This is a genomic window from Streptomyces sp. NRRL F-4489 (assembly GCF_001509485.1).
Taxonomy (GTDB): domain Bacteria; phylum Actinomycetota; class Actinomycetes; order Streptomycetales; family Streptomycetaceae; genus Streptomyces.
Genome location: NZ_LLZI01000243.1, coordinates 1 through 109,025, shown reverse-complemented (window position 1 = coordinate 109,025; position 109,025 = coordinate 1). Strand labels below are relative to the sequence as shown.

Annotated in this window: 112 protein-coding genes and 2 pseudogenes (1 of these 114 running past the window's edge); 50 read left to right on the top strand and 64 right to left on the bottom strand. The window is 73.2% G+C overall.

The window, feature by feature from the left end; all coding sequences use genetic code 11:
* Positions 1 to 427 carry the 5' end (the start) of a Rieske (2Fe-2S) protein gene (locus ADL22_RS23640; protein WP_066983438.1) on the bottom strand. Its footprint begins 470 nt before the window's first position, so the window shows 427 of its 897 coding nt (coding positions 1-427); the start codon lies at positions 425 to 427; its stop codon lies beyond the left edge, outside the window.
* A gap of 438 nt (positions 428 to 865) precedes the next feature.
* Between ADL22_RS23640 and ADL22_RS23635 the strand changes: the two genes are divergently transcribed.
* Positions 866 to 2,950 carry a catalase gene (locus tag ADL22_RS23635; RefSeq protein WP_234430824.1) on the top strand — a complete coding sequence of 695 codons (2,085 nt, stop codon included), beginning with the start codon at positions 866 to 868 and terminating at the stop codon, positions 2,948 to 2,950.
* Between the two features lie 217 nt (positions 2,951 to 3,167).
* Here ADL22_RS23635 and ADL22_RS23630 read toward each other — a convergent pair whose 3' ends face one another.
* From ADL22_RS23630 to ADL22_RS23620, 3 genes are all read right to left on the bottom strand, one after another.
* Positions 3,168 to 3,674, bottom strand: a complete 507-nt coding sequence (locus tag ADL22_RS23630; protein ID WP_066983269.1) for a hypothetical protein — start codon at positions 3,672 to 3,674, stop codon at positions 3,168 to 3,170.
* Entirely contained in the window at positions 3,671 to 6,070 is a 2,400-nt protein-coding gene (locus ADL22_RS23625; protein WP_066983266.1) for a molybdopterin oxidoreductase family protein, read from the bottom strand. The genes ADL22_RS23630 and ADL22_RS23625 overlap by 4 nt, the downstream gene beginning before the upstream one ends.
* Positions 6,071 to 6,214: 144 nt before the next feature.
* Positions 6,215 to 6,445 carry a DUF6480 family protein gene (locus tag ADL22_RS23620; protein WP_066983264.1) on the bottom strand — a complete coding sequence of 77 codons (231 nt, stop codon included), beginning with the start codon at positions 6,443 to 6,445 and terminating at the stop codon, positions 6,215 to 6,217.
* 468 nt (positions 6,446 to 6,913) lie between these two features.
* Here ADL22_RS23620 and ADL22_RS23615 point away from each other — a divergent pair, with 468 nt between their 5' ends.
* The gene (locus ADL22_RS23615; protein WP_066983261.1) at positions 6,914 to 7,804 is read left to right on the top strand and encodes an SDR family oxidoreductase; all 891 of its coding nucleotides are present in this window, start codon (positions 6,914 to 6,916) and stop codon (positions 7,802 to 7,804) included.
* Positions 7,805 to 7,850: 46 nt separating this feature from the next.
* On the opposite strand, the gene ADL22_RS23610 is transcribed toward ADL22_RS23615, so the two are convergent.
* The 4 genes from ADL22_RS23610 to ADL22_RS23595 all read right to left on the bottom strand — a co-directional run bounded on the left by ADL22_RS23610 (position 7,851) and on the right by ADL22_RS23595 (position 9,625).
* The gene (locus ADL22_RS23610) at positions 7,851 to 8,375 is read right to left on the bottom strand and encodes a DUF1360 domain-containing protein (RefSeq protein WP_079064373.1); all 525 of its coding nucleotides are present in this window, start codon (positions 8,373 to 8,375) and stop codon (positions 7,851 to 7,853) included.
* Positions 8,372 to 8,692, bottom strand: coding sequence for a DUF3140 domain-containing protein (locus ADL22_RS23605; protein WP_420711594.1), 321 nt, complete (start codon positions 8,690 to 8,692; stop codon positions 8,372 to 8,374). The genes ADL22_RS23610 and ADL22_RS23605 overlap by 4 nt, the downstream gene beginning before the upstream one ends.
* Positions 8,693 to 8,755: 63 nt before the next feature.
* Positions 8,756 to 8,956 (bottom strand): hypothetical protein, encoded by a 201-nt coding sequence (locus ADL22_RS23600; RefSeq protein WP_066983255.1) that lies wholly within the window; start codon positions 8,954 to 8,956, stop codon positions 8,756 to 8,758.
* Positions 8,957 to 9,058: 102 nt separating this feature from the next.
* Positions 9,059 to 9,625 (bottom strand): hemerythrin domain-containing protein, encoded by a 567-nt coding sequence (locus tag ADL22_RS23595; RefSeq protein WP_066983252.1) that lies wholly within the window; start codon positions 9,623 to 9,625, stop codon positions 9,059 to 9,061.
* Between the two features lie 282 nt (positions 9,626 to 9,907).
* On the opposite strand from ADL22_RS23595, the gene ADL22_RS23590 reads away from it, so the two are divergent.
* The 12 genes from ADL22_RS23590 to ADL22_RS23535 all read left to right on the top strand — a co-directional run bounded on the left by ADL22_RS23590 (position 9,908) and on the right by ADL22_RS23535 (position 22,232).
* Positions 9,908 to 10,300, top strand: coding sequence for a hypothetical protein (locus tag ADL22_RS23590; RefSeq protein WP_066983249.1), 393 nt, complete (start codon positions 9,908 to 9,910; stop codon positions 10,298 to 10,300).
* A 198-nt stretch (positions 10,301 to 10,498) separates the two neighbouring features.
* Entirely contained in the window at positions 10,499 to 11,455 is a 957-nt protein-coding gene (locus ADL22_RS23585) for a UDP-glucuronic acid decarboxylase family protein (protein ID WP_066983246.1), read from the top strand.
* A 58-nt stretch (positions 11,456 to 11,513) separates the two neighbouring features.
* Positions 11,514 to 13,193 (top strand): carbamoyltransferase, encoded by a 1,680-nt coding sequence (locus ADL22_RS23580; RefSeq protein WP_066983244.1) that lies wholly within the window; start codon positions 11,514 to 11,516, stop codon positions 13,191 to 13,193.
* Positions 13,190 to 14,266, top strand: coding sequence for a glycosyltransferase (locus ADL22_RS23575; protein WP_066983240.1), 1,077 nt, complete (start codon positions 13,190 to 13,192; stop codon positions 14,264 to 14,266). The genes ADL22_RS23580 and ADL22_RS23575 overlap by 4 nt, the downstream gene beginning before the upstream one ends.
* On the top strand, positions 14,263 to 14,874 hold the full coding sequence (locus ADL22_RS23570; RefSeq protein ID WP_079064372.1) for a D-glycero-alpha-D-manno-heptose-1,7-bisphosphate 7-phosphatase: 612 nt from the start codon (positions 14,263 to 14,265) through the stop codon (positions 14,872 to 14,874). Before ADL22_RS23575 ends, ADL22_RS23570 begins: the two co-directional genes overlap by 4 nt.
* Complete coding sequence (locus ADL22_RS23565; protein WP_079064371.1) at positions 14,871 to 15,983, top strand: glycosyltransferase family 9 protein; 1,113 nt, start codon at positions 14,871 to 14,873, stop codon at positions 15,981 to 15,983. The genes ADL22_RS23570 and ADL22_RS23565 overlap by 4 nt, the downstream gene beginning before the upstream one ends.
* A complete protein-coding gene (locus ADL22_RS23560; protein ID WP_066983236.1) occupies positions 15,980 to 16,945 on the top strand; it encodes a glycosyltransferase in 966 nt (321 codons plus the stop codon). Before ADL22_RS23565 ends, ADL22_RS23560 begins: the two co-directional genes overlap by 4 nt.
* Positions 16,942 to 18,180, top strand: a complete 1,239-nt coding sequence (locus ADL22_RS23555; RefSeq protein WP_066983233.1) for a glycosyltransferase — start codon at positions 16,942 to 16,944, stop codon at positions 18,178 to 18,180. Before ADL22_RS23560 ends, ADL22_RS23555 begins: the two co-directional genes overlap by 4 nt.
* 79 nt (positions 18,181 to 18,259) lie before the next feature.
* A complete protein-coding gene (locus tag ADL22_RS23550) occupies positions 18,260 to 18,886 on the top strand; it encodes a D-sedoheptulose-7-phosphate isomerase (protein ID WP_066983229.1) in 627 nt (208 codons plus the stop codon).
* Between the two features lie 64 nt (positions 18,887 to 18,950).
* On the top strand, positions 18,951 to 20,363 hold the full coding sequence (locus tag ADL22_RS23545; protein ID WP_066983226.1) for a PfkB family carbohydrate kinase: 1,413 nt from the start codon (positions 18,951 to 18,953) through the stop codon (positions 20,361 to 20,363).
* Positions 20,360 to 21,250 carry a glycosyltransferase family 2 protein gene (locus ADL22_RS23540; RefSeq protein WP_066983223.1) on the top strand — a complete coding sequence of 297 codons (891 nt, stop codon included), beginning with the start codon at positions 20,360 to 20,362 and terminating at the stop codon, positions 21,248 to 21,250. The genes ADL22_RS23545 and ADL22_RS23540 overlap by 4 nt, the downstream gene beginning before the upstream one ends.
* Before the next feature lie 55 nt (positions 21,251 to 21,305).
* Positions 21,306 to 22,232, top strand: a complete 927-nt coding sequence (locus tag ADL22_RS23535; protein ID WP_066983220.1) for a glycosyltransferase family 2 protein — start codon at positions 21,306 to 21,308, stop codon at positions 22,230 to 22,232.
* A gap of 43 nt (positions 22,233 to 22,275) precedes the next feature.
* Here ADL22_RS23535 and ADL22_RS23530 read toward each other — a convergent pair whose 3' ends face one another.
* Together ADL22_RS23530 and ADL22_RS23525 are read right to left on the bottom strand one after the other, a co-directional pair.
* Positions 22,276 to 23,229: a polysaccharide pyruvyl transferase family protein gene (locus tag ADL22_RS23530; protein WP_066983217.1), complete on the bottom strand. Its 954-nt coding sequence runs from the start codon at positions 23,227 to 23,229 to the stop codon at positions 22,276 to 22,278.
* A complete protein-coding gene (locus tag ADL22_RS23525; RefSeq protein ID WP_066983214.1) occupies positions 23,226 to 24,272 on the bottom strand; it encodes a glycosyltransferase family 9 protein in 1,047 nt (348 codons plus the stop codon). Before ADL22_RS23525 ends, ADL22_RS23530 begins: the two co-directional genes overlap by 4 nt.
* A gap of 197 nt (positions 24,273 to 24,469) precedes the next feature.
* On the opposite strand from ADL22_RS23525, the gene ADL22_RS23520 reads away from it, so the two are divergent.
* The 3 genes from ADL22_RS23520 (at position 24,470) to ADL22_RS23510 (ending at position 27,971) form a co-directional block, all read left to right on the top strand.
* Positions 24,470 to 24,817, top strand: a complete 348-nt coding sequence (locus tag ADL22_RS23520) for a hypothetical protein (RefSeq protein ID WP_066983211.1) — start codon at positions 24,470 to 24,472, stop codon at positions 24,815 to 24,817.
* 443 nt (positions 24,818 to 25,260) lie between these two features.
* Complete coding sequence (locus ADL22_RS23515; protein WP_234430836.1) at positions 25,261 to 26,580, top strand: MFS transporter; 1,320 nt, start codon at positions 25,261 to 25,263, stop codon at positions 26,578 to 26,580.
* A gap of 248 nt (positions 26,581 to 26,828) precedes the next feature.
* A complete protein-coding gene (locus ADL22_RS23510) occupies positions 26,829 to 27,971 on the top strand; it encodes a Vms1/Ankzf1 family peptidyl-tRNA hydrolase (protein WP_066983209.1) in 1,143 nt (380 codons plus the stop codon).
* A 69-nt stretch (positions 27,972 to 28,040) separates the two neighbouring features.
* On the opposite strand, the gene ADL22_RS23505 is transcribed toward ADL22_RS23510, so the two are convergent.
* The 14 genes from ADL22_RS23505 to ADL22_RS23440 all read right to left on the bottom strand — a co-directional run bounded on the left by ADL22_RS23505 (position 28,041) and on the right by ADL22_RS23440 (position 35,902).
* Complete coding sequence (locus ADL22_RS23505; protein WP_066983206.1) at positions 28,041 to 28,229, bottom strand: CsbD family protein; 189 nt, start codon at positions 28,227 to 28,229, stop codon at positions 28,041 to 28,043.
* Positions 28,230 to 28,357: 128 nt separating this feature from the next.
* Positions 28,358 to 28,750 (bottom strand): hypothetical protein, encoded by a 393-nt coding sequence (locus ADL22_RS23500; protein ID WP_066983203.1) that lies wholly within the window; start codon positions 28,748 to 28,750, stop codon positions 28,358 to 28,360.
* A 43-nt stretch (positions 28,751 to 28,793) separates the two neighbouring features.
* Positions 28,794 to 29,648 carry an alpha/beta fold hydrolase gene (locus ADL22_RS23495; RefSeq protein WP_066983201.1) on the bottom strand — a complete coding sequence of 285 codons (855 nt, stop codon included), beginning with the start codon at positions 29,646 to 29,648 and terminating at the stop codon, positions 28,794 to 28,796.
* 71 nt (positions 29,649 to 29,719) lie between these two features.
* Entirely contained in the window at positions 29,720 to 30,175 is a 456-nt protein-coding gene (locus ADL22_RS23490) for a winged helix-turn-helix transcriptional regulator (RefSeq protein ID WP_066983199.1), read from the bottom strand.
* 104 nt (positions 30,176 to 30,279) lie between these two features.
* Positions 30,280 to 30,687 (bottom strand): gas vesicle protein K, encoded by a 408-nt coding sequence (locus ADL22_RS23485; RefSeq protein WP_066983196.1) that lies wholly within the window; start codon positions 30,685 to 30,687, stop codon positions 30,280 to 30,282.
* A complete protein-coding gene (locus ADL22_RS23480; protein ID WP_066983422.1) occupies positions 30,677 to 30,949 on the bottom strand; it encodes a gas vesicle protein in 273 nt (90 codons plus the stop codon). The genes ADL22_RS23485 and ADL22_RS23480 overlap by 11 nt, the downstream gene beginning before the upstream one ends.
* Positions 30,946 to 31,749, bottom strand: a complete 804-nt coding sequence (locus ADL22_RS23475) for a GvpL/GvpF family gas vesicle protein (RefSeq protein ID WP_066983193.1) — start codon at positions 31,747 to 31,749, stop codon at positions 30,946 to 30,948. The genes ADL22_RS23480 and ADL22_RS23475 overlap by 4 nt, the downstream gene beginning before the upstream one ends.
* Complete coding sequence (locus tag ADL22_RS23470) at positions 31,746 to 32,225, bottom strand: gas vesicle protein (RefSeq protein WP_199836361.1); 480 nt, start codon at positions 32,223 to 32,225, stop codon at positions 31,746 to 31,748. Before ADL22_RS23470 ends, ADL22_RS23475 begins: the two co-directional genes overlap by 4 nt.
* An 87-nt stretch (positions 32,226 to 32,312) precedes the next feature.
* Positions 32,313 to 32,564, bottom strand: a complete 252-nt coding sequence (locus tag ADL22_RS23465) for a gas vesicle protein GvpG (protein ID WP_066983190.1) — start codon at positions 32,562 to 32,564, stop codon at positions 32,313 to 32,315.
* Between the two features lie 35 nt (positions 32,565 to 32,599).
* Positions 32,600 to 33,313, bottom strand: a complete 714-nt coding sequence (locus ADL22_RS23460; RefSeq protein WP_066983187.1) for a GvpL/GvpF family gas vesicle protein — start codon at positions 33,311 to 33,313, stop codon at positions 32,600 to 32,602.
* Positions 33,314 to 33,316: 3 nt separating this feature from the next.
* Positions 33,317 to 33,802 (bottom strand): gas vesicle protein GvpJ, encoded by a 486-nt coding sequence (gene gvpJ / locus ADL22_RS23455; RefSeq protein WP_066983184.1) that lies wholly within the window; start codon positions 33,800 to 33,802, stop codon positions 33,317 to 33,319.
* 71 nt (positions 33,803 to 33,873) lie between these two features.
* Positions 33,874 to 34,164 carry a gas vesicle protein gene (locus tag ADL22_RS23450; RefSeq protein ID WP_066983179.1) on the bottom strand — a complete coding sequence of 97 codons (291 nt, stop codon included), beginning with the start codon at positions 34,162 to 34,164 and terminating at the stop codon, positions 33,874 to 33,876.
* A gap of 127 nt (positions 34,165 to 34,291) precedes the next feature.
* Positions 34,292 to 35,206 (bottom strand): SRPBCC family protein, encoded by a 915-nt coding sequence (locus ADL22_RS23445; protein WP_066983176.1) that lies wholly within the window; start codon positions 35,204 to 35,206, stop codon positions 34,292 to 34,294.
* Between the two features lie 6 nt (positions 35,207 to 35,212).
* Positions 35,213 to 35,902 carry a hypothetical protein gene (locus tag ADL22_RS23440; protein WP_066983172.1) on the bottom strand — a complete coding sequence of 230 codons (690 nt, stop codon included), beginning with the start codon at positions 35,900 to 35,902 and terminating at the stop codon, positions 35,213 to 35,215.
* A 318-nt stretch (positions 35,903 to 36,220) separates the two neighbouring features.
* Between ADL22_RS23440 and ADL22_RS23435 the strand changes: the two genes are divergently transcribed.
* On the top strand, positions 36,221 to 36,712 hold the full coding sequence (locus tag ADL22_RS23435) for an HPP family protein (RefSeq protein ID WP_066983168.1): 492 nt from the start codon (positions 36,221 to 36,223) through the stop codon (positions 36,710 to 36,712).
* A 49-nt stretch (positions 36,713 to 36,761) separates the two neighbouring features.
* On the opposite strand, the gene ADL22_RS23430 is transcribed toward ADL22_RS23435, so the two are convergent.
* Together ADL22_RS23430 and ADL22_RS23425 are read right to left on the bottom strand one after the other, a co-directional pair.
* Positions 36,762 to 38,156, bottom strand: coding sequence for a hypothetical protein (locus ADL22_RS23430; RefSeq protein WP_066983165.1), 1,395 nt, complete (start codon positions 38,154 to 38,156; stop codon positions 36,762 to 36,764).
* Positions 38,153 to 38,950, bottom strand: a complete 798-nt coding sequence (locus tag ADL22_RS23425) for an alpha/beta fold hydrolase (RefSeq protein WP_079064369.1) — start codon at positions 38,948 to 38,950, stop codon at positions 38,153 to 38,155. Before ADL22_RS23425 ends, ADL22_RS23430 begins: the two co-directional genes overlap by 4 nt.
* A gap of 375 nt (positions 38,951 to 39,325) precedes the next feature.
* Here ADL22_RS23425 and ADL22_RS23420 point away from each other — a divergent pair, with 375 nt between their 5' ends.
* Together ADL22_RS23420 and ADL22_RS23415 are read left to right on the top strand one after the other, a co-directional pair.
* Complete coding sequence (locus ADL22_RS23420; protein WP_066983162.1) at positions 39,326 to 39,568, top strand: hypothetical protein; 243 nt, start codon at positions 39,326 to 39,328, stop codon at positions 39,566 to 39,568.
* 296 nt (positions 39,569 to 39,864) lie between these two features.
* Positions 39,865 to 40,422 carry a DUF3291 domain-containing protein gene (locus ADL22_RS23415; protein ID WP_066983159.1) on the top strand — a complete coding sequence of 186 codons (558 nt, stop codon included), beginning with the start codon at positions 39,865 to 39,867 and terminating at the stop codon, positions 40,420 to 40,422.
* Between the two features lie 30 nt (positions 40,423 to 40,452).
* Here the strand turns inward: ADL22_RS23415 and ADL22_RS23410 are convergent, their stop codons facing one another.
* The 5 genes from ADL22_RS23410 to ADL22_RS23390 form a co-directional block, all read right to left on the bottom strand.
* Positions 40,453 to 41,124, bottom strand: a complete 672-nt coding sequence (locus ADL22_RS23410; protein WP_066983156.1) for an endonuclease — start codon at positions 41,122 to 41,124, stop codon at positions 40,453 to 40,455.
* A 60-nt stretch (positions 41,125 to 41,184) separates the two neighbouring features.
* Entirely contained in the window at positions 41,185 to 42,093 is a 909-nt protein-coding gene (gene ligD / locus ADL22_RS23405) for a non-homologous end-joining DNA ligase (RefSeq protein WP_066983153.1), read from the bottom strand.
* 61 nt (positions 42,094 to 42,154) lie between these two features.
* Entirely contained in the window at positions 42,155 to 46,750 is a 4,596-nt protein-coding gene (locus ADL22_RS23400; RefSeq protein WP_066983150.1) for a cation-translocating P-type ATPase, read from the bottom strand.
* 25 nt (positions 46,751 to 46,775) lie between these two features.
* A complete protein-coding gene (locus tag ADL22_RS34925) occupies positions 46,776 to 47,234 on the bottom strand; it encodes a hypothetical protein (RefSeq protein WP_159048713.1) in 459 nt (152 codons plus the stop codon).
* Positions 47,235 to 47,451: 217 nt separating this feature from the next.
* Positions 47,452 to 47,988, bottom strand: a complete 537-nt coding sequence (locus ADL22_RS23390; protein WP_066983145.1) for a ferritin-like domain-containing protein — start codon at positions 47,986 to 47,988, stop codon at positions 47,452 to 47,454.
* Between the two features lie 311 nt (positions 47,989 to 48,299).
* On the opposite strand from ADL22_RS23390, the gene ADL22_RS23385 reads away from it, so the two are divergent.
* From ADL22_RS23385 to ADL22_RS23365, 5 genes are all read left to right on the top strand, one after another.
* Positions 48,300 to 48,797: a DUF488 family protein gene (locus ADL22_RS23385; protein ID WP_079064383.1), complete on the top strand. Its 498-nt coding sequence runs from the start codon at positions 48,300 to 48,302 to the stop codon at positions 48,795 to 48,797.
* A gap of 217 nt (positions 48,798 to 49,014) precedes the next feature.
* Entirely contained in the window at positions 49,015 to 49,938 is a 924-nt protein-coding gene (locus tag ADL22_RS23380; RefSeq protein WP_066983141.1) for a universal stress protein, read from the top strand.
* Between the two features lie 133 nt (positions 49,939 to 50,071).
* On the top strand, positions 50,072 to 51,151 hold the full coding sequence (locus ADL22_RS35810) for a hypothetical protein (RefSeq protein WP_234430823.1): 1,080 nt from the start codon (positions 50,072 to 50,074) through the stop codon (positions 51,149 to 51,151).
* Between the two features lie 112 nt (positions 51,152 to 51,263).
* On the top strand, positions 51,264 to 52,091 hold the full coding sequence (gene ppk2, locus ADL22_RS23370) for a polyphosphate kinase 2 (protein WP_066983138.1): 828 nt from the start codon (positions 51,264 to 51,266) through the stop codon (positions 52,089 to 52,091).
* 144 nt (positions 52,092 to 52,235) lie between these two features.
* Positions 52,236 to 52,757: a MarR family winged helix-turn-helix transcriptional regulator gene (locus ADL22_RS23365; protein WP_066983135.1), complete on the top strand. Its 522-nt coding sequence runs from the start codon at positions 52,236 to 52,238 to the stop codon at positions 52,755 to 52,757.
* A gap of 125 nt (positions 52,758 to 52,882) precedes the next feature.
* On the opposite strand, the gene ADL22_RS23360 is transcribed toward ADL22_RS23365, so the two are convergent.
* On the bottom strand, positions 52,883 to 53,812 hold the full coding sequence (locus ADL22_RS23360) for a zinc-binding dehydrogenase (RefSeq protein ID WP_066983132.1): 930 nt from the start codon (positions 53,810 to 53,812) through the stop codon (positions 52,883 to 52,885).
* Between the two features lie 109 nt (positions 53,813 to 53,921).
* Between ADL22_RS23360 and ADL22_RS23355 the strand changes: the two genes are divergently transcribed.
* From ADL22_RS23355 to ADL22_RS23345, 3 genes and pseudogenes are all read left to right on the top strand, one after another.
* On the top strand, positions 53,922 to 54,587 hold the full coding sequence (locus tag ADL22_RS23355) for a TetR/AcrR family transcriptional regulator (RefSeq protein WP_066983129.1): 666 nt from the start codon (positions 53,922 to 53,924) through the stop codon (positions 54,585 to 54,587).
* A gap of 115 nt (positions 54,588 to 54,702) precedes the next feature.
* A pseudogene (locus ADL22_RS23350) lies at positions 54,703 to 55,074 on the top strand (signal peptidase I); the annotation flags it as partial.
* Between the two features lie 90 nt (positions 55,075 to 55,164).
* Positions 55,165 to 55,644 (top strand): GNAT family N-acetyltransferase, encoded by a 480-nt coding sequence (locus ADL22_RS23345; RefSeq protein ID WP_066983410.1) that lies wholly within the window; start codon positions 55,165 to 55,167, stop codon positions 55,642 to 55,644.
* Positions 55,645 to 55,703: 59 nt separating this feature from the next.
* On the opposite strand, the gene ADL22_RS23340 is transcribed toward ADL22_RS23345, so the two are convergent.
* From ADL22_RS23340 to ADL22_RS23325, 4 genes are all read right to left on the bottom strand, one after another.
* The gene (locus tag ADL22_RS23340) at positions 55,704 to 56,216 is read right to left on the bottom strand and encodes a nuclear transport factor 2 family protein (protein WP_079064367.1); all 513 of its coding nucleotides are present in this window, start codon (positions 56,214 to 56,216) and stop codon (positions 55,704 to 55,706) included.
* A gap of 87 nt (positions 56,217 to 56,303) precedes the next feature.
* Positions 56,304 to 56,864, bottom strand: a complete 561-nt coding sequence (locus tag ADL22_RS23335; RefSeq protein WP_199836363.1) for a TetR/AcrR family transcriptional regulator — start codon at positions 56,862 to 56,864, stop codon at positions 56,304 to 56,306.
* A 98-nt stretch (positions 56,865 to 56,962) separates the two neighbouring features.
* Entirely contained in the window at positions 56,963 to 58,375 is a 1,413-nt protein-coding gene (locus tag ADL22_RS23330; protein WP_066983123.1) for an Asp-tRNA(Asn)/Glu-tRNA(Gln) amidotransferase GatCAB subunit A, read from the bottom strand.
* Positions 58,362 to 58,574, bottom strand: coding sequence for a hypothetical protein (locus ADL22_RS23325; RefSeq protein WP_066983407.1), 213 nt, complete (start codon positions 58,572 to 58,574; stop codon positions 58,362 to 58,364). Before ADL22_RS23325 ends, ADL22_RS23330 begins: the two co-directional genes overlap by 14 nt.
* Before the next feature lie 226 nt (positions 58,575 to 58,800).
* Here ADL22_RS23325 and ADL22_RS23320 point away from each other — a divergent pair, with 226 nt between their 5' ends.
* Positions 58,801 to 59,706, top strand: a complete 906-nt coding sequence (locus ADL22_RS23320; RefSeq protein WP_066983119.1) for an MBL fold metallo-hydrolase — start codon at positions 58,801 to 58,803, stop codon at positions 59,704 to 59,706.
* Between the two features lie 81 nt (positions 59,707 to 59,787).
* Here ADL22_RS23320 and ADL22_RS23315 read toward each other — a convergent pair whose 3' ends face one another.
* Entirely contained in the window at positions 59,788 to 60,495 is a 708-nt protein-coding gene (locus ADL22_RS23315; protein WP_234430822.1) for a DUF4190 domain-containing protein, read from the bottom strand.
* Positions 60,496 to 61,068: 573 nt separating this feature from the next.
* On the opposite strand from ADL22_RS23315, the gene ADL22_RS23310 reads away from it, so the two are divergent.
* Positions 61,069 to 62,724, top strand: coding sequence for a cytochrome b (locus ADL22_RS23310; protein WP_107116367.1), 1,656 nt, complete (start codon positions 61,069 to 61,071; stop codon positions 62,722 to 62,724).
* A gap of 28 nt (positions 62,725 to 62,752) precedes the next feature.
* On the opposite strand, the gene ADL22_RS23305 is transcribed toward ADL22_RS23310, so the two are convergent.
* The 4 genes from ADL22_RS23305 to ADL22_RS34145 form a co-directional block, all read right to left on the bottom strand.
* Positions 62,753 to 63,142: a cytochrome c oxidase subunit 4 gene (locus ADL22_RS23305; RefSeq protein ID WP_066983110.1), complete on the bottom strand. Its 390-nt coding sequence runs from the start codon at positions 63,140 to 63,142 to the stop codon at positions 62,753 to 62,755.
* The gene (ctaD, locus tag ADL22_RS23300; protein WP_079064381.1) at positions 63,139 to 64,791 is read right to left on the bottom strand and encodes a cytochrome c oxidase subunit I; all 1,653 of its coding nucleotides are present in this window, start codon (positions 64,789 to 64,791) and stop codon (positions 63,139 to 63,141) included. Before ctaD ends, ADL22_RS23305 begins: the two co-directional genes overlap by 4 nt.
* A 301-nt stretch (positions 64,792 to 65,092) precedes the next feature.
* Positions 65,093 to 65,599, bottom strand: a complete 507-nt coding sequence (locus ADL22_RS23295) for a GNAT family N-acetyltransferase (protein ID WP_066983400.1) — start codon at positions 65,597 to 65,599, stop codon at positions 65,093 to 65,095.
* Between the two features lie 89 nt (positions 65,600 to 65,688).
* Entirely contained in the window at positions 65,689 to 65,955 is a 267-nt protein-coding gene (locus ADL22_RS34145; protein WP_420711592.1) for a hypothetical protein, read from the bottom strand.
* A gap of 253 nt (positions 65,956 to 66,208) precedes the next feature.
* Here ADL22_RS34145 and ADL22_RS23290 point away from each other — a divergent pair, with 253 nt between their 5' ends.
* The gene (locus ADL22_RS23290) at positions 66,209 to 66,682 is read left to right on the top strand and encodes a MarR family winged helix-turn-helix transcriptional regulator (protein WP_066983107.1); all 474 of its coding nucleotides are present in this window, start codon (positions 66,209 to 66,211) and stop codon (positions 66,680 to 66,682) included.
* Between the two features lie 27 nt (positions 66,683 to 66,709).
* Here ADL22_RS23290 and ADL22_RS23285 read toward each other — a convergent pair whose 3' ends face one another.
* From ADL22_RS23285 to ADL22_RS23275, 3 genes are all read right to left on the bottom strand, one after another.
* The gene (locus ADL22_RS23285; RefSeq protein WP_066983104.1) at positions 66,710 to 67,162 is read right to left on the bottom strand and encodes a winged helix DNA-binding protein; all 453 of its coding nucleotides are present in this window, start codon (positions 67,160 to 67,162) and stop codon (positions 66,710 to 66,712) included.
* Complete coding sequence (locus ADL22_RS23280) at positions 67,159 to 67,662, bottom strand: MarR family winged helix-turn-helix transcriptional regulator (protein WP_066983102.1); 504 nt, start codon at positions 67,660 to 67,662, stop codon at positions 67,159 to 67,161. Before ADL22_RS23280 ends, ADL22_RS23285 begins: the two co-directional genes overlap by 4 nt.
* Positions 67,663 to 67,776: 114 nt before the next feature.
* Positions 67,777 to 68,268, bottom strand: coding sequence for an SRPBCC family protein (locus ADL22_RS23275; RefSeq protein ID WP_066983099.1), 492 nt, complete (start codon positions 68,266 to 68,268; stop codon positions 67,777 to 67,779).
* Between the two features lie 958 nt (positions 68,269 to 69,226).
* On the opposite strand from ADL22_RS23275, the gene ADL22_RS23270 reads away from it, so the two are divergent.
* Positions 69,227 to 69,493: a DUF6207 family protein gene (locus ADL22_RS23270; RefSeq protein WP_234430821.1), complete on the top strand. Its 267-nt coding sequence runs from the start codon at positions 69,227 to 69,229 to the stop codon at positions 69,491 to 69,493.
* A gap of 67 nt (positions 69,494 to 69,560) precedes the next feature.
* Entirely contained in the window at positions 69,561 to 70,661 is a 1,101-nt protein-coding gene (locus ADL22_RS23265; protein WP_066983093.1) for a M20 family metallopeptidase, read from the top strand.
* A 54-nt stretch (positions 70,662 to 70,715) separates the two neighbouring features.
* Here ADL22_RS23265 and ADL22_RS23260 read toward each other — a convergent pair whose 3' ends face one another.
* The 3 genes from ADL22_RS23260 to ADL22_RS23250 all read right to left on the bottom strand — a co-directional run bounded on the left by ADL22_RS23260 (position 70,716) and on the right by ADL22_RS23250 (position 73,711).
* A complete protein-coding gene (locus tag ADL22_RS23260) occupies positions 70,716 to 71,627 on the bottom strand; it encodes an MBL fold metallo-hydrolase (RefSeq protein ID WP_066983090.1) in 912 nt (303 codons plus the stop codon).
* A 159-nt stretch (positions 71,628 to 71,786) separates the two neighbouring features.
* Entirely contained in the window at positions 71,787 to 72,710 is a 924-nt protein-coding gene (locus ADL22_RS23255) for a hypothetical protein (RefSeq protein ID WP_066983087.1), read from the bottom strand.
* Positions 72,711 to 72,865: 155 nt separating this feature from the next.
* Positions 72,866 to 73,711 carry a dienelactone hydrolase family protein gene (locus ADL22_RS23250; RefSeq protein ID WP_066983084.1) on the bottom strand — a complete coding sequence of 282 codons (846 nt, stop codon included), beginning with the start codon at positions 73,709 to 73,711 and terminating at the stop codon, positions 72,866 to 72,868.
* 262 nt (positions 73,712 to 73,973) lie between these two features.
* Here ADL22_RS23250 and ADL22_RS23245 point away from each other — a divergent pair, with 262 nt between their 5' ends.
* On the top strand, positions 73,974 to 76,151 hold the full coding sequence (locus ADL22_RS23245) for a TerD family protein (protein ID WP_066983081.1): 2,178 nt from the start codon (positions 73,974 to 73,976) through the stop codon (positions 76,149 to 76,151).
* A 233-nt stretch (positions 76,152 to 76,384) separates the two neighbouring features.
* On the opposite strand, the gene ADL22_RS23240 is transcribed toward ADL22_RS23245, so the two are convergent.
* Positions 76,385 to 76,765 carry a peptidase inhibitor family I36 protein gene (locus ADL22_RS23240; protein WP_066983077.1) on the bottom strand — a complete coding sequence of 127 codons (381 nt, stop codon included), beginning with the start codon at positions 76,763 to 76,765 and terminating at the stop codon, positions 76,385 to 76,387.
* 373 nt (positions 76,766 to 77,138) lie between these two features.
* Positions 77,139 to 77,780: a TetR/AcrR family transcriptional regulator gene (locus ADL22_RS23235; RefSeq protein WP_079064363.1), complete on the bottom strand. Its 642-nt coding sequence runs from the start codon at positions 77,778 to 77,780 to the stop codon at positions 77,139 to 77,141.
* A 136-nt stretch (positions 77,781 to 77,916) separates the two neighbouring features.
* On the opposite strand from ADL22_RS23235, the gene ADL22_RS23230 reads away from it, so the two are divergent.
* Positions 77,917 to 78,621 (top strand): class II aldolase/adducin family protein, encoded by a 705-nt coding sequence (locus ADL22_RS23230; RefSeq protein WP_066983075.1) that lies wholly within the window; start codon positions 77,917 to 77,919, stop codon positions 78,619 to 78,621.
* An 88-nt stretch (positions 78,622 to 78,709) separates the two neighbouring features.
* Here the strand turns inward: ADL22_RS23230 and ADL22_RS36715 are convergent, their stop codons facing one another.
* Positions 78,710 to 80,362: a hypothetical protein gene (locus ADL22_RS36715; RefSeq protein ID WP_066983072.1), complete on the bottom strand. Its 1,653-nt coding sequence runs from the start codon at positions 80,360 to 80,362 to the stop codon at positions 78,710 to 78,712.
* Positions 80,363 to 80,545: 183 nt separating this feature from the next.
* Here ADL22_RS36715 and ADL22_RS23220 point away from each other — a divergent pair, with 183 nt between their 5' ends.
* Together ADL22_RS23220 and ADL22_RS23215 are read left to right on the top strand one after the other, a co-directional pair.
* Positions 80,546 to 81,244 carry an alpha/beta fold hydrolase gene (locus ADL22_RS23220; protein ID WP_066983069.1) on the top strand — a complete coding sequence of 233 codons (699 nt, stop codon included), beginning with the start codon at positions 80,546 to 80,548 and terminating at the stop codon, positions 81,242 to 81,244.
* Positions 81,245 to 81,350: 106 nt separating this feature from the next.
* Complete coding sequence (locus tag ADL22_RS23215; protein WP_066983066.1) at positions 81,351 to 81,740, top strand: 5-carboxymethyl-2-hydroxymuconate Delta-isomerase; 390 nt, start codon at positions 81,351 to 81,353, stop codon at positions 81,738 to 81,740.
* Between the two features lie 124 nt (positions 81,741 to 81,864).
* On the opposite strand, the gene ADL22_RS36710 is transcribed toward ADL22_RS23215, so the two are convergent.
* The gene (locus tag ADL22_RS36710) at positions 81,865 to 81,999 is read right to left on the bottom strand and encodes a hypothetical protein (protein ID WP_267890202.1); all 135 of its coding nucleotides are present in this window, start codon (positions 81,997 to 81,999) and stop codon (positions 81,865 to 81,867) included.
* A 188-nt stretch (positions 82,000 to 82,187) separates the two neighbouring features.
* Positions 82,188 to 83,015: a glutamine amidotransferase-related protein gene (locus tag ADL22_RS23210; protein ID WP_079064361.1), complete on the bottom strand. Its 828-nt coding sequence runs from the start codon at positions 83,013 to 83,015 to the stop codon at positions 82,188 to 82,190.
* Between the two features lie 93 nt (positions 83,016 to 83,108).
* On the opposite strand from ADL22_RS23210, the gene ADL22_RS23205 reads away from it, so the two are divergent.
* The 4 genes from ADL22_RS23205 to ADL22_RS23190 all read left to right on the top strand — a co-directional run bounded on the left by ADL22_RS23205 (position 83,109) and on the right by ADL22_RS23190 (position 86,405).
* Positions 83,109 to 83,990, top strand: coding sequence for a LysR family transcriptional regulator (locus ADL22_RS23205; RefSeq protein WP_066983063.1), 882 nt, complete (start codon positions 83,109 to 83,111; stop codon positions 83,988 to 83,990).
* 186 nt (positions 83,991 to 84,176) lie between these two features.
* Entirely contained in the window at positions 84,177 to 84,929 is a 753-nt protein-coding gene (locus tag ADL22_RS23200; protein ID WP_066983060.1) for a hypothetical protein, read from the top strand.
* A gap of 247 nt (positions 84,930 to 85,176) precedes the next feature.
* Entirely contained in the window at positions 85,177 to 85,479 is a 303-nt protein-coding gene (locus ADL22_RS23195; protein WP_066983057.1) for a transcriptional regulator, read from the top strand.
* A 158-nt stretch (positions 85,480 to 85,637) separates the two neighbouring features.
* Entirely contained in the window at positions 85,638 to 86,405 is a 768-nt protein-coding gene (locus ADL22_RS23190) for a dienelactone hydrolase family protein (protein WP_066983054.1), read from the top strand.
* 81 nt (positions 86,406 to 86,486) lie between these two features.
* Here ADL22_RS23190 and ADL22_RS23185 read toward each other — a convergent pair whose 3' ends face one another.
* The 7 genes from ADL22_RS23185 to ADL22_RS23155 all read right to left on the bottom strand — a co-directional run bounded on the left by ADL22_RS23185 (position 86,487) and on the right by ADL22_RS23155 (position 92,998).
* Positions 86,487 to 87,020 (bottom strand): hypothetical protein, encoded by a 534-nt coding sequence (locus tag ADL22_RS23185; RefSeq protein ID WP_066983051.1) that lies wholly within the window; start codon positions 87,018 to 87,020, stop codon positions 86,487 to 86,489.
* Between the two features lie 182 nt (positions 87,021 to 87,202).
* A complete protein-coding gene (locus tag ADL22_RS23180) occupies positions 87,203 to 87,868 on the bottom strand; it encodes a methionine ABC transporter permease (RefSeq protein ID WP_107116366.1) in 666 nt (221 codons plus the stop codon).
* Positions 87,865 to 88,758 (bottom strand): methionine ABC transporter ATP-binding protein, encoded by an 894-nt coding sequence (locus tag ADL22_RS23175; protein ID WP_066983047.1) that lies wholly within the window; start codon positions 88,756 to 88,758, stop codon positions 87,865 to 87,867. The genes ADL22_RS23180 and ADL22_RS23175 overlap by 4 nt, the downstream gene beginning before the upstream one ends.
* On the bottom strand, positions 88,755 to 89,702 hold the full coding sequence (locus ADL22_RS23170) for a MetQ/NlpA family ABC transporter substrate-binding protein (RefSeq protein WP_079064360.1): 948 nt from the start codon (positions 89,700 to 89,702) through the stop codon (positions 88,755 to 88,757). The genes ADL22_RS23175 and ADL22_RS23170 overlap by 4 nt, the downstream gene beginning before the upstream one ends.
* A gap of 487 nt (positions 89,703 to 90,189) precedes the next feature.
* On the bottom strand, positions 90,190 to 90,678 hold the full coding sequence (locus ADL22_RS23165) for a hypothetical protein (RefSeq protein ID WP_066983044.1): 489 nt from the start codon (positions 90,676 to 90,678) through the stop codon (positions 90,190 to 90,192).
* A 336-nt stretch (positions 90,679 to 91,014) separates the two neighbouring features.
* Positions 91,015 to 91,575 carry a GNAT family N-acetyltransferase gene (locus tag ADL22_RS23160; protein ID WP_066983041.1) on the bottom strand — a complete coding sequence of 187 codons (561 nt, stop codon included), beginning with the start codon at positions 91,573 to 91,575 and terminating at the stop codon, positions 91,015 to 91,017.
* Positions 91,576 to 91,723: 148 nt separating this feature from the next.
* Entirely contained in the window at positions 91,724 to 92,998 is a 1,275-nt protein-coding gene (locus ADL22_RS23155) for an aminotransferase class I/II-fold pyridoxal phosphate-dependent enzyme (protein WP_066983038.1), read from the bottom strand.
* A gap of 591 nt (positions 92,999 to 93,589) precedes the next feature.
* Between ADL22_RS23155 and ADL22_RS23150 the strand changes: the two genes are divergently transcribed.
* Entirely contained in the window at positions 93,590 to 94,477 is an 888-nt protein-coding gene (locus tag ADL22_RS23150) for a DUF6424 family protein (protein ID WP_066983034.1), read from the top strand.
* A 266-nt stretch (positions 94,478 to 94,743) separates the two neighbouring features.
* On the opposite strand, the gene ADL22_RS23145 is transcribed toward ADL22_RS23150, so the two are convergent.
* The 3 genes from ADL22_RS23145 to ADL22_RS23135 form a co-directional block, all read right to left on the bottom strand.
* Positions 94,744 to 95,034: a hypothetical protein gene (locus ADL22_RS23145; RefSeq protein WP_234430820.1), complete on the bottom strand. Its 291-nt coding sequence runs from the start codon at positions 95,032 to 95,034 to the stop codon at positions 94,744 to 94,746.
* A gap of 349 nt (positions 95,035 to 95,383) precedes the next feature.
* Positions 95,384 to 96,094 carry a VC0807 family protein gene (locus tag ADL22_RS23140; RefSeq protein ID WP_079064358.1) on the bottom strand — a complete coding sequence of 237 codons (711 nt, stop codon included), beginning with the start codon at positions 96,092 to 96,094 and terminating at the stop codon, positions 95,384 to 95,386.
* A 201-nt stretch (positions 96,095 to 96,295) separates the two neighbouring features.
* On the bottom strand, positions 96,296 to 97,192 hold the full coding sequence (locus ADL22_RS23135; RefSeq protein WP_267890201.1) for an NAD(P)-dependent oxidoreductase: 897 nt from the start codon (positions 97,190 to 97,192) through the stop codon (positions 96,296 to 96,298).
* A 229-nt stretch (positions 97,193 to 97,421) separates the two neighbouring features.
* On the opposite strand from ADL22_RS23135, the gene ADL22_RS23130 reads away from it, so the two are divergent.
* The 6 genes from ADL22_RS23130 to ADL22_RS23105 all read left to right on the top strand — a co-directional run bounded on the left by ADL22_RS23130 (position 97,422) and on the right by ADL22_RS23105 (position 105,084).
* Positions 97,422 to 98,021, top strand: a complete 600-nt coding sequence (locus ADL22_RS23130; protein WP_066983026.1) for a TetR/AcrR family transcriptional regulator — start codon at positions 97,422 to 97,424, stop codon at positions 98,019 to 98,021.
* Between the two features lie 218 nt (positions 98,022 to 98,239).
* Positions 98,240 to 98,503 carry a GlsB/YeaQ/YmgE family stress response membrane protein gene (locus ADL22_RS23125; protein WP_066983023.1) on the top strand — a complete coding sequence of 88 codons (264 nt, stop codon included), beginning with the start codon at positions 98,240 to 98,242 and terminating at the stop codon, positions 98,501 to 98,503.
* Between the two features lie 164 nt (positions 98,504 to 98,667).
* Positions 98,668 to 100,767, top strand: a complete 2,100-nt coding sequence (locus ADL22_RS23120) for an elongation factor G (RefSeq protein WP_079064357.1) — start codon at positions 98,668 to 98,670, stop codon at positions 100,765 to 100,767.
* 270 nt (positions 100,768 to 101,037) lie between these two features.
* Positions 101,038 to 103,263, top strand: coding sequence for a HelD family protein (locus ADL22_RS23115; protein WP_234430819.1), 2,226 nt, complete (start codon positions 101,038 to 101,040; stop codon positions 103,261 to 103,263).
* Positions 103,264 to 103,603: 340 nt separating this feature from the next.
* Positions 103,604 to 104,014: a hypothetical protein gene (locus ADL22_RS23110; protein WP_066983018.1), complete on the top strand. Its 411-nt coding sequence runs from the start codon at positions 103,604 to 103,606 to the stop codon at positions 104,012 to 104,014.
* 212 nt (positions 104,015 to 104,226) lie between these two features.
* Positions 104,227 to 105,084 carry a DUF2127 domain-containing protein gene (locus ADL22_RS23105; protein WP_066983015.1) on the top strand — a complete coding sequence of 286 codons (858 nt, stop codon included), beginning with the start codon at positions 104,227 to 104,229 and terminating at the stop codon, positions 105,082 to 105,084.
* Positions 105,085 to 105,150: 66 nt separating this feature from the next.
* Here ADL22_RS23105 and ADL22_RS23100 read toward each other — a convergent pair whose 3' ends face one another.
* Positions 105,151 to 106,509, bottom strand: a complete 1,359-nt coding sequence (locus ADL22_RS23100) for an alkaline phosphatase (protein WP_066983012.1) — start codon at positions 106,507 to 106,509, stop codon at positions 105,151 to 105,153.
* Between the two features lie 186 nt (positions 106,510 to 106,695).
* The gene (locus ADL22_RS23095; protein ID WP_066983009.1) at positions 106,696 to 107,316 is read right to left on the bottom strand and encodes a TetR/AcrR family transcriptional regulator; all 621 of its coding nucleotides are present in this window, start codon (positions 107,314 to 107,316) and stop codon (positions 106,696 to 106,698) included.
* Between the two features lie 137 nt (positions 107,317 to 107,453).
* Here ADL22_RS23095 and ADL22_RS23090 point away from each other — a divergent pair, with 137 nt between their 5' ends.
* A complete protein-coding gene (locus ADL22_RS23090; protein ID WP_066983006.1) occupies positions 107,454 to 108,374 on the top strand; it encodes an alpha/beta fold hydrolase in 921 nt (306 codons plus the stop codon).
* A 144-nt stretch (positions 108,375 to 108,518) separates the two neighbouring features.
* Positions 108,519 to 109,025, top strand: a pseudogene (locus ADL22_RS23085) (two-component sensor histidine kinase); the annotation flags it as partial.

Sequence of the window (109,025 nt, the reverse complement as noted above, 5' to 3'; positions counted from 1 at the left end):
GGAGCCAGGAGGTGGCGTACAGGCCGGTGGCGACATTGACGGTCAGGGCGTGCGCCAGTCCGGTCCGTGCCTGGCGCGGCTGCTGTTCGGCCCAGTCGACCCAGCCGGCCAGCGCGGCCGGGACCGCGGCGAGGACGCCGGCGCCGACCAGGACCCGGGCGCCGCGCCGGGTTCCCGGTACGGCGTCCAGCAGTCCGGCCGAGAGCCAGGCACCGATGGGTGCCTGGACGAGCAGGGGGTGCAGCGGGTGGCCGAGCGGCAGTCCGTGGAGCACGTCCCGGAAGCGGCCGAGCGGCAGATTCCGCACCGCCCGCCGGACGGGGCGGGCCGCCAGGTCCAGGCCCTTGAGCCGTTCCAGGCCGTCCAGGGCCCGCAGCAGGGGCGAGTCCGCGGGGACCGCCGCGCCTTTTCCGGTCGTGGCCGCCAGGGCCGGGCCGATCCCTTTCCGCAACGCTGTCCAGCGCACCTTCACACCTCTCGACGCGGCTTGTCCCACCGGGGCCGGGCCACGGCGACGGCCACGCCCGGGCTGTCATGCTGCACCACCCGGGCACCGCGCACCGGGTGGCGCCCCGATAGCCGCGTTCCACGCCGCGTCCGGCGTAATCCCTCCGAAAGGGCGTTAATTCCGGAGCGCGCCGGGAACCCGTGAAAAGAGCAGCGGTCGGTAACGCGGTCGGCCGGCCGGCGCAGCGCCACGGCACGGGACCCCGGGGGATTACCGGGGGTCCCGGAATACCGCATGCGGCGGTCCGGCGCACGGCACCGAAAAGCGGCTCGGGGCGGTGCCGGGATGCCGGCGTGCGCCGCCGGCCGGGGAATACCAGGAAACCACCGACCCCTACGGAAAGACCGGAGGCATGAGTTGACGGACAAGAAGCAGCAGCAACGGGAAGCCCACTACGCGGCCGATCCGGCCGGCGGTCCGCTCACCACGGACCAGGGCGTCACCGTCGACCACACCGACGATTCCCTCCAGGCCGGTGAACGCGGTCCCACGCTGATGGAGGACTTCCATTTCCGGGAGAAGCTCACCCGCTTCGACCATGAGCGCATCCCGGAACGGGTGGTGCACGCCCGGGGCGCCGGCGCGTACGGCTACTTCGTGCCGTACGAGTCCTGCGCGTCGTTCACCAGGGCGGCCTTCCTCCAGGACCCCTCGGTGCAGACGCCGGTGTTCGTGCGGTTCTCGACGGTGCAGGGGCCGCGCGGGTCCGCCGACACGGTGCGCGACGTCCGCGGTTTCGCGACGAAGTTCTACACCTCTGAGGGGAACTACGACCTGGTCGGGAACAACTTCCCGGTGTTCTTCATCCAGGACGGCATCAAATTCCCGGATTTCGTGCACGCGGTGAAAATGGAGCCGCACAACGAGATCCCCACCGGCGCCTCCGCGCATGACACGTTGTGGGACTTCGTGTCGTTGCAGCCCGAGACGCTGCACACCATCATGTGGCTGATGTCGGACCGGGCCATCCCCCGCAGTTACCGCATGATGCAGGGATTCGGCGTCCATACCTTCCGCTTCGTCAACGCCGAGGGCAAGGGCACGTTCGTCAAATTCCACTGGAAGCCGAAGCTCGGCGTGCACTCGCTGATCTGGGACGAGGCGCAGGAAACGATGGGCCGCGACCCGGACTACAACCGCCGCGACCTGTGGGAGGCCATCGAGGCCGGCGACTATCCGGAATACGAGCTGGGTGTGCAGCTGGTGCCGGAGGAGGACGAGCACTCCTTCGACTTCGATCTGCTGGACGCCACGAAGATCATTCCGGAGGAGCTGGTGCCGGTGCAGCCCATCGGCCGGATGGTCCTCAACCGCAACCCCGACAACTTCTTCGCGGAGACCGAGCAGGTCGCCTTCCACACCGCCAACGTCGTGCCGGGCATCGACTTCACCAACGACCCGCTGCTCCAGGCACGCAACTTCTCCTACCTGGACACCCAGCTCATCCGGCTGGGCGGGCCCAACTTCCCACAGATCCCGGTCAACCGGCCGGTGGCGCCGGTCCGCAACAACCAGCGCGACGGCTACCACCAGGGCGAGATCCACCGGGGCACCAGCTACTCCCCCAACTCCCTGGGCGGCGGCTGCCCGGCGCTGGCCGATCCCTCGGACCCGGCGTTCCGGCACCTGACGGAGCGGGTCGACGGGCAGAAGATCCGCAAGCGCAGCCCCAGCTTCACCGACCACTACACCCAGCCGGCGCTGTTCTGGCACAGCATGGCCGACTGGGAGCAGCAGCACATCGTGGAGGCGTTCCGCTTCGAGCTGGGCAAGGTCAACTCCATGGAGGTGCGCGAGCGCACCGTCGGGGAGCTGGCGAAGGTCGACCACGGCCTGGCCAAGGCCGTCGCGGAGGGCATCGGGGTCGCCGAACCGCCCAACTCCGCCGACGTCCCGCGCCCCACGCCGTCGCCGGCGCTGAGCATGGAGAACAACAAGGGCGACGGTTCGATCCGCACCCGGCAGATCGCGCTGCTGGTGACGGACGGGGTGAACGCGGCGCAGATCTCGGCCGTCAAGGAGGCGCTGGGCGGCCAGGGGGCCATCGTGGAGGCGCTGGCGCCGAAGGACGGCGAGGTCTCCGGCGGTTCCGGGAACGTCGCAGCGGACCGCGCGCTGCCGACCGTCGCGTCCGTGCTGTACGACGCGGTCATCGTCCCGGACGGCGGCCTGGGCGCGGCGGACTCGGCGGCGGACGGGATGGCCCGCCGGTTCGTGCTGGACGCCTACCGGCACGGTAAGCCGGTCGCCGGGCTGGGCAGCGGGGTGGAGGTCCTGCGCACGGTGCTGCCGGACGCCATCCGCACCGCGTCCGGCGGGGGCGAACCGGTCGCCGACCAGGGCGTCGTCACCGCCGGGGACACCAGTGACGGCTTCATCAGCGCGTTCGTGGAGGCCACCGCGCAGCACCGGCACCGCAACCGTCCGCTGCCCAGGCTCTGACCTTCAGGGCGCGCGGCGCGGCGCACCTGGCGCGCACAGGACTCCCCGAGAGTGGCCGGGCCACCCTCGGGGAGTCCGTGTGCCTGGTGCGGGGGCGGCCCGTGCGGAACGTGCCGCACGGGCGGCCAGGTGCCCGGGAGTAGGTAGCCGACTGGCCCGCCGCCCCTGACCGACCCTGGACCCTGGCCCGCCGGAGCACAAGGCGCCATGCCCCGCACTACTCCGACGGACCAACGCACACCGCCTGGGGCGCGGCTTCCTTGACGCGGGTGGTGATCCACTTGATCTGGGTGAGGGTCTCGTCGTGGCAGGCGGTGCCCTGGTCGAGGAGTTCCCGGTCGCGCAGTGCCTGGGCGACCTGGCCGAGGACGACCCACTGGATGCCGGCTGCCTGGGCCTTCTCGTGCAGCAGGCACAGGTCGTGCAGGAGGGCGATGCCCGGGGACGGGCGGTCGCCGCGGACCTCGGCGGCGGTGTGCTTGAGGGCGTCCCGGACGGCCGCAAGGGGTTCGGCGGCGGCGGTCGGGGCGTGCAGGCGGACGCCGAAGCGCTCGCCCCAGGCACGGATGCGTTCGGCGTGCCGGTCGCACTGCTCGGCGAGCGTCAGCGCCGGGTAGTGGGTGCCCGGGTCCGCCGACTGGCGTTCGGCGACGGACCGGTAGGTCTTGGCCAACTCCGTTTCGGCGTCGTGGAGTTGGCGGAGCACCACGCCGGTATGGGTCATTGTCGCTCCTCGGACGGGTCGGCGGGGTCGTCGGTGGCGGCCAGGGCGGGTTCGCTGACGACGACGGGCCGGCCGCCCGCCTCGGCGTCGGCGAGCTTGGTCAGCCGGACCGGGGTCACCTTGTAGACGGGCTGCTTGGAGACCGGGTCCCATTCGGTGCGGGTCAGTTCGTTGGCGGCGCGGTTGTGCCGGTCGGGGTCGGTCTGGTCGAAGTAGCCGTAGTGGAACGGTGCGAACACCACGCCGGGGCGGCTTCCGCACAGCACGGCGGGCGCCTCGATCTCGCCGCGGCGGGAGGAGACCCGGACGAGGTCGCCCTCGGCGATATCGCGGGTGTGGGCGTCGTCGGGGTGCAGCTCCACCCACATCTCCGGTGCGGCGTCGTTGAGTTCGGGGACGCGGGCGGTCTTGGTACGGGTGTGCCAGTGGTAGACGCCGCGTCCCGTGGTCAGGTACAGCGGGTAGGTCTCGTCCGCCGGTTCATGCGGCGGGAGGTAGTGGGCGGCCTTGATGACGGCCCGTCCGGCGGGGTCGTTCTCCTGGTATTCGCCGGCCTCGCGCTGGGCGCCGGTGGTCAGGTCGTGGCCGTAGTCCTCGCAGTGGCCGGCGGCGGTGGGGAAGACGTGGTCGGTGTAGAGCCGCTCGGTGCCGTCGGGCGCGGTCGCGGTGCACGGCCACTGGATGCCGCCGCTGCCGCGCAGCCGTTCGTAGGTCAGACCGGACTGGTCGCAGGGGCGGCCCCTGGTCAGCTCGATGAAGTCGTTCCAGGCGTCCTCGGGCTGGTGCCAGGGCAGCAGCGGTTTGCCGTCCCGGTCGGTCAGGTGCATCCGGTGGGCGTAGTCGAGGAGGACCGCGAAGTCGCTGCGGGCGTCGCCGGGCGGTTCGACGGCCTTGTGGGAGAGGTGGACGGTGCGGTCGGCGTTGGTGAAGCAGCCGGTCTTCTCGCCCCACATGGCGGCCGGCAGCACCACGTCGGCCAGGGCGGTGGTCTCCGTGGGAAAGGCGTCGGAGACGACGAGGAAGAGCTGTTCCGAGCCGAGGGTGGCGCGGATCCGGCGGAGTTCGGGGAGGGAGACGGCGGGGTTGGTGCCGGTGATCCAGAGGAACTTGATGGTGCCTTCCGCGCACTGGCGGAAGATCTCCAGGGCGTGGGTGGGCGGCGACCAGTGCGGGATGCGCTGCTCGTCGACGTTCCAGTGCTCAGCCAGTCGCCGTACGTGGATGTCGTTCTGCCAGTTGAGGTAGGCGGGCAGGGAGCCGTTGGCGCCGGTCTCGCGGGTGTTCTCGGCGGTGGGCTGGCCGTTCATCTGGAAGACCGTGGCGCCGGGCCGGCCGATCATGCCGCGGACGAGGTGCAGGTTGTTGACCTGCACGGCGGCGGCGGTGGCCTGATGGGACTGGTAGACGCCCTGGAGGACGGTGGAGACCAGCCGGTGGGACTCGCCGAGGAGTTGCGCGGCCCGCCGGATGAGGCGGGCGGGGACGCCGCAGATCTCCGCGGCGTGCTCGGCGGGGTAGTCGGCGACGGTGCGGGCCAGGTCCTCGAAGCCGGTGGTGTGCGCGTCCAGGAACGCCCGGTCGATCCGGTCGTTGGTGATCAGTTCCTGCAGCAGCGCGTTGAGCAGGGCGACGTTGGTGCCCGGGCGGATGGGGAGGTGGACGTCGGCGGCCCGGGCGGTCGCGGTCAGGCGCGGGTCGACGACGATCAGCCGGGGGCGGTCGGGGCCGTGCAGCCGGTCCAGCATCCGGGCCCACAGCACGGTCTGGGTCTCGGCGACGTTGTGGCCGACGAGGAACAGCGTGTCGCAGTGGTCGATGTCGGTGTATGAGCCGGGGTCCCCGTCGCTGCCGAAGCTCTCGATCAGCGCCCATTCGGCGGTGGCGGTGCACAGCCGGGTGTTGCCGTCCAGGTGCGGGGTGCCGATACCGCCGCGGGCGATCCGTGCCTGGGCGTAGTACTCCTCGGCGAAGAGCTGGCCGCTGGTGTAGAACGCCATGGCCAGCGGGCCGTGCTCGGCCAGGACCGCGCGGGAGCGGTCGGTCACGGCCGTCATGGCGGTGTCCCAGTCGACCCGGCGCAGGGTGCCGTCGACCCGCAGCTGGGGGTGGCGCAGCCGGTCGCGGGACTGCCCGGCCTGCCAGCCGAACAGGCCCTTCGGGCCGAGCCGGCCGTGGTTGACGCGGTCCTCGGCCCGGCCGCGTACACCGACGATACGGCCGTCGGCGACCGCGATGTCCAGTCCGCAGCCGTTGGAGCACAGCACGCAGGCGGACGGTACCCAGCGTTCGACGTGGTCCTGCGGGATGGCCAGGCATTCGTCCACGCGCAGCGGCCAGGTGCCGCCGGCGGGGAAGGGGGTGCGTTTGCCCCAGACGTCGCTGATCCGGTCAGCCATCGGATGTTCCCTTCCGTACCGTGAGCCGGGCCGGCCGCGCGGTGCCGCCGCGCGGGCCCGGCACCGTGGGGGAACGTGCCCCCGGTGTCCCGGTCCACACGCCGAGCTGATGCCCCGTCAGGCAACGGGGTCGCGGCGGCGCGGTCAGCCCGCCACGATCACGGCGTAGGCGATGAAGAAGGCCACGCAGAGGACGACCACGATGCCGATGACCACGGTCGGGCCCTTGGACCAGCCTCCCTTCGCCTTGTGCCGCGGGCCGGTCTCGGTGCCGGTGCCGGATTCCGCCGGTGGCGTCTCCCCCGGCGGTACGCCACCGCCCGGCTCCAGGCCCGGGGTCTTCCGGGGATCCGGATCAGGGCTGTGTCCGCTCATTCGGGCCGCCTCCCCAAATCGTCCGTTTCGCCACGGAGCCGCGACCGGCCGCGGATCCGCCTCGCCGCGACAACGCATACCCGGGTCCGGCCCGGGCACGCGGCGGGTGAGCTGGTGTGCAAGGCCCGTGGGGCACGGGGCTTGCGGCGGCTGCTGGGGCGCGCGCCCCTGGCGAACTGTCCACCACCTCTCACTGTCGCCGGGGGGCGGGACATGGGCAACCGTTGCCACGCCGGGTGGCCCCGCGGACGCGTTGCGTGTCGCCGCCGGGCCGCCGTGCCGGTGCGGCCGGACGGCGACCGGGATGCGGAGGCCGCGACGGGCTCGCAGCCTGGAAGTCCGGGCCCAGGCCGCGCCGCGGGCAGCCGCGCCTGCCAGGCACCCACGAGCGCGGCCGCACGTCACCGTGCGCGGCAGGGCCTCAGCAGACCCACCAGGAGATCAGTGGAGCTACGAGAGGAGTCCGGTATGGCAGCCGAGAACGCGGGCCCGAGCGACCCGACCACCAAGCACCCCCGCCCGGAGTTCCCGCAGCAGGACCAGCCGCACCCCGGCTGGACCGGCCCGATGGACCCGCCCCCCGACCACGGCGAGGACTCGTACGAGGGCAGCGGTCTGCTCACCGACCGCCTGACCGTCATCACCGGTGGCGACTCCGGTATCGGCCGGGCCGTCGCGCTGGCGTTCGCACGGGAGGGCGCCGATGTCGTCTTCACCTACTTGCGGGAAGAGGAGAAGGAGGCGGAGGAGACCAGCCGGCTGGTGCGGGAGGCCGGGCGGACACCGGTCGCGGTGTCCTGCGACGTGCGCGAGGAAGCGCAGTGCCGGTCACTGATCGAGCGCGCGGTCCAGGAACGCGGGCGGATCGATGTGCTGGTGAACAACGCGGCGTTCCAGATGTCGCAGCCGGACGGCATCCAGGCCATCACCACCGAGCAGTTCGACCGGGTGGTGCGCACCAACCTCTACGCGATGTTCTGGCTGTCCAAGATGGCGCTGCCGCACATCCCCAAGGGCGGCTCGATCATCAACTCCACATCGGTGCAGGCGTACAAGCCCAGTCCGCATCTGCTGGACTACGCGATGACCAAGGGCGGCATCGTCACGTTCACACAGGGGCTCGCGCAGATGGTGGCCGAGCAGGGGATCCGGGTCAACGCGGTGGCGCCGGGTCCGGTGTGGACGCCGCTGATCCCGGCGACGCTGCCGGACACCGAGAACTTCGGCAAGCAGGCCCCGCTCGGGCGCCCGGCGCAGCCCGCCGAACTCGCGCCCGCGTATGTCTTCCTCGCCTCCGACCGGGCGAGCTACATCACCGCCGAGATCGTCAACGCGACGGGCGGCACGCCGCTGCCGTAACCCCGCTGCCGTGCCTGGGCCGTGCTCGGGCACGGCCCAACGGCCGTTATCCCTCGGCCTGTTGCTGGGTCAGGCTCCACGCGTACTGGAGCCAGTCCGCGAGGGTGACGGCCGTGAGGCCGCCGGCGACCAGCCGGGTGGCCCGCGGCGCCACCGCGTAGCCGCAGAACAGCGCCCCGCCCACCCACGGCGCCAGGCAGAACGGGCAGGCCAGCAGTTCGCCGGCGGCCAGGCGCAGGCCGTGGCCGCGCGGTTCGTCCATCACCTCGCTGGCGCTGATGGCTTCCTTGCGGCGGGTGAAGGGGGCGCGCAGGAAGCTGGTGATCCGGTCCTTGGCCAGGGTCCGGGACGCCTTGTAGGCGGCGGTGCCGAGCAGGAGCAGCTCCCAGGGCGGGAGCCGGTCCGGCAGCGGGCGCCGGGTCGCGCGGACGCCCGCCGCGAACAGGCCGAGGCCCCCGGCGTAGCAGGCGGCGAGCGTCGCGTAGCCCCCGAGCGGGATCTCCTCGCCGCCGCGGTAGGCCGCGGCGAGTCCGGTGCCCGCCGGCGGCCCGTCCGGCGCCGGGCCGGTCACGACGGTTTGAGCGGGTCGTGGCCGATGTCCATCAGGCCGTGCCGCCAGTCGGTGCCGCCGGCGGTCGGTTCGCCGTCGGGGCCGTGCTGGGACCGGACGATCTCGCAGACCCGGCTCATCACCTCGGCGTCGTCGTCGGTGAGGTCGGTGCGGCGTTTGCCGAGGATCTCCAGGACCCGGCGGCCGCGCGGCCCGCCCGCTCGATCGGGGACCTCCTCGCTCTCCTCGTCCGCCGCCTGGGTGCTCAGCCACTCCTGGAGCTCCCGGGACGTCATGTTGACGGCCTTGTGGAACTCGTCCCAGAGTTCGTCACTCACCTTGCCGGATACCGCCACGTCTACTCTCCCTGCGTTCTGCTCGGACTTCCCTGTGTACGGGCGTTACGGGTGGTCGGGGCGCTGCTCCTCGGGCACGCCGCCGCCGCGGCCGCCGCCCTTGGCGCCCTTGTCGCTGCCGTGTGCCTTGCGGCTGCCGCCGGGGCCGACCGCGCGGTCGGATCCTGCCTTGTTCTCGGCGGCGTCCTGGACGGTGGCGCCCTTCTTGCTGCGGCGCACCGAGGGCTGCTGGGGGTTCTTCGACATCGTTCACACGCTCCTCGGCTTCGTGTTTCCGGGGTCGGGCCGGGCCGCCTCCGCTGTGCTCGGACGGACGTGTCGGCCCTGTTCGGCTGTGGGGCGCCGGCGTCAGGCGATGTGGTGCCGGCGGCCGGACACGTAGTCGCGTACCCGATCGACGAGGCCGACACCCGGCGCCAGCAGTTTGTTGGCCGGCGGGGTGTCGGGGGCCGAGGGGTGCGGGCGGGTCGGGGCCAGCTTCTTGGCGCGCCGGATCTTGTCGCCCAGCTCGGCCAGGACCGCGGGCGAGCAGGCGTCGGCCAGCTGCGGGAACAGGCGGTTCTCCTCGTCCTGGACGTGTGCCTGGACGCTGGTCTTCAGGGTGGCGATCTGCTGGTCGAAGCGGTCGTCGGTGGGCTCCAGGGACTCCAGGGCCTTCAGCAGCCGCTCGACCTCGGCGTGGTCGCGGATCTCCTTGTCGGCCAGGGTGCGGCCGCCCTCCACGTGCTCACGTACCGCCGGGTAGAGGTACTGCTCCTCGGCCACGGAGTGCCGGACCAGTTCCACGGTGATCCGGTCGGCCAGCTCGCGGCGCCGCTTCGATCCCACCGGCTGCGCCATGAGCTCGTCGAAGAGCTTATTCACCTCATCGTGGTCCGCCGTCAGCTCTGCGATGACATTTCCGCCGTGTCCCATGTGCGGGGCTCCTTCGCTTGGCGTGAGTGGCGCGATCGGGCCGCGGGCTGATCTGCCCGGCCGCTGCCTGGGCGGGTGCCGTCGTCGGCGGTGGCGCGGTAGTTGCCACACGCGGGCCCCGCCCCCGTCGTCCAGTATCACGCGCACCCGCGGGGGCCGCCCGGCGAGACCGGCGGCGCCCGGCGCCCGGACTGGCGGTGGCGGGCGGTCGTACGACGCTGGGAGGAGCGCCCGGCGGTTCCCCGGGCGGCAGGCGAGCGACGGCGGCGGAGGAGTTGGGGCATGACGGTCCAGGTCATCGAGGGTTCCGGTACGGCCGTCTGCGCGGCGTCCTGCTACGCGCTCTACGAGGGCGGGCAGTTCAACGAGCACCGCGATCCGGCCCGGCGGGTGCTGGTCGCCGACGAGGCGGTACCGGACCTGGCCGCGCACGGTTTCGGCGGCGGCGCGGCGTCGCTGGTGAACCTCACCGGGCTGGCGGTGGTGCTCTACACCGAGCCGGGCTTCCGGGGCGAGAGCCTGATGTTCGGTCCGCTGCTCGCGCCGGGCGAACTGGCCGGGTACCGCACGGCGTCCGGTGCGGGCTGGGACCGCTGCGTCCGGTCCGTCGAGGTCGTCCGGGCCGACCGCACCGGCCGGCGCCCCGGCCTGGTCGGCGAGGACGCCGGCGGGTGAGCCTGGGCACGCCGCTGAGCTGGGCAAACGGCGTTGCCGGCGGTCGGCGGGCGGTATGTCGGGTGCCTGGGGAAACCACCCGACCGGACGAGTCCGCCTCGCTGCGCCCAGTCACCGCCAGGACGCTGTTCGAGGGGCACCGGCCGCCGGAACGGCCGCGCCGGACGGCCCCGAACCAGTGCTGAGGAGGCGATCGGCATGGCACAACCGCACAGGTGGCAGCGCGCCGTGGTGACCGGCGGGGCGGGTTTCGTCGGTTCGCATCTGTGCACCGCCCTGCTCGCCGAGGGCGCGTCGGTGGTCTGCGTGGACGACTTCAGCACCGGCAGACCGGAGAACGTGGCGCCGCTGCGCGACCACCCGGGCTTCCGCCTGGTGGAGGCCGATGTGGCCGAGCCGTTCGAGGTGGGTGAACCGCCCGACCTGGTCCTGCACTTCGCCTCCCCCGCGTCGCCCGCCGACTACCTGCGGCTGCCGCTGCACACGCTGGACACCGGCAGTCTCGGCACCCGCAACGCCCTGTGGCTGGCGCGGGAGAGCGGCGCCCGCTTCCTGCTGGCGTCCACCTCGGAGGTGTACGGCGACCCGCAGCGGCATCCGCAGAGCGAGGACTACTGGGGCAATGTGAACCCGGTCGGCCCGCGCAGCGTCTACGACGAGGCCAAGCGGTTCGGTGAGGCGCTGACCTCCGCCGAGGCGAACGCGCACGGCACCAACACCGGCATCGTGCGGCTGTTCAACACCTACGGCCCGGGGATGCGGGGCCACGACGGGCGCGCGGTGCCGACGTTCATCCGCCAGGCACTGGCCGGCGATCCGCTGACGGTGACCGGCGACGGCCGCCAGACCCGTTCGCTGTGCTACGTGGACGACACCGTGCGCGGCATCCTGGCCATGGCCGCGTCCGATCTGCGCGGACCGGTCAACCTCGGCAACCCCGACGAGCTGAGCATGCTCGAACTCGCCCACCTGGTCATCGAGTTGGCGGATTCGCGGTCCACGGTGCGGTTCATCGAGCGGCCCACCGACGATCCGGCGGTGCGCTGCCCCGACATCACCCTGGCCCGCGACAAGCTCCAGTGGGAGCCGCGGGTGGCCGCCCGGGACGGGCTGGCCCGCACCATCGCCTGGTTCCGCGACCACCCCGGCACCTGAGCCGGCGTTCGCGCACGAGCCCGCACGCGCCCCTCGGACGAAAGGCCGACCCGACGCCATGCGCATTCTGGGAATCAACGCACTGTTCCACGACCCGGCCGCGGCGCTGGTCATCGACGGTACGACGGTGGCCGCCGCGGAGGAGGAGCGCTTCTCGCGGCGGAAGCACGGCAAGCGGCCGGTGCCGTTCTCGGCCTGGGAGCTGCCGGAGCAGGCCGCCCGCTGGTGCCTGTCCCGGGCCGGGCTGCGGATCGAGGACATCGACGCGGTCGCGTACTCCTTCGATCCCCAACTCGCCAAGCCCGCCGACCTGATGGGCCTGGACGACCCGTGGGACCACCTGCGGCTGACCTACGCCCGCCAGGCACCCGGCTTCCTGGCCGCCGCGCTGCCCGGACTGGACCCCGAGCGGGTGCGGTTCGTCCCGCACCACATGGCGCACGCCGCGTCCGCCGCGTTCGCCGCGCCGGCCGCCGACACCTCCTCGGTGCTGGTCTTCGACGGCCGCGGCGAGGCGACCTCCCATCTGGCCGCGCGGCGGGTGCAGGGCAAGCTGGAGCCGCTGTGCGGCCAGGAACTCCCGCACTCGCTGGGCCTGGTGTACGAGGAGCTGACCGAGCACCTGGGGTTCCTGCGCTCCTCGGACGAGTTCAAGGTGATGGCGCTGGCGTCGTACGGGCGGCCGCGGATGCTGACCGAACTGCGCCGCCATGTCCATCCGACGACGGACGGCGGTTTCCACGCCACCGGTGTGCCCTGGCACGAGTTCTGCGCGCCCCGCCGGCCGGACGAGGAGTGGACGCAGGACCACGCGGACCTGGCGGCCAGCGCCCAGGCATGCCTGGAGGAGACCCTGCTGGAGCTGGTGCGCTGGCTGCACGGCCGCACCCATGACAGCACCCTGACGCTGGCCGGCGGGGTGGCGCTGAACTGCGTGGCCAACGCCCGGATCGCCCGCGAGGGCCCGTTCAGCCGGGTCTGGGTGCAGCCGGCCGCCGGGGACGCCGGTACGGCGCTGGGTTCCGCGCTGCTGGTCAGCGCCGACCAGGGCGACGAGCCGCTGCCGATGCCCGGCGCGGATCTCGGCCGGGACTGGACGGACCGGGAGCTGGAGGACTGGCTGCGCACCGCGGCCGTACCGTACGAGCGGCCGCCGGACATCGCGGCCACCGTGGCCCGGGCACTGGCCGACGACGCGATCGTGGCGTGGTTCCAGGGCCGGTCGGAGTACGGGCCGCGGGCGCTGGGGCACCGCTCGCTGCTGGCGCACCCCGGGCACTCGCGGAATCTGGAACGGCTCAACGACGTCAAGGGCCGCGAGCAGTTCCGGCCGGTGGCCCCGATGGTGCTCGCGGACCGCGCCGGGCAGATCTTCGACGGCCAACTCCCCAGCCCCTACATGCTGTTCGTGCACGAGGTGGCGCCGGAGTGGCGGGACCGCATCCCGGCCGTCGTCCACGTGGACGGCACCGCCCGCATCCAGACCGTCGATCCGGCGGACGAGCCGCTGGTGGCCCGGATGCTGACCGAGTTCGAACGGCTCACCGGTCTGCCGGTGGTGGTCAACACCAGTCTCAACACGGCGGGCCGGCCGATGGTGGACGATCCCCGGGACGCGCTGGAGTGCTTCGGTTCGACGCCGGTGGATCTGCTGGCCCTGGGCCCGTTCGCGATCCGCCGCCCGGACGCCTTCGCCGGCGGGCGAGCGGCCGGCGGCGGGCGGGAGGTGGCCCGATGACGAAGCGGCCGGCCGGCCGGAACCGCGTTCCGGCCCCCGCGTACGCCGTGGTCATCCCGACGCTCGGCCGGCCCAGTCTGACCGCGTGCCTGGCGGCGCTCGCCCAGGCGCGCGGCCCGGCGCCCCACCGGATCGTGCTGGTGGACGACCGGCCGCTCACCGACTGCGCCCCGCTGCCGGTGGAGATCCCGGCGACGCTGCGGGACCGCACCGAGACCGTGCACGGATACGGGGACGGTCCGGCGGCGGCGCGCAATGCCGGGTGGCGGGCGGTGGACGGCGTCCCGTGGGTGGTCTTCCTCGATGACGATGTCGTTCCGGGGCCGCGCTGGGCGGAGGATCTGGCGGACGATCTGCGGGCGGCGACCGCGCGGACGGCGGGGGTGGCCGCGCGGATCAGCGTGCCGCTGCCGGCGGGCCGGGAGCCCACGGACTGGGAGCGCAACACCGCCGGACTGGCCACCGCCAAGTGGATCACCGCGGATATGGCGTTCCGGCGCGCGGCGCTGGCCGATGTGGGCGGTTTCGACGAGCGGTTCCGCCGGGCGTTCCGGGAGGACGCGGACCTCGCGCTGCGGCTGCTGGACGCCGGCTGGGAGCTGGCCCAGGGCCGCCGCCGGACCACCCATCCGGTGCGGCCCGCCGACCGCTGGGTCTCGGTGCGGCTCCAGGCAGGCAACGCCGACGATGTGCTGATGAACCGGCTGCACGGGCGCGGCTGGTGGCGCCGGGCCCAGGCGCCCAGGGGCCGCCTGCCCGGGCATCTGGCGGTGACCGCGGCGGCCGGCGGGGCGCTGGTGTGCGCCGCGCTGGGCCGGCGCCGGGCCGCGCTGGGGCTGGCCGCCGGCTGGCTGGCCGGCACCGCGGAGTTCGCCTGGGCGCGGATCGCGCCCGGCCCCCGCACCCGGGACGAGGTGGCGACCATGGCGCTGACCAGCGCGCTGATCCCGCCGGTGGCGACCGCGCACTGGCTGCGCGGGCTGGTCCGGCACCGGGGCGTGGCGCCGGCGGCGGTGCCGGCCGGCCCGGTGCCGGTGGCCGCCGGTCCCCGGCCGGCCCGGGAGCGGATATGACCGTGCGGGCGGTGCGGCGGTCCGGCGACCCGTGGCTCTACGGCCGCGGGCCGGCCGGTGGTGCGCCCGGCCCGCTCGCGGCGGTGCTCTTCGACCGCGACGGGACGCTGGTGGCGGACGTGCCCTACAACGGCGACCCGCGGCTGGTGGCGCCGATGCCCGGGGCGCGCGCGGCGCTGGCCGCGGTCCGGGCGGCGGGCCTGGCGGTGGGGGTGGTGACCAACCAGTCCGGGGTGGCCCGCGGACTGCTGACCCGCGCGCAGGTGGAGGCCGTGCACCGCCGGGTCGCGGAGCTGCTGGGCCCGTTCGATGTCTGGGCGGTGTGCCCGCACGGCCCGGCGGACGGCTGCGGCTGCCGCAAACCGGCCCCCGGTCTGGTCCTGGCCGCCTGCGGCCGGCTGGGCATCCCGCCGGCGCGGGCGGCGGTGGTCGGCGACATCGGCAGCGATCTGGCGGCGGCCCGGGCGGCCGGGGCGCGGGCGGTGCTCGTACCGACGCCGGTGACCCGTCCTGAGGAGATCGCCGCCGCACCGCACCGGGCGGACGATCTGCTGGGCGCGGTACGGCAGTTGCTGGCCCGCCGCCCCGCGGAGGAGGCCGCCGGATGACCGCCCTGCCGCGCACTCTCGTGGTCCGCCTGGACAGCGCGGGCGATGTCCTGCTGGCCGGCCCGGCGGTCCGGGCGGTCGCGGCGGGCTCGTCGCACACCGCGCTGCTGTGCGGGCCGCTGGGCGAGGCCGCCGCGCGGCTGCTGCCCGGGGTGGACGAGATCCTGGTGCACGACGCGCCATGGGTCGGGCTGCGGCCGCCGCCGGTGGACCGGGGCGGCACCGAGGAGTTGGTGGGGCGGCTGGCGGCGGGCCGGTTCGACCGGGCGCTGATCCTCACCTCGTTCCACCAGAGCCCGCTGCCGGCCGCGCTGCTGCTGAAGCTGGCCGGGGACATCTGGACGGCGGCGGACTGCGTGGACTATCCGGGCGCCCTGCTGGACCTGCGGCACCGGCGCGCCCCGGACCGCCACGAGGCGGAGGCGGCCCTGGACCTGGCCCGGGCGGCGGGGTTCGGCCTGCCGCCGGGGGACGACGGGCGGCTGCGGGTGCTGCCGCCGCCGGACACCAGCGAACTGACCGGCGGCGAGCCGTACGTGGTGCTGCATCCGGGGGCGGCGGTGCCGGCCCGGGCATGGAGCGCGCGGCGGGCGGCCCGGGCCGCGGCGGCGCTGGCGGCCGCCGGGCACCGGGTGGTGGTCACCGGCGGGCCGGCCGAGCGGGAGCTGACCGCCGAGGTGGCCGGCGGGCACGGGCTGGACCTCGGCGGGCGGACCGATCTGCGCCGGCTCGCCGGTGTCCTGGCGGGCGCCCGGGCCGCCGTGGTCGGCAACACCGGGCCGGCGCATCTGGCCGCCGCGGTGGGCACCCCGGTCGCCTCCGTCTTCGCGCCGGTCGTCCCGGCCGGCCGCTGGGCCCCGTACGGAGTGCCGCATGTGGTGCTCGGCGATCAGCGGGCGCCGTGCGCGGACAGCCGGGCGCGGCAGTGCCCGGTGCCTGGACACCCCTGCCTGGACGGCATTGCGGACGCCGAAGTGCTCGCCGCTGTCGCAGAGTTGACGAGCCATCAGCTGCCATCCGCCGGACCGGCCCGCCCCGGGGGACACCGCCGGCCGCCCCCGGCCGGCGCCGCGGAACTGCCCACCGACGACAGAGGGGCGACGGTATGAACATCCTGCTGTGGCACGTACACGGCTCCTGGACGACGGCGTTCGTCCAGGGTCCGCACACCTACCTGGTGCCGGTCACCCCGGACCGGGGGCCGGACGGGCGCGGCCGGGCCCGGACGTTCGCCTGGCCGGACTCGGTGCGCGAGCGGACGCCGGAGGAGCTGCGCCGGGCCCCGGTCGACCTGGTCGTCCTGCAGCGGCCGCACGAGGCGGAGCTGGCCGAGCGCTGGCTCGGCGGCCGCCGCCCGGGCCGCGACATCCCGGCCGTCTACCTGGAGCACAACGCCCCGGACGGCGCCGTGCCCGACACCCGCCACCCGTGCGCGGACCGGCGCGACCTGGTGCTGGTGCACGTCACCCACTTCAACCGGCTGTTCTGGGACAGCGGCACCACCCGCACCGAGGTGATCGAGCACGGCATCGTCGACCCGGGCCACCGCTACACCGGCAGCCTGGCGCGGGCCGCGGTGGTGGTCAACGAGCCGCTGCGGCGCGGCCGTACGGTCGGCACGGACCTGCTGCCGGCGCTCGCCGAGGCGGCGCCGCTGGACGTGTTCGGGATGCGCACCGAGGGACTGGCCGACCGGCTCGGCCTGTCCGCGCGGGCCTGCCGGACCGCCGATCTGCCGCAGCGGGACCTGCACGAGGCGATGGCGCAGCGCCGGGTCTATCTGCACCCGGTGCGCTGGACGTCGCTGGGGCTGTCCCTGCTGGAGGCGATGCACCTGGGCATGCCGGTGGTGGCGCTGGCCACGACGGAGGCCGCGGAGGCGGTGCCGCCGGGCTGCGGAGTGCTCTCCAACCGGCCCGAGGTGCTGGCCGGGGCGCTGCGCAGATATCTCGCCGAGCCGGACGCCGCGGCCGAGGACGGGGGCCGGGCCCGCCAGGCGGCGCTCGGCCGGTACGGGCTCAAGCGCTTTCTCGCCGACTGGGAGTCCCTGATCACGGAGGTAGCCGCATGACCGCCCACCAGCCCGCGCCCCGGCTGTCCATCGCGCTCGTCTCGGAGCACGCGAGTCCGCTCGCGGTCCTGGGCGGGGTGGACGCCGGCGGCCAGAACGTCCATGTCGCCCGGCTCGCCGGCGCGCTGGCCGACCGCGGCCACCGGGTCGTGGTCTACACCCGGCGCGACGCACCGGATCCGCCCGACGAGGTGCCGCTGCGCCGCGGCGTGACCGTACGGCACGTCAGCGCGGGGCCGCCGCGCCACATACCGAAGGACGAACTGCTGCCGCACATGGCGGAGTTCGCCCGGGAGCTGGCCGAGGACTGGCGGCGCCGCCCGCCGGACGTGGCGCATTCGCACTTCTGGATGTCGGGCCTGGCCACGCTGGGCGCGGCCCGCGAGCACGAGCTGCCGCTGGCGCACACGTACCACGCGCTGGGCAGCGTCAAGCGCCGCCACCAGAAGGGCGACGACACCTCGCCGCCCAGCCGGATCGCGACCGAGGTCGACATCGGGACCGGCTGCGGGCAGGTGATCGCCACCTGCCGGGACGAGGTCACCGAGCTGCGGCGGATGGGCATCCCGCCGCGCAAGGTCAGCGTGGTGCCGTGCGGGGTGGACCCGTCGGTCTTCACCCCGGAAGGCCCGGTCGCGCCGCGCGACGACGCCCATCCGATGCTGCTCCAGCTGGGGCGGCTGGTGCCGCGCAAGGGCGCGGCGGTCTCGATCGCGGCGCTGGCCCGGCTGCCGGAGGCGCGGCTGGTGATCGCCGGCGGTCCGCCGCCGGACCGGCTCGACGCCGACCCGGAGGTCCGGCGGCTGCGGGCGGTGGCCGAAGCGGCCGGGGTCGCCGATCGGGTGCGCTTCACCGGCGGGGTGCCCACCGGTGACGTGCCGGCGCTGCTGCGCGCCGCCGACGTGGTGCTGTGCCCGGCGGACTACGAGCCGTTCGGCATCGTGCCGCTGGAGGCGATGGCCTGCGGCCGGCCGGTGGTGGCCACCGCGGTCGGCGGGCAGCTGGACACCGTCGTGGACACCGTGACCGGCCGGCTGGTGCCGCCCGGTGACCCGGAGGCGCTGGCCGACGCGGTGGCCGGGCTCCTGGCCGATCCGGCGTACCGGGCCGCCTGCGGGGCCGAGGGCCGCCGGCGGGTGCTGGCCCGCTACGGCTGGGACACCGTCGCCGAGGCCACCGAATCCGTCTACCGGGCGCTGCTCGCCCCGCGTCCGACCGTACCGGAGGCAGCCTGACGCTACGTCACATACCGGCCCGCGTACGGCAGTTGATCGCGCGGCCGGGCCCCGACCCCGCACGGAAGGGACGCGCCTGATGAGCCATTCCCTGGAGAGCGCACACCAGCACTGCCAGTCACTGCACGAGGCCCTGGGCGAGCTGCGGCGCACCGGCCTGCCCCAGCTGGCCCGCTGGGCAGCGCGCCTGCACGAGGTGCTGCCCCTGGGGGGCCGCCTGCTGGCGGCGGGCAACGGGGGCAGCGCCGCACAGGCCCAGCACCTGACGTCCGAACTCGTCGGCCGCTACCGGCAGGACCGGCCCGCCTACTCCGCGGTGGCCCTGCACGCGGAGACCTCCGCGGTGACCGCGATCGGCAACGACTACGGCTTCGACCAGGTCTTCGCCCGCCAGGTCGCGGCCCACGGGCGGCCCGGCGACATCCTGATGCTGCTGTCCACCTCGGGCCGCAGCCCCAATCTGCTGGCCGCCGCCGAGACCGCGGCCCGGACCGGGCTGCGGGTGTGGGCGATGACCGGGCCCCGGCCCAACCCGCTGGCCGACGCCGCCGACGAGGCGCTGTGCATCGCCTCCCGCTCCACCGCCACCGTCCAGGAGGCCCATCTGATCGCGCTGCACATCCTCTGCGAGAACTTCGACGCCGCCGGCCCGCTGGGCCCGGTCGTCCCGGACCGCATCCCGGTCGACCTGGAGGACGCCACATGACCCGCATCCGCTGCCCCTTCCCGGCCCGCCGCCCCGGGCCGCCGCACACCGCCCGGAGCCGGTCGTGAGCGCCGGCAACCGGCCGCTGGTCGTCGTCGGCGACGTCCTGCTGGACCGGGACCTGGAAGGCGAGTCCACCCGGCTCGCACCGGACGCACCGGCCCCCGTGGTCGATGTGGTGCGGGACCACACCCGGCCCGGCGGCGCGGGCCTGGCCGCCGTGCTCGCGGCCCGGACCGGCCGGGAGGTGACGCTGGTGGCCGCCCTCGGCCAGGACCGGGCGAGCCAGGAGGCGCGCCGGGCCCTGGACGGCGCGGTGCGGCTGGTGGAACTGCCGCTGGACGGGACCCTGCCCGAGAAGACCCGGGTGCTGGCCGGTGGCCGGGCGGTGGTGCGCTACGACCGCGGCGGCGGCCGGCCCGGGGAGCCCGGCCCGGAGGTGCGGGCCGCGCTCGCCGACGCCGGTGCGGTGCTGGTCGCCGACTACGGACGCGGCGGCGCGGGCGCGGTGCGCCGCTTCCTGGCCGAGGCCGCCCACCGGGTGCCGCTGGTCTGGGACCCGCACCCCAGGGGCGAACGCCCGGTCGCCGGCGCGCGGTTGGTGACGCCCAACGGGTCCGAGGCCCGCGCGCTGACCGCGCAGGACGGCCGCACCCTGCGCGCCGACGCGCTGCGCGCGATGCGGCTGGCCGCCCGCTGGCGCGCCGCCGCGGTCGCCGTGACGCTGGGCGCGCGCGGCGCGCTGCTGGCCCGGGCCGGCGGCGACTCGCCGATGATGGTGCCCGCGCCGTATAGGGCGGACGGCGATCCGTGCGGCGCCGGCGACTGCTTCGCGGCGACCGCGGCCGGGGCGCTGGCGGACGGCGCGCTGCCCGAGGAGGCCGTGCAGCTGGCGGTGGCCGAGGCGGCGGCGTTCGTCGCGGCCGGCGGCGCGGGCAGCCGGGCGCTGTGGGACGGCGCGGACCGGCCGGTGCCCGCCGGGCCGGCCGCGGTCCGGGACACCGACCCCTTCGCGCTGGCCCGCGCGGTCCGCGCCCGGGGCGGGGTGGTGGTCGCCGCGGGCGGCTGCTTCGACCTGCTGCACGCCGGCCATGTGGGCCTGCTGGAGAGCGCCCGGCGGATCGGCGACTGCCTCATCGTCTGCCTGAACTCCGACGCCTCGGTCAGCCGCCTCAAGGGGCCGGGCCGTCCGCTGACCCGGATCGAGGACCGGATCCGGGTGCTGGCGGGCCTGGGCTGCGTGGACGCGGTCGCGGTGTTCGAGGAGAACTCCCCGGTGCGGCTGCTGCGCCGGCTCCGCCCCGATATCTGGGTCAAGGGCGGCGACTACACCGTGGACACCCTGCCGGAGGCCACCGCGCTCCAGGAGTGGGGCGGCCAGGCGCTGGTCCTGCCGTATCTCGACGGGCATTCGACGACGACGCTGGCCCGGCGCGCGGCCCGGACCGCCGCCGTCCGGCGGGACTCCGACCCGTGAGCGCGCGGCCGGCTCCCCGGGTGGGCGTCGTGGTGATCACCCGCGACCGCCGCCGGAGCCTGCTGCGCACCGTGGACGCGCTGGTGCGGCTCCCCGAGCGGCCGCCGGTGGTCGTCGTGGACAACGGCTCGTCGGACGGAACCGCCGCCGCGGTCCGCGCCCGCCACCCCGGCGTACGGGTCCTGTCGCCGGGCCGCAACCTGGGGGCGGTGGGCCGCACCTACGGGGCGGCGGCGCTGGACACCCCGTATGTCGCCTTCAGCGACGACGACTCCTGGTGGGAGCCGGGGGCGCTGGCCCGCGCGGCGGAGCTGTTCGACGCCCATCCGCGGCTCGGGCTGGTGGCGGCCAGTACGCTCGTCGGCCCGTCCGGTGCGCCGGACCCGCTCAACGCCGAGCTGGCCCACTCCCCGCTGGGCCGGGAGCCCGGCCTGCCCGGCCCCTCGGTGCTGGGTTTCCTGGCCTGCGCGGCGGTGCTGCGGCGGCGGGCGTTCCTGGCGGTCGGCGGTTTCCACCCCGTGCTGCACTTCGGGGCGGAGGAGTCGCTGCTGGCCATGGACCTGGTGGCGGCGGGCTGGGCGGTGGTGCACTGCGCGGAGCTGATCGCCCGCCATGACCCGGAGTCCGGGACGGACCGGCCGCGCCCGGGACGGACCGTCCGGACCCGCCGCAACGCGCTGCTCACCGCCTGGCTGCGGCGGCCGGTGAACGCCGCCCTGGCGCAGACCGCGCGGCTGGCGTACGAGGGCGTGGGCGACGCCGATTCCCGCCGCGCGCTGGCGGAGGCGGCCCGCCGGCTGCCGGCCGCGCTGGCCCGCCGCCGCCGCCTCCCGCCCCATGTCGAGCGGCGGGTCCGCGTCCTCGAACGCCCACCAACTCCCCCGTAACGCAATCCAGTTGAGCGTGCCGCCGCCAGCCGCCGCCGTGCCGAGGAGCCGTGCCGTGACCGACCCGCGGACCACCGTCATCGTCATCACCCGCAACCGCCGGGCCGACCTCCTGCACACCCTCGACCGGCTGGCCGAGCTGCCCGAGCGGCCGCCGGTCACCGTGGTCGACAACGCCTCCCGCGACGGCACCGCCGCGGCGGTCCGGGCCCATCCGCTGCCCGTACGGCTACTGGTCCTCGACCGCAACCTCGGCGCGGTCGGCCGCAACCTCGCCGCGCGCACCGCCACCACCCCGTACCTGGCATTCTGCGACGACGACTCGTGGTGGCACCCCGGTTCGCTGAGCGGTGCCGCCGATCTGCTGGACGCGCACGGCGGACTGGCGGCCGTCACCGCGCGGATCGTGGCGCATCCGCACCCGGACGGCCCGGAGCCGCCGGACCGCCCGCCGTACGAGGACCCGATCATCCGCGAACTGCGGAACTCGCCGATCCCGGGGCCGCCGTGGCTCCCGGGCCCGGCGCTGGGGTCGTTCCTGGCCGCGGCGACGGTGCTGCGCGCCGACGCGTTCCACACCGCGGGCGGCTTCTCGCCCCGGCTGGTGCTCGGCGGCGAGGAGGAGCTGCTCGCCGCGGACCTGGCGGCGGACGGCTGGTGGCTCGCCTACGCCGACGAGCTGACCGTCCACCACCGGGCGTCCCCGCACCGGGACGCCACCGAGCGCCGCCGCCGGGGCATCCGCAACACCCTGTGGTTCACCTGGCTGCGCCGCCCGCTGCCGGTGGCGCTGCGCCGGACGGCGTGGCTGGCGGCCCGCGTGCCGCGGGACGCCACCTCGGCCGCCGCGTTCGCCGACGCCGCCGCCGGACTGCCGTGGCTGGTGCGGGAGCGGCGGCGGCTGCCGGACGCGGTGGAGGCGCGGCTGCGGCTGCTGGAGGCGCCGCAGCGGGCGTCGACGGCGCGGTCTTACGAGGGGTGAGCCGCTGAGCGGTACGGCTGGTGTGCTCGCCTGGGGTCGTTCGTCATCGCCGCTGCTCCGCGTGGGCCGGGGCGCCGGTCCGTTCGCCGGCCGGCAGGTGGTCCAGGAGGCGGCGGAGCAGGGTGCCGTCCACGGGGGCGGTGGTGTGGGCGAGGGCGCGGGCGCGGCCGGCGTCCGAGAGGCACCAGTCGAGCCAGTGGTGGAAGTCCGCCGGCCGCAGGTCCTCGCCGCGCAGCACCGCCGGCCAGCCCAGTGCGGCGGCCTGCGCGCTGACCTTGGCGCCGCCGGCGACCGGGTCCACCGCGAGCGCGGGGGTGCCGGCCCGCAGGGCGAGCACCAGCCCGTGCAGCCGGGTGGTGACCACCGCGTCGAGGCGGGCGAGGACGGTGTGGAGTTCGTCCGGGGTGGCGGGCAGCCGCCAGTCGCGGCTGTCCAGCCGGGTGTCCAGGGCCAGCCGCGCCACCCCGGCCCGCACCAGCCAGGCGCCGAGCGTCCGGGACACCTCCGCGTGCCGCCGCCGCGCGCCGTACTCGTGCTGGCCGCCGGTGAGCACCACGCCCACCAGGGGCAGCGCGGGCGGTACCGGGGCCGACAGGCTCAGATCCGCCGCCGGCCGCCCGGCGCCGTCGCGCGGCAGGACGGTGTGGAAGCGGCGGACGGCGGAGTCGTCGGGGTCGGGCACCGACACCCCCACGGCGATGCGGCGGGCGGCCGGGAAGCGGTCGTGCAGGGCGAGCAGCGGGCTGCGGCCGCCGCCCGCCGGCTCGCGGGAGTGCACCGGGCCGCAGGCGAACACCAGGTGGGTGTAGCGGGCGGGGTCGAGGGCGTCGAGGTGGAGCGCGCCGGGCCGGAAGGCCGGGGACCAGGCCGTGTCGCAGGGCAGTCCGGCGGTGCGCAGCGCGTGCCCGACGACCTCGGCGGCGAGCGCGTCGCCGGCCGTGACCTCGCCGTCGAGGAAGCTGAACCAGCCGGTGAGCAGCACCCGGGGGGCGGTCATCGGGCCGGTTCCTTCCGTACGGGCGTCCGGTCCGGTTCCGGGAGCGCGTCGAGCGCGGCGAGCGCTTCGGACACGGTGATCCGCAGCAGCCGGGCGTCCGGCCGGTCGCCGTGCGCGTCACCCGGGCGCGGGCGGTCGTCGCCGTCCGGATGCCAGAGCACCCGGTGGCGGGCCGTGTGCGGCGGGCCCCACAGGCGCGGTGCGACCGGGCCGAACAGCACCACGGAGGGGGTGCCGAGGGCGGTGGCGAGGTGGGCGAGTCCGGTGTCCCCGACGAGGACCGCGCGGGCATGCGCCACCAGGGCGGCCAGGTCGGCGAACGGGACGTCGGCGGCGCCGCCGAGGACCGCCTCCGGGGACAGCCCCGCGCGCGCCGCGACCCACCGGGCCAGCGGCCCCTCGCCGGCCCCGGCGGTGATCACGACCCGGTGCCCGGCCCGGTGCAGCGCCCGGGCGACCGCCGCGAACCGCTCCGGTGGCCAGCGCCGCGCGGGGGCGTCGGCACCCGGGTGGACGACGAGCGCGCCGGGAACCGGGGAGGGCCGGTCCGGCGGCGCGATGCGCAGGTCGGCGGGGTCGGCGGCCAGGCCGTACCAGGTGAGCAGCCGGCACCAGCGGTCCCGTTCGTGTTCGTCGTCCCGCCAGGCCGGTCCGACGGGCGCGGGGGCGCCGGGGGACGCGTAGGCAAGGAGCCGGGCCGGCCGGAGCCGCTGGAGGACGCCCCGGCTCTCCGGGCCGTTGCCGTGCAGGTCCACGGCGAGGTCGGGTGGCGGGCCCGGCCAGTCGAGGCGCCGGGGGACCTCCCGGCCGGCGGCGCGGGTGGGCAGCAGCGCGTCCACGGCGCCGGTGGCCCGGGCGGCGTCGGCGAGCCGGCCGGGCGCGGCGAGGACGAGGCGGTGCCGGGGGTGGGCGGCGCGCAGCGCCCGGAGCGCGGGGACCGCCGCCAGCAGGTCCCCGAGCCCGAGCGCCCGCAGGACGAGGAGCCGCGGCGCGCCGCCGTCACCGGGCGGGATGCGGAGCTGCTGGGGGCGGTCCGGGGCCATGGGGCTGCCTCCTGGGCGCGTACGAGCACGGCGGGGGGCCGCGGGGGCGGCCGGTGGCGCGCGCCGCGGGGCGCGGCTCTCCCACTGTGGCCGCGGCCCGGTCCGCCCGCGACCGCACTGGACCGGCTGCCGCATCCGTGGCATTCCTGGAGGGAGGGGCGGGCCCCGGGACCGCCCCGCGACGAAAGGTGCGCGAGATGTCGGATGACGCCATGGGCGACGAGGTCTACCAGCCGGACCAGCAGGACGCCGAGGACGCGGCCCGCGGGCCGGACCCGGAGAACACGCTGGGCCAGGCCGATCCGGACCAGCTGCTCGACGCGGGCTACTCCCCCGCCGACGAGCCGTACGCGGCCGGCGAAGGCGTCACGGCCCGGGAGCAGCGGCGCGGCGAGAGCCTGGACGAGCGGCTGGCCGAGGAGGAGCCCGATACCGGCGCGGGCGGCGCGGCCCCCAGGCAGGCGGGCCCCGACGACGTCACCCCGGCGCCCGCCGAGGAGGACGCGGTGCGGGTGCGCGATGACACGCGCACGGACCGTGGCTGACCGGCACCGCCCCGGCCCGCTGTGAGCAAGCCCACGCGCCCGCCATCTGCCTTGTAGCGCAAGGCACATGGCGGGCGCGTGCGACGCGGCGTGAGCCACCCCACGCCGCGTCCGCTTTTCTCCGTATGAGGCGTTCTGTGAGGATGGGACACCGCTGAGCCCGCGAGGTTCCGTGGCAGTCGGCCCGGCCCGAGCCCAGCACCGCCAGCCCCCGGCACGGTCGCCGCACGCAGTCGTGCGCCGCGCGCCGGCCCCACCGCTCTGCGAGCCTGACGGGCTCCTCACAAGGTCTTGCCGCTGTGCCTTCTCCCGCCCTCGCCCCTGCCCGCATCCCCGGACAGGCGCCCCCGCCCGAGTCCGACACCCTCCCCTCCGAACCCACGCCCCCGTACGAACCCCCGGCCGCCGGCCCGGCGCCCCGCCGCACCCTGGCCGCCGCCCGGCTGCTGCTGACGCGGCGCAAGCCCGGGTCCGGCGGCCATGGCGAGGACCACGCCCCGTGGCGCTCGCTGCGCTACCGCAGCATGCGCTGGTGGTCGGTGGCCAACCTGCTGTCCAACGTCGGTACGTGGATGCAGCTCACGGTGCAGAACCTGCTGGTCCTCCAGCTGACGCACTCCGCCGCGGCCACCGGTCTCTCGCTGGCCGTGCAGGCGGGTCCCGGGCTGCTGATGGGCCTGATCGGCGGGGCCGCAGTGGACCGCTGGCCGCGCAAGCTCACCGCCGCGGTGAGCCAGGCGGTGCTCGGCCTGGTCGCCTTCACCACCGCGATCCTGCTCGCCACCGGGCAGCTGAACTACGGCATCCTGCTCGCGCTGGCCGGTGTCACCGGTCTGATCGCCACCATCGACGGTCCCGCGTGCGCCCTGCTGGGCAACGACCTGGTGCCGACCGCCGACGTACCGTCCGCGATCGCCGTCGGCTCGCTGGTGCACAGCGTCGGCCGGCTGGGCGGTACCGCACTGGCCGGTGTGGCGGTGGGCACCCTCGGCACCGGCGCGGCCTATGCCGCCAACGGCCTGTCCTTCCTCTTCGTCACGGCGGTGATCCCGTTCCTCCGCCCGGCGCCCGCGGCCCTGCGGGCACCGTCCGGCGCGCCCGAGCCGGCCGCGCCGCCGGCCGCCGCCCCGGAGCCCGAGGCCGGCGGCAGCGCCCGCGAAGGGCTGATGTTCTTCCTCCGCCGGCCGCGCCTGGTGGGCCTGGCGGTGATCACCGGACTGAGCGCCGTCTTCGGCCGGAACTACACCCTCACCCTCGCCGTCCTCGTCACCGGTCCGCTCGGCGCGGGCGCGGGCGCCTTCGGCACGGTCTCCACCGTGCTGGCCGCCGGCGGCATCCTCGGCGCGGTCGTCGCGGCCCGGCTGCGCAGCCCCTCGGTGACGCTGGTCGGCGGGCTGGCCGCGGCCGGCGCACTGCTCCAGGTCGTCGCCGGCGTCTCCCCGTCGCTGCTGGTCCTCCTGCTCCTGGTCCTGCCGATGTCGGTGGTCGAGTCGGTCTCCGACACCGCCGGTACGACGGTCCTGCAGACCGACCCGCCGCCGCATATGCGCGGCCGGGTGCTGGGTGTCTGGCGGACGCTGAGCACCGGCTGGGGGCTGGTGGGCCCGCCGCTGCTCGGTGTGCTGATGCAGGTGGTCGGCGCCCGGGGCGCCCTGGTGGCGGGCGGTCTGATCATCGCGGGCACGGTGCTGGCCGGGAAGCTGTTCGGCCCGGGCCGGCGCGCGGCCCGTGCGGCGGCCGCGGTCGCCTCCTGCCCGGCGTAGCGCGGCGCGGTACGCGACAGAGGCCGGGGCCCTCCCGGTGGGTCCCGGTGGCCCACCGGGAGGGCCCCGCCGGTCCCGAAGAGCCCCGACCGGCCTCCTGCGACACCATGGGACGGAAGGCCACCGGCACCACCCGGGACGCTCCCGGCACCCCCGCCGGACCGGCCCCGCCGGCGCACCCTTACCCGCCGGGCGACGGGGTACCCGAAGAACTCCATGGAAAGCCGGTGAATCCAAGGAGGTCAGCCATGCAACTCCCGCTCCTGCGTCCTGTTGTCGAGAGGGCGGGCCCCTGGGCAACGGTCTACACCGAGATCCCGCACACCACCGAGGACGCGGCGAAGCAGCAGGAACTGATCGCGGAGGCCACCGGCGCCAAGCTGCTGGCACTCGGCGCGGACGAGGCCACCTCCGCCGCCCTGCGGGACGCGCTCGCGGCGCCGCGGCGGCGCGCCGGCGAGGCCCGGGGCAGCCACGCGCTGTTCGCCACCGAGGGCCGGGTCGTGCTCGACGTCCCGCTGCCGGAGCCGCCGCCCGCGCCCCTGGTCGACTGGGGCCCGGTCCCCCGCATCACCCCGCTCCTGGCGGCCGTGGGGCAGCGGCCGCTGTGCCTGGTGGTCCGCCTGGACCGCCGCGGCGCCGACTTCTCGGTCACCGACGGCCACGCGAGCCATGAGGCCGGCGAGGTCGAGGGCGCCGACTGGCCGCTGCACCGCACCGCCTCGGCCGACTGGTCCGAGACCCACTTCCAGGCCAAGGTCGAGAACACCTGGGAACGCAACGCCCAGGAGATCGCGGACGCCGTCGCCGACGCGTACGAGCGGTGCGGCGCCGAGGCCGTCCTGCTCGTCGGCGACATCCGCGAACGGCGCGCGGTGCACGACCGGCTCCCGGAGCGGCTGCGGGACGTCACACACGAGAGCGCACACGGCGGGCGGGCCGAGGGCGCCGACACCGATCTCGTCGAACGGGACGTCGCCGAGGTGTGCGCGGGCCACGAGCAGGACCGCGTCACCGCGGCGACCGCGCGCTTCCGCACCGGCGCCGACCCGGTGGGCAAGCCCGCCGCGAACACCGCGGCCGGCATCCCGGCCCTGGTCGAGGCCGCGCGCGAGCACCGTATCGACACCCTGCTGGTCGATCCGCGGGGCCCGGACGCCGGACGCGAGATCTGGGTGGGCTCCCGCAGCGATCAACTGGGCGTGCGCGCCGCGGAGTTGACGTACCTGGGCGAACCGCATCCGGCCGCCGCGCGGGCCGACGACGCGCTGATCCGTTCGGCGGCGGCGACCGGCGCGGACATCGTGGTCGTCCCGGACCCGGAGCAGGCCCCGGCCGGCGGTCTCGGCGCCATCCTCCGCGGCTCGGGCGAGCCCGGCGGTCCGGGCTGAGGGCGAACGAGCGCAGCGAAGCGCCCGAGCGGTGGCCCACTCGGGCGCTTCAGGTGCGGGGTCAGGGCTTCAGGGGTTGGCCCGCCGCCCCCGGAGGGTGTCCTTCCCCCGCTCGGCCGCCTGCGCGGCCTTGCCCTTGATCTTCTCGGCCTTGCCCTTCGCCTCCAGGCTCTTGTTTCCGGTGGCCTTGCCGGTGGTTTCCTTGGTCTTGCCGGTGAGGGTCCTGCTGACGTTCTTGGCCTTCTTGCCGATGCCCATGGCGCACTCCTTGCGCGGCCTGGCGGAAGAAATATCTGGGTGAATTGTCTCACTTGTACGCTTCGGTGCCCACTGTCCCGGAGCTGCTGACGACGATCGCGGGCCGCCGGCTCGATCGTCCGCGCGCCTCACATCACGGCATCGGTGCGCAGCGGGCCGGCGGTGACGTGGAGGGTGCGGATCCGCCCGCTGCCGTCGAGGCGGTACAGGTGCATGAACGGAGCCCGTACGACGGTGTCCGGGTCGGTCTTCTTCGCCATGGTGGCCTCTCCGCGCAGGAAGAGGACCCCGTCGGGCGCGTCCCAGCACTCCAGCACGGTGTGCTCGATGTGCAGCGGTTCGTCGATCGTGACGAAGAACGCTTTGATGGCCTCGGCACCCACCACGCGGGCGGTGCCGAAGAACATCTCGGTGTCGTCGGTCATCCGGGCGAAGCCCTCGCCGAAATCGAGGGCGTCGATCTCGCGCATGAGCTGCCCGACCCATCCCGGCACGGCGGCGGGCGCGGCACATTGCGTCACCGTTCTTCTCCTTTTCCTCGGGTCCTGCGGACTCGCCGCCGGATCAGGCGGCGACGGAACGGGCCGCGACGAAGGCGTCGATCGCGGCGTTGACCTCGTCCGGGTTCTCCCGCGCGGCCAGGTGGCCGGTGCGCGGCAGCACGCGGAAGGTGCTGCCCTCGATGGCGTCGGCCATCCTCCGCACCGCGTGCACGGGGAACTGGCTGTCCTCCTCGCCGGCGACGATCAGGACAGGGATGCCGGCGGGGATGGTGGACAGCAGCCGGTGCTCGTCCCGGCGCCCGATGAGGATGCTGCGAAGCGCCCACGCCACGGACTTGGGGTCGTTGTCCAGCACGACGTCGAGGTACTTCAGGAACTCGGGGTTCCCGGCCTCGGCGGTCGGCCCGGCGAACGCCGCGCGCGCGGCCCTGAGGGCCAGTCGCGGCATGCGCGCCTGCACGGCGAGGTAGCCGGCCAGTCCGGTCGCCCAGACGCTCTCGAACGCCGTGGGCAGCGAGGCGGTGCAGTTGATGCCGACGGCGGCGGCGGTGCGCTCGGGGTGGTACGCGGGGAAGACCCCGGCCAGCATGCCGCCCCAGCTGTTGCCCACCAGCACGCACCTGTCGATGCCGAGCGCGTCCAGGACCTCGACCAGCGCGTCGGCGCACTCCTTGAGGTCGATGATCCGCCGGAGCGCGTCGGACCTGCCGTGTCCGGGGCTGTCGACGAGCACCACGCGGTGCGTGGGGGCGAAGTGCTCGTACTGGAAGCGCCACATGGTGCCGTCCATCATCAGGCTCGGCCAGAAGACCATGGCCGGACCGTCGGTTCGACCGCCCACCCGGACATTGATCAGCCCGAGGGATGTCGGTATCAGCTTCTCGGTGGTGCCGTTGAGCCAGTCCGTCCGTGACATGGTCACTCCTCACCCGAGGGTCGACTAGAGCTTGCTACTGGTAGCGTACTCCTACTAGTAGCAAACACAGACTACTTGTCGCCGTCCGCCGGGAGCGGCTGCAAATCAGCCGCTTCGATGGACTGGTGGCAGTGGCTGCAGGCGAGATAGGGCTCCGTCTCGCTTCCGCAGGAGGTGTGCAGCAGGGGCCGCGCGGGCACCGCCTCGCCGTCGGCGAGGTTCTCCGCCCAGCGGGTGACCGCCACGATGGCCGGCACCACCAACTCCCGCGCCCCCTCGGTCAGGTGGTACTCGTACCAGGGCTTGTCCTCCCGGTACGCGTGCTTCTCCAGCAGGCCCAGCTCGGTGAGGTGGTTCAGCCGCGCGGTGAGCATCGTCGCCGAGATTCCCAGGCCCCGCTTGAGTTCGCCGAACCGGTGGACGCCGAAGAAGACCTCGCGCAGGATCTGGTAGTTCCAGCGCTCCGAGACCGCCGCCAGGAACGCTTGACCGTGCCGGAAGACAACCGGCCGTGCTTTCTCCGCCACAGGGACCCCTCTGGTATGAATCCAAAACTAGTAGCAACATGATACCGAGGGGAGGCGCCGTGCGGAGTGGGCCCGGTGGATCGGGCGGCGCCGGGCTCGGCAGGTCATTCCGCCGGGGGCAGCAGCGTCCCCAGCGGCCCGAGGTCCAGATTCAGGTCCGCCAGCGACAGGCCGTATTCCGCGCAGAGTTCGCTCATCCGGGAGTGCAGCAGCATCAGCGTGCTGCCCAGCCGCTCCTCCTGCTCCTCGGTGAGGTCGCCGGCGTCCACCCGCTGGAGCGCCTGGCGCTCCATGAGCTGCCGCAGCAGCTCGACGAGGGTGAGCACGAGCCGGATCAGATCCCGTTCGACGGTGTCGGGCCCGGTGGTGATCCGGTGCGGCGCCCCCCGGGAACGGCCCGCGCGCGCCTGCCGGATCTCGTACGGGGCGGCCGGCAGCAGCCGGAACGCGCGGGCCGCGGCATCGGCCACCTCGGCGAACCGGTCGCCGGCGGCGCCCCCGTCACCGGTCATGGCCCCGGTCCGCGGGCGCGGGCGGAGGCTGCCACGGGGACGGGTTCTGCGCGCTGATGGAGACGATCAGCGCCCGCAGCGAGATCCGCACCAGATCGATATCGGCGATCGACAGCACCAGATCGCCGCTGAGCACCACGCCCCCGCTGAGCAGCCGGTCCAGCAGGTCGATCAGCGCGACCTGCCGCTCGGGAAGCGTGCCCCGGGGTGCGGCCGGAGGCCCGCCGGGCGGTACGGCCGGAGGCCCGCCGGGCGCCGTCACGGCCCGCTCCCGCGCGCGGCGGTCTCCGGCGCCGCGGTGAAGGAGTACGGCGCCCACGGGCCGGTCACCTCGACGCGGATACCGGGCAGCCCCTCGGCGGCCCGCTCGACCTCGGTGCGGAACTGCTCGGCGCGGCGCACCGGGACGAGGTACGCGTCGTTGACCACGTTCTCGCCGCTGCCGCCGGCCAGCGCGCCTTCCTGGGGCCGGTGCCGGGCCCGCTCGACGGCGTACCCGCGGGCCGCCGCCGACACCCGCTCGGCGGCCTCCTCGGCGCCGCGGTAGGCGTCGTCGCGGGCGTTCCGCGCCGCCCGCCGGTGCCGGAGGTAGTCCCGCCCGGACCCGGCGAACGGCTCCGCCGGACCCCCGTCGTGCTCCGCCTCCGCCGCGTCCACGTAGATCTTGACCCCCCACTCCAGCAGGCCGTCCAGTTCGGACAGGCGGCGGGCGAAGGCTTCCAGCCGCGCGCCGAGCATCGCTCGCACTCGGTCGTCGTTGAGATAGACCGTCGCCAGCCGGAGCGGCAGGACGGTGGTGCGGCCGGCGAGCCGCTCGATGACCCGGTGGTGGGCCCTGGCCACCGCCTCCAGCCAGTCCAGGTCCTCCAGATGCGTGCGCAGCGCGGCCTCGTCGAAGTCGTCGGCCGGTACGGAACCGGCCGCGACCACGACATCGCCGCGGCGTTCGGCGCGCACCAGGCGCACCGGCGCACCGGCCACCCCGGGGACGCCGGCCAGCGCCTCCTCCAGGGTGCCGTCGGCGTCCCGGGCCACCCCGTAGGCGTAGGTCACCTCGCTCATGGCTCCCGCTCCTCGCGGTGGCGCGGCGGGGCGTCGCCGCCTTCCGTGCGTGCCCTGTCACCGGTGCGTTGCCTGTCATCGGTGCGTGCCCTGTCGTCCGTGCGGCCGGGGCGTTCCGGGCGTTCGGCGGGCGGGAGTTCCGCGCCGCCGCGCAGTTCCTCGATCTCGGCGCGCAGGCGCTTGTTCTCGTCGGCCAGCGACCGGTAGCCGTCCGAGGCGTGCGAGGAGAGCGACGGGTCGTGCTCCCACCAGTCGATGCCCATCTCCTTCGCCTTGTCCACGGACGCCACGATCAACCGCAGTTTGATGGTGAGCAGTTCGATGTCGAGCAGGTTCACGCGGATGTCGCCGGCGATGACGATGCCCTTGTCCAGGACGCGTTCGAGGATGTCGGCGAGGTTGGCCGACGAGCCGTGGCCGTACGGGTCCGCGCGGGACGGGAGATTGCCCAGCCCCCTGGCTACGGGTTCGCTCACGGCGGTCCCTCCTCACCCGGCCGGTGCGGTGCGCCGTCCCGGCCGGTGCGTACGGGGGCGGGTCCGGCCGGTGCCGCGGCCCCCGGGTCAGGTGAGCGTGCCACCGCGGTGCGCCCTGATCTCCGCGAGCCGGTCGAGGAGTTCGTCCTCGCGCCGGTCGAAGGTCTCCTCGTCGATCTGGCCGGTGAGCAGGGCCTGTTCCAGCTCGGCGAGTTCGCGCTCGACCGGCCGGGGGTCGTAGCACTCGTCCTCCGCGGCCTGTACCAGCCGCTCCACGACCCAGGCCACCCCGCGCACCGGCGCCAGCGGCAGCGTCGCGATCTGCGTCAGCAGGCCCATGTCCACCCTCCTGTGACGGTGTTCGTTGCGGATGGTCAGACGAAGCTGTAAACGGGCAGCGGACCGTGCAGCCGGACGTCGAAACCCTCGCCCAATTCCTCCGCGAGCTGTTTCTCCGCGGCGAGGAATTGCTGCTCACTGCCCCGTTCCACGAGGAACGAGACGTTGAGGAAATCGTCGCCCACCGCCTGGGCCAGATGCTCCTGGCGGGCGAACCGGCGGAGCGCGGCCACGATGTCCGCGGTCAGCTGGTCCTGGCGGGTACGGACTTCCTTGACGACCAGTTCACCGAGAGCCAGCGGCAATTCCGGGCTGCTGCTGCCGCTCCTGATCTCGTCGTTGAGCCGCCGCGCCTCATCCGAATCGTTCAGGATCTGACGCAGCAGGCTCTCCTCCTCCTGACCCACCTTGAGGTTGTATTCCACGCAGTTCTCCACCGCCGCCAATTGAGCGGTCAGCGCGTCCGCGCGGTCCTCCAGCACGGACCGGACGGCGTCGTCGTCGGCGGCGGTGAAACCGAAGCGCATCGGCAGCACGGCGCCGTCGGCCATCAGCCGTTCCTGCACGGTCTGGTGGGCGGCGATATCCCGCCGCTTGGGCCGCGGTTCCGCGGGGGAATCGCTGACCACGGCGGACAGTGAACCGCCGCGCACCGTACGGAGTTCCGCGGGCGGGTCGCCGATACCGGTCACGCCGTCCAGGCGCTGCGGATGACCGGCCGGGACAATGGAATAGACATACACCGTCATGGGTCATTCCTTCCGGTGGCGGACCGGCCGCCGCACCGATCGCTCCCGCTTGCTCTCGACGGGCTCCTTCTCGCCCTCGTCCGCCTCGTCCTCCTCGTCTCCGCTCCGGCTCTCCTCGCGTCCGCCGCCGCCCCTGAGGGCATCGCCGACCGCTTCCGCCGCCCCCGCCAGGGCGCCTTTGGCCTTGCCCTTCGAACCGCCCTCGGTGACTTCGCCCATCACGTCCGGGAGTTGTGCGGGCGCCTTGCGTCCGGATTCCAGATCCAGGCGGTTGCACGCCTCCGCGAAACGCAGATACGTATCGACGCTGGCGACGACGATCCGGGCGTCCACCTTGACGATTTCGATACCGACCAGCGAGACCCGGGCGAACACATCGATGACCAGTCCGCGGTCGAGGATCAGGTCCAGTACGTCGTAGAGGTTTCCCGAGCCTCCTCCCCCGGCATTCCGGGCCAGGGCTCCTTCACTCTGCGGCACCACAGTCATGGTGCCTCCTCTCACCGCCGGCCCGGCTGACGGGCCGGCCTTCTCGTACGCCACCCGGAAACGGAAAGCGGCTAAGCCCGCTTGTCGATCTGACCGCGGGTGTACCGGCGAATGCGTTCGTATGCCACGAGTTCGCCTTCCTCGTCCAGCGTCACGCGGTAGCTCGCCATGACGCTGGTCGTCGGGGGGATGCGCTCCATCTCCAGCACTTCCACGTCCGCCTGCCAGCCGTCCGAGGTCGGCGTGACCGCGGAAACGGATTCGGGAGCGCGGCCCAGCAGTTCCTGGAGTTGCTCGGCGGCGTTCCGCATGGCCGCCCGCGCGGAAACGCGACCGGTGCGGCCCTTTTCGCCAGCGCCCATATCTCTCTCCGCGATCGAAGACGTTACGTCCTCCGCGCCACGCCACGTGCAAGGGGCGCCCCTCCATGGTATGGCACCGCGTTCCGGGCTCACCTTCTCCACACGGCCCGGCCGCGCGGGCCCGCGATCAGCGCTCTTCCTCTTCGCCCTCCTCTTCTTCCTCTTCCTCTTCCCCCTCCTCCTCGTCCTCCGGCTCTTCCTCCGATTCCTCCTCTTCGCCCTCCTCTTCGCCCGCTTCCTCTTCCAGGCCCTCCTCGTGGGTGAGGACCACCTCGCCGTCGTGTATCTCCCCGCGCCAGCCCTCCGGCTCCTCGTCGGAAAGGCTCACATAGCGCTGGAAGTGCTTGAGGTCGAGCCGGAGCCGGCGCCCCTGCGCGTGCCAGATATTGCCGACCTTCTCGAAAAGCCCCGTGGCGTAGTACTCGACGACCAGGACGATCCGCGTCAGATCGGAGGTCACCTCGTGGAAGGTGACGATGCCCCGCGTCGTGCCCTTGGCGCCCTCGGAGGTCCACATGATGCGTTCATCGGGCACCTGTTCCTGCACGGTCGCGGCCCAGCCGCGCGTCGAGGGGCCGACCTTGACCTTCCAGTTGCTGCTCACCTCATCGCCGGCCGAGACGCTGCGGACACCCTTGGTGAAACTGCTGAATTTCTCGAACTGCGTCCAGTGGTTGTAGACCGTACGCACCGGCAGCCCGACGTCGATGACCTCGATGATGTTGGTGACCTTGCGGTCCCCCGACGCGCTCTTTCCGCCGCCGAAGCTTTCCTTGACCTTCTCCAGCACATTTCCCCCGGCGCCCTTCACCGCCCCGCCCAACGCCTTCGTCAGGGGTGAGCCGCCGCCGAGCAGCGCGGACCCGACCTGGGAGAGCGAGCCGCCGTTCTCGGTCACGTCGGAGAGCTGTCCGGCGACGTCGCTGAGCTTGCCCCCGGCCCGTTCGGCCAGGTTGCCGGCCCAGGCCGTCATGAATTCGCCGAATTCGTCCCGCAGTCGATCGAGTTCCGATCCGATGTCTTCCTGTGCGAGCTTGGCCATGATCGCCTACCTCCGACGCCCCTCGCGCGGCGATGCCTTTTCGGCGCTCTTCCGGGAGCCGGGCGCCGCTTTCTTCCGCGCCGCGGCCTTCTTGGCGGGCGCGGACCGCCCTGCCGTCTCCTTCCCGGCCGCCTTCTTCCCGGCCGGCTTCCGCTCGGCCGCTTTCCGTGCCGCCGGTTTCCGTTCGGCCGGCTTCCTGGGCGCCGTCTTCTTCTCCGCCGCCTTCCTCGCCGTCGTGCCCTTCCGCTCACCGGACGACTCCGCCTCGGACGACTCGTCCCGCGACCGGGCCGTTTCCTCCTCGGCCGACTCATCCTCCGACGGCCCGCCCTCGGACTCTTCCTCGTCCCCGGAGGTTTCCTCGTCCCCGGACGATTCCTCGCCCTCGGTGAGCCGGCGCGTCCGCTCGTGCAGGGAATCGGCGAGCGATGCCACGCCCCGGTGGGCGGCGGTCGTGACGGCTTGCCGCCCGGCGGTCATGACCTCGCCCCGCAGCTGCTCCCCCAGCTCCGCGACCTGCGGGATATCGCCGAGCTTGCGGGCCCCGTCCCGTACGAGGTGCCGGGGATCGAGCCCGAATTGGCGGCCGCCGAGGTACGACGCCAGGCTCAGCGCGAAGCGCGCCTTCTTCGTCCGGCCCAGCACATAACCACCGGCCAACGCGGCGGCCACCAGGGCCTTGGTCGCATCTTCCATGGGTGTGTCACCTTCCCTGGACATGCCGCGCGGCCCGTGCGGGGGCCGTGCTGACCACCGCCGGGGGTTTCCGCGCCATATCTCCAGAGTGGCCCCGCAAGCCCGCGTTCGCCGGACATCAAGCGGCCAGACACCAAGGCGTCCAGGCATGCGCGCATCAGCCACCCACGAAGCCAGGCAGTCAAACGGCCAGGCATCCAGGCACCCGGCCCCCCAGGCACCCACCCACCAGGCATTCCACGGACCGGACTCCCCCGTACCCCCATCAACATTTTGTCTATGATCCGCGCGTCCCCGTCATCCTGCCCGGAGCCAGACATGTCCACGCCCCCGTCCGCCGCCGACCCCAGACCGCACCCCTTGCACGTGCTGCGCGCCACCGCGTTCTCCATCGGCGCCCTGCTCATCCTGGTCGGGGTCGGCGTCCTGCTGCACCAGCCGCTGCTGATCCCGCCGCTGGCGGCCAGCGCGGCGCTGGTGCACGGCGCGCCCCGGCTGCCGCTCTCCCAGCCCCGCAACCTGGTCGGCGGCCAGCTGCTCTCCGCGCTCATCGGCTACGGCACCCTGGCGCTGACCGGAAGTACCGCCTGGGGCGCGGCGATCGCCGCCGGTGTCTCCATGGGCGCGATGATGCTCACCCACCTCTCGCACTCCCCGGCCGTCGCCACCGCCGTGATCGTCGTGCTCCAGGCCCCGCACGCGGCGACCTTCCTCCTGCTGCTGGCGCTGGCCTCCGTTCTGCTGGTGGCGCTCGGCCTGCTGCCGGGCCGCATCGGCGGCCACCCCGTCCGCTACCCCGTCGCCTGGTAACGGCATCGCCTGATAACCCAACCGCCTGGTAACGGCCCGCCGCCCCGCCTCACATGGCCGGCCGCCAGTCAACGTCCTTACGGGACGTGAGGGCATCCGCGGCCCCCTCCACGCCGAGCGGCTGGGGCATCGGATAGCGCGTGCGGATCTTCCGCAGCTCCCGGTGCGTGCGGAGCAGACTGGCGAAATCGCGCGGGTACGCGGCGGCGTCCACCCCGGTCAGCACGCCGACCTTGCGGGCCCGGGCGGCCGTCCGGCGCCAGTCCTCCGCACCGGCCAGGCCGATGGATTCGGTGCCGTGGTTGAACAGCAGCACCCGGATCTCGTCGTACGGCGCGGTGGAGTCCAGGTAGTCCGCCAGACCGGCCCGGCAGGACTCGGTGCCGAAGACCGCCCAGTACGGCACCGAGCCGGTGCGGAGCGCCTGCCAGGGGTCGAGCAGCAGGAACGACTCGACCAGGAGGCGGTCGGCCGGGACGTTCCGCCGCTCGTACCAGGCGCGGTAGAGGTCGGCGACGGCCGGGCTGAGTGCCTGGGGCGCGGGGAACCGCAGCACGTCCAGGCCGATGCCGTGCTGCCCGGCGAAGGCCGACAGGTCGTCGAGCAGCTCCGGCCGGAAGCCCCATTCCGCCTCGGGGCTCTCGCCGTCGGGGGCCGGCGGGTCCCAGCGGCGGGCGGCCGATCCGTAGCGGGAGAGCAGATCGGCGACGCGGGGGCTGCCTTGGTGGTACTCCTCGGGGGTGGCGTCGCCGAGCGCGCCGAACTGGAACAGATACCGTTCGCCGATCGCGGTGGTGGGCCAGCGCAGCCCGCAGTCGACGGCGACGATCCGGCCGCCGGGCGCGAGGTGGTCGCGGACGAAGCGGCGGTACGCGGCCGGCAGCCGGGACCACTTGAGCCGGAAGTACGTCATCTCGGCGATCATCAGCCGGTCCTGGTTGGGGTCGTGCATATGGTGCAGCACCAAGTCGGGGTTGGCGTCGAGCAGCGCCCGGCCCGCGTCGCGGACGGCGGCGAGGTCGCCGCGCGGATCGTCCGGTGCGACGCCGTGCCGGCGGACCGGGACCAGGAGAGTCTGCGGAAGCCAGGCGGCGTCGAGGGCCGCGGCCAGATGGACCAGCGCGCCGTTGGCCGAGCCGATGAAGATCACCGGGTAGCGCCGGCGCGGGTAGTGGCCGGTGACCCAGTCGGCCAGCGCGTCCGCGCGCACCTGCCCCGCCGTGCGCGGCGGGATGGCGCTGGCCCAGCCGCTCGCCGCGTACGCCCGGTCCTGGACGGCGGTCGGCAGCCGGTTGGCGGCGCCGAGCAGGGCGGACGCCGGACCGTCGAGAGCGGCGGGGGCCCGGCCGAGGGCGGGCACGTCCCGGCCCGCGTGGAAGCGGGCCAGCGCGCGCAGCATTCCGGTGGCCGAGTCGAACGAGGCCACCGCCCTGGACGCCTTCACACCGGCCCCCCTTCCGCGCCGTCCCCGGAATGCGCGAGGCCGTGCCGTGCCAGGAACGCGGCGACGGTCTCGGCCAGTTCCCGCGGCCGCCGGTAGGGCACCATGTGGCCGGAATCCGGTACGACGGCCAGCCGCCCCCGTGGCAGCAGCCGGGCCGCCTCCTCCGCCCACTCCTGGGGCACCATCCGGTCCCGGGCGCCCCGGACCACCAGCGCCGGCCGGTCGACGTACGGAAGCTTGTCCTCGATCCGGTCGCGCAGGCTCTCGCCGAACGCTCCGATCACGCGGCGGGTGCCGGCGTCGCGGTAGTCGGCGAGGTTGAGCGGGGCCATCGACAGCCGCTCGTGCGGGGAGTTGCGGAGCCAGCGGAGCAGTTGCCGCCCGAAGCCGCGGGCGGCCGGATCGACGGTCGGTCCCACCAGCACCAGCCCGGCCACGCGCTCCGGATGCCGCACGGCGGCGTCCACGACGACCTGGCAGCCGAACGACCCGCCGAGCAGCACCACCCGCTCCAGACCGGCGGCGGCGAGCCACTCGGCGACCGTATCGGCCAGCGCCCGCAGCACCGGCGGCCCCGGCGGTCTGCCGCTGGCACCGAACCCGGGCAGGTCCACGGCCCAGGCGTCATGCCCCCGCCGCCCCAGCTCGCCGAGGAACGGCTGGAACTCCCGGCTGGAGACCCCGGCACCGTGGACGCACACCACCGCCGGCGGCCGGCCGGGGCTGCGCCAGGCCACCACCGGCTCGTCCCGCACCGGCACCGTGATCCGCTGCGTCGTTGCGCTCCGCTGCATACGTCATCCCTACCCGCGTTCCCGGTCCGTCGCCTGCCGCGTTCCCGCCGCGGGCGCAGTCCACTCAGGCGGCGGGCCCGCGGCGGACGCGGTGCAATGGGGTACGCGCCCCACCTCGGCGGCCGCTCCCGTCCCCGCCCAGGTCACAGCCCCGGTGACCACCCGAGTGGCGGAGCGCCGATGGTCCGGTCGGGTGCCCCGGGATTCCATGGAGAAGGCGGGCGGAGCCAGGCAAGCGTGCCGTCCTGGCCGCCCCAGCGGGGCCGCGCACCGGCGTGACCGACAGGTCGCGTGGCGGCGCGGCCGCGTCACCGCGGCAGTGGGCAACCACCCGCGGTGGACCGGACCGGCACGCGCGGTGAGAGGGGTGAGCCGATGTACGAGATGCATCCGGGCCCGGCGGCGACCGGCACCAGCGAGCTGGTGTGGCACATCATGGCGGACGTCCCGGCACGCCTCACGCTGTGCGGCCGGCAGCTGCCGCCACCTGGGTCCAGCCGCTCATCCCACGCCGAGGAGCCGACCGAGAGCCACTGCTCCCCCTGCATGACCGCCTTCCGCGACATCGTGCAGACCCCCAGCGGCCTGAGCCGGACCCAACCGGGCTCCGGCACCTGAGCGGTCGGCGCGTTCGGATCGACGCGCATCGCCCTGGGGCGGGACCCGAAGGCCCCGCCCGCCCCCGCGATGACCGGTACAAGAGGGCATTTGGCGAGGGAAAACGCAACGTCGACATGTACCGCACAGGCCGCTATCTTCACCTGGTCTTCGGCAATCGCCCACGGCCGCACAGGAGTTCCTCCAGCCTGAGCCCTCCGCAACGGGATGGGTTGGTCACGCCTCACAACTCCTGGCCGCCCTGCGCAAGCCATCGAAACGGGTCCACACCAGGCACCCCAACCAGGAAGAGACGCATGCCCCGTCTTGCGCTGTACACCTTCGGCGTCCTGAAGTCACCTCTCGCCGATCCCGCACCTCTCATCCGCGAGTTCTACGACCTCGGCGAGGCCGTCTACCGGGAGATCAGCCGGCACCCCGGATACCTCGCGCACGCCGAACCGGCGGAGGGTGACCGGGGCTCGCACTTCGACTTGGACTGGGGCGCGTGGGGGGAGTTCGCCGTACCGGCCTGGTACGGCAAGGGCCGGACGGCGGATACCACCGCCCTGGCCGCGACCCTCTCACTCTGGACCGGTCTGCGCCCCGCCTTCGAGGCCATCTACACCGGCCTGCACCGTACGGCGCTGAACCGGCGCCACGACTGGTTCGAGCGGGCCGAACACCCGAGTTACGTGTTCTGGTGGGCCTCCGACGACGCGATACCCACCTGGCAGGACGCGGTTTCCAGGCTGGAACACCTCCGCGACCACGACGCCACGCCGCACGCCTTCACATTCCACCACTCGTTCGCCCCGGACGGCACCCCGACCAGGGTCCAAGGCATCGGGCCCAAGCGCGAGCGGGTTGGCTGACCAGGCCCGAAGGACGTACGGAGCCGGCCCCTAAGCCGCCTGGAGCTCCCGCACCGCGGCCTTCGACTGGCTGACCCGGAACAGGGCGGCGGCCAGGCGGGCGTGGTCCTCGGCCGGCACCAGGCCGCCGAGGCCCTCGGGGGTGTGCGGGAGGCCCAGTTCCTTGGCGGTGTCGCAGGTCCGGCGGTCGAAGAACGGGCCGAACTCGGGCCAGACCGCCTGGACCTCGCGGCAGAAGATGCCCGCGCCGACCGGGCCGATCCTGGGGACGTCCCGCAGGAGTCCGGTCAGCCGGTCCCGGTCGCCGCCGGCCTCCTCGCGCATCCGCCGCAGATCGCCGTGCCAGCGTTCCAGCACCAGGCCGGCGCCCTTGCCGAGGGCGGTCGCGGTGCTCTCGTCGTAGCGGACGTAGTGGGCGCGGCCCAGCGCGTCCACACGGTCCTGCCAGGACGAGTCGGCCATCGCGCGCGGGGTGCGGAAGCCGGCCGCGAACAGCTCCCGCGCGGCGTCGGTGGCGATATCGGCCTTGATGCGGACCGAGCACAGCACCGTGAGGACCAGCAGCTGGTACAGCGGTGCGGGCTTGTCGCGCAGGGTGATACCGGCCTCGTCGGCGTAGGTCCGGCCGTGTGCGTCGAGCAGTTCCGCGACCTGTTCGTGCTGCTTGCCGGTCTGCTTGCCGGTCTGCTTGCCGGTGGTCATGGCACACCTCGCAATGCGCAGTGTCGGGCGGGATTCCGGTGGCGGTGGCCGCGGGCGGCGTCACTCGCGCAGGGCGGCCAGGCGCCGGCGGGCGGGCCCGAGCGAGCGGCCGCGGGGGCGGCTGCCGCGCCAGGGGTCGTTCTTGAGCAGCTGCTCGGCGGTGGCCAGCGTCCAGCGCTGCGGCGTCAGCTCGGGGTCGTCCACGTCGTCCCAGGTCAGCGGCGCGGCGAGGGGTGCGCCGGGGCGGGCGCGGACGGCGTAGGGGGTGACGGCGGTCTGGGCGTAGGCGTTGCGCTGGATGTCGAGGTAGAGGCGGCCGCGGCGGGCCGGTTTGCTCTGCTCGGTGGTGAGGTGGTCGGGGTGGCGCGCGGCCAGGATCCGCGCGGCGTCGCGGGCGAAGGACCGGACGCCGTCGAAGCTTTCCCGGCGGTCCAGCGGCACCAGGACGTGCAGGCCGCGGGACCCGGTGGTCATGACCTGGGACGGCAGGCCGAGGCCGTCGAGCAGATCGTGGAGCCGGCGGGCGGCGTCGCGTACGGCGGTGAAGTCGCGGCCCGGTGGGTCGAGGTCGAAGACCAGCAGGTCGGGGTGGTGGGGCCGGTCGGCGCGGGAGAGGAAGCGGTGCGGGGTGAGGCAGCCCTGGCCGGTGAGGTAGAGCAGGGTCGCGGTGTCGTCGCACAGGGCGTACGTGACGGTGCCGTCCTCCTTGGGGAGTTCGGCGCGGTGGATCCAGTCGGGGAAGTGGTCGGGGACGTCCTTCTGCATGAAGCCGGGGTCGCCGATGCCGTCGGGGTGGCGTTCCAGCATCAGCGGACGGCCGCGCAACTGCGTGAGGATGCGGCGGGCGACCGTCCGGTAATAAGCGGCCAGGTCGGCCTTGGTGATGCCGTCGTCGGGGAACAGCACCTTGTCCGGCCGGGCGAGTTCGACGGTGCGGCCGGACGCGTGGAGGGTGCGGCTGGTGCTCATCGGGGCCTCCCCGGGGTCCGGGCCGTCCGGGCGCGGTGGGCGGGGCCGGGCGTGGGGCGCGTCATGCTCCTCCCTCGGTGGGCGGGTCGGTGGCGGGTCCGGTCGCCGTGACGGGGGCCAGGGCGCGGGCCACGGCGTCCGGAAGCAGGCGTTCGAGGTGCGGCAGCACGCGGGGGGCCGCGGCGGCGACGGCGATGGCGGTGGCGACGCCCGCCCAGGCGACCGGCCCCAGCGGGCGGCAGCCGAAGAGGCGGCTGATACCGGGGGTTTCGATCAGGGCGGCCAGTACGACGGCCGAGCCGAGGACGGTGCCCAGGACGAGGGGGCTGCGCCGGCGGCCGGCCAGGGTCTGGGTGAGCTGGGCGCCCACCACGCCGCACAGCGCCATGGTGCTGGTGCGCCGGGCGGAGCCAGGAGTGAGCGTGCCGATCAGCCAGGCCGTGGCGGCGCCGAGCGCGGTGACCACGCCGCGGCGGCGGATCTGGCAGGCGAGTGGTTCCTCCAGGGCGGCCAGGCCCGCCCGCGGTGTCGCGGCCTCCTCACCGCCGGCCTGGGCGTCGTCCCTGGGGGTGACCGCGACGGCCATCGCCGGGAACATATCGGTGAGCAGGTTGACCAGCAGGATCTGCCGGGTGGACATCGGGGCGGCGCCGGAGAGCAGGGTGCCCAGGACGGAGAAGCCGATCTCGCCGGCGTTGCCGCCGATCAGGATCGAGATCGCGTCCGCCACGCTGCGCCACAGCGCGCGGCCCTCGGCGACGGCGTCGGTCAGCGCGGTCATCCGGTCGCCGGTGAGGACGAGGTCGGCGGCGTTGCGGGCGGCCGCCGAGCCACGGGCGGCGATGCCGACGCCGATGTCGGCGGCGCGGATCGCGGCGGCGTCGTTGGCGCCGTCCCCGACCATCGCCACCACCCGGCCGGCCTCCCGCAGCGCCTCGATGACCTGCACCTTCTGCTCGGGCGCGACCCGGGCGACGACATCGCAGTCGCGCAGCCGGCGGGCCCGTCCCGCCTGGTCGAGGGCGGCGAGTTCGTCCCCGGTGGCGATCTCGGCGTCTTCCGGCCAGCCCATACGGGTGGCCACCGCGCAGGCCGTCGCCGAGTGGTCGCCGGTGAGCATGACGGGCCGTACGCCGGCCCGCCGCAGCCCGGCCACCAGCTCGGCGGAGCCGGCCCGCGGCGAGTCGGCCAGCGCCACGAATCCGGCGAGTTCGAGCCGGTCCAGCGGCTGGTCGAGCGGGTCGCCGGCCGCCTCGTCCTCCTGGTCCGTACGGCGGGTGGCGACGGCGAGGACCCGCAGCCCCTCGTCGGCGAGCGCGGTCGCGGCGGCGGCCGCCTCGTCCCCGGCGCCGGCGCAGGCGGGGAGGACGACCTCGGGCGCGCCCTTGACGACCAGCCACCGCGCGCCGCCGGTCTCGCGCCCGGTGGCGGCCGCGTAGCTGCGGCTGGCCTCGAAGGGCAGGCTGCCGGCGCGCTCCCAGTCGGGGTCGTCGGGGGCGGCGGTGAGGACGGCCTCGTCGGTGGAGTGGGCGTGCGCTGCCGCGCCGTCGGCCGGCGGCGGGCAGGCGCGGGCGGCCGGCCGGAGCACGGGCTCCGCTTCGGGCGTGCCCGCGTCGTGCAGCTGCCCGCCGGCGGTGGCGATCCGGATCACCCGCAGCCGGTTCTCGGTCAGCGTGCCGGTCTTGTCGAAGCAGACGGTGTCCATCCGGCCCAGCGCCTCCAGGGTGCGCGGGGTGCGGACCAGGACGCCCTGGCGGCTGAGGCGGCGGGCCGCCGCCATCTGCGCGACGGTGGCGACCAGCGGCAGCCCCTCGGGCACCGCGGCCACCGCCACCGCGAGTCCGCCGCGCACGGCCTGGCGCACCGGGCGGCCGCGGAGCAGCGCGAGCCCGGCGACGGCGGCGCCGCCGAGCAGGGTGAACGGCAGGCTGCGGTTGGTCAGTTCGCGCAGCCGGGCCTGGACGCCGGGCGCGGGCGGGGTGCGGGCGGCCAGGTGCGCGGCGCGGCCGGCCTCGGTGCCGTCGCCGGTGCCGACGACGGCGGCCCGGGCCTGCCCCGCCACCACGGTGGTGCCTTCGAAGAGCATGCACCGCCGGTCGGCGACGGGGGCCTCGGGCGTCGCGGCCAGCTGCTTGGCGGTGGGCAGCGACTCGCCGGTCAGCGCGGACTCGTCCACCTCCAGGTCGTCGAGTTCGAGCAGCCGGGCGTCGGCGGGCACCACCTCGCCGGTGCGCACCTCGATGACCTGGCCGGGCGCGAGGTGGTCGGCGTCGACGGTACGGGTCCGGTCGCCGTCGACCACCCGGGCCGTACGCCGCTGCCGTATCTCCAGGGCGGACAGGGCGCGTTCGGCGCGCAGCCGCTGGACGCCGCCGATCAGCGCGTTCATCCCCAGCGCGCCGGTGACCAGCAGCGCGTCCACGACCGACCCCAGCAGGGCGGACGCGAGCGCGCCGACCAGCAGGACCGGCGTCAGCGGGTCGTCCAGCTCCGAACGGACCGCGCGGGCCAGCTGGAAGGCCGGCCGTACGGGCGCGAACACCGGGAGCCCCGCGATCCACCGGGCCGCCTCCGCGGCCTCGTCCCGGCCGGGCAGCGCGCCCGGGGCCCGCGCGGTGGCCCGGAGGCGCGCCAGGGCCTGCTGGGGCGACAGGGCGTGCCACGGGACCCGGGGCGGCGGGTGCGGGGCGCTGCGGACGCTGACCCGCAGCGCGGCCCGCCATCCGGAGACCAGGGACGCACCGGCGGCGGCGTGGACGGGCGAGAGGCGGAGGCCGGTGGAGAGGGTGCCGGCGGTGCGCCGGCCCCGGGTGATGACCAGCAGCCCGGACAGCGCGGCACCGGCCTCGGCGAAGGTCTTGGCGTGCCGGGCGACGGTGCGCGCGGCCGGGATCGCGGCCAGCAGCCGCCAGGCGGGCTCCAGCCCGCGCGGGACGAGGACATCGGCGCCCCATACCACCGCGCTGCGGTCGTCGGTCACCGCGACGGCGAGATCGCCGCGCAGCAGCCCGTCGAGCACTTCCCGGCCGGCGTCGCTCAGCTCCCCGCCGGGCGCCGGGACCCGGGCCAGGGTGAGCACGACCCGCCCCTCCCCCTGGAGTTCCCGCACCACCTCCGCCAACGGCCGTTCCGCGCCCACCCGTTGATCGGCGAGCGCCCCGAAGTCGCCCAGCGTGCCGTCGTCCGCCACCACCACGTGGAGTCCGGCGCGGCGGGCCGCGTCCAGGGCGGCCTCGGCGAGCGGATCGATCTCCCGGCCCACCAGGACCGTGCCCACGTCCCGGTCCCCGGAGGACGCGACCATCAGCCCCGTCCCGGGGTCGTCCTGGCCGGACGCCGGGCCCTCCTGGTCGGGGACCGGGCGCAGGGTCACGCCGGGCTCGGCGCCGGCCGGGTCCAGGGCGTCGGCCGCCGCCTGCCACAGCCGGTCGTGGTCCCACTCCGGGTCGCTGGGGTGGACCCGGAGGACCGTACGGGCCGTGCCGCGCAGGGAGTCCGGGTGCAGCACCACGGTGTCGACGAGTTCCAGCCGGCGCAGCCGCTCCAGATTGCGGACCAGGACGCCTTCGCGGGCCAGCTCGGTGCCGAGCGCCGCGGTGAACGCGGCCGGCCCGTAGCGCACGGCCTTGGGATTGCCGGCGACCAGCGCCTCGGCCGCCTCGGCGAGATCGCGGGCCACCAGGGCGGCCGAGGCGGCGCCGAGCAGCCCGCCGGCCACCGCCTGCGCCGCGTACTCCTCGCTGGGCAGCGGCCGCAGCGCGGGCCGGGCGGTCGGCTCGCCGGCCAGGCTCAGGCGGCCGGGCCCGCACACGGTGTCCTGCGCGGCGTCGAACGCGGCGGCACCGGCGATGGCCTCCAGCAGCCGACCGGTACGCAGCACCGCGTCCAGCGCCAGCGCGCCGGGCGAGCGGCCGAAGCCGTACGAAGCGGCGCCGGCCGCGGCCAGCAGCAGATCGCAGCCGGGGTCACCGAGCCGCTTGCGGAGCGCCGCGGCGATACCGGGGTCCTCCCGCAGCAGCCCGGTGGCGGCGGTGAGCAGCCGGGGGGCGTGCTTCAGGCGGAGGGTGCGGGCGCCCACCGCGGTGGCCAGGCCGACCGCGTCGCAGGCCAGGCCCAGTGCCTGGGCGCGGACCCCGCCGATGTGGTCCGGGTGGCCGGTCTCCAGGACGTCGTCGTCGGCGCGCTCCAGCCGGTGGGCGCCGGCGAGTTCGCCGGCGCCCTCGATGACCCGGTCGGCCACCGCGTCCTTGGTCATCTGCACCACGAGCCGGGCCAGTCCGCCGTCCCAGTACGCGGTGACGACATCGGGCCGCTGGGCCAGTCCGGCCGCGACCTTGCGTGCCGCGGCCTCCGCGCTCCGCGCCCGTCCGCCGGCTCCGGGCCCGGGCCGCAGCGGCAGCTGCACCCGGGTGCCGGCCTGCCAGTAGCCCTTGCCCGTCTCGGCGGCGTTGCGCGAGACGTGGCCCACCAGCCGCGCCGTGGTGGCGGCGGCCGCCGCGGTGTGCGCGGTGCCGCGCAGCCCGGCGCCGGCCGCGCCCGCCGCGAGCCGGGTGAGGGTGCGGGCGGTCGGCAGCGCCCGGCGCGCGGCGGCGGCCGGCGCCCCCAGGGCGAGGCCGAGCCCCGCGCCCGGTATGCGGGTCAGGTGTCGCACCACCATGGTTCACCTCGCGGGTGGGTGGGGGCTACAGGGTCGGCCGGGGCGGCTCTTGAGGGTCCCCGGTCCGTTCGGGGCGGTCGGTCTGCTCGGGCCGCTCGGGCCGCTCGGGCCGCTCGGGCCGTTTCTGGGTGAGCCACACGGCCGCCGCGCCGGCCGCCGCGACCGGCCACTCCACCGCCCCGAACGCGCCCAGCAGCCCCGCGCCCGTATAGGCGGCGATCCGGCGCGCCCGCGGCGAGACCAGCCCAACGGTGTCCAGCACCCCGTCGAACGCCCCGCTGACCCGTTCGGCCCCCGGCAGGCGGCGCACGGTGCTCGTCACCGCGCCGACCGGGTGGAGCACCTTCGACGCCGCCGCCGAGGCCGCCTCGGGCACCGGCCGCACACCCGCCGCCACCTGCCCGCTCGCACGCTGCTCGGTCGTACGCTGCTCGCTCGTACCGTGTTCGTTCGTACCGTGTTCGTTGCTTGGCTGCTCGTTCATGGTCGTATCCGATCGGCGCTGTCGCACGGACGGGTGCCCCGTCGGCGCCGCGTCAACCGGACCGGACCACACCTCACAGCCGGCTCGGCTGCCCGGCCCCTCGCGGCGGGGCGCCTTCCCTGGGTCGCTCCTTCCACCATAGGAGCGCCGTGCGCAGGAGGCGGCGCGCAAGCCGGGAAATCCGCTCACCGGGGCCGGGAGCCAGCCGACCCGTCGGCTATCCCGCCAGCAGATCAAGGAGATCGTCGGCGTGCTCCTCTTCCTCCTCCAGGATCGACTCGATGAGCCGCCGCGTGGTGGGGTCGTGGTCGCCGAGCCAGCGCGCGATCTCCTGGTACGTCGAGATCACGATGCGTTCGGCGACGAGGTTGTCCTTCAGCATGGTCTGCAGATCGTCGTCGGCCGGCGCGGTGTAGTCGGTGTGCGCCCGGCGGGCCAGCCCGGCCGGGTCGAAGTCGGGCCGGCCGCCGAGCTGGGAGATCCGCTCGGCGGCCCGGCGGCCGTGCTCCAGTTCCTCAGCCGCGTGCTCGGTGAACTCCGCGGCGACCTGGGCCCGGTCGATCCCGGTGGCGGAGATGGCGTGCCGGGTGTAGCGCAGCCAGCACACCACCTCCGTGGCGACCACGTCGTTGAGGACGGAGATCACTTTCTCCTGGTCCAGGCCGTACGTTCCGGTGACCGGTCCGGCCTCCATCTTCTGCCGGGCCTCGGCCCGGATCCTGCTCACATCGAGGACGAAGTCGTCGGTTGCCATCTCTCTCCCACTGCCCGGGGTCCGCTGTCCGGGCAGATGTTCCACCCCGGGGTACCTCCCACACGCCCGGCCCCGGTTGCCACCGATTCGCCGTACGGGACAGGCACGGAACGCGTACGGGACACGCACGGGACGCGTAAGGACACGCGCGGCACACGTACAGAACCCCTGCGGAACGCGGATGCGCGCGGCGGGGCGGAACCGGGGCGGCGCCCGGCCACCGGGTATAAAGACCCCTCTTCCCCGAGCCGCCCGACGTTGGAGAGACGGTGCTGCTGACCTTCGGACACGGCACGGCGACCGCCGACGAGATGACGCGCCTGCTGCGGGACGCCGAGGTGCGCCGCCTGGTCGATGTGCGGACGGCGCCCGGCAGCCGGCACAATCCCGACGCCGGCCGCGACGCCATGGCGCGCTGGATGCCGCGGGCGGGCCTCGCCTACCGCTGGGAGAAGCGGCTCGGCGGCTGGCGGAAGGCCCGTCCGGACACCCCCGACACGGCCCTGCGCAACCAGTCCTTCGCCGGCTACGCCGCGCATATGCGCACCCCGGACTTCGTCGCGGCGGTGGACGAACTGCTCGCCGAGGCGGCCGCCGAGCGCACCGCCGTGATGTGCGCCGAAACGGTGTGGTGGCGCTGCCACCGCAAGATGATCGCCGATTTCGTGGTCCTGGCCCGCGGCATCGAGGTGCGCCACCTCATGCACGACGGCCGGTCGCGCCCGCATCCCGTCAGCCCCGAGGCCCGCCTCCTGCCCGAGCGGCGGCTCCTGGTCTACGACGCGGGTCAGCAACGCCTCGGCGACTGACGACCGGCCCACCCCGCGCGACTGGCCCTATGCACGCCCCCGCCTCCTGTGACACGTTGGGCTCAGGGCACCCGAGCGCACAGGCCGGAGGGGTGACACGGACCAGGCACCTCAGGCAGACCAAGCATGCCGAGCACCCCAGGCATCCCGAGCAGACCAACCATCCCGAGCAGGCCAGGCACACCAGGCACACCAGGCGGATGAGGTGACGTGCGGTATGGGCGGCGCGGTCCTCGCAGGAGCGGTTCTCGTAGGACTGGACGGCACCGGGGCCGGCGCGCCCGCGGTCCGCTGGGGCGCCGGGGAGGCCGCCGCCCGGCGTCTGCCACTGCATCTGCTGCACTCCTGGACGTCCCAGCCCTGGCCGACCTCCTCGCCGGCGCCCTCGGCGTCGTCCTCTCCGACGTCCTCCGGCCAGGACGACGAACGGCGCCGCTACGGCGCGACCGTGCTCGAACGCGCCGGAGCGCTGGCCGCCGAACTCCACCCCGGCCTCCGGGTGACCGCCGAACTGTCCGGAGAGGACGCCGCCGACGCGCTCGCGGAACGCAGTGCGGCGGCCGCGCTCCTGGTCCTCGGCTCACGCGGGCACGACACCCTCGCCGGTTTCCTGCTGGGCTCGGTGAGCCTGCGGGTGCTGGCACGCGCGCGGTGCCCGGTGATCACGGTCCGCGAGGAGGAGTGCTCCGCCGGCCCCGGGCCCGAAGTCATCGTCGGCGTCAAGGAGTTGGGGCCGGAGAGCGACGCGGTGCTGGCCTACGCGTTCACCACGGCCGCGGCCCATCACGCCCGGCTGCGCGCCCTGCGCGCGTGGAGGCCCGCCACGGCCCCCGGCGCCCCGTACAACGAGCTGACCACCGCGCTGGACGAGGCGGAGGGCGCGGCGGTCGAACGGGACGGTCTGGCCGCATGCCTGGCCCCATGGCGGGAGAAGTTCCCCGGGGTCCGGGTGGCGGAGGAGGTGGCGGCCGGCCAAGCCGCGACCGTACTGCTCCGGGCCTGCACCGGCACCGGCCTGCTGGTCATCGGCCGCCGCCCGCACCGCGCACCGATGCCCCTCGGCCCGGTCGTCCTCGGCCTCCTCCACCACTCCCGCTGCCCGCTCGCGATCGTCCCCCGGACCACCGCACCGCCCGCCTGAACGGCCTCCTTCACCAGGCCGCTCCTCCGGCCGCTCCCCCGGCCCTCGTCCCAGTCACCCTTCCCCCGGCAGGCGGAGGCAGATCATCCTGCCGGCCGATCCACCCCACCCCCGCGAGTGCGACCTTCACACCATGAGCGATAACGGCCAGGCGGCACAGACAGCGCGGACGGCAAGGACCCGGTGGCGCAGGTGGCACGGTCACCAGCGGCCACAACCGAGGTGGGCAGGCCAGACAGCCCTGACCTGGGCGCTGGTATACGCCGCGTTCGGCCTCGCCGCCGCGCTGACCGGGACGCCGCTCTTCCGGGCAGGCGGCACCCCCGCGCCCGCCGCGCTGGACTGGGCCGTGGTGGCGGTGGGCGCGCTGGCGGCCACCGCCTGTGCCGCGGTGATGCGCTGCGGGCCGCGGCCCTGGCTGCGCGGGCTGCTCTTCACCGTCTGCGGGCTGACGGGACTCGCCGCTTTCAGCCTGCTGATGGATGTGATCACCCTCATCTTCGGCCAGGGCGTGGACAGTTGGCCGGCCGCCGCCAACCGCGCCCTGGCCGCCCTCGGCACGGTGCTGCTCGCCGCGACCGGCCGCTCCCAGCGCCGCCCGCCCGCCGGCACCCGCGCCCCGGCCCCGTCCCGCGCGCCCGCCCGGGTACAGCTCGCCGCCGTCGCCGGGACGGTCGCCTTCCTGCCGTACTGCGCGATGAAGACCTTCTGGGCGTTCGGCGGGACGTTCGCCGGGACGGACATCGCGCAGATCCTCGCCAGCTCCCGCCGCAACGGCGCCTCCGCGGTCTGGCTCACCCTGGAGTCCTGGGGCCTGGACGCCACCGTGCTGCTGGCGGCGCTCGGCCTCTTCCTGCTCTGGGGCCTGGTCCGGCCGTGGGGGCAGGTCTTCCCGCGCTGGACGCCGCTGCTGCGCGGCCGGCGCGTACCGCGCTCCCTCCCGCTGGCCCCCGCCCTGCTCGGCGCCGCGACCCTCCTGCCCTACGGCATCCTCGGCGTCGGCTACTGCGCACTGGCCACGACCGGCGCGCTGACGATCCGCCCCGGCGACTTCTCCTCCCCGCAGGACGCCTTGACCGTCGCCTGGATCGGCCTCACCGCCTTCGCCGGCTACGGGATCGCCCTCGCGCTCGCCACCCGCTCCTACTGGCTGCGGACCCGCCCGCTCCCCGGACCCGCATCCACCTCGGTATCCGCCGGCTCACGGCACTGACGGGCCGGGGCCTCACACCGGCCGCGCCCCACCAGGCCCGTCCGGCCGCCCGCGGACGCCCTCGCAGACGCCCCAGGGCGCGGCCCGGCCCGTTCCTCCGTACCGTCGGAGCATGGCGGACACACCGGACGGCAGCGGCGGCCGGACCCCCGGCAAGCTGTCGAAGAAGCGGTACCGGCGGGAGCTGTACCGGTTGCAGACGGAGCTGGTGAAGCTCCAGGAGTGGGTGCGCACGGAGGGCGCCCGGCTCGTCGTGATCTTCGAGGGGCGGGACGCGGCCGGCAAGGGCGGCACCATCAGCCGCGTCACCGCCCACCTCAACCCCCGGGTGGCGCGCATCGTCGCCCTGCCCCGGCCCACCGAGCGCGAACGCGGCCAGTGGTACTTCCAGCGGTACGCGGCGCAGCTGCCCTCGGCCGGCGAGATCGTGCTCTTCGACCGCAGCTGGTACAACCGGGCCGGAGTCGAACGGGTCATGGGCTACTGCACCGACGACGAATACCGACTCTTCCTGCGGCAGTGCCCGGTCTTCGAGCGGATGCTGGTGGAGGACGGGATCCTGCTGCGGAAGTATTGGTTCTCGGTCAGCGACGAGGTGCAGGAGCAGCGGCTCCGGCGGCGGCTGGCGGACCCGGTGCGGCGCTGGAAGCTGTCCCGGATCGACCTGGAGTCGCTGACCCGCTGGGAGGAATACTCCCAGGCCAAGGACGAGATGTTCGCGCACACCGATATCCCCGAGGCGTCGTGGTACGTCGTCGAGAGCGACGACAAGCGCCGGGCCCGGCTGAACATGATCGCCCACCTCCTCACGACGGTCCCCTACCGCGACCTCCTCCCACCCCGTCTGGACCTCCCGCCGCGCCCGCCGGCCACGTCCTACCAGCGCCCCCCGCGCGCCCTCCAGACGTACGTCCCCGACCACGCGGCCGGCCTGGAGTAGCCGCCACCGCCGCCCACCCGCTCCCGGCGAGCGGCCCCGACGCCACCAGCGGGGCACCCAACGCGACGTAATCCAGGCCCACTTGGGGTAGGGACACCACTTCACCCTCCCGGAGGCCGATACGTGAAGCGATATAACAGGGATATGGGGCGACAGACACAGGACGGCGGGCGGACGGCCGCGCCGGAACCGCCGGCGGACGAGCTGCACGAGACCGTGGAAGAGGTCACCGCCGCCGTCATGACGGCGTCCCGCCTGCTCGTCGCGCTCTCCGCCCGCGCCCTCGCCGAGACCGAACCGACCCTGACCCTGCCGCAACTGCGCACCCTGGTCGTCCTGCACGGCGAAGGCCCGGTGAAACTCGCCGCGCTCGCCGCCGCGCTGGACGTGAACCCGTCCACCGCGATGCGGATGGTCGACAAGCTGGAGGCCCGCGGCCTGGTCGACCGCCAGACCAACCCGGGCAACCGCCGCGAGGTCATCCTCCGGCTCAGGCACGACGGCCGGCGGCTGGTCGAGGACGTCCTGGCGCACCGGCACCGCGAGATCCGGGCCATCGTCGCCCGCCTCCCCGCCGGCCGGCGCGCCGAACTGGTGCGGGGCCTGCGCGCCCTGGCCGAGGCAGCCGGCGAACCGCCCGCCGACTCCCTCACGGACACCCTGTAGCGGACCCGGCCCCGCGCCAGGCAACCGCTCCGCCCCGCACCAGGCAACCGCTCCGCACCGCGCCAGGCAACCGCTCCCAGGCACCCGGGAGCGGCCACCGGGCGGCGGCCGCCGCGGAACCACCCTCAGTCGATCTCCACCACCGCCTTGCCGTGCAGCCGCCGCCCGAGCAGCAGCTCGGTGGCCTCGGCGGCCTTCCTCCACGACCCCCGCCAGGTGATCTGCGCGTCCAGTTCCCCGGACGCGACCAGACCGGACAGCAGCGTCAGATCCGCGCCGACACCGCTGCACCGCAGCAGGTAGAAACTGACCAGCGAGCGGTCGTGCCCGGCCGGAGCGCCATGGAAGGCACCGGCCGGGAACTCGTCCGGCTCGTACGCCGTCCGCCCGACCGAGACCAGCGTGCCGTGCTCCGCCAACCGGGCGTAGCCCTCGACGAGTTGACGGCCGCCGACCATATCGACCACGCCGTCCACCGGCGCCGAGAGCGCCTCGGGACCCGTCACGACCTCGTGCGCGCCGAGCGCCCGCAGCCCGTCGCCGTGCGCGGCCGGGTCCCCGGTCGAGGCGATGACATGCGCCCCGCCCCGGCGGGCGAGCTGCACCGCGTACCGTCCGACGCCGCCGGTGGCGCCGGTGACCAGGATGCGCTTGCCGAGGATCGGACCGATCCGGCGCAGGGCCTGCAAGGCGCTGGCACCGGCGACCGGGACGGTGCTGATCGCTCCGAGGTCGGCGCCGGCCGGAACGGTCCCGATCCAGTCGGTGTCGACCGCGCGGAGTTCGGCCCAGGCACCGGCGGCGGCGAGGGTCACGACCGGCGTGCCGACCGCCGGCCCGGACCCGTCGGCCGCGGCCCGGACCACGGTGCCCGCGGCGTCCCAGCCCAGTACGAACCCGGGGGCCTCGCGGTCCGGTCCGTGCTTGACCTCGCCGTAGTTGAGCGAGGTCGCGGTGACGCGGACGAGTGCCTGGTGGGGGGCCGGTTCGGGATCCGGGGCCTCGCCCAGGCGCAGGCGGCCGGGAGCGGTGGGGTCGATGAGGAGTGCGCGCATGACGAGGAAGCCCTTCTGAGGAGGGATCGAATATGCCACTCGGTGGCGTCGCGCCACTGAGTGGCATAAACCTACAAGAGGCATAGGCTCCCCCGCTACACTGATCCCGATGACCGCTTCAACGACCGCCGCAGGCACCCCCGCCGAGCGCCTTCCGCTGCGCGAGCGCAAGAAGCTGCGCACCCGCCAGGCATTGATCGACACCGCCCTGGAGCTGTTCACCGAGCGCGGTTTCGACGGCACGACCCTGGACGACCTGTGCGAGGCGGTCGAGGTCTCCAAGCGCACGTTCTTCCGGAACTTCAGCAGCAAGGAAGACGTGGCGATGGCCCCGACCCAGGACCTGTGGACCGCGTTCCTGGATGACTTGGAAGACCGCGAACCGGCCGGCGGCACGGCCCTGGCGATGCTCCAGGCATCCCTGCTCGCCGCGCTGGACCGGATGACCGACGAGGGCTGGGCGCAGCGCGTCCGCCTCAGCCGCCGCCTGGCCGCCGACACCCCGTCCATGGACGCCCGCGGCCGGCACTTCTGCGACCGCACGGTCCGTACGGCGGTCACCCTCCTGCACCGCAAGCTCGGCATCCAGGACCCCGGCGACCCGCGCCCGCGACTGGCCCTGGACCTCCTCATCGCCGCCTTCCACTGCGGCTTGGAATCCTGGGTGGCGCGCCCAGGCACCCCCGACCGGGCCGCCCTCGCCACCGAGGTCCGTACCGCCTTCGCCGCGATCCCCGGCGCCCTCACCCTCGAGGCGACGCCTCCGGGCTCGTAAGTCGCCTGTGTACTGCTGCAGTTGACACGTAATCAGCCACTGACGCCCCGCCACCCGCCGGCACCGAAGCAGCACGGCAAGGCGGCGGCTTCAGCCCCGGTGCTACGTTCTCGCCATGAACGACAGCGTGTATGTGGGCCACGCGGACAAGGACGCGGCACTGGACCGCGGCTGGCTGCTCGGCCACTTCAAGGAGGCCGGCGATCCCCGCCACAGCGACGCCGTGGAGATCAAATGGGGCGTCCACCCCGCGGGCGACACCCGCGCGCAGTGGGTACGGGGCGAGGAGCGCACCGCCCTCCAGGTGCTCGTCAGCGGCCGCTTCCGGCTCGAATTCCCCGGCCGCAGCGTCCTGTTGGAGCGCCAGGGGGATTACGTCGTCTGGGGCCGCGGCGTGGACCACTCCTGGGTCGCGGAGGAGGATTCGGTGGTCCTGACCGTCCGGTGGCCCTCCATCCCGGGCTACGCGGTACCGGCCGAGGAAGGCCCCCAGACATCCCCCGCCTCGGACGCACCCGCCGCCCCGGCCGACCCGGCGATCCCCACGGCCCCGGGATCCAGGCGGCCCGCCCCCACCCTGGAGATCACCGACGCCACCCCGGACGACTGGCCGGGGATCTGGCCGTTCTGGCACGAGATCGTCGCCGCGGGCGAGACCTATGCCTGGGACCGGAACACCGACGAGCGGACCGCCCGCGCCCTGTGGATGGCGCCCACCTCCCGCGTCTTCGTCGTCCGCGAGAACGGCGTGCCCGTCGCCTCCGCCTACCTCCGCCCCAACTACGGCGGCGGCGCCGCCCGGGTCGCCAACGCCGGTTTCATGGTCGCGCCCGCCCACGCCGGCCGCGGCATCGGCCGGCGCCTGGCCGAACACGTCCTCGACCAGGCCCGGAACGCCGGCTACCGCGCCATGGTCTTCAACGCCGTGGTCGCCACCAACCCCGCCCTCGGCCTCTGGCTCTCCCTCGGCTTCACCATCACCGGCACCCTCCCCGGCGCCTTCGACCACCCCCGCCTCGGCCCGGTGGACCTCCACATCCTCCACCGCACCCTGTGACCCGCACCCCGGGAGAGGACCAACGCCGGCGACCCGCGACCCGACCCACGGCCGGCCCCTTACTCCGCCACTCCCGCATCACTCCCCCCACCCGAACCGGACTCCGCCGCCCGGCCTCCCCCGCCCAGGCCGGCCCCGGCGCTCGCACAGGCTTCGGCGATCGCGGCGGTGTCCCAGTAGAAGGGGCGGACCTCGGCGATCCGCCCCGCCGCCACCGTGATGGTCTGGAGCAGCGGGAAGGCGAGTTCCCGGCCGCCGGGGCGCGGCCGGGCGCGGATGTGGGTGAGCACCACCGCCGTCGAGCCGGTGGCGAGGAACTGCTGCTCCGTCATCTCGAACGTCTCCCACGTCCGGCTCATGGCCAGGAAGAACCGTTCCAGACCGGCGTGCCCGCGCCAGACACCGCCGTAGGGCAGCCCGGCTGCCTGGTGCAGCACGACGTCCGGCGCGAAGAACGGCGCGAGCAGGTCGAACGATGCCTCGCCCGGGCCGCCGGCCGCCAGATACTCCGCCTCGGCGGCATACATGCCGGTGAGGACCGCCAGGGTGTCGTCCGTCTTCTCATGCGTCATACCGGAAGCATGAGCCGCTCGGCCGGGCCGCGCTGGCGAGATTCGGACCGGGAGTTCCTCCGCGCTCCCCCGCCACGTCTCGCGGCCCTACGCCTCCTTGTCGAGCAGGCCGCTCACCAACTGGCGCGCGTACTCCGCGTCGAGGGAGTCCGGCTCCGCACCGGGCCGGAAGAGGATGCGGTACATCATGGGCGCCACGACGTGGTCCATGACCGCCTCGACGTCCGGCGCGGGCTCGCCCCGTTCACCGGCGCGGGTGAGGATGACGTCGATCTGCTCGGACGCGTACGCCGAACAGCGACCGGCGTTGCTGCCGTCCGGATCGCCGAGCAGCGCGTCGCGGATGTACGCCCGCCCCGGGGGCGACGCCATCTCGTCGAGGAACTGCTCGGCCCAGGTCATCAAATCCGAGGCCAGGTCACCCTGATCCTCCGGCGGCGCCTCCGGGCGCAGCCGCTCGACGGCCACGTCCGAGAGCAGTTCCCGCAGGTCGCCCCAGCGGCGGTAGACCGTCGACGGGGTGACTCCGGCCCGGGCGGCGATCAGCGGCACCGTCAAGGCATCCCGGCCCACCTCGGCTTCCAGTTCACGGACGGCGGCATGGACCGCTTCCTGCACACGGGCGCTGCGCCCACCGGGACGCACCATCGGTCGGGGACTCATACCACCACCCTAAAGCCTTAACGCAACGCTCTTGCTTCTAGCCCGTGCTGCCATCGGCTCTGGCTTCCCCCTCGCCCCCGCTCTCAGGCCACCGGCGCGAGCGCGCGGACCGGCACGGACCGTTCGTAGGCCCGTCCCACCCGCAGCAGCTCCGCCTCCGCCAGCGGCCGCCCGAGCAGCTGCATACCGATCGGCATCCCCGCGCGGTCGTGGCCCACCGGGACGGACAGCGACGGCACTCCCGTGATGTTGGCGGGCGCGGACAGCCGGACGTAAGCGTCGGAGACGCTCTCCACCGTGCCGTCGGGCCAGGTGATCGTCTCCTGCCCGGCCGCCACCGCCACCGCGGGCACGGTCGGCGCCGCGATCACGTCCACCTCGTCGAACAGCACTGCCCATGCGTCGCGCATCAGCGTCCGCGCCCGCTGGGCCCGCAAGTAGTCCCCGGCAGGCATCAGTTCGCCGGCTTCGAGGAGGACGCGGACATCGTCGGCGTAGCGGTCGGGGACGGTGCGCAGGGTGCGCTCGTGATACGCGGTGGCCTCGGGGACCATCAGGCCCCACTGGGTGGCCTGGATGTAGCGCGTCATGGGGATCTCGACCTCGACGGGCCGTGCGCCGAGGTCCGCCAGACGCGTGACGGCCCGCCGGACCGCGTCCTCGACATCCGCTTCGACACGGTCGAAGTAGTAGTTGCGGGGCACCCCGATCCGCAGCCCGGTGAGGTCCGTACCGCCCTCCGCCAGGAGGCCGTCCGCGGCGAACGGGGCCAGGGAGGCGGGGTCGCGCGGATCGTGTCCGCTCAGCACCGGCAGGACCAGCGCCGCGTCCTCGACCGTACGGGTCATCGGACCGACATGATCCAGCGACCACGACAGCGAGGTGACACCGTGCCGGGGGACCAGCCCGTAGGTCGGTTTCAGGCCGACGACGCCGTTCAGCGCGGCGGGGACGCGGATCGATCCCCCGGTGTCCGTGCCCAGCGCGAAGGTGGCGGCGCCCGCGGCCACGGCGACGGCCGACCCGCCACTGGAGCCGCCCGCGACCCGGCCCGCGTCCCAGGCGTTGGCGGTCTGGGGAGTGATCAGTCCGTAGGCGAACTCATGGGTGTGCGTCTTGCCGACCAGTACCGCGCCGGCCGCCGCCAGGCGCGCGGCGACCGTGCTGTCGCGCCGCGCGCGGTGGCCGTCCCGCACCCGAGAGCTCGCCGTGGTGGCCGTCCCCGCCACGTCGATCAGGTCCTTCAGCCCCATCGGTATCCCGTGCAGCGGTCCACGGAAGCGGCCCTCGGCGGCTTCCCGCTCCGCTTCCCGGGCCGCCCGGCGGGCTGGCCCGGCGGTGACGGCCGTATAGGCGCCGAGCCGCGGCTCCACCTCCTCGATCCGGTCGAGCACCGACTCCACCAGCTCGACGGGCGACAGCTCCCGGTCCCGTATCGCCCGCGCCGCCGCGGCGACGGTCAGCTCGTACGGCCGCGTCGCGTCAGACGTCCGCATGGCACTTCTCCTCTCCTCCGCGTCCTGCGCGGTAGGCGGCAGCGGGCGGGGTGTCCGCGAAGTCCAGCTCCCGCAGCACCGAGACGACGGTGCGGATGTGCTCGGCGGTGGCCGCCACGACGGCGTGCCGGTCCTCGGCCAGCGGAAGCCCCGCCCGCTGCGCCCAGCGGGCCGCCTCGGCGGGCGCCGGCTCGGACACCGGCCCGGACGCGACGCCCGGAGGCGACGCGGACGCGGACGAGTACGTGGATGAGTGCGTGGTCATGGGCGCTATCTCCTGATCGTGCGGGTGGAGCGGCAGTCGGCAGCGGCGGGCAAGGAAATCCAGCGACCGCTAAACGCGAACCGTTTGCGTTAACCCACGATACGACGTACTCTCGCGTTAACGCAAACAGATTGCGTTAACCGCCGCGAGAGAGGCCACCATGCACACTCCACCCGCGCACACATCGCCCACGAACGCCTGGCCGGTGGGCGACCTCACCATCCACCGCATCGACGAGACCCGGCTCCCACCGCAGACCGGAGAATGGCTCCTCCCCGACGCCACAGCCGACCTGGTCGCCCAACACGACTGGCTGCGGCCGGACTTCACGGATCCGGACGGCCGCCTCCGCCTCCACACCCACAGCTTCGCCGTCACCCTCAACGGGCTGCGCATACTGATCGACACCGGAATCGGCAACGGCAAACCGCGGGCGAACCCCGCCTGGAACGACCTGCGCACCGACTATCCAAGCCGCCTCACAGCCGCCGGCTTCGCCCCCGAGGACATCGACCTGGTGATCCTCACCCACCTGCACGCCGACCACGTCGGCTGGAACACCCGCGCACACGAGGGCGCGTGGATCCCCACCTTTCCCCGTGCCCGGTACATCGTCTCCCGAACCGAGCGGGAGTTCTGGGCCGGCTACGCCATGGACGAGCCGCGCCGGCAGATGTTCCGCGATTCCGTACACCCGGTCGAGGAGGCCGGGCTGCTCGACCTCGTGGATGTCCCGCCGGACGGCCTCGACCTCACCCCTGGCCTGCGGCTGATACCCACCCCTGGCCACACGCCGGGCCATATCGCCGTCGAACTCACCAGCCGCGGCGCCGGCGCGCTCATCACCGGTGACTGCCTGCACCATCCGGTGCAGTTCGCCCACCCCGCCATCGGGAGCTGCGTCGACATCGACCCCGCCCAGGCCGCGACCACGCGCCGCGCGCTGCTCGCCTCACTGGCCGAGCGCCACACCCTCGTCCTGGGCAGCCACTTCCCCCCGCCCACCGCCGGCCGCGTCATACCCGACGGGGACGCCTACCGGCTCACTCCGCCGCCCGCCACCTGACACCCAGACGGACCGCGCGGTCCCGCTCCCGCCCCCGGGCGACGCGGCCCGCCCCCGGCCGCCCCGCCCGGCATCACCCCATCAGGAGGTGGTCCCGCTCCAGTACGCGTCCGGCCACTCCTCCGCATCCGGGGTGAATTCCACCTCGATGCGGTCGGCGGCGTCGGGCGGCAGTGAGAAGGCGTACTTGCCGACAACGGTTCTGCCGGGAAGGACATAGCCCGTGATGACCTTCTGGCGCCCGCTGCCGTCGATCACCAGCTCCGCGGAGGCGCCGTTGGCGTCATTGACATCGGGCAGTCCGGTCTCCACGGAGACCCGTTCGGGACCGGTGTTGACCACCGTGACGGTGATCTGGACCGCCTTGTTCCCCTTGGCGTGCCCGTTGGCGAATTCGTCCGGGACGAACGGCTCCGGCTTGGCGACCGTGACCTTCAGACCGTTGTCGAAGGTGTAGGGCTCGCCGAACGCCAGGTGCCGGGCCTTCTCGGCGGCCTCCGCCGACTCCCGTTCGCGCTCCACCTTGGCATGCGCCCTGTCGGCGACCTTCTTGACCGCCACGACGGCGACGACCCCGGTGGCCATCGCGAGCAGAAGCCCGAGGACGCCCAGGACGAGGCCGCTGACCGCCATCGCCTTGTTGGCGGCCACGCCCTTCTTCACCTGGCTGAGCGCGACACCACCGAAGATCACGGCCAGCAGGGCCGGCAACCAGGCGATCCAGAACAGCACCACGAACAGCCCGAGGACGATCCCGACCAGGCCGAGCACCAGGGCGGCGATACCCATCCCGTTACTGGGCCGCGCGCCGGCGTAGTACGGCGGCGGAACGGGCGCGGTCCGCAACGCCTCGTGCCCCGCCACCGGACCGGTCGGCGGAGCCCACGGGTCATGGTCCTGCGCCTGCGGCGGTGGTGACTGGGGCTGCGGCGGCCCTGACGGCTGCGAATCCGCTATCGGAGAGCCATCGGGAGGGACGGGCGTACTCATGCGATTTCCTTCAGGCTTCCTTCGGACAGGTCACTCAACTTCCGCCAAGGTTACCAAAGAGCTTTACATTTCCATTACTTGATGCTTCGGCTTTATCGGTCGGTAATACAACTCCTCGGACCGCACCGGACCGGACCGGCATGGCATGCCACAGCCCGTGCCCCGCCCGGACCGCCACGGCAGCCCCCCACCGCCTCAGCGGCCGGCAAGCCACCGGCCGCCCTGCCATACGGCGTATGCGCCGGACGGCACCGTACGGACGGCCGTGCCCCCGATCTGCGTAATGCACGGCGTCCGGCCTCCGGCCAGGCAGGGTGCGGATGAGCGAGCGCCGCAGAAGCGCCATGGACCGAAGCGCCGAGGAGGGCCGGAATGCTGTTCCGGAAACCAGCGGAAAGGATGGAGAAGAAGGTCCGGGAGACCGCCTTTTCCACCTATGTGGCGGTGGACGGCCGCGCTCCGATCTCGGAAGCGGCGAAGGCGCTGCTGCGCAAGGCATTCCCCGACCACTGGTCCTTCCTCCTGGGCGAAATCGCGCTCTACAGCCTGCTGGTGCTGCTGCTGACCGGCAGTTACCTGACGATGTATTTCGAGCCGAGCATGTCCCGGAAGGTGTACGACGGCGCCTACGGGCCGCTGCGGGGCCTGCTGATGTCGGACGCCTATTCCTCCACTCTCCGGATCAGTTTCGAGGTCCGGGGCGGTCTGCTGATCCGCCAGATGCACCACTGGGCGGCCCTGGTCTTCATCTCCGCGCTGGGTGTGCACATGCTGCGGGTGTTCTTCACCGGAGCCTTCCGGCGGCCGCGCGAACTCAACTGGGCCGTCGGGGTGACCCTCTTCATGCTGTCCCTGCTGGAGGGATTCGGCGGCTATTCCCTGCCCGACGACCTGCTGTCCGGAACAGGACTCCGCACGGCGAACACCATCGTGCTGTCCATTCCCGTCGTCGGCACCTACCTCAGCTATTTCCTCTGGGGCGGCACCTATCCCGGCCACATCCTCGTCCCCCGCCTCTACGTCCTCCACGTCCTGTTCATCCCCGGTCTGCTGATCGCCTTGCTGGGCCTGCACCTGCTGCTCGTCGTCTATCTCAAGCACACGCACTGGCCGGCACCCGGGCGGTCCAACCGCAACGCGGTGGGGCAGCCGATATTCCCGCAATTCACCGCGAAGTCCACCGGCCTGTTCCTGATGGTCTTCTCGGTGATGTCCGGGCTCGGCGCCGTCGCCCAGATCAATCCGGTCTGGAGCTACGGACCGTACGTCGCGGACCAGTCCTCCACCGACGTCCAGCCGGACTGGTACGTGGGCTTCCTGGAAGGGGCGCTGCGCCTCATGCCGCCTTGGGAGAGCAATGTGGCCGGCCACACCTTCATGTGGAACGTCCTCATTCCCGCCGTGGTCCTCCCCGCCCTGCTCTTCCTGATCCTCTACACCTACCCGGTCTTCGAACGGTGGGTGACGGGCGATCCGATGGAACACCACGTATGCGACCGCCCCCGCAATTTCCCCACCCGCACGGCGCTCGGCGTGGCCGCCATTGTCTTCTACGCGGTACTGCTCGCGGCCGGCGGGAATGACGTCATCGCCACGCTGTTCCGGGTATCGGTGGAGACCCTGACCTGGATTCTCCGCGTGCTGCTGATCATCGGGCCGGTTCTCGCCTTCCTCATCACCAAGCGCGCCTGCCTGGCCCTTCAGGACCACGACCGGGAATTGCTGGAGGAGGGCCAGGAAACCGGCGAGGTGGTGCAGAGCGTCTACGGCCGGCTGACCGAGCGCAGCCGCCCGCTGGAGGCCGCCAAGCGCTACCACGTCGTGGTCAGGGACCTCCCCAAGCCGCTGCCCGCCCCGGGCCGCCAGGCACCCGTACGGCACCGGGTACGGGCCGCGCTGAGCGCCTGGTACTACCGGGACCGGGTGGACATGCCCGTCACGGTCGCCGAACGCCGGGAGATCACCGCGGCGACAAAGGGCCCGGTCCTCCCGAGCGAGGAGGAACGCCCCCACGCCACGGAGAAATAGCGCGAGCGGACAGCGGGGTCACCGGCCGTCAGACGTCCCGATCGACGTACTGGAACACCATTCCGAAGACCGACAGGCCGGTGACCCCGATGCCGATGAGGAAGACCCACAGCCCGTAGACCAGGCCGAGGGCGAGAAGCGCCACGCCGAATCCCACCAGGACCGGATAGCGGCTGTCGGGCGGAAAGAAATCGACCGTTCCGGCCCGCTCATGGATCTTCGCCTCGCTGCGGTCCTCCGGCCGCCGGCCCTTGCGGCGGTAGTTCATCGCGCAGAAGAACGAGATCACCGCGGCCATGCCGAAGGACACGGCGAGGGCGGCGGCGCCGGCCGGTTCCCGGGCCAGCCAGATGTAGAAGGCGTCGGTGATGAAGAAGAACGCGGCGACGCCCGCGAACAGATATGCCTCCGCTTTCATGAGCCCTGCTCTCCGAGGGTGTCGGGGGTCGGTTCGGTGGCGCCGCGTTCCCCCGCCGGCAGTTCGAGGAACTGCGGATGGTGCAGGTCGAAGGCCGGGGAATCGGAGCGGATACGCGGCAGCGCCTCGAAGTTGTGGCGCGGCGGCGGGCACGACGTGGCCCACTCCAGGGACCGCCCGAATCCCCACGGGTCGTCGACCTCCACCTTGGGCGCGTACTTCGCGGTCTTCCAGACGTTGTAGAGGAACGCGAAGGTCGACAGCCCGAGCAGGAACGCCCCGCCCGAGGAGATGCTGTTGAGGACGGTGAACCCGTCGGCCTCCAGATAGTCGGCGTAGCGCCGGGGCATACCGATCTCCCCCAGCCAGTGCTGGACGAGGAAGGTGGTCTGGAAGCCGACGAACAGCGACCAGAAGTGAATCTTCCCGAGCCGCTCGTCGAGCCGCCGCCCGGTCCATTTCGGCCACCAGAAATAGAAACCGCCGAAGGTCGCGAAGACGATGGTGCCGAACAGCACATAGTGCAGATGGGCGACGATGAAATAGCTGTCGGTGAAGTGGAAGTCCATCGGCGGCGAGGCGATCAGCACCCCGCTGAGCCCGCCGAGGAGGAAGGTCACCATGAACCCGACCGCCCAGAGCATCGGCGTCTCGAACGACAGGCTGCCCTTCCACATCGTCCCGATCCAGTTGAAGAACTTCACCCCGGTCGGTGCCGCGATGAGGAAGGACATCAGGGAGAAGAACGGCAGCAGCACCCCGCCGGTGGCGAACATGTGGTGCGCCCAGACGGAGGCCGACAGCATCGTGATGGCGATCGTCGCACCGACCATTCCGACGTAACCGAAAACCGGCTTGCGGCTGAACACCGGCACGATTTCGGTCACCACGCCGAAGAACGGCAGGGCGACGATATAGACCTCCGGATGGCCGAAGAACCAGAACAGGTGCTGCCACAGCAGCGCCCCGCCGAAGGCCGGGTCGTAGACGTGGGCGCCGAACCGGCGGTCCGCGAGCAGGCCCAGCAGGGCGGCGGTGAGCACGGGGAAGGCGAGCAGGGCCAGGATGGAGGTGAAGAGGATGTTCCAGGTGAAGATCGGCATCCGGAACATCGTCATGCCGGGCGCGCGCAGCGTGATGATGGTCGCGATGAAGTTGACCGACCCCAGGGTGGTGCTCAGGCCGGCCACGACCAGCCCGGCCGCCCACAGGTCGCCGCCCGCGCCGGGGGTGTGGAGGGCGCTGTTCAGCGGCGCGTAGGCGAACCAGCCGAAGGAGGCCGCGCCGCCGGGGACGACGATCCCGGACACCACCATCAGGCCGCCGAAGAGGAACAGCCAGTAGGTGAGGGCGTTCAGCCGGGGGAACGCCACATCGGGCGCGCCGATCTGCAGGGGCATCACCGCGTTGGCGAAACCGGCGAAGGTCGGGGTGGCGAAGAGCAGCATCATCACCGTGCCGTGGACGGTGAAGAGCTGGTTGTACTGCTCGTTGCTGAAGAACTGGAGGCCGGGCCGGGCCAGCTCGGCCCGCATCAGCATCGCCAGCACCCCGGCGAAGAGGAAGAAGCAGAAAGAGGTGACCAGATACATGTTCCCGATCACCTTGTGATCGGTTGTGGTCAGATACTTTCTGATTCTGCGGCCCATGTGGACGCGCGGATTGCCGGAGGCGTCCAGCGGTTCGCGAGGCCGGGCCTGGTCCAGTTGCGACACGTCTCCTCCGGAACACAGTGGCCGGCGAGGCGTGAGGACACATCGCCGCGAATCGTGTGTAGCCGGTCGCCGGTCACGGCAAACCTCCCAAGACCTTACATACCGCAGCACTCCCCCACATACGACCTACGGGACGTTTCGGGCACGCACCCGAACGCGTCCGCCTCCCTGCCGAAGGGATAGGACGTAAGGAACCAGGGCCGTTGGGGTGAACGCCACACCCTCGTCAGCCGGCTCAGCGGGAGACGCCGCGCCCCTCGCCCGGCTGCTGCCCCGGCCCCGGCACCCGGAGGACCTTCGTCATGAAGGTGCTGTTGGGGTCGGGCCGGTAGTCCGCGAAGGGCTCGCAGCGCACGAATCCGAACTTCTCGTACAGGCGCCTGGCGGGCCGGAAGAACTCCGCCGCACCGGTCTCCAGGCTCAGCCTGGAGAAACCCCGGTGCGTCGCCTCGGTGATGATGTGCTCCAGCAGCAGGGAGGCGATACCGCTGCGCTTGCGCGCGGGGTCGGTGCGCATCGACTTGAGTTCGCCGTGGCCGGCGTCCAGTCGCTTGAGCGCACCGCAGCCCACCAGGCTGCCGCCGTCCCGTACCGTCCAGAACGTGATCTCGGGTCGGCGGAGGGCGTCGAGATCGAGGGCGTGCTTGCTCTCCGGTGGGGAGATGGCCCGCATCTGATCGACGTGCTCCTGGAGGAACGCGGCGATCTCGGGTCCGGAAAGGTCGTCCAACTCGATCCGCACGGTGCTCATCCCGTCCTTCTTGACTCGGGCCTGCGCTCAGGACGTTCAACGAGTTTACGGCCCGGCGGTTCTCCCCCGGCCCGCGCCCATCAGACCAACGGCTCGGCGAGCAGAGACCGGAGCCAGTCGGCGCGCTCCCGCATGCCTGGGACACCGCCCGCACCCGGGACCCCGCCGGTGCCTGGGCCACCGCACGCACCGGGGAAGAGGCGCCCCCAGGAACAGGCACGGCCCAGCGCGCCCAGGCGCCAGGCCAGGCTCAGCCCGCGCCGCAGCTCCGCCACCGTGCGGCCGTGGCCGGTCCATGGCTCCGGGTAGGCGTCCCGCAGCCGGCGGGCGGGCTTGCCTTGAGCCACACAGTGCCGTCGCCCGCGACGGGCAGGCGTACCAGGACCGACCACGGCCGCAACCGCACCGCCGGCCGGCCCGTCACGCGCAGGCCGCGCGCGGCGAGTGCCAACGCGACCCAGTCCAGCACGCCGCCCAGTTGCCAACCACTTATCGGGCGTGAGCCGACGACCCCGGACACGCTTGACCTCAACTGCACTTCAGCTTCTACGGTGAGCCGACCGCCAACCATCCATCCCTTCCGTCAAGGAGGAATCCCCCATGACGACCACTGCCCCGCACCTCTCCGACGCCGAACTCGCCAGTCAGCCGGCCGCGTACTGGACCGGCCTGGCGTACGAAGCCCTCATCGCCTTCACGCGTGCCCGGCAGGCCGAACTGGGCTTCACCCAGCCGCAGTTCTGGCTGCTCCGCAACCTGTCGAAGAACGACATCTCACCGGACGGCCACGGGATGACCATCCCGGAACTCCGCGACGCGATGAGCACCTACCTCCGGCCCGAGGATGACTTGGCGGCCGAGGCGGAGGTTCTGCTGGAACGCGGTTGGCTCACCCGCGACGGCGACGGCCGACTGTGGCTCACCGAGGCGGGGGAAGAGGCCCGAGTCGGGCTCAAGCAGCACGGACCGGCGATCCGGGACCGCATCCATCACGGCATCGACGACGCGGATTACGTCACGACCCTGAAGGTGCTCCAGCAGATGATCCGCAACACCGGCCGCACCGCGGCATAGCCGGTGGCGCAGTTGGCGGCGTCCCGCTCAGTCCCGGGCGCCGGCCAACTCCGCGTTCGCGCGCTCGGTGACCAGTGCCAGCACGCGGCCCGCGGTGGCAAGGTCCTCGGCCGAGATGCCCGCGTACAGCCGGGTGGAGATCTCCGCCGTCTCAGCGGCGCTCTTCTCGCACAGCTCCCGCCCGGCGTCCGTGAGCCGCAGCCGGGACGCCTCCGCGAGGTCCTCCTCCAGCAGCTTCCCGGCCGTCAGCTCGTCGATCGCGCCGCGTACGGCCGACTCGTCGATCTTCAGCGAACCGGTGACGTCGGCCACGAGCTCGGCACGGCCGATGTGCCCGCCGGCCGTCACGACCGCCCGGAGCGTCACGCTCTGGTGGAACGTGGCGCCGTAGCGGGCCATCACCCCCTCCACGAGGGCGCGCCCGGCATGGTGCGCCAGGGCTATGACCCGGCCGTTGACCGTGGGTGCGGTGGTGGTCATGACTGCTCCTTGTCGTCGTTCTCGTGGTGGGCGTCGTGCGGATCGCGCGGGTCGAGAGGGGCGTCGAGCAGGGTCACCAGCTCGCGGACGAACCGCCGGGTGCGCGGACTGGACTGGCCCCCGAACGGCTCCAGCAACTGGTCCAGGAGTCCCTGGACGACCCCGATCGCGCGGCGCGTGACGTCGCGCCCCTGCTCGGTGAGCGACAGCCGCATGGCGCGCGGGTCGTTGGGGTCCCGCGTGCGGGCGAGGAGTCCGGCGGTCTCCAGGGCGCGGGCCAGCTTGGAAACGTAGAGCGGTTCGAGCCCTGTGTGGTCGGCGAGGCGCCGCTGACTGGGCTGCTCGCCGGACCGCCCCATGCCGTGCAGCGAGGCCAGCAACGCGTACTGGGCGTGGGTCAGTCCCAGCGGCGCGACCGCCCGGTCGACGGCCACCCGCCACTTCATCGACAGGCGCCAGACCAGGAACCCCGGTGTAGGCCCCTCAGCAGTTGAGCTCACGGCAGATACCGTACATGGCTATTAAGTACATGGCTACTATTACTTGCCGACTGCCGCCTGGCCCTGCACCGTCGTTTGGTGGGCAGCAACTCCCCACCAGATTGCGGCGGTTGATCAGCGCACGGGCTCGGGTTCGGACTCGGCGATGCGGGCGGCGACCCTCTCCCGTATGACGTCCAGGGTGTTCCGTACGACCTGACGGGTGCCGGCGCGCATACGGGCGACGGCTTCGTCGTCGTGCCCCGCGTCGGCCGCCGGGCCGTGGAACTCGACCTCGCTCGCGAAGGTCAGGGTGAGCCCGCCGGCCTCGTCCTCGCCGATCTCGTTATGGATCACCCAGGTGGCGCGGGCATCCTGGCGGTGGAAGCTCACCCGCCGCCCCTCCTGGAAGACGACGTCCTCGCGGATCCGTTCACCACGCACCACCACCTCGCGCACCAGGCCGTCGGGACGGCGTTCCAGCACGGTGCAGTCGGTCATTCCGGCGACGAACGGGACCGCGTACTCCGCCTTGCTGAGCAGACCGGCCCACAACTCCGCGCGGGTGACGACGTATTGACCGGGCCGGGACGGGTCGTTGACGGGCTCGGTGACGTTGATCTGCATCACGGTGGCTCCAAGTGGCCGTGGTGGTGGGGCAGTCGGGTTGTTCGTTCTTGACTGTGCCAACCGCGGCCGTTGGTGATCCATTCCGTCGGGGGCGCGGTCAGCGGCCGAACATGCCGCGGCAGAGCGCCAGGAGGTCGCGCCGAACCTTTCCGGACGCCATCCGGCAGATGACGCGCGGGTCCACGGTGGTGCGGGGGCGTGGCGGCCGAGCGGCGGGGTGGGGCGGTTGCCGGTTCGCCGCGGTACGGGGAGGGAGGTGCGGCCGGTTGGCGGGGCGCGGAGGCCGGGCGGTCGTACGCGGGTGGTCTGCGGGCCGGTTGGGGGCGGATGGATACGCGGTGGTGCCCGGCTGGTGGTGGTGCGCCGAGAGCGAGTCGGCGGGTGCGTGGCCCCGCTCCCCCGCGCCGCGCCCCGGGTGCCGTTCCGCCCCTGTCGCGTCGCTCGTGCGCGGAGTGCCGTGCGGGGCGGTCACCAGTTGCTCGTTCGGGGTCTGTTCGGGAAGCGCGCGGGTCCAGGGGTGCCCGCCGGGCACGGAGGGGGACGGGAGCGGGCCGTGGCCCGGGCCGGGCGACGCGGGCCGGGAGGGCGGGACCGTCGTACAGGCGGTGGTCGCGGCCATCAGCAGCGCCGCAGCAAGTACCAGGGGAGGAAGGGGGATTCGCACCCGCTCACCGTCGCGCGATCGCATCAGTCATACAACCAACACGCCGCTCCGTCACGCGCACGGGGGAAGTAAGGGCGCACTTCGGTGCGGGTGAGGTGAGTGAGGGGCGGGCGGACCGGTCTCGGGCTACCGTGGAGCGGCGGTCCCACGGCCGCCCGTTGGCCACGGAGCAGCCGCCCTTGGCCAAGCCCCGGCCGCCCCTTGGTCAACTCAGGACGCAGGATGCCCACCTTCGAATGAACCTAGCGGGCTTCTCCTTACAGCACGGGGCGAAATGGGCCATACAGAACTGTGCATATCCACGAGGAACATGTCAGCGAGCCCGGCATGGTCGTCATCGACGTCACCGCCGCAGACGAAGCCACCGCTACCCGTGCCGCGGCCGAGCTGGGGCGCTTGTGGCGTTCGAGCGGGCCCTCGGCTCCCTGGTACACGCCGGGCCGGCCCGGTGTGTCCGTACGCGCCTATCTCGACCTGCGCCACCGTCCGGTGATCGCGACCGAGGACATCCAGCCGCTGCCCGCTCCGCGGCGGAGAGACCGCGCGCACGGCAAGTAGCGCACGGCAGGGAGTCCCACGTCACACAGCCCATGGCGTCGAACGCGCGTGCCGTTAATCTTGGGGCATGACGACGCACAGGACCGCCCCGGCGAGTGTTGACGCGATGCTCGAGGATCTCAAGGCGCTGGTCGAGGTCGAGTCCCCCTCGCGCGACCTCGGCGCCCTGACGGCCTCGGCGAAGGTCGTGGCGGCCGTGCTGGAGAAGCGACTCGGCGGACAGGCTGTCCTGGTGGAGAGCGCGGCCGGGCCGCATGTGCACTGGTCGGGTGGGGGCGATCCCAAGGTGCTGATCCTCGGCCACCACGACACGGTGTTCCCGCTCGGCACGCTGGCGCGCCGCCCGTTCACCGTCAAGGACGGGCACGCGACCGGTCCCGGGGTCTTCGACATGCTGGGCGGTTTGGTGCAGGCCGTGCACGGGCTGGCGACGCTCGATGACCGGTCCGGTGTGGAGATCCTGGTGACCGCTGACGAGGAGGTCGGTTCCCGGTCCTCGCGGGCGCTCATCGAGGAGCGCGCCCTGGCCTGCGGGGCGGTGCTCGTGGTCGAGGGGGCCGCTGACGGCGGTGGTCTGAAGACCGGCCGCAAGGGCTGCGGGACGTTCCGGGTCTCGATCGCGGGCCGGGCCTCGCACGCCGGGCTGGAGCCCGCGGCCGGAGTGAACGCCCTGGTCGAAGCGGCGCACCAGGTGCTGGAGATCGCGGCGCTCGGGCGTCCCGAGATCGGTACGACCGTGACGCCGACCGTGGCGCAGGCGGGCACGCTGGACAACGTCGTTCCGGCGGAAGCGACGGTCATCGTCGATGTCCGGGTCGAGTCGGCCGCCGAGAAGGAACGGGTCGAGGCGGCGTTCGCGGCGCTCGCTCCCCATCTGGACGAGGCGGAGATCAGCGTGGAGGGCGCTGTCGGGCGGCCGCCGATGCCGCAGGCGGCGTCGGCCGAGCTGTTCGCGGTGGCGCGGCGGCTGCTGCCGGGTATCGAGGGCAAGGCCGTCGGCGGTGGCAGTGACGGCAACTTCACGGCGGCGCTCGGGGTCCCCACACTGGACGGCCTGGGGGCGGTCGGGGGCGGGGCCCATGCCGATCACGAGTTCCTGGTGGTCGACGCCATGGCCGAGCGGGCCGGGCTGATCGCGGGGCTGGTTGAGGCGATTCGGGGGAAGTAGGGGCGGGCCGGCCCCGGGGGCGTAGGCCGGGGCCGGCCCGCACGAGTCCAGTCGTCAGGACGGCTGCTCCGCCAAGTCGGCCATTCCCTTGACCAGATCGAGGGTCGGGAGCGGTTCGGCGAATCCGGCGTCGGCGTAGGCGCCTGCCGTGGCGGTGAAAAGGCGCTCGGGGTGGGCGCGGTTCCCGGCGAATTCCGCGTGGACCCGGGCCGCGGCGTCGGCGAGGGGAATTCCGTCCTTCGCGTAGGCCGTGGCGGCGGTCCGTACCTCGGTCAGGTACGTACGGAAAGCGAGGACGTCCGCCCTTTCCATGAGCGCCCCGTGGCCGGGTACGAACGTCTCGACGCCGGTGGCGAGAAGGGTGTCGACGGATTCGACGCAGGCGGTCAGCGAACCGGACCAGACAATCATGTGCCCGCCGTCGAAAAGCACATCCCCCGCGAAAACGATCCCGTCCTCGGGGACCCACAGCGCGACATCGCCGGCGCTGTGTCCGGGCCCGAGGTCGATGGCTTCCACGGTGACGTCCCCCACCGTCAATTTCAGGCGCCCGGTGAAGGTGCGGGTGGGCTCGGTGACGGTGATGCCGGAGAAATCGAACCGGCCGAAGTGCTCGGCGGCGTAGCGGCTGGTGGAGTCCGTCCCCTGCGTACGCGAAAGGTGGGTGAGCTGTTCCGGGGAGATTTCGTGGCAGAGGTGTTCGGCGGAGGCCGCGGAGGTGATGATCTCGGCGCCGGGCACGAGCTGGTTTCCCCAGGTGTGGTCACCGTTCTGGTGCGAGATGACCAGCGTCTCGATGGCGGAATCGGAGGTCGCGGCGGCGATCTCGCGGAGCATGGCGCGCGTGGCGTCCAGCGTGAACTGGGTGTCGAAGAGCAGCGATACGCCGCGCGACGCGATGACGCCGGCATTGCTGAATCCCCAGTCCGTGGAGTCCTGGACCCATGCCCAAGTGGTGGCGGACAACGGGCGGAGAACGGGAGCCATTTCCCCGGGCCTTTCGGTCGTGATGGGTGAGTGCGCGAGTGCGTGCGGGCGAGGTGGGATCTTCTCGGTTTGTCTCAGACTGAGGCAGTTTAGGCGATGCCGGGTGAGGCGAGGATGGCTGGGGCCTAAGTGGGGTGGTCAATGACTCATGGGCAGGGTGACGAGCTGGGCGAGTTCCGAGTCCGTTGCCGGGCGGAGCGTCGAGAGGATGTGGCGGGCGGCACCGAGGTCGGTGCGGCGGCCTTCCAGGGTCAGGGTGTAGATCAGGCCGGCCTGCCGCAGGCGGAGTTCCTGGCGCGGGTAAGTGCCTTTATAGGTGATCAGTTGGCGGCCGCTGCCGTCGTCGGCGCATTCGATGGTTTCGCCGAATGGAACGGGGCATCCGCGTGCGTCGGTACGACGCGCATTCCGGCCCGGCTGTTCCACTGACAGATGGATAGCAGAGGCACCCGGACGTACGTATTCGGCGCCGAAAGCGTGCCCACCGGCTCCGTTGACGCGCAGGGTGTAGCCGGTCGGTGGTTCGCCGACGCGGAGCAGGGCGCGGTCCACGCGGTTCGCGGTGAGCCACTCGTTAAGAGTGGGAGGTTGGGCGGCGGACCAGGCGTGGTAGCCGAGACCGGCGGCGAGGGCGACGGTCAGGCCGAGTGCCGCCCACCGCGTGCGCGCGCCGGGGAGGAAGAAGCCGGCGGCGAGCGCGCAGCACGCCCCTCCCCACGGGAAGAGCAAGTTGCTGCGGCTGAGCCCGTCCAGGCCGGGCTCGGCGGCGATGGCCGCGATCACGCCGACCGTACCGAAGGCGTAAACACCCCCTGCCCAGGCCCATCGCCCGCGCGCCCGGCGGGTGAGCGGTGCGAACGGCCTGGCCATGCCGGCGAAACCCGCGAGGAGGCTGACCATGATCGCTGCCACGAGGGTGCAGACGACGACGGCGACCAGCACCTTGCCGGTTAAGAGTGCCGTCAGCACGATCCAGAATTGGGCGGCGCTGAGGGCGCAGCCGACGAATCCCACGCCGGCGAGGTGGACGGCGGTGCGCCATGCTTCGGGTTTCTCGGCCATATTTCATGATTACGCGCGGGGGGCTGCCGCGGTTCCGTGCCGGGGCCGTCCGTGCTCGTTCGCCGGCAGCAGGTGTTGGCGCGGCCCGGGCCGCGATCCGCAGTTCGTTCCGTCCGGCAGCCGATACCCACAGGGCGCGCGCTCGGGGTACGAGTTCACACCGCCGGGTCGGCCTCGGGGGCCCGTTCCAGCAAGCGGGTGCGGAACAGGTCGAGTACGCCGTCGAGGGCCGCGCGGGTCGGCTGGCCGGGCTCGTCGATGAGGTGCTCGGTCAGTACGGAGTGCGGGGCCATCGTCGCGTCGGGGTTCGCGGCCGAGTCGTCCAGTTCGACGGCGACGAAGGCGTCGCCCAGCTCGCGGCGCAGGAAGTCGAATCGCGACTCGGGCACCAACTTGTCGCTGCGGAAGCGCAGGCCCATCACCTGGAGGCCCTCGCGCCGGCAGCGGCCCCGGACGACGGCGAGTTCCTCGGCGGAGATGTCGATCGTGGCGCCTCGGCTCCTGGTGACAGGCAGGGGCAGGGACGGCTGGGACAGTACGGGCGCGAGGAGGCGGTCGTCGACGGCCATGGCGAGGGCGAAGCCGCCGGTCAGGCACATGCCGACGGCGCCCACGCCGGGTCCGCCGCAGCGCTCGTGTTCGTGGGCGGCCAGGGCCCGCAGCCAGGTCACGACCGGCGAGGACTTGCCGGTGGCCAGCACCGTGAACTCGCGGCTCACGCACACCTTCCGCATCGACGCGGCGATGTAGCGCTGGGTGTTGAGCCGGCCGGCGGCCGCGGGGTCGACGTCCCGGCCCGGCGTGCCGAAGAGCACCGGGAGGACGGCGGTGCAGCCGATGGCGGCGACGCGTTCCGCGAACGCCAGCACTTTGGGGGTGATGCCTGGGATTTCCGCCATCACGATCACCGCGGGTCCGGTTCCGCGGCGCAGGGTCCGGCGGGTGACGCCGGCGTGGGTGAAGGTGTCGCGCTCGAAGCCGGTCAGGTCATGATCTGCCATGGATACCACCGTCTGCTCGTCTGCTGCGGGGCCGGCGCATGGGGCCGGCGGGCTGAGCGCCCCCGACACCAGACACTACCGATCGGTGGGGCGGGGTGCCACAACGGGCCTCGGGCTGAGGGAAGTTGGGCATGTGATGTGGGATATGTGACGGGCGAACGGCCGCGCGGTGGAGTGAGCCGGGCAGGCGCCGCAGCGCCGTACGGGGCCGCGCGCGGAAACCCGCATGCGCCGCCGGGCGGCCGAATGGGATCATCGGAGGATGGGACACCGTCTCGCCTCACTGGTCATCCGGCACACCCACCGCCTCCCGCGTCCCGCGGGTCCTGCGGGGGACGGCGCGGTCGCGGCGCGGCAGTTCGATGCCGCGCTGATGTCTGCGGGCTTCAAACTGTCCGGGGAGCTGCTGACGCAGCTGTCAGGGCTGTCCGAGACCGCGGTCATAGGCACCGCGGCGCACACGCTGGACACCGTCCGCGCGATGGTCGGCGATCACGTGCAGCACAATGTCTACTTCCTTGACTTCCCGGCCAATGTGCCGGACACCTTCGACTTCTGGATGGGTTGCATCGCGGACGCGCTGGCGGACGACGCCACGCGCCCCGGTACGCTCGCCCAACTCAGCGCCGGTATGGTCGACTTGCTCACCCTGCCGGCGTACGGCAACTACGGGCACAGTTACGCCGAGATGCTCGCCGCGCACGACGAGTTGATCGCCGCGGCCGGCGACCGCATGACGGTGCTGCACCTGGGCGGGGAGCTGGCCGACGAGGTCACCGCCGGCTATCTGGCGCTGGCCGGAAGCAGTACGCCGCTGGGCGAGGACGACCTGGCGGACCTGCGGTTTCTCGCCAGGCATTGTGCGTCCGGGCCCCAGCCGGAGGGCATCCCGGTGCGGGAGAACCGCGCGGTGATCAACGAGGTCCGGCTGGGCGTGGGCGCCGAACCGCTGCTGGATACCGTCACCGACGTGCTCCGCCTGGCCTGTGCGCTGTCTGGTGGGGATGTGACCCTCCAGGCACCGACCCGGTTCACCACACTCCCCCGGCCGGTCCGCCGGGCCCTGCTCGCCGGCCTCGACGCGGTCGTCGCCGCGTCCCCCGACAAGCTCGCCGACGTGGCCGCGTACCGCGAGCCGTGGAAGCGCCTGGGCGAGCGGCTGCATCCGCACGAGTACCCGCGCTGGCCGCACGCCGCCGAGGTGTTCGCCGTCGCCCGCGGCGAACGGCGGGTCCGGTCGCTCGACGGCCGCGTCGAGGAGCTGCTGACCGGGCAGGATCTGACCGGTGCGGTGGGACTGCTGAAGTCCGCGCCGGGCAAGCTGTTCCGGTCCGTGGACCGGCTGTTGCGGACGGCGCCCGGCCAGGACGAGCGGGACGCCGTCGTGGCGGCCGCCGAGGAGGTCGCCCCCCAGGTCTCGGGCCGCGTCCTGCTCTCCGTACGGGAGCACCTGCTCAACCGCGCCGAGGAGGCCGGCGGGCGGCGGGTCTTCGTCAACCGCCTGGGACGTGCCTGGGCCGCCCCGGACACCCGGCCGCCCGTGTTCCCGGCGGAGCGGGACCGACTGGCCGCTGCCGTGGACGCCGAGATACGCCGCCGGCTGCCGGCCCCGGGCCGGCTCGTGGTCGATCCGGACGTCCTCGACGTCGCGCTGCCGCTCAGCGGCAAGGCCACGACGTCCGGCCTGGGCGTCCTGCCGCGCGGCTCGGTCTCCCCCGTGGACGGCGAACTGCTGCGATTCTTCGTCTACTGGAAGCAGACCAGCCGCACCACGGACTACGACCTGTCGGCGCTGATGCTCAACGCCGACTACTCCACCCACTCCTGGCTGTCCTACACCGCCCTGACCGGCGTCGGCGGTGAGCACTCCGGGGACATCACCGAGGCACCGGAGGGGGCTTCGGAGTTCATCAACCTGCGCCTGGGCGCGGTACCAGGCACCTTTATCGTTCCGCAGGTCAATATCTTCTCGGGGGAAGGGTTCGAGGAGGTCGCGGAGTCGTTCTTCGGTTTCATGCTGCGCGACGCCGAGCAGCGCGGGCGGCCGTTCGAACCGCGTACGGTGCGGATGAAGTCGGAGCTGCGCGGGCCCGGCCGGGTCGCCCTGCCGCTCGCCTTCCAGCGGGGTGCGGACGGCCGGTGGCGGGCGAAGTGGCTGCATCTGTATCTGAAGGGGGCGCCCGCCGCCAACCAGGTCGAGGGCAACCGCGTCACGGCGGCCACGCTGCTGCGCGGGATCGCGCCCCGCGCGTACCTGACGGTGCGTTACCTCGTCGACCTGATGGCCGAGGAGGCGGAGTCGGTCACGCTATGGGAGGGCGGGCCGCTTCCGGAGGGGGCGGGGCCGGTGACGTACCTCGGACTGGCCCGGCCCGATGGCCTGCCCTCGGAATCCCGGGTCATCACCCCGCAAAATCTCCGCGACTTGATCCCCGCCTGACTGTTATGGTTGGCCACGGCGAGGCCATGGAAGGGCTTCCTTCTCCTTCACTTTCCTTGAATTTAGTCCTTCCGCTTTCCTCGCCCTTGACTTCTTGCGGGTGGGGCGGGGTGCCTGCGATGAGCGCGCATCCCGCCACCACCTGCGAATCCGGCCAGTCGCCTGTCCCGGGCGCCCGCTCCACGCGGCGTGCCGTGCGGTGAACCGCGCGGCGCGGGGCGACCCGGCGTCGCTCACTGCGGGCGGAACGAACGGATCTGGTAGTTGCCCTGGAGGTTGCCGCCCGCCCCGGCGTGGGTGGACCCGACGCGGCCGTGGTAGTTGGTCTGGGTGTAGTACTGCACCCGGTGGCCGGTGCCGTTCCACAGGGAGCGGACGTTGCGGCCCTGGCGGATGAAGGAACAGTCATCGGCGGTGTTGGCCTTGCTGCGCTGCGCCCACTGGCAGCGTTGGCCGCTGCCGTTCCAGCCGCTGTAGATGCAGAAGTGTCCGGCAGCGCAGTTGAAGGCCGCCCGGTGGGCCGGTGCGGCGGGGGCGGCGGTCGCGGCGGGGGCGATGCCGAGTACGAGGGCCAGCGTCGCCGTGGCGGCGGCGAACGAACGCATGGGGCGCATGACAGTGCTCCTTTGGCTGATCTTGCCTGGGGTTCCTGATGAGGTCCGTGGTGCTCCCGGCAGTTCCTGGTCTTGCCTGTGTTTCCTGTATTTCCTGGTCTTTCCGGGACTGCCTGGGGTGTGCTGTCTGGCTGGTACTGCCTTGGTCCCGGGTTCGCCCGCGGTGGCGCCGGGCGACCAGTCATCGGGACCGCCGCCAGTATCAGTCACCCGGATCCACGCGCTCAGGCATATTTCCGGACTTGCCGACGCTCGCTGAAGCACGGTGTGGCGCGAGGCGGGCGTGCACCGGCGCCCGCGCCCGTACGCGCAACCGCACGCCCGGTGTCCCGCCCCAGGCCGGGACGGGACGCACACCACCGTTCTCCGGTGCTCAGTTGGCCCTGGTGGATGCCCTCGCCGGGCTGAGGGACTGCTCGATCAGCAGCACGGCCATCTCCTGCGCCCGCTCCATCGCACGGGGGACCGACTGCAGGGAATGGGCGATACCGGCACCCTCGTGCAGGATGAGCAGCTGGTCGGCCAGGTGCCCGGGCTCGGCGCACCCGGCTTCGGCCGCGAGGTCCGTCAAGTAGCCGAGCAGCCAGGACTTCTGTTCGCGGGCGACGTCCTGGCCGGGGTGGTCGGCGGGGAGTTCGACATGGGCGTTGACGAAGGCGCAGCCGCGCGGGTTGCGCTCGCGCATCCAGTCGCGGAGCGCGCCGAACGTGGCGAGCAGCTTCTCCTGGGGGGTCCGGGCCTGCTCGGCCACGTACCGTACGAGGGTGTCGCGCCAGAGCTCGTCGCGAGCCCGCAGGTAGGCCACGATCAGCTCGTCCTTGGAGCCGAACCGGTCGTAGAGCGTCTTCTTGGTGACCCCGGCTCCCTCGGCGATGGCCTCCACGCCGATCGCGCGAATTCCCTTTTCGTAGAAGAGCGTTGAGGCGGTCTCGAGGACCTTGACCGCGGCGGGCGTCAGGCGCTGGGCGCCCTTTCGCTGCCCGCCCCGCCCTGCCGTCCCGCTGTCGCCAGTCATGCCTTGACGGTACACCGATCGGTATGGTTACGTCAGTAGCTATACCGGTCAGTATACCTGCTGTGGCACGGCGGACAGGCAGACCGACCGGCAGCCCATGGGCCACCCCAGACATGTCCCGGAGGAAAGAAAGCTCGTGAAGCCCATCATCATCGGTGAGGACGCCGAAATGCAGCGGGGGCGGCTCGCTGCGGCCGGTCGCGCCCTCCACCAGGGCGGCTGGTTGCCGGGCGGTTCGGGAAGTCTGTCGGTGCGTTGCGGTGACGCGGTCGCGATCACGGTCGGCGGCCTGGAAACGGCGACGCTCACCCGCCACGACACCGTCCTGATCGAACCGGAGGAAGGGTTGCCGCTGCTCGGCGAGGTCGAATGGCCGCCCGCCGAAACCGCCCTTCACCTCGCGCTCTACCGGCTGCTGCCGGGATGCGGGGCAGTCATTCACACCCAGGCACCTCGGGCGGCGGGCCTTGCCGCGCTGGGCGGGTTCACCAGGGCCGCCGAACTCGCCAGCGACGCCGGCGCGTTGGGCGAGGTGACGTTCGAGCAATGGGATGCACCCCCGGCGTCGGGGCCGGCCACCGGTCCGGCAACCGGCCGGGGCACGGTCCCGCTGTCCGTTGCCGTCACGGTCCCGGTCTTCGCCAACTGGCCCGAGCCGCGACGGATCGCCGATGATGCGGCCGCCTACTTCACCACGTTGGACGGGTCATCGGCTGACTGCGCTCCGCCGGCCCTCCTGATCGAGGGGTACGGGGTGACCACCTGGGGCCGCGATCTCGACGAGGCCCGCCACCGACTGGAGAGCATCGAGGAACTCGGCCGGGGCCGGGCCATGGCGTGAGCCCCCTCCGGCGCGAGTCGCCGGACGGGGCTGCCACCGGTCGGCTTCATGCCGCCCGCGACCTGATGTCTGCCGCCGTGCCGGGTGCCTACTTGCCGCCGACGCCCCATGACTGCTGGTGCAGGTGTTGGAGGCGGGTCTGCGCGGTGTAGACGTGGCGCGGGTCGAGGGCGGGGAGTTGGCGCAGCAGGTTGATCAGCTCGGGGCCGTTCTCGATCGCCTGGTCGGTGTCGGTGATCTGGTTCCAGCAGTAGTGCGCGCCGCGGGCGGCGTTGAGGACTTCCGGGGCGTCGGATGACTGATGCGCCAGGCGCCTGCGGGCCGCGGCCACCCACAGCTGTGTGGCGAGCGGCCAGCGACCGGCCATCCGTGCCAAGTCCGCCCGGATCTCCGCCCATTGGGTGGCCTGCGGCGAGTCGTACCCGTAGCGCTGCAATGCCTGTTGTTCCCAGGCCGCCGCCATGTCCGCGGCCTGGTCGTGGCGGCCTGCCTGAGCGGCCTGCCAGATGAGCGGCCGGGGGTCCGGGTCGCTGCTGCCCGACCCGGTGGTTGGCGGCGGCGCCGACTGGTGCGGGGGAACGGACTGCTGCGGGGGAACGGACTGCTGCTGGGGGAACGGAGCCGCGGCCGGGGCCTGCGGGGCCTGCGCCGGTCCCGGGGCGGTGTCCTGGGGGGCGGGGGCCGGGTGCGTACTCGGGTCGGGGACGTGGCCGGGGGCCGGGGGCGCGCCGGTCGGCTGGGGCTGCGACCACTGGGACCGGTCGTCGACGAGCGGGTACGCGTCGTACGCCGTCGCCGGCGGAAGCGTCGGGAAGTCGCTCTCGCTCGGGGCCGGCCCGAAGCCGTGCCCGGCCCCGGCACCGGCACCGGGCTCCCGGCGCCGGAGGGCCGGCAGCAGCGAACGCTCGCCGGAGAGCAGCCGCTTGATCGGCGTTTTGGGCTGGGCTTCCGCCGCCGTCGGGTACGCGTGAGGCCCCCGGGGCCCGTGGTGCTCGTGCCCCGAGTGGTCCCCGTAAGACCCGTGAGGCTCGTGAGGCTCGTATGACCCGTAAGAGGAGGAGGCGGGCGCGGGCGCGGGCCCCGTCCCTCCGCCGGGCAGCACGAGCGTGCCGGGCGGTATGGGGGCGGCGGCCAGCGCCAGGGCGTGCAGCCGGTCGGTCGCCGGGCGGTCGGGGTGGGTGCGCAGCACGTCGATGAGGTGGTGGGTGTAGACGCTGATGCCGTCCGCGGTGGCGTGCGTTCCGGGTGGCGTGATGACGCCGTAGAGCTCGGCGTTCACCTCCGGCAGTCCGCCGCTCTCCTGGAGGACGGCCCAGGCGCCCTTGTCGGCGGCCATGTCGACCAGCACGGTCGTGGCTCCGCGCCGCCGGCGGAGCTCGTTGAACACCCACTCCCAGGGCAGCGCGGTGTAGCGCGCGGTGGCGGCGGTCGTGGCGGCGGAGGCGAGATGCAGCCGGTGGTGCTTGCGGTCCACCGTCAACTGACCGGAGAGGTAGACCAGCAGCGGCCCGGAGGCCGCCGCGGCCGTACGGAGCCTGATGAGCAGGGTGTTCTGATCGCGCGGCCCGTCGAGGTGGACGAGGTCGGCGGGCAGCGTACTGCCGAGCAGCGCGGGCACGGGGACGGCGGTCAGCGCGGCCAGATTGGCGCTGGGCATCACCTGGACGGTACGCCGGTGCGTGGCCCTGGCCCCCGCGATCAGCAGCACGTGGCCGCGCTGTTCCTCCCCGCTGGTCTGCATAGTTGCACCCTACTCATGCGGCGCTCGCGGCGGCGGGTCGGCTGTCGCTTATTTGCCGGTCCGCGACCGTTTCCGTACGGCGGTACAGCGGCCCGTTTTGGGCAGGTTTCCGGCAGAGTCTTCCCGGCCTCGGGGCAGAGTATTTCCGGCGCGATTGTCAGACCCCTCCGCTACGTTGCCCTCATGACGCAATTCGTACTGGTGGCAGGCGCGTGGCTCGGGGCGTGGGCGTGGGAGGAGGTGGTGCCGGCGCTGCGCGAGGCGGGGCACGGCGTGCACCCGCTCACCCTCTCCGGCCTCGCCGAGAAGCGCGGCATCCCCGCCGGACAGCAGACCCACGTCCAGGACATCGTGGACGAGGTCGAGCGGCTCGATCTGCGGGATGTCGTCCTCGTGGGGCACAGCTACTCCGGCATACCCGTGGGGCAGGCCGCCGAGCGGATCGGCGGGCGATTGGCCCGGGTGGTGTTCGTGGACGCCAATGTGCCGCAGGACGGCGAGTCGTTCGCGTCCGCCTGGCCGGAAGGCCGCGCCATGGTGGAGGCGTCGATGGCCGTGAACGACGGCTGCTGGGCGCCGTTGGGCGCGGAGCTCTACGCCGGCCATGGGCTGACCGACGAGCAGGTGGCGCGGATCATGGGCGGCGCGACGCCCCACCCCGGTGCCTCGCTCATCGAGCCCGCCGCGCTGGCCCGTCCGCTCGGCGAGCTGCCGGCGACGTACATCCAGTGCGTTCTCGGCAATCCCGAGCTGAACCCCGACGTGGCCGCGCTGCTGGCCGGCGAGCGCTGGCGGCTGGCCACGCTGGACACCGGCCACTGGCCGATGTTCTCCCAGCCCCGCGAACTGGCCCGCGTACTCCTGGAGGCAGCCACGGCGTAGCGTGCAGGCGGACGGCCTCGCGCCCGTATTCCGGGGCCCGGTGGGGAGCGATCGGCACCATGGACCAAGATAGGTGCATAACGCACACACACCCGAGAGGTCCCTCATGCCGCATATCACCGTCGATTACTCCGCACAGCTGTCCGGTGTCTTCGACCGGCAGGCGTTCGTGCGGGAGCTGCATCCGATGGTGCTGGAGGAGACCGGTTCGGCGGGTGTGTGCAAGACCTTCTTCCGGTCGGCCGCGGAGACCTTCGTCGGCGACCGGGGCGCGGGGCAGGTGGCGTTCGTGCATGTCGAGGTGGGGCTGCTGCCCGGACGGCCGGACGAGCTGAAGGCCCGGCTGGCGGAGGACGTCCTCGCGCTGCTGGGCAAGCATCTGCCGGCCGGCGGCCACGGCTACCGCGACAGCGACGGCGATGGCTATGAGGTGGTGACGTCGGTGGAGGTACGGGACTTGTCCGGGGCCTATCGCTTGCACCACGCCCAGCGGTAGCGGGACCGGGCCGAGCCGGAGCGGGGCCCGGGTCCGGGTTGGCCCAGGCCGACCCCGGCTCCGAGCCCAGGCCCTCCGGTTCGGTCGCGCCGACCCCAGACCCTTCGGTGCGGATCCGCATCCGCTACGGCTTGGGCGCGGACGGGTCCGCCGTCGCAGCGGTGAACGCGCCGGGCGAGCCGGTGGCGGCGAGGCGGGCGGCGGTGAGCGCGGTGTCCCGCGCCGGGGCCAGCGGGCTGCGGGCGTGCGCGTCGGGCACGGTGCAGGCACGCAGCCAGGCACGGCAGACCCGCAGCCCGGCATGGCGGGCGCGTTGCCAGGCGCGGCAGACGGCCGGCCAGGCACTGCGGGCTGGCGGCGGCCAGGCACGGCGGTCGCCTACCGGCCGGGCACGGCGGTCGCCTGCGGAGTGGACGACAGGTGGACTGCCTGGCCCGGTGGCCTCGTTCATCGGGTCCGGGCGTGGTCGACGGCGGCGGTGGCCAGGCCGGTGATGAACGGATGGGGGCGGGTGCCGTCGCCGTCCAGTTCCGGCTGGAAGAGCGTGGCCAGGAAGAAGGGGTGGCCGGGCAGCTCGGCGATGCGGACCTCGCCGGACTCGTCGGTGCCGGTGAAGCTCAGGCCGTCGGCGCGCAGGCGGTCGAGGTAGCGGGGGTTGGGCGCGTAGTTGCAGTGGTAGCGGGCCTGGATGCGGTCGGTGCCGAGCAGGTGCGCGGCGCGGGAACCGGCGGTGACGCGTACGGTCCCCTCGTGGCCGACCAGGGAGCAGGCCAGCGGGATGACCACGGCGTCCTCGTCGGCGAGGTGGGGATCGTTCTCGGCGTGGCCGACGTGCGTCAGGCCGCAGGCGTTGCGGGCGAACTCCAGCAGTACGTGCTGGAAACCGCCGCAGGTCCCCAGGAACGGGATGCCGCCCTCGCGGGCCGCGCGGATCGCCGCCAGGACGCCGGACTCACTGCGGTAGGGGCTGCCGGGGAGGACCCAGATCGCGTCGAAGCCCGCCAGGTCCTGGTACTCCGCCGCGTCCTCGGAAGGAATCCAGTAGGCGTCGAGGTCCAGGCCGTCCCGGTCGCGCAGCGCTTCGAGGAGGCCGGGGATGAGGGTGTGCGAGCGGACCGCTTCGGAACGGTCGCCGATCAAGGCAAGACGGGCGGTGGGCCTGCGGCGCGCGGGAGCCGTCCCGTGGTGGGTGGCGTCGTCCGCGGTGGCGTGCTTGGTGCCGGCGTGCTTCGCGGCGGCGTGGTTCGTGGTGCCGTGGTTCGTGGTGGCGTTCATGGCAGTCATCCTGCGCCGCGTGCCTGGATCAGGTCCAACGATGATTACTGCATCGGGGATAAGGGACGCTGATGGAGGTGGGATAGTGGGAGCATGGATCCGCATCTGCTGCGTACGTTCGTCGCGGTTCTCGAACACTCCTCCTTCTCCCGGGCCGCCGCAGCGCTCGGGTACACCCAGTCCGCGGTCTCCCAGCACATCGCCGCGCTCGAAGCGGATGTGGGCACGCGCCTGGTCGAGCGCCGCCCGGTGGCGCCGACGCCGGCGGGGGCGCGGCTCATGGAGCACGCCCCGGCTCTGCTGCTGCGCCTGGACGCCGCCCGCGCGGACATCGCCCGTCTGGACGGCGCCCGCCCCACCCGGCTGACGCTTGCCTGTTCGCCCGCCGCCCTGGGGCCCGCGGTGGCCCAGGCACTCACCGACCTGCGGTCCTCGGCCCGTCTGCTGGACGTCGAAGTGCGGACCCTGGGTCGGGAGGCGGTGCTCGCGGAGGTGGTGAGCGGGCGCGCCGACCTCGGCTTCGTTGACGGTGTCGCCGCCCCCAGCGACCCGCTGCCGATGCCTGACCTCGGCCCCTCCGTCACCCTCGCGGCGGCGGAGGAGACGCTGGCCGTGGTGTTCCCGGAGGGTCATCCCTTGGCGCGACGGCGTTCGGTGCGGTTGACGGATCTGACCCACGCGCAGTGGATCGACGCGCCCGACACCGCCGTTCCCCTCGACCGGCTGCGTGCGGTGTGCCGTACCGACGGGTTCCCGCACCGGCTGCGCCACCGCGGGACCGATCTGCACGGCCTGGCCGCACTGGCCGCCGCCGGCCACGGCCTGGCCGCACTGCCGCTGCCGGTGGCGTCCGCGCTTCCCGGCATCACCGCCGTCCCGGTCGCCGAGCCGCGCCTGATCCACCGCACGGAACTGGTCCACCCGGCCAACCCCACCGATGCGGCACGGGAGTTGGCGCAGTTGATCAGTGGTTGAGGTGGGGAGTTGAGTTGGCCGCGCTCCTGCCCCCCCGGTGCCGTCCCCAGCAGTGTTTTTCGGTCGGTCTGGCGTTCCGCGGGGTGACGTTCAGATCATCGCGCCAAAGCCGTCCCCTCTCCCGCCCTTCGGTCGTTGGGCGTATGGTGACTGGAATCTCGCTTCCCCCGTGAGGTTAGGAAACACATGACTGACTCCGTTCTCCATCAGACGATCCAGAACCTCGAAGGCGTCCTGCCCGAGCTGGAAGAGCAGGAACGGCAACTGCGCGAACAACTCGACGGTGTGGTGCGGCGGGTGACCGCGGCACGTACCGCGCTCGAGCATCTGCGGGTGCTGACCGGTGCCCCCCTCGCCGCCCAGCAGCCGGTCGCGGCGGCCGCGCTCACCACCGACGCGGCGGCCCAGTCAGCACCTGACGCGGCATCAGCGGCAACGCACGTCGCGGTGAGCGACGAAGCGGACGGGGCGTCAACTCCATCTCCTGATAAGGGAGTTACTGCCGAACGTGGCGCTCCCGCGGCAGCCGGTGGTTCCGGTGAAGCGGCGGGCGCCGAGTCGGCTGACGGTGCGTCCTCCGTCGTTCCGCAGCCGCGGGCCGCGACCTCGCCGCGTACCAAGCGCGGCCCGGCCAAGAAGCCGGCGGGCCGGAAGCCCGCGGCGGCCGCGAAGCCGAAGCCGAAGGCCAAGAAGGCGGCGGCGAAGCGCACCGAGGCCGCCAAGGAACCGGCCGGGAAGGACAACGCCAGTCTGCTGGACGCCGCGCTGGCCATTCTGAAGGACTCCGGTACCCCGATGCGTCCGCGCGATATCAACGCCGCGCTGGGACGCGAGGCCACGCCGGGGCAGATCGAGTCCGTGCGCAACACCCTCGACCGGGCCGTGAAGAAGACGGACCTGGTCACCCGCCCGGCTCGGGGCACGTACGCGGCTGCCTGACCCGGCCCCGCCCCGTACGCGGTGGCGTGGAGCGGTGCGGGTCCGCCGTCCGGCAGTCGGCCCCGCACCGCCCGTCGAGCCCCGGCCCCCCTTCCCCCTCCCTCGCCGCACGGCACCCTCATGCTACTTTCCTCCGGAGAAAGTAAGGTCGGGCGAGGGGATCCCTGGACAGTCATGTCCGGCGAGGAAAGGACCTCCGCCCTGGCGGGCCGGCAGGCCCGGAACAGGCCCGGAAGAGGCGCGGCTGATGGATCCCGATTTCGATGAGTTTCTGCACGTCCCGGCCCGGTTGTCGATCGTGGCACTGCTGGCACCGGCCGACTGGGTGGAGTTCGGATTCGTACGGGACAGCGTGGGCACCAGCGACTCGGCGCTGTCCAAGCAGCTTTCCGCACTGGCCGAGGCCGGGTACGTAGAGGTCCGCAAGACCCGGAACCGCATCGGTCGAACCACCCACATCCGCCTCACCGGGCAGGGTCGCCAGGCATTCCGGCGGCACGCCACGGCCCTGGAACGGATCGTCGCGGCGGCGCGGGAAGCGTCGGAGTGACCGCCTGACGTGCGGCATCGGCCCGTTATCGGGAAGCGGGATCGGGACGGGATCGGCAGGAGTTACGGTGTGGGGATCACGCCGGTGGCAACCGCCGGCGAGGGCGGCGCGCTCTGCGGGCCGCCCGGACGCATGTCTGCCTGATGAAAGGTGCGGAGATGACCAACGTGCACGCAGCCTCGCTCGACCTCCCCACTCCGGACGGGACCGCCGACGCCTATCTCGCCCACCCCGACGACGGCGCACCGCACCCCGGCGTCCTGCTGTACATGGACGCCTTCGGGCTGCGCCCCGCGCTGGAGGAGATGGCCAGGCGACTGGCCGGGCACGGCTACACGGTGCTCGTTCCCAACGTCCTGTACCGGGCGGGGCGTGCCCCGCTCGTGGAACTGCCCGACCACATCAACCCGGCCGAGCGGCCGGACATCTTCGGGAAGCTCGCCCCGATCATGCAGGCCCTCACCCCCGAGCGGGCGATGCGCGATGCCGGCGCCTATCTCGGCTGGCTGGCGGGCTCGCCGCTGGTCAGCGACGGGCCGGTCGGCACCACCGGTTACTGCATGGGCGGCGTCCTGGCCGTACGGACCGCGGCGGCCTTCCCCGACCGGGTCGCGGCGGCGGCCTCGTTCCACGCCGGGCGGCTGGTGACCGACGCCGAGGACAGCCCGCACCGGCTCCTCCGACCGATCACGGCGGAGCTGTACTTCGGCCACGCCGACCACGACCAGTCCATGACGGCCGAGCACATCGAGACGCTGGAAGGCGCGCTGGACGCGGCGGGCGTGCGGTACCGCAGCGAGCTGTACGAGGGTGCCCACCACGGCTACACCCAGCCCGACACCGCCGCGTACCACGCCGAGGCCAATGAGCGGCACTGGCAGGCGCTGTTGGATCTGCTGAGCCGGACGCTTCCGGCGGGTGCGTAGCGAGCAAGTGGGGCGGCGCTTTCTGACGTGCGACGCTTCTGACCTGCGTCGCTTCTGACGTGCGACGCTTCTGACGTACTGTCAGCAGCCCGTTCCCATGGGCGTGAAGCGCAGCGGGGCGTGGTTGTCGCTGCCGAGTGCCTGGTTGTAGGTCGGGTAGGTGACGCGGTACCAGACGTTGTCGCGCTGCTTGTTGCCGTTGACGTCGTCCAGGGCCACGCACCACCGCTCCGGGCGGATCACCCTGCGGTACGTCTCGGTGCCTTGGGGCGTCTTGTGGCAGTCCTGGTAGTGCTCGGTGGTGTACCAGGTCTTCTTGCTGCGGCCGCTGCGCTTGGTGTGCTTGACCTGCCGGGTGGCGGGCGTGCAGGTGGTGACCAGGTGCGGGCGGGTGGCCTGGACCGTTCGCCGGCTGAGGTGGCGGACGCCGGCGCGGAGCCCGGAGACGCGGTCCTGCTGGGGCGGGGCGTCCTGGCCGCTCCCGGTCCCGCCGGCGCCGCGGCCGTCACCGGTCTGGTGTCCCGCGGCACCGTTCGTCCCGCCGCCGCAGGCACTCAGCCCGGCGACGAGCAGCGTCACAAGTCCCGCGTGTACCAGTCGGTGCGTCTTGTGCATGTCTCCCTCTGCGGATCGGCCGCTGCGGATCGGCGGCCACGGCGGCGCTACGACGACGGCGGTCAGGGTATCCGACGCCGGTCCGCGGCCCCGGGCCGGGCTCAAGGGGCGGACCCCGGCCCGGCCGACCCCGTACGCCGTGGCCCATGCCGTCGTCAGCGCCATCCGCTGCTGCACCGCCGTCAGCGCCTGAGGACCTTGCGCGACAGTGCGTTCCCCAGGAGTTGGGCGGCCTGGACGAGGACGATCAGGATGACGACGGTCACCACCATCACCCGGGTGTCGAAGCGCAGATAGCCATGGGTGATGGCGAGGTTGCCGACGCCTCCGCCGCCCACCGTGCCCGCGATGACGGAGAAGTCGATCAGGGCGACCAGCATGAACGTCATCCCCAGGATCAGCGGTCCCAGTGCCTCGGGGACGAGGACCGTCAGCAGGATCCGCACGGGGCCGGTGCCCATGGCGCGGGCCGCCTCGATGACGCCTGGTTCGACGGCGAGCAGATTGCTCTCGACGATGCGGGCCACGCCGAACGTGGCGATCACCGTCATCGGGAGGACCACCGCGTCGGTGCCGACCGCGGTGCCGATCAACTTCCTTGTCAGCGGGGAGAGTACGACGATCGCGATCAGCGCGGGCACCGGCCGGACGATGTTGACCAGGGTGCTCAGGACGGCGAAGACGGCCCGCTGCTGGAGGATTCCGCCCTTGCGGGTGGCGTAGAGGGCCAGTCCGACGGCCAGGCCGAGCAGTCCGGCGAGGGCGAGGGTGGCCAGGACCATGTAGAGCGTTTCGCCGGTGGCTTGGAGGATCTTGGGCCAGACCAGGCTCCAGTCCTGCTGGATCACGCGCCCACCTCCGCCAGGACGGAGGCGGCGGTGGACGCGTCCACGCCGTGTTTGCGCAGCAGTTCGGGGAGCAGGTCCAGGAGCGGCGAGGCGTATACGGCGCTGCGTACGAATGCCTGGGTGGTGGGGTGCTCGGGCGCGGTGAACAGCCGGCGGACCGGGCCGGTTTCGACGATCCGGCCGGCGTCCAGTACGGCCATCCGGTCGCAGAGCGCGCGGACCACCTCCATCTCGTGGGTGATCAGCACGATGGTGATGCCCAGTTCGTCGTTGACCCGGCGGAGCAGTGCGAGCACCTCCTGGGTGGTCTGCGGGTCCAGTGCGGAGGTGGCCTCGTCGCAGAGCAGGACGCGCGGCTCGGTCGCCAGGGCGCGGGCGATGCCGACGCGCTGGCGCTGGCCGCCGGAGAGCTGTTCGGGGTAGCGGTCGGCCTGGCCGGTCAGGCCGACGAAGTGGAGTGCCTGGCGGGCGCGTTCGCGGGCCGTTTCCCGGGCGACGCCTGCCTGGCGCAGCGGATAGGCGACGTTGCCCAGGACAGTCCGGGAGCGGAAGAGGTTGAACTGCTGGAAGACCATCCCGATGTCCCGCCGGGCGGCGCGGAGTTGGCGGGCGCCCAGTGCGGTGAGTTCCTGTCCGGCCACGGTGACGGTGCCTGCGGTGGGGGCCTCCAGCAGGTTGATCAGGCGCAGCAGGGTGGACTTGCCGGCGCCGCTGTGGCCGACGATGCCGAAGACGCTGCCTGGTTCGACGGTCAGGGAGACCTGGTCGACTGCGATCGTCCCGCCCGGGAACTCCTTGCTGACCTCGCGGAGTTCAATGAGGGGGCGCGGGGTGGGAGTGGGGGTGGGGGTGGCGGACTGTTGCTGTTGCTGTTGCTCGCGGGTGGTCACGAGGCCCCCTTGAGCTGCCGGGTGACGTGGGCCAGTTCCTTGGCCAGTTCGGCGGCGGAGAGGTCGAGGTGGACGGCGGTGCCGTTGGAGGTGCGGCGGGCCTCGTCCTGTACGGGCTTGCTCGCGTAGAGCTTGACGACCTTGGCGTAGTCCGCGTTGTCCCGGTCCGCCGCGCGGGCTGCGATGACGTTGATGTAGGGGCGGACATCGGGACTGCGCGGGTCGTCGTTGAAGAGGGCGGTGCCGGCGCGGATACCGGCGAGGGTGGCGACGCCGTCGTTGATGACCGCCGCGTCAACGTCGGCGAGCAGGCGCGGTGTCTGCTGGGCGTTGACGGGGGTGAAGCGCAGGTGGCGGGGGTTGGCGGCGATGTCGTCGGCGGTGGCGTAGAGGCCGGTGCCCGGCTTGAGTTCGATCAGTTTCGCGCGGGCCAGCAGGCGCAGGGCGCGGCCTTCGTTGGCGGGGTCGTTGGGGTGCGCGATCCGGGCACCGTCCGGGAGGTCGGCGAGCTTCCGGGCCTTCTTGGAGTACAGGCCCATGGGGACCACGCTGGTGGGTGCCAGCGGGACGATGTCGGTGCCGTTCTCGGTGTTGGACTGGGCGAGGAAGACCAGGTGCTGGAAGGCGTTGAGGTCGATGTCGCCGGCGGCCAGTGCCTTGTTGGGCAGCGAGTAGTCGTCGAAGGGCACCACTTCGACGTCGAGTCCCTGTTTCTTGGCCTCCTTGGCCAGGACGTCCCACTCGGTGGAGTCGCCGCTCACCCCGACCCGGATGCGGTGCGCCTCGGCGCCGGAGGTGCCGCAGCCCGCGGTGAGCAGGGCGAGGGCGGCGGCGGTGACGGCCGCGGTCGCGCCCGCGAACAGGGCCCGGCGGCGCGGCGCGGCCTGGTGTCTGGTCCGGGGGCGCGAGGCGGTGGTGGGGTGCGGCGGGGTGGCGTGGTGCATCGTTTCTCGTTCCCTGGGGTGGTGGGTGTGTTGCGGGGGGCGGGCGGCTCTTGTGGAGCGTCTGCCACGCCCTGACGGGCGCCGTGGCGGTCGCGGGCTGGTGCCTGGCGCCCGGCCAGGCACACGTCGGTGACCGGCCGCCTGGCAGGTCCGCGTTGGCCTCCGTCACGGGGTGATGCGGCCAGACGCTACCGCACCCAACGGGCGCCGCCGGGCCGCTGCGTGAACCCCTCGTTTCAACCTCAATAAATGCTCTGACCAGGGGATTTGGCGATGGGGTGGTTGATGCGGTGGAAGGGCCTCAGGGCGTCCAGCGCCTGTGCCAGTGGATGATCTGCTGGTGCCCGTTGAGCATTGCGGCAGGGGCTCGCCGCGCTACGACGGCGGCTCGCCGCCCGGTGGTGGGGGCGGCGAGCCGCTGCGGTGGTGTTGTGGGATGTGGTGACTGGTGCGCGGGCCGGTCGGCGTGACGGGGCAGTCCGTTTCGTCAGCGGCCGGTGGGGCCGGAGGGGCCGGGGGCGCTGGTGGGGCCCGTCCAGAGCGGCAAGGTGACCACGCGCGGGGTGCCGGACGGGCGGTTGGCCGGGTAGATCAGGGTGACCCGGGTGTAGCGCCACTGGCCGGTGTGGCCGGTGCGGCGCTGCGGGGTGTCGAAGCGGACGCGTACCGGATAGCCGTGGAAGTGCCCGGCGGCGCAGTACGGCCGGCAGTCGTTGACCAGGTCCGTTCCCTCGCCGAGCGCGGCCCTGGACCGCCATTGCGACCAGTGCAGGGACGTCAGGACGTTGTTGCCGTCGCCGCAGGCGAGAATGAAGTTGCCGGGTTTGACCCGGGCGTTGCCGGTGCAGTCGATGACCGCGACCCGGTCGCGGCCGGACCGCGCCGGAGCGGCGTACGCGGGCGCCGCCAGGCTGACCGCCGCCAGTGCCGCACCGGCACAGACCATGAGTGATGCCGTTGCCCTGTGAGATCCCATATCCGCTCCTCCGCCGCTTCGTGGGGTCTGGATACTTCGGACATCGGTCGCGACGCAGGGTACGGTCACCGTCACGGGCCGGACATCGCCCCGCGGGGCGTCGCTGCCTCTCTGTTGGAGCAGGCTACGACCGTGCCACCGCCCGGCGCCACCCGTGGCGGCGGGAACGGCGGGTATTCCGTAGCGTGCCCGGCCGGACACGGTATGCGGTACGCGTACCCGGCGGGCCCACCTCACGGCCGCACAGTTTGGCGATGCCGCCTGGGCCGCTCAGCGCCTCCTGCCTGTACCGGCCGGAACCGCTGTCTGCGGCGTTCAATCCTTCTGCCGGTGCGCTCAATCCCGCTGTCTGTGCGCCCGCCACTCCGGGGCCAGTACCGACCAGATCTCCATATCGTGCCGTTCGCCGCGGTACAGATAGCTTTCGCGCAGTACGCCTTCCTTGGTCATGCCGAGCCGGCGGGCGACCGCGATGCTGGGCTCGTTTTTCGCCGAGACCCACCACTCGATGCGGTGGATGCCGCGTTCCTCGACGGCCCAGTCGATCACCGCGCGGACGGCTCGGGTGACCAGGCCCCGGCCCGCGGCCGACGGCTCCAGCCAGCAGCCCGCCTCGGCCACGCCCTGTTCGGTGTCCATCGTGCGCAGCAGGATCGCGCCGACCAGTTCGCCATCGCTGCGGATGCCGTAGATCCGGCCGGTGTCGGTGGCGGCCTTCTCCGCGTACGAGCGGAGGTACGCGCGGCTGGACTCCAGGTCGGTGACGACGTCGGGCAGACCGTTGTAGCGGCCGATGAACTCCCGGCCGCGGTCGATATGGGCTAGGAACTCCTCGGCCTGCCATGGCTCCAGCGGCCGCAGCTCCGCACCGTCGTCTCCCAGGGGTATCGCGAACATTCTGGCCCTCCACGGCCGGCCGTAGCCGGCTTTCCGTCGCTGTTTCGGTGACTGTGTCTGCGTCTGTCGTGACTGTGGCTGTGCCTGCGTCTGTTGTGACTGTGGATGTGCCTGTGCCTGTGCCTGGGGTGACTCGTCCCTCCGCCAGTCACCCCGCCGCCAGTCGCTCCACCGCAGCGAGTTCGATGCACAAGGCCAGGCCCGACGCCGCCTCGTGGAGTTGTTCCAGGGTGGGATAGCTGGGGGCCAGGCGGAGGGTGCGGTCCCGGGGGTCCTTGCCGTAGGGGAAGGGGGCGCCGGCGGGGGTCAGCGCGATGCCCGCGTCCGCCGCCAGGCGGACCACGCGGGTCGCGCAGCCGTCCGGGACGTCCAGGCTGACGAAGTAGCCGCCCCGCGGCCGGGTCCAGGAGGCGACGCCGGTGCCGCCGAGCCGCTTCTCCAGTACGGTGTGCAGCAGCTCGAACTTGGGCCGCAGCACCTCCGCGTGGCGCGCCATATGGGCCCGTACGGCCGGCGCGTCGGGCAGGAAGCGGGCGTGCCGGAGCTGGTTGAGCTTGTCCGGGCCGATGGTGCGCTTGGCGAAGTGGCCCAGCAGCCAGTCGACGTTGGCGGGCGAGGAGCCGAAGAACGCCACACCGCTGCCGGCCGTGGTGATCTTCGATGTCGATCCGAACACGAACGCCCGGTCGGGATGGCCGCGTTCCGCACACAGGCTCAGCACGTCAGCCAGCGGCTCGTCCGCCTCCGCCATGCCGTGTACGGCGTAGGCGTTGTCCCAGAAGATGCGGAAGTCAGGGGCGGCGGTCTCCATCGCGGCCAGGCGCCGTACCGTCTCGTCGGAGAAGGTGACACCGGTGGGGTTGCTGTACTTCGGTACGCACCAGATGCCCTTGACGCGTTCGTCGGCGGCCAGGCGTTCCACCTCGTCCATGTCCGGCCCGGTGTCGGTCATCGGGACGGTGATCATGTCGATGCCCAGCTTCTCGCAGAGCGCGAAGTGGCGGTCGTATCCAGGCACCGGGCAGAGCATGGCCGTACCACCGGACCGCGGCCAGGGCGCGGCGGACCCGGGCACGCCGAACAGCACGGCGTCCACCACGCACTCGTACATCAGCTCAAGACTGGAGTTGCCGAAGGCGACCAGCTGCTCCGCAGGCACCTGGAGCGGCCCGGCGAACGCGGCGCGCAGTTCCGGCAGGCCCTGCAGACCGCCGTAGTTGCGACAGTCCGTCCCGTCCTGGGCGGTGTGGTCGTCGGCGATCGGGAGCTCCAGCAAGGGGCGGGACAGCTCCAGTTGGGCGGCGGACGGCTTGCCGCGGGTCAGGTCCAGGCGCAGCCCGCGGGCCTTGAGGCGGTCGTATTCGCCGCGCAGCGCGGTGAGCCGGTCGGCCAGTTCGGCGGGGGACAGTGCCGCCAGTTCCATTCCGTATCCTTCCTCGGGCCTTGCTTGTGCCGTGCTCGGCTGCTCGTGCCGTGCTCGGTTGCTGGTGCCTGGCTCGGTTGCTGGTGTCTGGCTCGGGTTGATCGCGCCATGTTGGAGTCCTCCGTCCACGGCCAGGCACGGAGGCGGCACCCACGGTAGCCCGGACCGGATCGCGCCCTCCTACCGATTTACGCCGCCGACGCCGCCGACGCGGCCTGCACGGCACCCTGGCGACCTGCGATACAGGGCGGTGACCGGTCGGATGGGACATGGGGCACCACCGGGCCGGCCGCGGGGAACGGCGGTAGCATCGTGCTGGAGAGACTGGCTCGTACGACGGCGCCGCATGCCCGGAGTCGCATTTACCAACCCGCAGTCGCATACCAACCGTCATGCATCCACGTATCCATCACGGGCATCACGGCCGCAGGCAGGGAGTTCGGAGCGGCGACCTGCTGCCCGCGCCCATAGCGGAGCGGGGCGCCCGCGGCCCGGTCGGGGCCGGGCAAGGCCGGACCGGGCGGGGTCAAGTCACGGATCGAGTCAGGCCGGGGTGATTCTCATCTTCCCAACCGCATGAGGGAGATCCCCATGAACGGCGCGGCAGGCAACGCGGCAGGAAGCGCGTCCGGGAACGCGACAGGCAACCAGTCCACGGCGGCGACGCACACCGAACACGAGAACCACCCGTGGACGATCGAGGTGGCGGACCACCCGCCACGGGTCGACAGCCCGCTGTACACGGCGAGCCGGGACCTGATGCGCAAGCTCGTCGACACCACCGAGGACTGGACGTACGCCCCCGGGCCGTACCAGGACCACCACGGCGGCGGGCTGTGGGTCAAGGACGCGAACGGCTGGATGTGCGTGTTCAGCGGGCTCGGCATCGAGTGGTCGGCGCAGTTCTGCGCGGATCCGGCGAAGGTGGACCGGATCAGGCAGTACGCGACCCGGATCATCGCGGCGTTCCCGGACACCCTGCCTGGTTACGCGGAGCTCGGCTACACGCAAGGCGAGCGGATTCTCACCACGACGATACAAACGCCGCAGCAGATCGCCGACTGGACGGACTCGATCTTCAACGCCTCGGTGCCGCTGCCCGCCGGCACCCACTCCGGCGTCCTTCCCACGGCGGCCGGCTACCACCACTACCCCAAGCCGATCGTGGACATCGACCACTTCCGCGCCGACGACTTCCAGTTGTTCGTGACGGACGACCAAGGGCTGTCGGTCGCGGTCGTCCCCGTCGGCCCGCGCGGGTCCGGCGACGGCAGGGTACGGGTCCTCGCCGCGCACCCCGACTCGCGGTACGCCAGGCACCTGAGCACGCCCAGTGGCGGCAAGGGTCCCGAGATGGCCCCCACCACCGAGGCACCGGCCGCCCCGGCCCCGGCCGCCGAGGCGGAGCGCGGCGTCCTTCCCGCCAACGACCCGCTGGCCCAGCAGGCGTTCCGCCGCCAGCAGCCCCAGCCCGCGTAACGCCGGCCGCCGGCTGCTGATCGCGGTGGCCGGGGGCGGTGGCAGCGGCGGCGGGTAGGCGGTCCCCGGCCGGAACGGGAGCTACCAGCCGGGGCCAGCAACCGTCTGCCCGCGCACCCCGAAATCATGCCGGTCTCTTCGAGCCTGCCGGTCTCTTCGAGCATGTCGCTCTCGTCGAGGTTATGTCTTCGAGAGCGGGTACTTCGGCGGTGGTACTGCCAGGACGGTGGCGGCGCGCGGCGCGCAGTCAGCAGGGGGGCCGTTTCTCAGTCGGCGTCGAGGCGGAGGGACTGGAAGCGGACGTCGCGTCGCTTGCCGGGGCCGAGGTCGGCGACCGGTGCCCCGGCGCAGCGCGGCTTGGCGTAGAAGTGGGCGGTCTTGCCGACCAGGGAGAGGTTGGCGGTGCTGCCGGACCCGGCGAGGGTGTAGCAGTGGCCCGGCAGGGGCTGGCTCAAGGTGGCCTTCTTCCCGTGCGGGGTGGTGTAGAGGATCATGCCGAGGTCGGCAGCGCCGGCGGCCACCCCCGACGCCAGGACCGCACCCAGCGCGAGCGCCACGGCCGCCGTCGCCCGTCCGCGCACCCGCCCACGGACACGGACACGGACACCATCGCGATCACCGGTGCGTACAAGGGAGTTCATGCTTCGCTCCTAGAGGAAGAACAGGCTGTCGCCCGGTCCAACGACCCACCGGCCGCCCCGTGACGCCGCCCTCCCATACCGCCTTCGCACGGTGCCGCCTTCGCACGGTGCCGCGTTCGCTCGGTACCGCGTTCGCTCGGTACCGACACCGCGCCGTGCCGCCTTCGTGCCGTACCGGCACCGCGCCCCGCCGGCACCACCGCTGCCTGCCTCTCCTCTCCCCCGTCACGCCGCCGCAACCCGCACCATCACCGCCGGCGACGTCTCACTGCTGGGACGCGGTCTGCGGCCGGACCCCGAAGAGCGGGATGCCGCAGCGTATGCGGAAGGAGTGGCTGCGGCGTACCGTCAGGGCCGCGAGCGCGGCGAGGATCGCCAGGGACTGGAAGCGGCCTATCACCGGGACGAGGTCGATCGGCAGGGTGAGGGCCCATACCGCGCTCAGTGCGGCGTCGAGGAGTTCCGCACCGCCCCACAGGAGGGTCAGTCCGCGCAGGGCGGCACGGAATTCCGGGAGTTCGCGCCAGGCGCGGTCCGCCGCCTCGGCCCCGCCCGGCCCGCGCAGCCGCTGCCCGAAGTGGAACGGGAACGGCCGGGCCGCGCGGAGGGTGGCCAGGATCCACAGGCCCAGGGCGGCGGGTATCCCGGCGTCCTTCAGCAGCAGCACCCGGGGGCTGCCGCTGAGCGCCGACAGCCCCGCCGACACCGCCAGCAGCACGACCACGAGGAGGTCGAAGACCTCGACCCGGCGCCGCAGCACGGCCGCGGCCAGCGCGTGCGCCGCCGGCACCACGCCGCTCAGCAGCAGCGCCAGCCACTGCGCGGCGCCCTGTGCGCGCAGCACGTAATACAGGGCCAGCGGCACCGCGACGTTGACGGCCAGTGGCAGGCCGACCGTGCGCCACCGCGGTGTCGCGCGGGGCCGGTCGGCGGGTGTCCGGGCGGGGGTTGCGCGGGGGGTCTGCACGGTCTCCACGACGGCCTCCAGATTCTCGATACCGGACGGTCCGGTACGACGACGACCTGGTACGACGCTACGAGCCGGGCGGGTGGAAGGGCATCGGCCCCAGGGCCGGTCCCGGCGCGCCGCACTCCACCCCTGCTCCTCAACCCACGGGTGGAGGCGCCGGGATGGAGAGGCCGGTGGGAGGCCGGTGGCAGGCCAGTCGGGGGCCGGTCACCGCTCGGCGGCCTCGGGGGCCTTCATCAGCTCGACCAGGCTGGAGAAGCTGTCCGCGCCGTGCCCGGCCCGTACGCCGCGCCGGAAGAGGTCGGCGATCGCGGCCGGCAGGGCGGTGTCGACGCCCGCGTCGGCGTTGGTGTGCAGGACGTGTTCGATGCTCGCCAGCCCCATCGCCAGGCGGTCCACGTCGCCCTCGTGCCGGCCGGCGTCGAGGCGCTCGGCGTAGAAGGCGAAGAAGCCCGGCAGGGAGTTCGCGGTCTCGTTGGCGTGCGGCAGGATGTCGGCGGCGGAAAGCCCGTTGGCGTCGGCGAGGGCCACGGCCTGCCAGTAGGCGAGCATCGACGTCCAGAACATCACCATGCCCAACTGGTAGAAGAGAGCGGCGAGTCCGGGGTCCTCGCCCCGGTAGTCGGTGCTCCCCGTGACGACTTCCAGGACGGGCCGGCAGGCGTCGAAGACCTGGCGGGGCCCGCTGTAGAAGGTGACCGAAGCGGGCTGCCCGATGCCGGAGGGCGGGACGGTGACGCCGCCGGTGAGCTGGACCGCCCCGTGGCCGTCCGCCCAGCGCGCGGCGGCCCGCGCCTTCTCCGGGGTGTCCGAGGTGAGGTTGATCAGCACCCGGCCGGCCAGGGCGGTGGCCGCGGGCTCCAGGACGGCGTACATCGCCGCGTAGTCGGTGAGGCTGAGGATCACCAGTTCACCGGCGGCGAGCGCCTCGGCGACGCTTGCGGCGCGGACGGCGCCGCGGGCCACCAGGGCGTCCGCGCGGGACGCCGTGCGGTTCCAGACGGTGACCTCGTATCCCTGGTCCAGGAACGCGCCGGCCATCGCCTGGCCCATCGGGCCGAGCCCGATGACGATGACCGACCGCCGGGCGGCAGCCTCCGCCACACGCTCCACAGACACCCTGCTCGAACCCGCGATGCTACCCATTGCCAAACCCCTCCCGAACGGCCGGAACGGCACCGCGACGGGCACCGCGCCAGCCTCTTGAACGCCACGGAACTGCTCCGCAGCGGCGCCGAAGCAGGACTAGAACGAACGCTCTATTCAGAGCATGCGGAGAAGCTACCACAGCACTAGAACGAACGCTCTACCCAGCACTCGGTACGGTGTCCCCATGCAGCAGACCAGCACCCGGGACCGGATCGTCGTCACCGCCGCGCGCCTCCTCCAGCGGCAGGGCTACGTCGGCACAGGCATCAAGCAGATCGCCCAGGAGGCGCGGGCCACCCTCGGCTCCGTCTACCACTTCTTCCCCGGCGGCAAGGAGGCCGTCGCGGTCGCCGCGATCGAGCACAGCGGCCAGGAGTTCACCGCGTTCCTCCAGAAGGCGCTGGACGGCGATCCGGACGCGGCCGCGGCGGTACAGTCCTGCGCCGGTCTTCTCGCCCGGGAACTCAAGGAGTCGGGCTGGACCGACGGCTGCCCGGTCACCGCGGCGGCGCTGGAGACGCTCGGTACCGACTCGCCGATCCAGCAGGCGTGCGCGGACGCGCTTCGAGCCTGGGAGCAGCAGGTCGCCGGCAAACTGCTGCGCTGCGGGTTCGCCGCCGAGGACGCCCGGGAACTGGCCACGACCGTTATCGCCGCCCTGGAAGGCGCCGAGGTCACCGCGCAGGTCACCCGCAGCGAGGAGCCACTGCGCACGGTGGGCCGGCAGCTGGCCCGACTGGTCCGGTCGTATCAGGCGGCGGGGGCTTCCTCGGTGGAGGGCTAAAGGGCGCGCCAGAAACCGGGGCCGGTCAGCACCTCAACTCGTCGGCATCCGGGTCGACTTGACAGGGGAGGGTGCCTAGGAGGCGCCCACCGGAACCCGGCCGCGCCCACCGGGTGCACTGGGACCACCGTCACGCTTTTGCGCCAACCCGCGTGAAAGATCGTTCCGGGGGAACCAGTCTTTACGTAGGAAAAAGGACCTCAAGAGAGGGTGCGGACATGGGAATCATCGCCTGGGCCGTGATCGGCCTCATCGCCGGCGCCATCGCGAAAGCCCTGATGCCGGGCAAGGACCCGGGCGGCTGCTTCATCACCATGCTGATCGGTATCGGCGGCGGCCTGCTGGGCGGCTGGCTCGGCAAGGTGATCTTCGGGGTGCACTCGATCAACGGCTTCTTCCACCTGTCCACCTGGATCGCCGCCATCATCGGCTCCGTCATCCTGCTGATCCTCTACCGCCTCACCTTGGGACGTAACCGCTAGCACTGAGGCCGCCGCTCGGCGGAAATCCGGTTGCGCGGTGCCGATCGCCGGCCGCAGTCTGGTCGGCGATCGTTGCCCCTCAGAGCGGGAGTACGCCATGCGCCGTTTCCTCGGAACACCCCAGCACCCCCACCGGACGCTGACTTTCGAGGACTTCGGCACCCATGCAGCCCCAGCAATCCCAGCACTCCCAGCAGGCACGGCATGACCAGTACAGCCAGCAGCACCAGCAGCTTGCGCGCACCCGCACCCTGAACATCGGCATCCTGGCGCACGTCGACGCCGGTAAGACCAGTCTGACCGAGCGTCTGCTGTACGACGCCGGCGCCATCGACCGGCTCGGCAGTGTGGACGCGGGCGATACCCAGACGGACACCGGGTTCATCGAGCGGCAGCGCGGGATCACGGTGCGCTCCGCTGTCGCCTCGTTCACCGTCGGCGGCACGCAGATCAACCTCATCGACACCCCCGGGCACTCCGATTTCGTCGCGGAGGTCGAGCGCGTCCTCGGTGTATTGGACGGCGCCGTCCTGGTGCTCTCCGCTGTCGAGGGCGTCCAGGCGCACACCCGGGTCCTGATGCGGACGCTGCGCGCGGTGGGGCTGCCGGTCCTGCTCTTCGTGAACAAGATCGACCGGTCCGGTGCGCGGCGGGACGGGCTGCTGGCCGATATCCGGCGCAGGCTGGTCCCGCGACTGGTTCCCATGACGGCCGTACGGGATGCCGGCACGCCCTCGGCACGCGCCGTTCCGCAGTCGCTCGGCGGCGATCCGGAGTTCCGCGCCCGCGTCGCCGAGACGCTGGCCGAATCGGATGACGCGCTGCTCGCGCGGGTCATCGACGGGCCCGCGCCCTCGGCCGGCGAGCTGCGCGCCGCGCTCGCCGAGCAGGTCCGAACGGGCCGGGCGCACCCGGTGTACTTCGGCTCCGCCCGTACGGGGCAGGGGATCTCGCACCTGGTGGACGGGATCGCGACGCTGCTGCGGCCCCCGGTGCCGGATCCAGCCGACGAACCGGAGGCGGCGGAGGCGGCGGTCGCCCCGGAGGCGGCGAACGCGCCCTCGGAGCCGGACCGGCCGGACGCGTCGAGCAGCCCCCAAGGCACCGTCTTCGCCGTCGAGCGCGCCCCCTCCGGGAAGCGGACCGCCCTGGTGCGGCTGTTCTCCGGCAGCCTCGCCGCTCGCCAGCGGGTCACCCTGCACCGCCGCGGCGCGGACGGCGCGCCGCTCGCGCACACCGGCCAGATCACCTCGCTCGAGGTCGTCGGGCGGCCGGGCCCGGGCCCCGGACGGCTGTCGGCGGGTGAGATCGGGCGGATCGGGGGGCTTGCGGAGGTGCGGATCGGCGACCGGCTGACCGGGCCCGGCGGCCGGGACGGCGGCGGTCCGCGGGCCGCGTACTTCCCGCCCCCGACGTTCCGGACGCTGGTCCGTCCCCGGGAGGCGGCCCCCGGCACGTCGGCGCGCCTGTACGCGGCGCTGCGGCGGCTGTCCGAAGAGGACCCGCTCATCCATGCCACCCCGGGGCCGGAGGGCGCCACCTCGGTGCTGCTGCACGGGGAGATCCAGAAGGAGATCATCGCGGCGACGCTGGCGCACGACTTCGGGATCGACGCGGTCTTCGAGCCGAGCAGCACGGTCTTCCTGGAGCGGCCCGCGGGCGTCGGTGAGGCGTACGAGGAAATCGGGCGGCAGGCGGTCGGACCCGGCGGATTCTGGGCCACGGTCGGACTGCGCGTCGCGCCGGCACCGCGGAACAGCGGCGTCATCTTCCGGTACGAAACCGAACTGGGCGCTCTCCCCCGCGCTTTCCACGCCGCCATCGAGGAAACCGTGCACGCCGTGCTGCGCGAGGGCCCGCACGGCTGGGCGGTCACGGATTGCGCGGTGACGCTGATCCGGTCGGGATTCGCGAGCCCGGTCAGCACGGCCGGCGATTTCCGCGGGCTGACGCGCGTCGTCCTCCGCCGCGCCCTGGCATGCGCCGGCACGCGGGTCTACGAGCCGTGCCACGCCTTCGAGGCCGAGATCCCCATCGATGCCCTGCCGGCCGTGACGTCGTGTCTGGCGGGCCTGGCGGCACAGATCCGGGAGACCGCGGGCGGCCATGAATCGTGGCTGGTCAAGGGCGTGATTCCGGCAAGTCGGGTGCGGGCCGCGGAGCGGCGGCTGCCCGGGCTGACGCGCGGTGAGGCGCTGTGGTGGTCCCGTCCGGACGGTGACCGCCCGGTCAGCGGCGCGGGCGCGGTGGCCGACCGCCGCTGAGAGCCACGGCGCGGTGCGGCCGGGGAGGTGGAATACGAAAAATCCCCGGCCGCGCCCGGCGACCGAGGATGCAGGAGAATGACAGCTCTGCGCCAATAGCTTTGGATTGGCAACCAGCTGGATTGACAACCGGCGCGCTTCTTCCCGTATATTGAGCGTTTGCGTGTCACGAGAAATCGACCCAGCAAAACGTTCCAGAACACAGGATATTCGAGCGGAGTTGAATTGTCAAACGCGTCAACCGAGGAATTGCGTAAGGAGCAGGAATTCATGGACCTGCTCCATGAGCGCCTCGACAGCTTGCGGTCCGGGGCGCGGGCGGCCGTGGAGCAGGCCCTCCCGCAGACCGGAGGGACCTTCCAGGCCCGGCTGGAGCGGGACGTGATGGTCGCCGAACAGGCCGAGCTGCTGGCCGGGTTCGAGGCCGGGGAGCACGGTCTCTGCTTCGGCCGGCTGGCGTTCCGGGACGGCCGCGACCACCACATCGGCCGGATCGGCATCCGGCGGGACGACGCCGAGCGCACTCCCCTGGTCATCGACTGGCGCGCGGATGTCGCCCGCCCCTTCTACCTGGCCACCGGCCACACCCCGATGGGCCTGCGGCGCCGCCGCCATCTGACGACCGAGGGCCGGCGGGTGACCGCCCTGCACGACGAGATCCTGGACCTCGCCGACCGGGAGCGCACCGGCCACGAAGGCGCGGACGCCGACGCGATCCTGCTGGCGTCGCTGGACGCGGCCCGCACCGGCCGGATGCACGACATCGTGCAGACCATCCAGGCCGACCAGGACCGCATCATCCGCGCCCCGCACCACGGCGTCCTCGTCGTGGAGGGCGGCCCCGGCACCGGCAAGACCGTGGTGGCGCTGCACCGGGCCGCGTATCTGCTGTACGCGCACCGCGAACTGCTCGCCCGCCGGGCGGTGCTGATCGTCGGGCCCAACCCGGCGTTCCTCGGCTACATCGGCCAGGTGCTGCCCTCGCTCGGCGAGACCGGGGTCCTGCTGGCGACGCCGGGCGAGCTGTTCCCGGGGGTGACCGCGACCGGAACCGACTCGCCCCGGGCCGCCGAGGTCAAGGGCGGGGCGGCGATGGCGGACGCGCTCGCCGCGTTCGTGGCCGACCAGCAGCGGCTGCCCGACCCGGCTCTCGTCATCGACCACGAGGACGGGGAGCTGCACCTCGACGCGGAGATCGCCGAACACGCCCGCCGGCGCGCCCGGGACACCCGGCTGCCGCACAACCTCGCGCGGCCGCACTTCGCGTTCCATGTGATCGACGCGCTCACCGCGCAGCTGACCGAGCGGATCGGCGCCGACCCGTACGGCGGGCCGAACCTCCTCGGCCCGGACGACATCGCGCAGCTGGGCAAGGCCGTCGCCACCAGCCGCGCGGTGCACGCGGCCATCGAGGAGCTGTGGCCGGCCCGTACGCCGCAGCAGCTCGTCGCCGACTTCCTCGCCGACCCGGTGCACCTGCCCGAGGCCGACGCGGACGCCATCCGCCGCACCGGCGACGCGTGGACGCCGGCCGATGTCGCGCTGCTGGACGAGGCCGCCGAACTCCTCGGCGAGGACGACTCGGCCGCGCGGGCCGCCGCCGAAGCGGCCCGCCAGGAGCTCATCGACTACGCCCAGGGCGTGCTGGACCTGTCGTACGGCTCACGTACGCAGGAGTTCGAGGACCGCGACGACGAGGAGTCGGAGGTGCTGGCCGCGCACGATCTGATCGACGCGGACCGGCTCGCCGACCGGCAGGAGGAGGCCGACCACCGCACCGCCGCCGAGCGGGCCGCGGCCGACCGCACCTGGGCCTTCGGCCACATCATCGTCGACGAGGCGCAGGAGCTGTCCCCGATGATGTGGCGGCTGCTGATGCGCCGCTGCCCGACCCGGTCGATGACCCTGGTCGGCGATCCCGCGCAGACCTCGGAGCCGGGCGGCTGCGGGGCCTGGGACGCGATCCTCGCGCCGTACGTGGACGACCGCTGGGAGCATGTCCGGCTCGGCGTCAACTACCGTACGCCGACCGAGATCATGGAGGTCGCGGCCGGGGTGCCGCGGGCCGCCGACCCGGCGTTCGTACCGCCCCGCTCGATCCGTTCCACCGGCGTCCGCCCGTGGGCCCGGCGCACCGGCGACCTGCCGGGCGCGGTCGCCGAGGCGGTGGCCCGGGAGACCGGGCGCGACGGGCGCGGGCGGCTCGCGGTCATCGCACCGCGCGAACGGTGTGCGGCCCTGGCCGCCGCGCTGCCGGCGGCGTCGGCCTGGCCCGCGCCGGATCTGACCGGTCCGGTGGTGATCCTGGATCCGCGGCAGGCCAAGGGGCTCGAGTTCGACAGTGTGCTGGTGGCCGAGCCGGCGGAGTTCGGGACCAGCGATCTGTACGTGGCGCTGACCCGTGCGACGCAGCGGCTGGGTGTGCTGCACACGGGGGCGCTGCCGGAAGGGCTGACGGGGCTGGCGGAGGACGAGGGGGCCGCGTCCGTGGCGTAGCGCCGGCGGGGTGACCGGCCGGCGGCCCGGCGGCCCGCCTCGCCGAGGTGCGGCGGCGGCACCCCGGCAGCAAGCTCGTGAAGCAGGAAGCTCATGCGGCAGAAGCTCGTGAAGCAGGACCCTCGCGGATCAGCGGATCAGCGGATCAAAGGAGACTCAACGGGAAGGAGGCGAGGGTGGCCGGGGGCGGACGCGCCGCACCGCCCCGTGACCGCCCGGGGTGAACCCAACGGCCCCCCGTCCCGTCCCTCTCATCGGACCGTCACTGTCGTCGGACCGTCCCTCTCATCGGACCGTCACTGTCATCGGAACCGCCGAGTCACCTCACCGAGGAGGAAAGATGACCTGCCACCAGCACCGCGCCCTGCGCACCGCGCTCATCGGTGCCGTCGCCGCCGGCTCGCTCGCCCTGGCCACGGCACCGGCGTCGGCCAAGTCGTCGCTCACCTTCACCGCCGGTCCGCGCGCGGTCCGCCTGGGCGGCGTCGTGCACGCGACCGGTAAGGCCAGTGACGACAACGCGTCGTTCAACAAGGTCTGTGTGCAGCAGCGCCGGGGCTCCGCTGCCTGGCACAACGTGGTGTGCTCCAAACCGGCGCGGCACACCGGTGGCACCGTCAACGCCACCGTCCGCGCCAGGCAGCGCGGCCATCTCCAGTTGCGTGCCGTGCTCTTCGAGGGCCGCTCCCCCAACGACCTCCATCCGCGGGCCCGTTCGGTCTCGCGCACCTTCACGGTCACCGTCCGCTGACCCGCCGGCCCGCGCCCCGCACCCGTACGACGGCAGCCGGACCCCCCGCGTCGTAGGAGCGCCCGTACGCGCCGCGCCGCATGCCTGTTCCGCGCTTCGCCGTACCCGGTGCCGCAGACTGGCACCGGAGGCCGGTGCCCCGGACCGGCACCGGACGCGCCGGGCCGCCGGGACCGCGCGCGGCAGGCCCGGGCCGGCGACGGGAGGAACGTATGGCGCAGGAGGACCGCGACCGGACGGCGCCGGTGCCCGGGACGGGCGGCGACCGGCGGCGGTTGCGCTACGAACTGCTCGGCTGCGCCCTGCACGGCCACCACCTGGAGGGGGTGACCGCGGAACGGGTGCGGCCCGGCGACCGGCTGCTGGTCCGCGAGGACCCGGCGGGGCTGCGCTGGCACCGCTGCCTGCGATGCGATGCCTGGCTCCCGGTGCCCCCGCCCCGGCAGCCGGACCGCCCGCATCCGCCCGGACGCGCGGAGATCGCCCTTCCGCTGCGCGGCAAGCCGCTGCGGGACCGCTACGTCCTGCGGCTGATCGCGCTGGACCGGCTGCTGCACTTCCTGGTGCTCGGGGTGCTGGCCGCCGGGATCCTGGTCTTCGCGGACAAGCGGGCCAGTCTCCGGGCCCCGTTCTACCGCCTGCTGGACCTGCTCCAGAACGGCGTCGGCGGCACCGGCGGAGTGTCCGAACAGGGGTTGCTGGGCGAGGTGGCCAAGGCGTTCGCGGTGCGTTCGTCGACGCTGTGGCTGATCGGGCTGGTGATCGCCGCGTATGCGGTGCTGGAGGGGGTGGAGGCGGTCGGGCTGTGGTTCGCCAAGCGGTGGGCGGAGTACCTCACCTTCGTCGCCACCACCGTGCTGCTGGTCCCGGAGGTCTACGAGCTGACGTCGCGGGTGACCGTCACCAAGGTGCTGACGCTGCTCATCAACATCGCGGTGGTGGTCTATCTGCTCGTCGCCAAGCGGCTGTTCGGGGTGCGCGGGGGCGGGCGGGCGGAGGCCGCCGACCGGGAGCGCGATATGAGCTGGGACGCGCTGGAACGGGTACTGCCCGGCCCGGCCGAGAAGTAGCGGGTCCGACGGGCCGGGGCGGCCGGTCCCCCCCCCCGGGCCCGGCCGCCTACCGCCGCGCCGCGGTCACCGCAGGCCCATCGCCTTGCGGAGGGTGGTGAAGAGGTCGGTCTGGTTGGTGACGCCGAGCACCCGGTACGCCTGCGGTCCCTGGGCGGCGATCCGCACCTGGGTGCCGGTGTGCTCCTGGGACTGGCCCGGGGTGTTGGTGGAGTAGTTGACCTTCAGCTGCTGGCCCTCGTTGGTGACGAGCGTCGAGGACAGGCCGGGCGGGGTGGCCTCCAGCGGCACGATCTGGCTGGTGTGGCCGTGGTCGGCGGTGGTGACGACCAGCGTGTCGGGGTGCTTGGCGGCGTAGTCCCGGGCGACCTTGACGGCTCGGTCGAACGCGGCGGTCTCGCCGATCTGGCCGCAGGGGTCGGCCGCGTGGTCCTGCTTGTCGATCGAGGCGCCTTCGATCTGGAGGAAGAAGCCCTTCTTGGCGTGGCGCTGCTTGGCCTCCAGCAGCTCGATCGCCTTGGCCGCGGAATCGGCCAGGCTGGGGGTGCCGGCGGGGCGCTTGGGGTTGGTGGTCACACAGCGCTGCGGGGCGGTGCCGCCCACCGCGGCGGGCTTGCCGGTCCACTCGGTCGGTACGTTGCCGGGGGCGAACAGCCCGAGCACCGGCTTGCCGGCCTTGACCGTCCGCAGTCCGGCGGCGTCGGTGACGACCTGGTAGCCCAGCTTCCCGGCCTGCTCGGTGACGGTCAGGCCCTGGTAGCGGCCGGCGGTGACCTTCTGGTCGAAGCGCTGCTTGCCGCCGCCGAACAGGACGTCGACGCGGTGGTTGACGGACTGTTCGGCGATCGAGCCGGGGCCGCCGTTGGCGAGCGTGTCGCGGGGGCACTTGGCCATATCGCCGGGGCCCTGGCAGGAGCGGTCGGTGGCGTGCGCGGCGAGCACCGCCGGGGTGGCGTCGGTGAGTTCGGCGGTGGTCACGCTGCCGGTGGCGAAGCCGTTCCGCTGCGCCAGCTCCAGGATGGTGGGCAGGGCCCGGTCGGTGTCGGGGGTCTTGGATATCCGGCCGTTGACGGTCTTGCGGCCGGTCGCCCAGCCGGAACCGCTCGCGGCGGAGTCGGTGACGTAGTCCGGGGTGCCGTCGGCGTGCACCGCGTAGGTGGTGTACGCGCCGGTGAGCGGGAAGCGGTCCATGTTCAGGCGGCCGTTGGCGCCGGCCACGTAGTCGCGGGCCAGGGTGATCTCGGAGTCGCCCATACCGTCACCGATCAGCAGGATGACGTTCTTCGCCGTGCCGCCCTGGATGGCGCGCTGGGCCTGCAGCCCGGTGTCGGAGGCGCCGGCCGTGGTGGTCACGGCGACGGCGGCCGCGGTGGCGGCGACCAGGGCGGTGGCGCCCACGAGGTGGCGGCGAGCGGGTCTGTGCATGGAAGCGTCTCCTTGAGGCATCCGGAACGCACCGGCGCCCGGGCCGATACCCGGGCCGGTACGTCTGAGCAGATCGCCGGGACCGTCGCGCGGCCCCAACGGGGCTCAGCCCACCAGCCGTTGGTGAACGGATGGTGACGCCGCGGCGCCACCGCCGCCTCGGGGACGTTACGGCCTGATGGCGCGTCAGCCGGCGGGCGGGACGTCCGGCCGGAAGATCCGGTCCAGCTGGTGGTCGAGGACCGCGGTGGCCGATTCCGGTGTGCGCTGGCCGACGAGGACGCTGGTGCCGAGCCCCGCGGACATCGCCAGCAGAGCGATGGCCTCGCTCCGCACGTCCGTTCCGGGCCGCAGCAGATCCGCGTCCTGGGCCTGGCGGAGGAGTGCGGTCAGGGCGTCCTCGGCCGCGTCGGGGCTCTTGATGAACGGCTGCTCGGCGAGCGCCGGGTCGGTCACCGCGAGCACCGCGTAGGAGGTGTAGAGGTGGTGGAAGGTGCGGCTCTCCTCGTCGGTCGGCAGCGCCGCCCGCAGCAGCGCCTCGATGATGGCGCGCGGTGCCGGGTCCTCGCCGGCGGCGCGGACGTGCGCGGCGAACCGCTCCCCGAACCGCTCGGCCAGCCGGTGCAACCCGGCGAGCAGCAGCTTCTCCTTGGTCTCGAAGTAGTACTGCACCAGCCGCAGCGAGACGCCGGCCTCGGCGGCCACCTCCCGCATCCCCACGGCGTGCAGGCCGCGCCGGGCGGCGACCCGGATCAGCGCCTCGGTGAGGGCGGCCCGCCGCTCCGCATGGTCCACGCGCCTGGGCATCGCCGGTCCTCTTCTCCTCGTCGCCTGTGCCGGGGCGGCCGGCCGGGCCCTGCCGCCTCCCGTTGATGATACAGCTGTACCACCATCGTGATACGGTCGTACCACGAAAACCAGACACCCCGGAGGTGGCCGTTCCCATGACCACTGCCCGCAGCACCCGCCCGCGCACCCGGCCCGATGTCGGCCGCTATGTGAGCGACGCCCGGCGCGACCACTACTTCGCCGCCTGCGACGCGCTCTACGCCCTGGGCGCACCCGCCGCCGCGGAGGAGGACGTGGAGACGTCCTTCGGCACCACCCACGTCTACCGCTACGCCCCGGCCGACCCGGCCGCCCGCGCCCGCACCCCCGTCGTCCTGGTGCACGGCGCCGGCTCCTGCTCCGCCATGTGGTACCCCAACACCGGCGCGCTGAGCGCGGACCGCCCGGTCTACGCGCTGGACACCCCCGGGGACCCCGGCCGCAGCGTGCAGCGCGAGCCGATCCACCGGCCCGAACGCGCCGCGCAATGGCTGGACGAGGCACTGGCCGGACTGGGCCTGGACCGGGTGCACCTCATCGGGTCCTCGTACGGCGGCTGGCTGGCGCTCAATCAGGCGCACCGCGGGCCGGGCCGGCTCGCCTCGGTCACCCTGCTCGACCCGGGCGGCCTGGAGAAGGTCGGACTGCGCTTCTTCGCCTGGATCTTCGTCAGCCTGTTCGCGACCTTCGCGCCCAAGGCACTGCGGCCGCGCCTGGCCGCCTGGCTGGAGCAGCCGGTCCTGGTCGTACCGGAACTGCGCACCATGGTCCAACGCGGCATCCGCGCGTACCGGATCCGCCGTCCGGCCCCGCTGCCGCTGTCCGACGAGGAACTGGCCACCGTCCGCACGCCGCTGTATCTGGTGCTCGGCAGGCGGAGCCTGCTGCTGCACCCGGACCGGCAAGTGGAGCGGGTGCCCCGGCTGATACCCGGCGCCCGCGCCGAGATCATCGCCGCCACGGGCCACGGCCCGCAGTTCGACCACGCGGACGAGATCAACCGCCGGATGCTGGCGTTCATGGCCGCGCACGACTGACACCGCGCCACGTACGGGGCGCGGGGCGCCGGGTGGGCGGGGCGGCGGGTGAGCGGGGCAGCTCCTTCCTTACTGCCGATTTACGGCTCGTTTGAGCACTATGGGCTGGTCTTGCAAGCTTTCGTGCGCCTCATCGGGCAGCTGATGGGGCGGGTTCAAAGGACCGCAGTGCCGCCCAAGCCCCCACCCGGCCCCGAGGCCGGGCCGCAGCACCGCCCCGGCCCCTCGTGGCTGCGGCCGACCATCCGGATCCGGCTCACGCTGCTGTACGGCGGGATGTTCCTGATGGCCGGCGTCGTCCTGCTGGTCATCCTCTACATCCTCGCGGCGCACACCCTCAAGGAGGGCACCCCGGATTTCCGGATCGTCGGCAGCAACGTCCAGGTGCGCAACGTCGACTGCCCCACCCTGCCGGCGTCCGGCACGGTCGGCGACCTCAACGCGGCGATCACCGGCTGTGTGCAGAACCAGCGCGCGCTGGCGCTGAGCCAGTTCTTCAACCGCTCGCTGCTGGCGTTGCTGGGGTTGACGATCGTGGCGTTCGCGTTCGGGTACGCGATGGCGGGGCGGGTGCTGTCGCCGCTGGGGCGGATCACGCGGACCGCGCAGCGGGTGGCGGGGTCGGATCTGCACCGGCGGATCGAGCTGGGG

What these genes read in the sequence shown, in the direction of transcription:
- ADL22_RS23630 (WP_066983269.1), bottom strand. Translation starts at nt 3,674, where the DNA reads ATGACCCATACCGGCGTGGTGCTCCGCCAACTCCACGACGCCGAAACG.
- ADL22_RS23625 (WP_066983266.1), bottom strand. Translation starts at nt 6,070, where the DNA reads ATGGCTGACCGGATCAGCGACGTCTGGGGCAAACGCACCCCCTTCCCC.
- ADL22_RS23620 (WP_066983264.1), bottom strand. Translation starts at nt 6,445, where the DNA reads ATGAGCGGACACAGCCCTGATCCGGATCCCCGGAAGACCCCGGGCCTG.
- ADL22_RS23615 (WP_066983261.1), top strand. Translation starts at nt 6,914, where the DNA reads ATGGCAGCCGAGAACGCGGGCCCGAGCGACCCGACCACCAAGCACCCC.
- ADL22_RS23600 (WP_066983255.1), bottom strand. Translation starts at nt 8,956, where the DNA reads ATGTCGAAGAACCCCCAGCAGCCCTCGGTGCGCCGCAGCAAGAAGGGC.
- ADL22_RS23595 (WP_066983252.1), bottom strand. Translation starts at nt 9,625, where the DNA reads ATGGGACACGGCGGAAATGTCATCGCAGAGCTGACGGCGGACCACGAT.
- ADL22_RS23590 (WP_066983249.1), top strand. Translation starts at nt 9,908, where the DNA reads ATGACGGTCCAGGTCATCGAGGGTTCCGGTACGGCCGTCTGCGCGGCG.
- ADL22_RS23585 (WP_066983246.1), top strand. Translation starts at nt 10,499, where the DNA reads ATGGCACAACCGCACAGGTGGCAGCGCGCCGTGGTGACCGGCGGGGCG.
- ADL22_RS23580 (WP_066983244.1), top strand. Translation starts at nt 11,514, where the DNA reads ATGCGCATTCTGGGAATCAACGCACTGTTCCACGACCCGGCCGCGGCG.
- ADL22_RS23575 (WP_066983240.1), top strand. Translation starts at nt 13,190, where the DNA reads ATGACGAAGCGGCCGGCCGGCCGGAACCGCGTTCCGGCCCCCGCGTAC.
- ADL22_RS23570 (WP_079064372.1), top strand. Translation starts at nt 14,263, where the DNA reads ATGACCGTGCGGGCGGTGCGGCGGTCCGGCGACCCGTGGCTCTACGGC.
- ADL22_RS23565 (WP_079064371.1), top strand. Translation starts at nt 14,871, where the DNA reads ATGACCGCCCTGCCGCGCACTCTCGTGGTCCGCCTGGACAGCGCGGGC.
- ADL22_RS23560 (WP_066983236.1), top strand. Translation starts at nt 15,980, where the DNA reads ATGAACATCCTGCTGTGGCACGTACACGGCTCCTGGACGACGGCGTTC.
- ADL22_RS23555 (WP_066983233.1), top strand. Translation starts at nt 16,942, where the DNA reads ATGACCGCCCACCAGCCCGCGCCCCGGCTGTCCATCGCGCTCGTCTCG.
- ADL22_RS23550 (WP_066983229.1), top strand. Translation starts at nt 18,260, where the DNA reads ATGAGCCATTCCCTGGAGAGCGCACACCAGCACTGCCAGTCACTGCAC.
- ADL22_RS23530 (WP_066983217.1), bottom strand. Translation starts at nt 23,229, where the DNA reads ATGACCGCCCCCCGGGTGCTGCTCACCGGCTGGTTCAGCTTCCTCGAC.
- ADL22_RS23525 (WP_066983214.1), bottom strand. Translation starts at nt 24,272, where the DNA reads ATGGCCCCGGACCGCCCCCAGCAGCTCCGCATCCCGCCCGGTGACGGC.
- ADL22_RS23520 (WP_066983211.1), top strand. Translation starts at nt 24,470, where the DNA reads ATGTCGGATGACGCCATGGGCGACGAGGTCTACCAGCCGGACCAGCAG.
- ADL22_RS23510 (WP_066983209.1), top strand. Translation starts at nt 26,829, where the DNA reads ATGCAACTCCCGCTCCTGCGTCCTGTTGTCGAGAGGGCGGGCCCCTGG.
- ADL22_RS23505 (WP_066983206.1), bottom strand. Translation starts at nt 28,229, where the DNA reads ATGGGCATCGGCAAGAAGGCCAAGAACGTCAGCAGGACCCTCACCGGC.
- ADL22_RS23495 (WP_066983201.1), bottom strand. Translation starts at nt 29,648, where the DNA reads ATGTCACGGACGGACTGGCTCAACGGCACCACCGAGAAGCTGATACCG.
- ADL22_RS23485 (WP_066983196.1), bottom strand. Translation starts at nt 30,687, where the DNA reads ATGACCGGTGACGGGGGCGCCGCCGGCGACCGGTTCGCCGAGGTGGCC.
- ADL22_RS23475 (WP_066983193.1), bottom strand. Translation starts at nt 31,749, where the DNA reads ATGAGCGAGGTGACCTACGCCTACGGGGTGGCCCGGGACGCCGACGGC.
- ADL22_RS23465 (WP_066983190.1), bottom strand. Translation starts at nt 32,564, where the DNA reads ATGGGCCTGCTGACGCAGATCGCGACGCTGCCGCTGGCGCCGGTGCGC.
- ADL22_RS23460 (WP_066983187.1), bottom strand. Translation starts at nt 33,313, where the DNA reads ATGACGGTGTATGTCTATTCCATTGTCCCGGCCGGTCATCCGCAGCGC.
- gvpJ (WP_066983184.1), bottom strand. Translation starts at nt 33,802, where the DNA reads ATGACTGTGGTGCCGCAGAGTGAAGGAGCCCTGGCCCGGAATGCCGGG.
- ADL22_RS23450 (WP_066983179.1), bottom strand. Translation starts at nt 34,164, where the DNA reads ATGGGCGCTGGCGAAAAGGGCCGCACCGGTCGCGTTTCCGCGCGGGCG.
- ADL22_RS23445 (WP_066983176.1), bottom strand. Translation starts at nt 35,206, where the DNA reads ATGGCCAAGCTCGCACAGGAAGACATCGGATCGGAACTCGATCGACTG.
- ADL22_RS23440 (WP_066983172.1), bottom strand. Translation starts at nt 35,902, where the DNA reads ATGGAAGATGCGACCAAGGCCCTGGTGGCCGCCGCGTTGGCCGGTGGT.
- ADL22_RS23435 (WP_066983168.1), top strand. Translation starts at nt 36,221, where the DNA reads ATGTCCACGCCCCCGTCCGCCGCCGACCCCAGACCGCACCCCTTGCAC.
- ADL22_RS23425 (WP_079064369.1), bottom strand. Translation starts at nt 38,950, where the DNA reads ATGCAGCGGAGCGCAACGACGCAGCGGATCACGGTGCCGGTGCGGGAC.
- ADL22_RS23420 (WP_066983162.1), top strand. Translation starts at nt 39,326, where the DNA reads ATGTACGAGATGCATCCGGGCCCGGCGGCGACCGGCACCAGCGAGCTG.
- ADL22_RS23415 (WP_066983159.1), top strand. Translation starts at nt 39,865, where the DNA reads ATGCCCCGTCTTGCGCTGTACACCTTCGGCGTCCTGAAGTCACCTCTC.
- ADL22_RS23410 (WP_066983156.1), bottom strand. Translation starts at nt 41,124, where the DNA reads ATGACCACCGGCAAGCAGACCGGCAAGCAGACCGGCAAGCAGCACGAA.
- ligD (WP_066983153.1), bottom strand. Translation starts at nt 42,093, where the DNA reads ATGAGCACCAGCCGCACCCTCCACGCGTCCGGCCGCACCGTCGAACTC.
- ADL22_RS23400 (WP_066983150.1), bottom strand. Translation starts at nt 46,750, where the DNA reads ATGGTGGTGCGACACCTGACCCGCATACCGGGCGCGGGGCTCGGCCTC.
- ADL22_RS34925 (WP_159048713.1), bottom strand. Translation starts at nt 47,234, where the DNA reads ATGAACGAGCAGCCAAGCAACGAACACGGTACGAACGAACACGGTACG.
- ADL22_RS23390 (WP_066983145.1), bottom strand. Translation starts at nt 47,988, where the DNA reads ATGGCAACCGACGACTTCGTCCTCGATGTGAGCAGGATCCGGGCCGAG.
- ADL22_RS23385 (WP_079064383.1), top strand. Translation starts at nt 48,300, where the DNA reads ATGACGCGCCTGCTGCGGGACGCCGAGGTGCGCCGCCTGGTCGATGTG.
- ADL22_RS23380 (WP_066983141.1), top strand. Translation starts at nt 49,015, where the DNA reads ATGGGCGGCGCGGTCCTCGCAGGAGCGGTTCTCGTAGGACTGGACGGC.
- ADL22_RS35810 (WP_234430823.1), top strand. Translation starts at nt 50,072, where the DNA reads ATGAGCGATAACGGCCAGGCGGCACAGACAGCGCGGACGGCAAGGACC.
- ppk2 (WP_066983138.1), top strand. Translation starts at nt 51,264, where the DNA reads ATGGCGGACACACCGGACGGCAGCGGCGGCCGGACCCCCGGCAAGCTG.
- ADL22_RS23365 (WP_066983135.1), top strand. Translation starts at nt 52,236, where the DNA reads ATGGGGCGACAGACACAGGACGGCGGGCGGACGGCCGCGCCGGAACCG.
- ADL22_RS23360 (WP_066983132.1), bottom strand. Translation starts at nt 53,812, where the DNA reads ATGCGCGCACTCCTCATCGACCCCACCGCTCCCGGCCGCCTGCGCCTG.
- ADL22_RS23355 (WP_066983129.1), top strand. Translation starts at nt 53,922, where the DNA reads ATGACCGCTTCAACGACCGCCGCAGGCACCCCCGCCGAGCGCCTTCCG.
- ADL22_RS23340 (WP_079064367.1), bottom strand. Translation starts at nt 56,216, where the DNA reads ATGACGCATGAGAAGACGGACGACACCCTGGCGGTCCTCACCGGCATG.
- ADL22_RS23335 (WP_199836363.1), bottom strand. Translation starts at nt 56,864, where the DNA reads ATGGTGCGTCCCGGTGGGCGCAGCGCCCGTGTGCAGGAAGCGGTCCAT.
- ADL22_RS23330 (WP_066983123.1), bottom strand. Translation starts at nt 58,375, where the DNA reads ATGCGGACGTCTGACGCGACGCGGCCGTACGAGCTGACCGTCGCCGCG.
- ADL22_RS23320 (WP_066983119.1), top strand. Translation starts at nt 58,801, where the DNA reads ATGCACACTCCACCCGCGCACACATCGCCCACGAACGCCTGGCCGGTG.
- ADL22_RS23315 (WP_234430822.1), bottom strand. Translation starts at nt 60,495, where the DNA reads ATGGGTATCGCCGCCCTGGTGCTCGGCCTGGTCGGGATCGTCCTCGGG.
- ADL22_RS23310 (WP_107116367.1), top strand. Translation starts at nt 61,069, where the DNA reads ATGCTGTTCCGGAAACCAGCGGAAAGGATGGAGAAGAAGGTCCGGGAG.
- ADL22_RS23305 (WP_066983110.1), bottom strand. Translation starts at nt 63,142, where the DNA reads ATGAAAGCGGAGGCATATCTGTTCGCGGGCGTCGCCGCGTTCTTCTTC.
- ctaD (WP_079064381.1), bottom strand. Translation starts at nt 64,791, where the DNA reads ATGGGCCGCAGAATCAGAAAGTATCTGACCACAACCGATCACAAGGTG.
- ADL22_RS23290 (WP_066983107.1), top strand. Translation starts at nt 66,209, where the DNA reads ATGACGACCACTGCCCCGCACCTCTCCGACGCCGAACTCGCCAGTCAG.
- ADL22_RS23285 (WP_066983104.1), bottom strand. Translation starts at nt 67,162, where the DNA reads ATGACCACCACCGCACCCACGGTCAACGGCCGGGTCATAGCCCTGGCG.
- ADL22_RS23275 (WP_066983099.1), bottom strand. Translation starts at nt 68,268, where the DNA reads ATGCAGATCAACGTCACCGAGCCCGTCAACGACCCGTCCCGGCCCGGT.
- ADL22_RS23265 (WP_066983093.1), top strand. Translation starts at nt 69,561, where the DNA reads ATGACGACGCACAGGACCGCCCCGGCGAGTGTTGACGCGATGCTCGAG.
- ADL22_RS23255 (WP_066983087.1), bottom strand. Translation starts at nt 72,710, where the DNA reads ATGGCCGAGAAACCCGAAGCATGGCGCACCGCCGTCCACCTCGCCGGC.
- ADL22_RS23250 (WP_066983084.1), bottom strand. Translation starts at nt 73,711, where the DNA reads ATGGCAGATCATGACCTGACCGGCTTCGAGCGCGACACCTTCACCCAC.
- ADL22_RS23245 (WP_066983081.1), top strand. Translation starts at nt 73,974, where the DNA reads ATGGGACACCGTCTCGCCTCACTGGTCATCCGGCACACCCACCGCCTC.
- ADL22_RS23240 (WP_066983077.1), bottom strand. Translation starts at nt 76,765, where the DNA reads ATGCGCCCCATGCGTTCGTTCGCCGCCGCCACGGCGACGCTGGCCCTC.
- ADL22_RS23235 (WP_079064363.1), bottom strand. Translation starts at nt 77,780, where the DNA reads ATGACTGGCGACAGCGGGACGGCAGGGCGGGGCGGGCAGCGAAAGGGC.
- ADL22_RS36715 (WP_066983072.1), bottom strand. Translation starts at nt 80,362, where the DNA reads ATGCAGACCAGCGGGGAGGAACAGCGCGGCCACGTGCTGCTGATCGCG.
- ADL22_RS23220 (WP_066983069.1), top strand. Translation starts at nt 80,546, where the DNA reads ATGACGCAATTCGTACTGGTGGCAGGCGCGTGGCTCGGGGCGTGGGCG.
- ADL22_RS23215 (WP_066983066.1), top strand. Translation starts at nt 81,351, where the DNA reads ATGCCGCATATCACCGTCGATTACTCCGCACAGCTGTCCGGTGTCTTC.
- ADL22_RS23210 (WP_079064361.1), bottom strand. Translation starts at nt 83,015, where the DNA reads ATGAACGCCACCACGAACCACGGCACCACGAACCACGCCGCCGCGAAG.
- ADL22_RS23205 (WP_066983063.1), top strand. Translation starts at nt 83,109, where the DNA reads ATGGATCCGCATCTGCTGCGTACGTTCGTCGCGGTTCTCGAACACTCC.
- ADL22_RS23200 (WP_066983060.1), top strand. Translation starts at nt 84,177, where the DNA reads ATGACTGACTCCGTTCTCCATCAGACGATCCAGAACCTCGAAGGCGTC.
- ADL22_RS23195 (WP_066983057.1), top strand. Translation starts at nt 85,177, where the DNA reads ATGGATCCCGATTTCGATGAGTTTCTGCACGTCCCGGCCCGGTTGTCG.
- ADL22_RS23190 (WP_066983054.1), top strand. Translation starts at nt 85,638, where the DNA reads ATGACCAACGTGCACGCAGCCTCGCTCGACCTCCCCACTCCGGACGGG.
- ADL22_RS23185 (WP_066983051.1), bottom strand. Translation starts at nt 87,020, where the DNA reads ATGCACAAGACGCACCGACTGGTACACGCGGGACTTGTGACGCTGCTC.
- ADL22_RS23170 (WP_079064360.1), bottom strand. Translation starts at nt 89,702, where the DNA reads ATGCACCACGCCACCCCGCCGCACCCCACCACCGCCTCGCGCCCCCGG.
- ADL22_RS23165 (WP_066983044.1), bottom strand. Translation starts at nt 90,678, where the DNA reads ATGGGATCTCACAGGGCAACGGCATCACTCATGGTCTGTGCCGGTGCG.
- ADL22_RS23160 (WP_066983041.1), bottom strand. Translation starts at nt 91,575, where the DNA reads ATGTTCGCGATACCCCTGGGAGACGACGGTGCGGAGCTGCGGCCGCTG.
- ADL22_RS23155 (WP_066983038.1), bottom strand. Translation starts at nt 92,998, where the DNA reads ATGGAACTGGCGGCACTGTCCCCCGCCGAACTGGCCGACCGGCTCACC.
- ADL22_RS23150 (WP_066983034.1), top strand. Translation starts at nt 93,590, where the DNA reads ATGAACGGCGCGGCAGGCAACGCGGCAGGAAGCGCGTCCGGGAACGCG.
- ADL22_RS23130 (WP_066983026.1), top strand. Translation starts at nt 97,422, where the DNA reads ATGCAGCAGACCAGCACCCGGGACCGGATCGTCGTCACCGCCGCGCGC.
- ADL22_RS23125 (WP_066983023.1), top strand. Translation starts at nt 98,240, where the DNA reads ATGGGAATCATCGCCTGGGCCGTGATCGGCCTCATCGCCGGCGCCATC.
- ADL22_RS23120 (WP_079064357.1), top strand. Translation starts at nt 98,668, where the DNA reads ATGCAGCCCCAGCAATCCCAGCACTCCCAGCAGGCACGGCATGACCAG.
- ADL22_RS23115 (WP_234430819.1), top strand. Translation starts at nt 101,038, where the DNA reads ATGGACCTGCTCCATGAGCGCCTCGACAGCTTGCGGTCCGGGGCGCGG.
- ADL22_RS23110 (WP_066983018.1), top strand. Translation starts at nt 103,604, where the DNA reads ATGACCTGCCACCAGCACCGCGCCCTGCGCACCGCGCTCATCGGTGCC.
- ADL22_RS23105 (WP_066983015.1), top strand. Translation starts at nt 104,227, where the DNA reads ATGGCGCAGGAGGACCGCGACCGGACGGCGCCGGTGCCCGGGACGGGC.
- ADL22_RS23100 (WP_066983012.1), bottom strand. Translation starts at nt 106,509, where the DNA reads ATGCACAGACCCGCTCGCCGCCACCTCGTGGGCGCCACCGCCCTGGTC.
- ADL22_RS23095 (WP_066983009.1), bottom strand. Translation starts at nt 107,316, where the DNA reads ATGCCCAGGCGCGTGGACCATGCGGAGCGGCGGGCCGCCCTCACCGAG.
- ADL22_RS23090 (WP_066983006.1), top strand. Translation starts at nt 107,454, where the DNA reads ATGACCACTGCCCGCAGCACCCGCCCGCGCACCCGGCCCGATGTCGGC.